Here is a 115,343-nt window from a genome sequence, read left to right as displayed (position 1 = left end):
ACGGCGTTCAAGAGCATCATTGGCCAAGTCCAAGTCGATCATGACACGCTGCAAAAGCAGGTTGAGCAAGCCGAAGCCGACTGGGCGATTCGGCGGTCCGAATTCGAAAATGTTCGCGAAACGAAACTTGCCGAGGTGGTCTCGCAGATTGCCGAGCGAACCGAGGCAATCAAGCCCGAACGAACGCGGCTCGAAGAAGAACGCGCGAAACGAGTTGCTGCGGCTGAAATGGCACTGAGCGAAGCGCAAGCCCAGTTGGTCGCGACCACTGAAAAACGATTTGCCGACGCGTCCAACGTGGAATGGCATCCATTGTCGGCGACTGAGTTGTCGGCATCGAACAAGGCGGTGTTGACGCCGCAAGGGGACCGTTCGATCCGAGCCTCAGGCAACGCCGACAAAGGCATCTACACGGTCAAGATGCCCACGACATTGAAACAGATCACGGGGTTTCGGCTCGAAGCGTTACCGGCCGCGGACCTGCCCGCTGGTGGTCCCGGGTTGCCCGACAACGGCAATTTCGTGGTCACTGAATTGGTGATCCAAGTGCAAGGTAACGGTAAAGATCAAAAGCTGGAAAAGGTCGAAATCGCCAAAGCACAAGCCGACTTCACTCAGGGCGGCTTTGACATCAGCACCACGTTTGATGGAAAGACGAATGATCAAGGCGGCTGGGCTGTATCGCCTTCGCTAGGTGTGGTGCATTGGGCCACGTTCCAACTGAAAACGCCGATCGCGAATCCCAGCGGTTGCACGTTGACGTTCGATTTGCATCAGTTCCACAATGCCGACAAACATCGGTTGGGCTTATTCCGGATTTCCGCCACCACGGCCGAAGGCGACATACCGCTCAGCCAAAGCGAGTCGATCGCCGCCGCGCTATCGACTCCGGCGGAGCAACGCAGCGAAGCGGTCACCAAGTTGATCGTCGACTACGGTACAGCCACGGACAAAGGCATCGCCGATTTACGTACGGCATTGGCTGAAGCTCGAAAACCTGTGCCGCCGGACCCGATGTTGGTGCAGTTGGAACAACGCAAAATGACTTTTTCGATCGCGACGGAGGACGATCCGGCACTTGTCCAACTTCGCCGGGACCTTGCCGAAAGTACGAAGCAACTCGGCAACGTCCGTTTAACCGCAGCCGAAGATTTGGCGTGGGCGTTAATCAATAGCCCTGCGTTTCTGTTCAATCACTGAATTAACCAAGAGAGAGAACGAACGATGTTGTCATTCAAAGGTTTCAAAGCAAAGGATCTGTGCGATCCGCATCTCTCGGCAACGCGTCGCACGTTTTTGCGAGTGGGCGGATGTGGCATGCTCGGTTTGTCGTTGCCGTCGCTGTTGAACATGCAAAGTGCCGCGGCCTCCGAAAAACAGGTCGGTGGGCCGGGATGGGGCAAGGCCAAAAGTATCATCCTGCTGTATTTGCAGGGCGGGCCGAGTCAGTTGGATTTGTGGGATCCTAAAGAGAATCTGCCCGACAATGTGAAAAGCGTCTTCAAGCCGATCAGCACAAAAATCCCCGGGGTGAAGTTCACCGAAAACTTACCGCAGCTCAGTCAAGTGAACGACCGCTTCACGATGATTCGGTCGATGTCGTACACGCCCAATGGTTTGTTCAACCACACTGCGGCGATCTACCAAATGATGACTGGCTATACGACCGATAAGGTCAGTCCGTCGGGGCAACTCGAACCGCCATCGCCCAAGGATTTTCCGAATTTTGGCAGCAACATTGTCAAGATGCGTCCGTTGGAAGAACCGATGCTTCCGTTTGTCATGCTGCCGCGTCCGCTGCAAGAATCCAACGTCGTGGGTAAGGGAGGTACCGCGGGGTTTCTCGGCAAAGCGTTTGATCCGTATACGCTTTATCCTGATGGTGACGATATGGATATGGAAAAGATGAGTCGCATCAAGATCGATGATCTGCAACTGCGACCCGAGGTCTTCAGTGTCCGTCTGCAGCGGCGAGCGAAGTTGCGTGATCTGCTGAATGCCCAAATGCCTCAAATCAATGAAGCGGTCGAATCGTTTGAATTGGACCAGTACTATGACCAAGCGTTGTCGTTGATCGTTTCGGGGCGTGCACGCGATGCGTTTAACTTGTCGGCCGAAGCCAACGAGATCCGCGATGCCTATGGACGCAACACGTTTGGTCAAAGCTGTTTGCTGGCCCGACGGTTGGTGGAAGCCGGCACACGCGTGGTCGAAGTGATTTGGCCCAAGGTTGCCAACAGTGACAATCATTCGTGGGATCACCACAGCGGGCTGAGCAAGCGGATGAAAGACCAATCCGCCCCGATGCTCGACTCGGCGCTATCGACATTGATCACGGACATGGACACGCGCGGATTGCTCGAAGATACGCTGATCGTTGCGGTAGGCGAATTCGGTCGCAGTCCTCAACGGGGTGTCAGTACCAGTGGCAATAACAACAGCGATGATGGCCGCGACCATTGGCCGTATTGCTACACCGCGGTATTGGCTGGTGCGGGAATCAAACGCGGGTATGTCCATGGCAAGAGCGACAAAACCGCCTCGGCGCCGCTAGAAAACCCGGTGCATCCTGCGGAACTATTAGCGACGATTTACCACAGCTTCGGGATCGCACCGGAAACGATCGTCTACAACCACCTGAATCAACCTCGCGAGTTGGTCAAGGCTGAGGCCGTTTCAGCGCTAATGTCCTAAAGCTCCAGCGCCGTATGGCGCCGAGAGGGGGCTCGCCATCGTCGGCCGCTGGAAATGGGCGACGGGGCGTCGATTCACGCTGCAACGGCGCCGATGGAATTTCGCTCCAGGCGTCTTCGAGTTCGGTGTGCGACTTTGCCCCTTCGTGCTCGACCGTGATGCCCGCACCGTGACACCCGCTTAGAGACGCCCGCTTAGAGACTTTTCCAACTTCTCGGGCGGACAAATTTGGCGCTATGGTTCCTGAGTCAGCGTTCCAGACGTATATTTTCTACTTCTCGGAAACGTTTCCCTTGTGCGCGAGCGCGAAAGCACCCTTTAAGTCGATGAAAATTCACGAATATCAAGGCAAGCAACTGTTCCGCAAAGCTGGTGTCCCGGTTTTGGAAGGGCATGTCGCTACGACCGCTGATGAAGCGGCTGCCGCCTATGACAAACTCGGTGGTTCGATTGCTGTTGTCAAAGCCCAGATTCATGCTGGCGGACGTGGTAAAGGAACCATTATCGATAACCCCGAACAGCGGGGTGTCGTGTTAGTTAAAAGCGCCGACGAAGCTCGTGCTGCTGCAAACGGATTGCTCGGAAAAACGTTGGTCACAATCCAGACTGGCGAAGAAGGCAAAGTCGTCAATCAAGTCTTTGTCGAGGCGGGGTGTGATATTGCCCGCGAATTGTACCTCGGCATCGTTGTCGACCGCGAAGCGGCTCGCCCGGTCTTGATGGTCAGCACCGAAGGCGGTGTTGAGATTGAGAAAGTGGCCGAAGAGACTCCCGAATTGATCTTCAAAGAGCACTTTGATCCCGCGGTCGGTCTGGAGGCATTCCAAGTCCGCAAGCTTTGCAAGAAGCTCGGAATTGAAGGCGCCGCGGCCAAGGCTGCGTTCAAGTTCATGCCCGCCATTTGCCGCTTCTTTGTCGATTACGATTGTGCGATGGCGGAGATCAACCCGTTGGTGATCACCGGCAGTGGTGAAATGATTGCGTTGGATGCGAAGATCACCTTCGACGACAACGCGCTGTATCGTCACAAAGACTTGCTCGAATTCCGCGACTTGTCCGAAGAGGAGCCGAGCGAAGTTCGTGCCAGCGATGCGGGACTCAGCTATGTTAAGCTCGAAGGCAACATCGGTTGCTTGGTCAACGGTGCCGGATTGGCGATGTCGACAATGGACATCATCAAATACCACGGTGGCAAGCCAGCGAACTTCCTGGATGTCGGTGGTGGAGCCAACGCTCAACAAGTGACCGAAGCGTTCCGGATTTTGTTGTCGGACCCGAACTGCAAGGGCGTGTTGGTCAACATCTTTGGCGGGATCGCACGCTGTACCACGATCGCATCGGCTTTGATCGAAGCGAGCAAGACGGTCGGCTTTACGGTTCCTTTGGTGGTCCGTCTCGAAGGCACCGAGGTCGAAGAAGGTCGCAAGATGCTTGCCGAAAGCGACGTCAACGTTATCAACGCGACCGACATTACGGACGCAGCCAAAAAGATTGTGGCGGCTGCCGCAGGTTAAGGGAAACCTTTCCCTGGGCTCGTTGCAGCACTACAAGGCAAAACCGCGTCAACTCCGTCGCCCCGGCGACGGATGACCACCCCCAAGTCGGTTCAACTTTCCATTCCCACACGTTCTCTACAATAGTCATTCGGTCATGAGCATTCTGGTTGACGGAAACACAAAAGTCATCTGCCAAGGCATCACGGGCAACGCCGGCACGTTCCATAGTCTCGGTTGCCGTGACTACGGCACCAACATGGTCGGCGGGGTCACGCCAGGCAAAGGCGGCCAAAATGTCGAAGGCATCCCTGTCTTTGACACAGTCGAAGAAGCGGTCGAAAAGACCGGTGCGAACGCAACGATGATCTTCGTGCCGCCGCCTTTCACCGCTGACGCGATCCTCGAAGCGATCGATGCGGGCATCGGAATCATCGCTGCGATCACCGAAGGCGTGCCTGTCATCGACATGGTTCGCGTCTACGAAAAAGTGCGAGCGAGCAACTCGATCCTGATCGGCCCTAACTGCCCTGGTTTGATCACGCCGGGTTCGTGCAAGATCGGCATCATGCCCGGTTATATCCATAACCCAGGCAAAGTCGGCGTGATGAGCCGCAGTGGTACGTTGACCTACGAAGCGGTTTGGCAAACCAGCAACCTCGGTCTTGGTCAAAGCACCTGCGTGGGACTCGGTGGCGACCCGATCGTCGGCACTAGCTTTATCGACCTGCTAAAGCTGTATCAAGAAGACGACCAAACCGAAGCGATCTTGATGATCGGTGAAATCGGTGGATCGGCCGAAGAAGAAGCTGCGGCATTTGCCAAAGCCAACGTCACCAAGCCTGTGGCCGCGTTCATCGCCGGTCGTACTGCCCCTCCCGGAAAGCGAATGGGACACGCCGGCGCGATCATCAGCGGCGGGAAGGGAACGGCCGAAGAAAAGGTCGCTGCCTTGGAAGACGCGGGCATTGTGGTCGCACCCACCCCAGCCGACATGGGCCAAGCCGTTGTCGAAGCGATTGCCCGCAAAGGCTAAATCGCTTCGCAGCTAATCACCACTTTCGACGCGGAGGTAAAAACCCGCGTCGAGGCTGCGTCCAGATCGATCTTGAATTGCCGATCGGCCCGTTTTATAGCGGAGCCGATCGTTTTTTTGGGCAGCTTTGATTGCCGCCGAACGCATCAAGTATTCAAGCACATCGCTCGCATCGACTTGCGGCGAATGTCCCGTGATCAACATCCGAAAATTCAGCGGATCGATCAACTCGAGACAATCATCCACCAGCGGCCACAGGTCGCGTTCCAATCGCCACGTTTTTCCTTTTGGGGAATGGCCGTAGGCGGGGGGATCCATCACGATGGTGTGATATTTTCGTTGGCGTCTTACTTCTCGGGCCACAAACTTGGCGGCATCGTCGACCATGTAGCGAATCGGGGCATCGCTCATGTCGTTCGCCGCGGCGGCCATTTTGGCAGCGCTGACGTTGGGTTTGGCAGCGTCCACGTGCACGACTTCGAAACCCGCACGTGCCAATGCCATCGTGCTGGCGCCGGTGTAGGCGAACAGGTTTAAAGCTTGAAGTTGGTCGCGCTGGGGGACGCAGGACAACCACTCCCAGTTTTTTGCTTGTTCAGGAAATAGCCCAATGTGCCCAAACGGTGTGGGGCGAACCGGCATCCGAAAGTTTCCGCAATCGATGCTCAGCGTTTCTGGCCAACGAGAATGGTGACTCCACCGTTTTGCGTCAGCGTGGTACACCGAGTGCGCGTCACGCCAACGTTGAGGATGCTTGCGGCGAATCCCTTCGGCAGCCGGCGACGGACGCGAAACGAGATGGCCGCTAAGCGATTCTAGCTTTAGCCCGTCTCCAAAATCGATAAGTTGATACGCGTTGCTCATGGTACGCTGGATTGTAATCCGGAATCGACTCGAGTGCCGAGGTGACGATGACGCGATTCTCGCTAGCGAAACTCGTTAGCGGACTTCGCTGTCAGAGGCGTCTGACGGTAGGTCGGCGATCGCCGTTGCCTCTTCCGGTGGGGCGTCATGCGGTCCTTCAATGAAATCGATGAAGGCCCGTTCACTGTCCAAGACTGGCCAACCGTCTTGAAAGCGAGTTTCATTGGCGTAGTTGACGTGGGGGCGAGCATAGTTTTCCGAAGGCGATTCGGAGACAACGTTCCCGCCGAATTTGAATAAACGGCTCCCCGCCAATTTGGTTCGCTCGCGAATCGACCCGCTTTGGAACGGGCCGACGCCGAGAACATAGGTATCACGAGCGGTCGCGGTCGATTCGCGGATTCCCGATTGCCAAATCGCTTTGCGAGATTCACGCTCGTAAGCAAACGCAGCGAGTTTCGCGGCCCCCTCGCGGGCGTCGCGGCGGGCAAGCGAAATTTCTGGGATCGACGGCATGGTGGGGGAGTTAGGAATCAGCGAAGCGGCTGTGGAGAGACTGTTGTTTTCAGGAATACCAAAAGTGACTCGATGGTCGTCCGCACCGAGGGTTCCGATTCTCGCTTCGATTATCACATCGGCTTCCGTGGCGGCATCTTGCAACAGGCAACCGGCGGCAACGATTTGTTGGCGGAGTGAACTGGTCACGTAATCCGCATTCACAAAGCCAAGATCCTTCGACGTTTTCAAGTAGTTGGTGTCGAGGTAAACTTTCCGCCCCGACAAGGGCCGAAAGTCAATCCCCGCGACGCTGCGATCGACCGCTTTACTGAGCACCAACTGTTGAGTTGCTAGCTGTTCCTTCGTGGTCCCACAACCGATCGCTCCGAATGAAACGACGATCAAGGCAAGGCTGAAAAAAATTCGCCCGGTCGTTGGTGAGAGAGTCAGACGCATCGAGAATCGACGGCGATTGGGGGGGAAGGGTGAGGTTAGGGCTAAGCAATGAGACAAGGAAGCAAGTTCACAACGAACACTTTCGTTTTTAGTGGTTGCATGCTCAGTTTGGCAAGCTCAATCTAACCAACGAAATGCTGTCATTGCTTTCGCCTTCACTCTTGCTTGCGGTCTTTGGCGAGCGCGTGAAAACGTTCCAGTTGAACGTGGTCATAGGTCAATCCGAGATGTCCCACGGCCCGAGCAATCTCCGCCAAGGTTGAATAGCCAAGCTTTCGCCCGATCTCGGTTTTGTGTCGTTCAATCGTGCGCGGGCTGCGATGCAGCATTTTGGCAACACCGGGAACGCTATTGCCGTGCCCGAGCAATACAAAAATTTCCAACTCGCGATTGCTCAACGCCGACAAACAGCCGAGGTCCACGTACTGGCTGGTAACGGTTTCGATGTCCTGAGAGTCAACATCGGCATCACGGCGCGAGATGATCAAAGCGTAATGCTCGACAATTGCATCGGCGGAGACTTTGTCCTCGCCGGCTTCACGAAGGTTGTCGTCGCTGTGGTCCTCATCGCCACTCGTGGGAGTGGCGGTCTGCTGTAGCAGGTCGCCCCCATCTTGGATTGGGTAGAAGGTCGAAGCCATTTGCTGGCCATTGTAGATATGCCGTGCCCTGAGCGGCTTGCCTTCCTTGATGACTTGCTGAATCCACGCGAGTCGTTCCCGCACGAATTCGGGATGAAACAGGGCGCTTAAGTTTCGCTGTCCCGGCGTTTTTGCGGGCTCGACGCCAAAGAGTGCACGTGCCGCTTCGTTGCTGTACGCGACCCTGCCGTCGGCCGCGACAATGGTGACTCCGATGCCGGATTCCATCCGGAAAACATCGACCCAATTAATCGCGTTAAATAAACTGCTCATAATGGTTGCTCACTTCGTCGTCCCCGCTCGGAATATCGCATTGGGTTGCTGCCGCCTCTCGATCTTTCGAATTGCTCTTCCCCGATCAGAAGAAGACGCCCGATCAAGAGAAGACGACGCAAAGGCGGGCGATTCGCTGCAGATGATACCTTGGTTCGGTGGATTGCACTACCGTTGACTACGCAGACTTTCGTCTACCTTGGGCAAGAAATCGTTCTCTATTGGGGGATGCGAAGGGGGGCAGGCAGTGTTTGGTGTCGAAGGAGGCAGTGATGGGGCAAGAGGCAGTGACGGGAAAGAAAGGGGCTTAATCGAGGAATCCTGCTAGGCTATTAACCTCGTCGTGCTGTTGCAATTTCCGCAGGGCCCGCCGTTCGATTTGACGAACGCGTTCGCGGCTGATCTTAAAGACTTTGGCAACCTCGGACAGCGTTTGTGGAGAGTGGTTTTCAAAACCAAAACGCATTCGCACAATCGCCTGCTCACGCTCATCAAGCTGGTCCATCAGCGCCGCTAGGCGGTGACTCAACGTGTTCGCGTCGGCCTGAGCACCGAGCGGAACCGAGTTCTCTTCTTGTAGAATATCGCGAAGATTCGTCGGCACCTCTCCTGTGCCCGAGTTATCCAGGCTATAGCTCGTGCTTAACGAACGCTCGAGCACGGCAAGACGCTCATCACTCAATCCGGAGGAATCAGCGAGTTCACGATGCGTGGGGCGGTGATTTAGCAGTTGATACAGATCGCTAATCGTTCGTTGCAGATCGTTCATCTCACCGACCACGTGTACCGGAATGCGGATGGTGCGGCTTTGCTCAGCGACCGCGCGGCCGATCGCTTGGCGAATCCACCAGGTGGCGTAGGTCGAGAGTTTGAAGCCTTTGCTCGCTTCGAATTTTTCAACCGCGCGCATCAGACCCGAGTTTCCCTCCTGGATCAAATCCAGAAACGCTAAACCACGTCCCCGATACTTCTTGGCAATCGACACAACCAGCCGAAGGTTGGCTTCCACCAAGTTCTGTTTGGTTGACGTATAACGCTCGTAGTTCCGCTGAAGTTCTTGGACTCGACGGTCCAGTCCGCAACTCGAATGCTGAGTCCGACGCAAAATGACCTCGTACTCTGCGTGCTCTTCAAGATTCAATTCGGTGCGTCTGCGGCGCAATGTCCCCAGTCGACGGTTCATCCTCAACACCGTGTCGTAATGTTGCTCAATCGCTGGGAGTCGCAATCCAAGCTCTTCAATTAACGCCACGATCGATTCACGCCGACGCAAGTAGCGACCCCGCGCTTCGCTTCGCTGCGTTAACGAGTGACGATGGTCACGAATCACTTCGTAGTCCACGTTGTTCAGCGCCAGCAACGATTCCAACGTGCGAACGTTGGGTTCCAATCGGTTCAAAACTTGGCGTTTTGCCTGTTCGTCAGTGACCGCGTAACTCAGACTGCGGTCCGCCCGCGCATCGCCGTCGAGGATCTGACGGAGAGACAAGACCGCATCCTCCGCGACAAAACGAATGCGCAGCAAATCGTGGCGGAACAGAATCCGGGCGTCATCCATCCGATTCGCCAGAGCGAGTTCCTGCTCCGCAGTTAAAAGTGCGGTGCACCCCATCTGCTTCAGATACATCCCCAACGAATCGGAAAGCTCTTCTTGGATTCGCGATGCACTCTCATCTAAACGCAACTCCGACGAATCGAATCCGCCCGAGAGCTTCGGAGGAGGGGAGTGAGAATTGAGAGAAACCATGTTGTCTTCCTTCTATATAAAATATGAGAAACTGACACGCTGGTAAGTTCGCACGCAAAACGCGTCTGTCCCTGTATTCGCCCGATCGTAAAGTACACTCGATTCCAAGCATCCCAGCGAATCCGTTAGCACGGTCGCTGAGATTGCTGTTGATCAGGGATCGATTTGCAATAATGGTTGTACGTAGTAAGAGGGTTGAGAGTTCCAAGAGGTTCTCGTCCAAAGGCAAATTGAGGATCGTTTAATGCCTTCATCACAGTCGCACTCCTCTAGCCTCCAGTCAGGTGTCACCTCTGACAATTTGACTAACCGTATCCAGTGCAGACCATTAACACGCAAACGTCATGCCGCCGATCAATCGATCGGCGGCGATGGGGTTGCCGAGAATTCACGAACACGTAATCGGTCGTGCTGGCGAGCTATTATGAAATGCTTTTTTATGAGAAACGTCCGCCTGTTCGCATCCTGACGATGCCCTCGGCGTCAGGCGGCTCCGGTGCTAAACGATTCACGAGGGGTGAGGAAGAATGCCCCGCATGGGGAAGATTGTCGCCGAGTAAACACGTCAACAAAGTAGGGCAAACGATGCGGAATGCGGTTTACCGCACGCAGGTGGCTTGCGGAACCGAACGTGGCTTGCGACGATCGATTCTTCCTCGAAACCCGCTCTTTGGCCCCTCTCTTTGGCGCTGCTCCCTATGAAGCGATTCCATGTTTACTTCTACGGCCCCGACGCGAACGCACTGCGATCCACTTTTGAGCAAGCCGCGAGCCGGCTCGAATCGTTGCCAAAGCTGTTCTTTGAGTTAGACGGTTCGTTCGTTTGGTCCCCCGATCGTTCGCAACAAATCGATGGCATGCTGTATGACGCTCAGGATCAGATTCAATACGTGGATCTTCAAGGACAATGCTCCCTCGAGAGTTGGAGGAAGCTAATCACTGCGATTGTGGGGGGCCCGTCGGAGGATTGCGTTGTGATGGTAATTCCGACTAGGGAGTTGAAAATCTTACCAGCGTTCGAGCAGTCGATCTGGGGTGTTTGAAAATATTGGATTTGAGATTGATAATAGGGAATGTCGCAATTTAGGGCGTTTTGCACCCTTTTTTCGCCCTGTTATGCCCTTTTCTGGTGAACGGTCTTTGCCCGGCAATGCTTAGGTCCTTGGATTGGCATACCAATTGCTTCTCCCTTGCTTCGCCACCGGCGGTGTCAGCCGAAATGGCGAAACAAATGAAGTTGTCGCCTTGATCCAAGGCAATGCGTTCACCTTATCTGGAGGGATTCTCTGATGTTGACCATCACCCGTAATGCGAAAGTCTCGAAAGCCTCGAAATCGATCGCATCGACTCCGAATGAGATTCGTTTGTCGGACGCTGAGATTGCTCGGCGAGTGGTTGCGATCCGATCGGGGTGGAGCATTGCGGAGCGTGTCCGTCGTCGTCGTGAAGCGGACAAGCGTTTCCTCGATTTGATCGATTCGTTGTCGGCTTGCGAAGCCGCTTAGTTATTAACAAAGGGCACCGGCGATCTGAGAATCGTGGGAGCTCAAATGTAGTGGGCCCTCAATGGCCTAGCTGCTCCATACGCTTTTACTTTTCCAAGCTAGTTCAATTTTGTCAGAAGGATTCAATCATGTTGACAGCAATTTGCGATACGGATGTGTCCACCAAGAACGCATCGAGTCCCCAAGGCCGCCGGCGAAATGCAGTCCGTCTGTCGGACGTTGAGATTTCTCGCCGGGTGCTCGCGATCCGATCGGGGTGGAGCCTTGCCGAACGAGTGCGTCGGCGCCGCGCCGCAGACGAGCGTTTCCTCGATTTGATGGTCGCGTTGACTGCGGGCGACGCGGCTTAATCACGCTGGGGAGCTGGTGAGAGCTCAACCAATCGACTCTCCTTTACTGGGGGTGTCGCCTGGGGTTTCCTCGGAGGGTTCGCCCAATGGCTCGCCAACGAGCTCCCCTCGATATCGACACGCTTCGATAAACGATTCGAGGATCACGAGTGCTGCGACAGCATCGAGGCGCTTCTTCTTGCCTTGGCGGGTGTAGCCTGCCGCCCTCATGCGGTTGTTCGCATCGGCGGTCGTAAAACGCTCGTCGAATAAGCGAACGGGTTTGCCTGTTTCTACGGAGAGCCAACGAGCAAATTCGCGGGCTTGGAGACTCTTTTCGCTTTCTCCGCCATCGAGATGGATGGGAAGTCCCACGACAAAGGCCGCGATTCGCTCCTGTTTCGTGAGTTCGCGATAGTAGTCGCCGTCCTTTGCCCACTCGGATGCCGAATGAACCTCCAGCGGGCTCGCTAAGATTCGGTCGGGGTCGCAGATGGCGATGCCAATGCGAACGCTGCCAAAATCAATCGCGGCAAGACGGCCGGTTGCAGGGAAGTCGCCCGGGGTGTCGGATGATTCTGTCATAGAGTCGATTTGCCACGAAACGGTGAAACGAGTTTGGTTTGCACGAAGACGATATCGGATTCGGTTGAGGCTGCAACGTGCATCGACTGCCTCAGTCCCGTTGAAAAGCGGTGCTATGATGGCGAGCCTTCGAAGTACTGCTGCAAAAATGCCTTCCGATCGTCTTGCTCGGCGGCCAATTGGACCATCGCATAAAGTCGCTGTTGGTCTCGCCGTTTCTTTTCGGCGAGCGACTCGCTGTTGCGAAAGTGTTCCGGGATCGGCGTCAGCACGTCAAAGCATTCTGGTGGGTGCGGCCCTCCGATCACGCCGGCGCGATCCAGCATCGCAAACGCCGTCGAAATACGGTGATCGTGCCGACTAAGTCGCTGCAATCGATCGTTGAGCCAATCGATTCCAAAGGCGCGGCACGACTCGTTGTGTTCCACAAGCATGTTAACGAGCCGTCCGTAGAAATCGGCATCGGGGTTGGACCATTCGATAAATTGCATTTGCGTCATCAGGTCGCTTTGGTCGTACAACCATACGCATCGGCTCGGTTGATTGTCACGCCCTGCGCGACCCACCTCTTGATAGTAGGACTCGATCGAACCAGGCGTTTCGGCGTGGATCAAGACGCGGATGTTTGCTTTGTCGATCCCCATTCCAAAGGCGTTGGTGGCCAGCACGATGTCCGTGTCCCCACTTAAAAAACGGTTATGTACTTGGCGGCGTTTCTGGCTCGATAAGTCGCCGTGATAACATTCGTGATCGACGCGAAGACTTAACAAATGGTCGCTGAATCGGCATAGCGTTTTGATCAAGGAAAAGTAGATGACCACGCTGCCGCCGCGATAGGCTTCGTCATCGAGACATTGTTGGATCAAGTCGAATTTTTCCTGGTCACCAAGGACATGTTCAACATCGAGTTTTAAGTTGGGGCGTTGGATGCCTTGGTAGAACAATTGAATCTCGTCGGCCGGAATTCCAATTTGTTGGTAGATATCCTGGCGACATTCCGCCGTCGCCGTTGCCGTCAAGGCGATCGTGGTGGGAGAGCCAAGCCATTGGCGGATCTCGGAGATGCGAGAATAGTCAGGTCGAAAGTCATGTCCCCATTGGCTGACGCAGTGAGCTTCGTCGATTGCCAATAACTTGACGCGGCGTTTGCCAAGCACTTCTCGAAACTCCTCTTTTCGAAATCGCTCGGGGGTAACGTACAACAGTCGGTACTTGCCCGCGGCGACTTCCTTGTAGCGAAGCTCGCGAGTTGCGCGATCCAAGGAGGAGTTAATGTAGGCGGCATCAATCCCACGCTTCCGCAAATCGGTGACCTGGTCGTGCATCAACGCCACCAACGGTGACAACACCAACACCATCTCGTCGCTGTCACTGGGGATCGTCAACGCGGGAATTTGGTAGCACAACGATTTTCCCATTCCTGTCGGCATGACCACCATCGCATGCTTCTCGCAGAGCACATGTTCGATGACCGCTCGTTGGGAAGGGCGAAACGATGAATAACCGAAATGATGACGGAGCAGTTCGTTCAACGAATTCAAGTCTGGCATAACAACATTGCAGGGATAAGAGCAGCAACGGGGGGCGAGATAGTGGGAATGAAAAGGAAGAGGCGTTTTAAAACGCCCATCGCGAGGGGACGCGTTTCAGCGAGCAGCCTAGCGAGCGGGGCTGGGACGCCGCAACGCCCCCATTCCGCCACTCTTGGGGCGTCTTCATTTGCGGGGAAAGCTCTAGACCAACGATCCGACACGGTGGGTTCGGAGATCGTCTTCAAAGAAGTATCGCGAGCCGGGAACTGCGGATGACGCTGGAGTGTCGTTGCGATGGCGGTTTGCCGTGGTGACATTCTCGTAGGGGGAAAACACAATTTGTTTGCAGGGGGGAATGACCCGCGTTAGCCGTCGCCGCAGCGTTTTAGGTTGGCCTCTTTGTGCACTCCCTTCCCTACAGCGAAAGGGAGGTCGCCTCTTTTCGGGGCATGGGGAGTACTTGTGCATAAATCACAGTTACTTCAATGCTTTACGTTCGGATTCGGCTTCGATTGCTTGCCGTTTCAACGTCAAATGCCAATTTTTGCAGCAGCGATTGAGAGATTTCGGGGCACGGTTTCGGCTTGCAAAATGGAATGTGGTCGTGGGGGCCGCTTGACGACCGTAAGGTGTTAGTTGGCACCGTTGTGTGCGGTCGGCACGGGATGTGCGTAGCGAGTGAAAAGTAGACGAGGGGCTTCAATCTTATGCCCACCTGTTTCGTCCGATTCCCACCACCGTTTCACTTCCTACCTCATGGTGAAAAACCTTATGTCGAACGTACTTCCCGCCCTGGAATCTAGCTCTTTTTCAAAAGGATGGCCGACGCTTCCTGCAAGATTTCGTTCAACATATTTGTGCGTTTGCTGCGCATTGATTGGTCTCATTTCAATCTATGACATGTTTCTTGTTTTTAACAATTCCGACATGATTTTAGAGTTGGAGAAGAATCCGGTTTGCTTGGCATTGCTGAAGATGGAGCCTACCTTTTTCAGCCTTTTTGTACTCGGGAAATCGATGGGAACTCTAACCGTGATCTTGATTTTGGTGCAGTTGTTTCGCAGCCAATTTCATGGTTGGCATTCGGTCACGTCGGGGATCACACTGTTTCAACTCGGATTGCTTGCCTATTTGACGTTTGGGTGACCTTTGTGACGCATCTTGAGGCGTCAGCCCGCTAGCCGGGGAGTGGTGTTCGTTGATGTGCCTTGGCACGTTAGGTTCGTCGCCGGTTCAACTGCGCGGCGGCCACGATCGCTGAGGGACACGATCGCTGAGGGACACAGCACTTTGATTGGGGGATGGTCCGACTGAGGCGGGCGGACGTACCCCAGAACCATGCTCTGTCCCCAAGTCCCTTCCCCAAGTCCCAATACCCCACAATAGTGCTCTGTCCCCAAGTCCCGTCCCAAGTCCCGTCGTCCCCATGTCCCCCCCGGAACCAAGCTCTGTCCCCAGGGGCTCTTGTCGCCGGTTCAACTGCGCGGCGGCCACGATCGCTGAGGGACACAGCACTTTGATTGGGGGGGATGGTGCGACTGAGGCGGGCGGAGGTACCCCAGAACCATGCTCTGTCCCCAAGTTCAATGCTCTGTCCCCAAGTTCACTGTCTCCAAGTTCACTGTCTCCAAGTCCCAGGAGGATGGTCCAACTGAGGCGGGCTGGCGTACCCCAGAACCATGCTCTGTCCCCCAAGTTCACCAAGTTCACCAAGTTCGCTGCTGAGGCGGGCGGACATACCCCAGAATAGTGCTCTGTCCCCAAGTCCCACCAAGTCCCACTGTCCCCAGTCCCAAATCGTGAGCCACTAGGGGGATTGTACCGCTCCGCTGACCGCTACAAACATTGATTTATAGGCAGGGGGGGCTGTTTGCCACTGGATTGAGCAGGCGAAATTTGCAACATTCTCTCCCCCGCTGCCGCTGAGAGGCCCTTTTCGTTTGATCGTGGATGGAGCGGGGAAACGAGGCTAATCCCATTGCGACGTCCTGCCGTCGGCAACGAGAATCGCGGAATGCCCGGGCCTTTATCGAAAGGCCGGGGGACTCGCTCAGGGCCTTGCTTTCCAGCCATTCGTGGGAAACTCACGCATTTAAGGTGGGAATAATGTCCCTAGGTGTGGTAGCTTAGAGCGGTGTTTATTCACATTTTCATTTATCGTTTGGGAGAATTCGTCATTTTGAGATCCAAAAAAGATCCGCGGCTTGCGGACATATCGTCCCGACATTCCAACGCGGCACCTGACCTGCCTGTATCGCCCGTGACCATGGAACCGCCGACGAAGCGGAAGAAGGAGTTACCGGCAATTCCGTATCGATCCCCATTTCGTTGGTCAAACCGACCTGAATGGTTCACCACGTTTCTGGCGGTATTGGGCGTTTGCCTCATTGCGCTGATGATCTATCACGCGACCAACGTGATCAGTGCCACTATGAAACGCAATCAACATCATCAAGCGATCACCGACGTGTGGCGGCAATTGTTGATGTCCAATGTCGCGGTTACGGGAACCCCGACAAAGCTTTCGGAAACGGATTTACCCGTTTTCCCATCGGTTGCGTTTCAATCCGTTCGCTCCTCGCAGGAACTGAACCGCAACTTAAGACTTGCTGCAGTGTTGCCGGGAATTCGTCGAATTGACTTGTCACCCGAATCGACACGTCAGATTGGAGGAGGGCACGCGGATGATTCCACGTTAGGGATCATTGCGAATAACTTCACCAGTTTGGATTCACTTGATCTTAGCGGAACCATGATCACGACCCTCAAACCGATCGAGGATTTGAGAATTCGCGAACTGAAGATCATCAACTCAACGGTCAGGCCGGATAACTTGTCTTCGCTAAAATACATTGAGTCGGTCACGGATCTATGGATCGGTTGGTACGGAAACAGCCAAGATGCTGACGCCATTTATTTCTCGGATGCTTATCGCGCGCGTGTCGTGGATGCATTGGCGGGGATGAAGGGATTGAAGACGGTTCACTACTTTGAGATGACGTTCACCAAGGAAGAGAAAGAGCAACTCACTCATCTCAATCTGGTTCAAGTCAAGTAACCAACTGAGCATCAAGTTGAGAATCCCGTCAGTCAAATCTGGCGGGATTTTTTTTGCTTTCATCCCAACGTTAAAGGCTTCGTTTTAAGGGGCATGCGCGGAGGGATCGGCTCCGAAGCGATCGAAAATTGTTTGAGCGAGATGCCTTGTCGAGCTTGTCGGAGATGGGAACTCTCACGCGACGGCGTCGACAATCGGTTAAGTTAGTGCGGTGTGAAACGATTCGATCACCTTGCGGAGCCATCCCCACGATGTCGTTACCATTTCGTTTAAATCTGTTTGTGGCATTGTGGTGTGCCATGAATGCGGAGGTCATGGCGGAGGTGAGGGAGCCGACGAGGCGTCCAAACTTGGTGCTCATCCTGGCCGACGATCTCGGGTACGGTGACGTTTCGTGCCATGGGGCACGTGATATACAAACGCCCCATTTGGACACGTTGGCATCCGAAGGCATGATGCTCACACGCATGCGTGCAAATTGCACGGTTTGTTCACCAACACGCGCTGCAATTCTAACGGGCATGTATGCCGATCGTGTCGGGGTGCCAGGAGTGATTCGAACCGACGCCAGCAACTCTTGGGGGTATCTGCGGCACGACATTCCCACGCTCGCCGATCGACTGCGTGAGGTGGGGTATGAAACGGGCATCGTCGGTAAATGGCACCTTGGCTTGACGTCGCCCAACACCCCGTTGGAACGTGGTTTTAACCATTTTCATGGTTTTCTCGGCGACATGATGGACGATTACTACACGCATCGCCGTCACGGTCAAAACTACATGCGGAATAACAACGCCGCGATTGAGCCCGCAGGGCACGCGAGCGAGTTGTTTACGAACTGGGCAGTCGATTATGTATCCGAACGGGCTGAGCATGCGGGGACGCCGTTCTTTCTTTATCTGGCCTACAACGCTCCCCACTTTCCGATCCAGCCGCCCGCTGAATGGCTCGATCGCGTGCAAAAACGATCGCCGAACCTCGATCCCAAACGCGCATTGAACGTCGCATTTGTTGAGCATTTGGATGATCAAATCGGACGGCTGATGCAACGTTTGGATGAACTTGGGTTGCGTGAGAATACCGTCGTTGCATTTACGTCCGATAATGGAGGCTCGTTGCCGCATGCCCAGAACAACGATCCTTGGCGAGATGGGAAACAGAGTCATTACGAGGGAGGATTGCGGGTTCCTTGTTGGGTTCGCTACCCGGGGCACATTCAACCGGGAAGCAAGAGTGATCATGCGGCGTTGACGTTCGACCTTGGCGCCACCTTCTTGCAGTACGCAGGCGCGGAGCATCCCGACGATAGTGATGCAATCCGTTTGAAAGGTGTTCTCGAGGGACGTGCGCAACAGTTGGTTGCATCCGCGTCGCCGCGTGAGCTCTATTTCGTTCGCCGCGAGGGAGGCCATCGCTATGTCGGGCATGCTTATCATGCGATCATCCGAGGGAGATGGAAACTGATGCAGAATCATCCGTTTTCCGCCTTGGAGCTTTACGATCTCAAAGCCGATCCCCAAGAGACGAAGAACGTGTTTGCTGAAAACCCGAAAGTCGTCGCCGATCTAAAAAAACGCCTCGCCATCCATCTTCAACGCGGGGGGCAAGTTCCCTGGCAACCTGGGCAAGCGAACGTGTCCGATTCGGCAGCGAACGCCGGTCGTTGATTCGATTGTGGGCGGCGGGAACACCCCGTCGCGATCGAAGGTTAACAGCGGTGTGGCATTAACTTGGGTGTGGCGATCCGCAACAGTTGTTCGATTCTGCCAATCGTTCGTCCTTGGGAACCAAGCAAAATGCACTCCCCATGTCTTGGCACGGTTTGTGCCTTGTTGAGTGAACTCAGCAGGGGAGGCCAACGCATGATTTCTCGTGCTGCGCGAGTCCGCGCTTGTCTACTCAATCAAAGGAATTCGATGCGTTATTTAAATCTGCAACGCGGTTTTACGACGTTCATGCTGACGCTTTGCACCGTTGCATTACCGGCGGCCGAGGACGTCGCGACTTTGGCTTTGTTTGACGCGATGGATTCGAAGCAGGTTGCGGTGCAATTCATTCCAGTTGATGCAAGTCACGCGAATGTCTTGATTAAAAACTTAACCCATCACGAATTGAAGATTCAATTGCCGCAATCGATCGCCGCGGTGCCGCATCGGGCCGTGCTGTCTCAATTCGGTTTCAATGGGGGACAAGCTCCCTTGGGAGTCCAGGGACAAGGAGGACAGGGACAAGGGGGACAAAACGGAGGAGGGAACCAAAGCGTTGGTGGCGGCTTTCAACCCGGCGGACCGCAAGGCAACAATCAATTCGGCAACAATCGGGGAGGTCTCAACGCACCGCAAGGTAACGTGTTTGGCATCGGGGTGATGCGAATCGCAGCGGAGAAAACACGTAAAGTCGTTGCCACGACGGTATGTCTCGAACACGGAAAAGCGGATCCTAACCCCAAGATCCCGTACCGCATGGTTCGAATCGAATCGTACACGCAAGACGAAGAGTTGATTGAACTTTGCAATCAACTCGGTCGTGCTCAAATCACTCAACAAGCAGCCCAAGCGGTTGCATGGCACCTCGCCAACGGTCTTTCGTGGAATGAGCTTACGAAGCTCAATCGCATCGAATCGCGTTATCGGGGCGAGATTCGATTGTTCAAGAACAGCGAATTGCAAGAAGCAAAAGCGTTTGTCGAAGCCTTACCGAAATCAGGGAGATCGGCGTTGCGGGATATGCGTGTGTCGATTGCAAGATAGCGATCGCGACTTGGTCTTTCCTTGACGCGATTGATTTTGGTATTGGCAATGCACGATGAAAATCATTGCATTTCCAACCGAACGCACTTCGACGACGTCTCGTTTGCAATCGCGATCACCTCGCGAATGGGACGCGAGGGAGCGATCCGTCGATCTGGCAGCCACGACGCAGAAATTTGTGGGGCTTGATGCGGTCCGCGCCGGTGCGGCACTCGGCGTCGTGTTGTTTCACGCCTGCGTGCCTTATTTGCAAAACCCGATGCCAGGGCTTTCTTGGACGGTTCGCGATTCTGCGAACGCTTCAATCGATTGGCTGTTTTGGGGCATCGAAGTGTTCATCATGCCATTGTTTTTGGTATTGGCGGGATTCTTTGCTTGGCAAACGCTGTCGCGTCGAGGCGTGCATCTTGGTGCACGCACGCTGGTGACCAATCGTGCAAAACGATTGTTGATCCCACTTGCCTTTGCGGTTTGCGTGGTCTTGCCGCTGGATTTGTACATTTGGGTACTCGCCTGGGTTGCCGAAGGAATCGTGGAACCGATCAAGCTGAAAAGCATGAAGTTTGATGGGGTGGTAGATCGTGATCTATGGGGTCTCAGCCATCTATGGTTCCTGCTTTACGTGTTCTTGTACGTCGTGGTTACGGCGATCGTGGCACGAGTGAACGTGTTGCGAAATGCGGTGCGAAAGGTCGCTGAGAAACCGGCGTTGGCGTTCACTGTGTTAGCGATTTCCGCTGCGGTCACGCTTGGGGTGGCACCGAATGTGGTGTGGGGATTCCAACACGAATTCTACCCGGTGCTGAGTAAATGGATTTATAGCGGAACCTTTTTTGCCGCAGGCTTGTTGATTGCAAAAGTCGATCCCAGCCTTAGTCGGTTTCAAAATAAAACAAGGATGTTAGGAATCGCGAGCGTCATGCTATTGCTCACCGCCGTGTCGCTGGGGCGTTGGCATCTTGCTATCGGCGAGAATGCCATGGCGCAAGCCGGGCTCGCGATTGTGACCGTGCTGGCCGCCTATGCGGTCACGCTTTTTGCGATTGCGGTCAGCCGCCCGATTCCTCGCTTGCCCGTGGGGATCCAGTACTTGGCGGCGGCTTCATTTTGGATTTATTTGGTACATCACCCGATCCTGGGGCTGGTGCACCTCGATCTCAAACTGTTGCTGCCCAATGCGAACCCGATTTTGAAGATGATCTTGGCGTTTGCGATCAGTGTGGGGGGCAGTGTTTTGACGTATGAAGCGTTGGTCCGCTGCACTCGATTGGGGCGGATCCTTGGCATGCAATGGCAGTCGCAAACGGTCTCTGCGGTTGGGGTGCCCCTTCCACGTGATCACGTCGAAACGGAGCCTGCACCGCAGCGTATCGCTGCCTAGAGCATCTTTGATTTTGAGATAGCTACCGTCGTTAGAGGGTGAACGACGTTCTTGCGAGCCAAGCTACGGAAGGAATCCCACGTCATGTTTCAAAATGCGCTAAAACGTTCGTATCGATTCAGCGCGTGGAGTGAGTGCGGATGCCAGCTCGTGTTGTGCCAGCTGGGGTGACTTTTTAGGATGTTCGTTTTTTAGGAAATGGATCGTTGCGGTGATTTAGGGTGGTCGTGCCGGCAACAATTTGACGATGGACTCGAAGGCAGCCGTGTCCTGTTAGCGGTTGATATCGCATTCCATCCTTTGCCCGATCCGCAACGACCATGCTTGATATCCCGATTGCATTTATTGTCTTTAATCGCCCCGCACAAACTCGGCAATCGTTCGCAGCGATTCGCAAAGCACGGCCGAAAGTATTGTGTATTATCAGTGACGGTCCGCGCAGTTCTCATCCCGGGGAAGCGGCCTTAGTTGAACAATCGCGTCAGATCGCCGAAAGTTGTGATTGGCCGTGCGAGATCCAGCGATTCTATTCGGACACGAATCTTGGTTGTGGCGAGCGAATCAGCAGTGGTCTGACCGCTGTCTTCGAACAACACGAGCAAGCGATCGTTCTCGAAGATGACTGCGTCCCCAACCAGAGTTTTTTTCGCTACTGTAACGAGTTGTTGCAGTACTACGAGCACGACGAGCGTGTGATGGCGATCAGTGGCGACAACTTCCACGATGATCCGGACGAGACCTCGGCCTCGTATTTCTTTTCGAAGTACCCTCATTGCTGGGGTTGGGCGACATGGCGCCGTGCTTGGAAACACTACGAGGGGACACTCGCTGCGTGGCCCGAATACCGTGATCGCGATGGTCTCGCATCGAATTGTCATTCGCTCCGTGAGCGAGATTATTGGACGCGAACCTATGATCGCGTTTGCGCAGGTGAAATTGATTCCTGGGCGATCCCCTGGATGTTGGCTTGTTGGATGAACCATGGTCTCACCGCAGTGCCGGCTCGAAATCTGGTTTCCAATATCGGCTTCGGTGACGATGCAACTCACACCACGGACTCGAGCCCGTTTGAAAACCTGCCTACTTACGAGCTCGACACGATTGTGCATCCGGACCGAATTTGTCGTTCGGTACAGAATGATGTCTACATCGATCGTGTCTTTTTTAGCCGTGGCAAGTTGCGTTTTCGCCATCTCGTTCAATTTGCACAGCACTGTGTCAATACGTCGCGGCGGGCCGCGTAGGGCGACGGCGCTGTCGACGGATTTCATTGCCTTGAATCCAACGGCGTTAGGTTCCCAATCAAGTCTCCATCCGAATGCCTCAACGGAGCGTTCGCAGACGCATTCGGGCGACGGAACCCTCTTCTTAATCGCCCAGGCGGCAGCGCAATCGCGTTTTGACGATGCCCGCTGTGGCGAGAGAGCCCAAGCTCCATCGTCCGAGGAGCGAGGTCACCGCCGGGGGGACGCAAAGCCCGACATGGTTCATGTTGGATGACGCTCAGCGCCGTAGGCTAAGACCGTGGGGATGACAAATCCCATGGGGACGCCGTCAGGCGGCGTTGCGGTCGAGTTGCTTGAATCCTTCGAGTTGCTCGAGCAGCTCAAACTCGCTGTTGTGAACCGAGAAATCGGTGACTCCCATGCGTGGGAAATCGTTGTAGTTGCCGTACATTTGCTCGCCACCGAAACGATGCAACACTCTCAATTGGCCTGGAAACAGTGCATTCAAGTACGACGTGCCACCTTGGACGGCAACTCGATGTCGAGATCTTGCTAACAAACCGAGCTGGAATTCGTTAAAGGAGAGATGCGAGAAGTGTTCGTACAATTCCTCGGCGAGGATCACGCCTTGCTCACGTAGTCGCGTTTTCTCGTTCAGGTCCCCGACCGGCATGTGATCATGAACGATGTGGGTCGTCGGTCGCAGGTAGACAATGCTGAAACGCTCGCTCATGGTTTCTACGACCCGGTCGAGCAGTTGGGGGGACAAGAAATTGACGGGCGGGTGGTCCCACTCCGTGTTGTATTTATTGAAGATCAACAACGGAGGTTTGGGGAAATGAAAGTCGACCGTATTGCGATAATGTCCCGCGAAGTCTGGTGGTTCCCAACGATTGGCAGCGGGGCTCTGGTGAGGTTTCTGGGCAATGGAGTCCAGGTATTTGACGAGCTTGCGGCGGTCATACACCTCGCGATGGTCAGGCGAGAAATAGTAGAAGCACTGGGTCCCCAGACAACTGACCGTTCGCTGCAAGCATCCCCTTTTCGCGAGATGGTAGGCATACGGAACGTGATAGAACATTTCGTAGCCAAACTCGCAGCCCTGGCTATCGACGATGGTGCTGGGGTAGTCCCCAAGCGGACAAACATTGGGTTTGCCCGTCAATCGATTCTTGAGGGTGGACAATCGGTTGGCCAGCGTGGCCACGGGGACCGCGGTCTCGGCACGTGGATCGGTTTGACGGTGGTTATGCGGCACGTTGATTCTCCGGAGGGTTGTGTTTTGCATCGCGTCTGGCTCGCCATTTTGCTTTCAAGGCACGGCGGAACGAGCGGATTTGGAATGCCAAGGACGGTGGCTCATGATCAATGATCCAAGTTGCACGCTCTACTTTGAGATAGCGAGAATGGGTTTGGCAAAAATCATAAATCGGTTTGCGAATGGGGGACTCACCCGACTCGTTTCGCCAATGCCAATTGTCACCCGTCATGATTGCGTTGGGGAACAGTTGGTGGCAAAGTTCGAACTCGTTTCCGACAGGGTCCAAGTCCAAGTAAATGAGATCCGGTGCGAGGCCGATCGCTGACAACTCGTACAGGATCGCAGGCGCACACTCTCGGACCGGGATCACGCGGTCTTGGTTGTCCCATAAATTGGCCAAAAAGGTTTGGTAGAAACCGTTCTCGCGTCCAAGCTGTTGAGCGGTCGCTTCGCTTTGTCCCTGTTCCCGAGCAAATTGTTCGAGGTCCCCACAAGCGGGCCATGGATCCACGGCTACCACATTGACGGTGGGCGATGCCGCCAACCACTTGCGTATTGATCCGCCAAGAAACGAACCGATTTCTAAGATCAGGTTAATCTCGTTTCGCTGGATTAGTTCGCTCACCATCCAACGACCACCGCCATCGAGACTCCAATCGATCGGATCCAAATTGGGGCGTGTGATTGGCCAGCGATATCGTTGACGAAGCAGACGGAGCGCTGCCTGATTCTCAGCGGAGAGAGCGGGAAGCATGGTTGCCTCGGTTAGGGAACGCGGGCTTCGCGTGAATCGCACCGCTTTGGGATCGCGAGGCGCGCGGAACACGAGCGGCGTGATATCCGCTGCCCCGTGTTTGTAAAGCCGTCGGGCGTTCTCCATCCGCTGTTTCGACATGATGCGCTCCACTACGCGGCACGGCGGGTGAGGGGAGGATGCGCCGATGTTCGCAGCACCCGCCCTTTATCCCGTGCGATTTCTTTTGTCGCCAAGTGCAACGCCGAAGCGATCACTTGGTGCATGTCGTAGTAGCGATACGTCGCTAAGCGACCACCCACTAAATAATTTTTGGGAAGCATTGCCAAATAACGCTGCTGTAACTGCTCGCCCTGCTCGTTGTTGACCGGATAATACATCTCGTCGCCAACCTGCCAATCCGCAGGATATTCGTGGGTGATCACGGTGTGATCGCTTTGTACGGGATCGAAATGCTTGTGTTCTACCGATCGTGTGTAGGGCGTTTCGGCATCGGTGTAGTTGATGGCGGCGATTCCTTGGTGATCGGCAGTTTGGATGACTTGATGTTGGAATCGCAAGCCTCGCCAATCATTCGCTCCGAGTTCGTACTCGAATAATCGATCGAGTGGTCCGGTGTAGACGACTTGTTTACAGCGTGATTCAAATCGGCAGCGGTCGGCAAGGAAATCCACGTTCGTCTCGACCGGGATTCCTGACAACAGCTTTTGGAATAATTGGGTGTAACCGCCTTCGGGTATCCCACAAAATCGATCGTTGAAATAGTCATCGTTCCATGTCAAGCGAATCGGGAGTCGCCGAATGATCGAACTCGGCAGTGTTTTGGGTTCGCGGCCCCATTGCTTTTTGGTGTAGCCGTAGACGAACGTCTCGTAGAGCTCGCGTCCGACTTGCGACAAAACCCATTCTTCGAGGTTGGCGGGGTTTTCGATAGGAATTCGTTCCGCTTGCAAACGCCGCTCCGCCTCTTGAGGCGTTTTGACGCCCCAAAGTTGATGCAGGGTTGTCAAATTGATGGGGAACGAGAGCATCCGGCCGCGAAAGTTGACTTTGGGACGGTAGCTGAAACGGCTGAAGCGTGCGAATCGATTGACAAAGTTCCAAACGCCTTCGTCATTGGTATGAAAGATATGCGGACCATACTGGTGTACGTGGATTCCATCGACATCGTCCGTGTAGCAGTTTCCTGCGATGTGGCTTCGTTTTTCGATCACCAGACACTTAGCGCCGGCGTCGGTCATCTGCCTTGCGAAGACCGAGCCAAAGAACCCGGCACCAACGATTACGTAGTCATACATTCATGTCTCACTTGGAGGATGCAGGCGAATTTGCGATAGCGAGCGGGGGCGTAATGAATACGAAACGAGTGGGGGTCCGAAGTTAGCGATTGTGCGTTTGCTAACGTTTGAGTCCATCTAGACGGTTCGTCTAAATCGAGGCGTTCGCTTGAACAAATCGCTTGACTTTAGCCGTACGTTGAATTTCTATTGGCTCTGTAGAGGGGTTTTTCTGGAGTTCGCAAAATTGGGGCGCAGTTGCGTTCTTCGCTTCGCTCGAAATCTCTCTCCGTTCAATGTTGGCCTTTTGGAGTAGAATCTCATGCAGTCCTCGCTACGTCGCCGTATTCTGTCCGCTGCCCGCAATGGGATGAAGCGTCGCGACCGCCTGTCGTGGAGCCTTGCTGCGCTTGAACCACGATTGTTGCTTGCAGGCGACGCTGCCGCAGCCGTGGCCACCTCCGTCGACGTTGTTGAAGTAGAAGCAATACACAACAGCGCAGGGGACGATCAACCCCAAAAGGGTGTGTTGCTTGCAGACCATGTGGAATCGAGCCACAGCATCGTCTTCGTCGATTCGGACGTTGCCGATAGCAGCCTTTTTTCAAATGTCGCATCGGGCGCTGAAGTCATTCTGATGTCAGCCGACCAGGATGCGATCTCGCAAATCACCGAGACGCTCTCGACACGAAAAAATGTGGCGTCGATCCACTTGGTCAGTCACGGTGGTTCGGGGCAATTAAAACTATCGGGCCAAATTCTCGATGCCTCAGCGATCAACGCGCGAGCCGACCAGCTGGCGAAATGGTCGTTTGCACTCGCGCCCGGCGCGGATATTTTGCTGTACGGTTGTGAAGTGGGGGCGGGCAGTGGCGGGGAAGCGTTGCTGCGAAGCATCGCAAATCTAACCGGCGCGGACGTGGCCGCGTCGATTGATCTGACCGGCGCGAGAGCCCAGGGGGGGAACTGGGCCCTGGAAAAGACGATCGGAGCGATCGAGTCGGGACTCGCATTCCAAGCAACCGTTCTGGGCCGTTACCAGCATACGCTGCCGATCAACACATCGTTGGTGAACCTGGATCGCTTTTCAGCAAGCGATCCAATTCGACTCAACGCCGGCGCATCCTTCACAAGCGACGGCCGGCTGCAATTGACGTCAGCGGCCGAAAATCAGGCTGGATCGGCCTTCTACACCACGCCGGTCACCGTCACCGAGAACCCTTCGTTTCAAACCAGTTTCTCCTTTGAGATGAGCGGCGGTGCGGGGGCGAGTGGGGCAGACGGTCTCGCGTTCGTGCTGCAAAATTCCCCCCAAGCTGCAGCCGCGGTCGGGGGCAATGCGTGGCAACTTGGTTATGGAGGGATTGTCAATAGCATCGCAATCGAACTCGATACTTGGAAAAACGGATCGGATCAATTCAACGATGAAATCGCGGTCACGCTCAACGGCGACTTTCGCAATCAAATCGCCGCGGCTCAGTCACCAATCAATCTGAATTCGGGATCGGTGGGCTACGCTTGGATCGACTACGACGGAGCAACACAGACGCTGAGTGTGTTTGTTTCTGATACGAACACCAAGCCCGCGTCGGCATCGTTGACGACTCAGGTCGACCTCTCGGCGATCGTTGGCGACCAGTTTTACGCTGGCTTTACGGCAGGGAATTACAACGCGCCTAACGCGCATCAAATCCATTCATGGTCGATGGAGATTCAAGACGACGATGGTACCAGCGGTGTGAGCACGTTTAACGTTGAACCCAGCCAACTCTCCGTGGGGGAGTCGGCTGGGCAAGTGCAACTGCAGATCAAGCGTTCGGGGGACATCTCCCAAGCGGCGTCGGTGGCTTACCAAAGCATTGATCAATCGGCAACCGCTGGGAGTGATTACACCGCTGTGAGCGGAATCGCAACCTTCGCAGCCAATCAAGCCGTTGTCCAAGTGGAAGTCTCGATTCTCGATGATCTTGAGACGGAGTCGGCCGAGTCGTTTATCGTTTCGCTCAGTGATCCTACCGATGGGGTGCTGGGGACTCGTTCGACGACCACCGTCACGATCTATGACAACGAACAGGCGATGCCAAGTTTCCCAAGCTTTGCCAACGGTGATCCCATCAATCTCAATGGCGGCGCCTCGATCCAAGGAGGCAAGTTGCAACTCACTTCGGACGCGACCTACCAAGCCGGCACCGCGTTTTTCAACACTCCGATTGCGGTCCACGATAGCACTTCGTTTCAAACCAGTTTTGCATTTGAGATTACTGGAGGCGCGGGCCCCAATGGTGCCGATGGATTCACCCTGGTGCTGCAAAACTCGCCGCAAGGCAGCGATGCGTTGGGCCAATATGGCAGCGGGATCGGCTACCGAGGCATCGGCAACAGCGTGGTGATTGAATTCGATACCTGGAAAAATGGCTGGGATCAATTCAAAGACGAGATTGCCGTCACGCTCAACGGTGACACTCACAATCAAATTGCCTTCGCCGCTTCCCCTCTCGATTTGAACTCGGGCGCGGTGGGGTATGCATGGGTCGACTACAACGGGGAGAACAATACGCTCTCCGTTTACGTCTCCAGCACGAACCAGAAGCCAGCGACGGCGGTATTGACGACTCAAGTCGATTTACCAAACGTGGTGGGGAATCAGTTGTACGCGGGATTCTCTGCGAGTAACTACAATCAACCTAATGCTCATCGAATTCTCTCCTGGGCGATGACAGTCGATGGCACGGCGCCCGAGCCACCGGCAGGTGCCTTTGTGTTTGAGAACAATCAAGTCACCGTCAACGAAAATGCAGGTCAAGCGATCCTGCGGATCCGTAGAACCGGCGACTTGTCGCAAGCCGCATCGATTCAATACCAAACCCAGAATCAATCCGCCACCGCTGGCGACGACTACACCGCGAAAAGCGGGATCGCAAATTTTGGCGTCGATCAATCCGTGGTAGAAATTGCCATCACGATTCTCGACGATTTGGATGCCGAGTTGCTCGAATCCTTTACGGTTTCGTTGTCGAACCCTGTCGGTGCTGAACTGAACAGCCCCCAAAAGGCGACCGTCACGATCCTTGACAACGAACAATCCTTGCCAAGTTTTGCCAGCTTTGGCAGCGGTGATCCCATCAATCTCAATGGCGGTGCCTCGATCCAAGGAGGCAAGTTGCAACTCACTTCGGAGGCGACCTACCAAGCCGGCACCGCGTTTTTCAACAGCCCGATTGCGGTCCACGATAACACTTCGTTTCAAACCAGTTTTGCATTTGAGATTACTGGGGGCGCGGGCCCCAATGGTGCCGATGGATTCACCCTGGTGCTGCAAAACTCACCGCAAGGCAGCGATGCGTTGGGCCAATATGGCAGCGGGATCGGCTACCGAGGCATCGGCAACAGCGTGGTGATTGAATTTGATACCTGGAAAAATGGCTGGGATCAATTCAAAGACGAGATTGCCGTCACGCTCAACGGCGACACTCACAATCAAATTGCCTTCGCCGCTTCCCCTCTCGATTTGAACTCGGGCGCGGTGGGGTATGCATGGGTCGACTACAACGGGGAGAACAATACGCTCTCCGTTTACGTCTCCAGCACGAACCAGAAGCCAGCAACGGCGGTATTGACGACTCAAGTCGATTTACCAAACGTGGTGGGGAATCAGTTGTACGCGGGATTCTCTGCGAGTAACTACAATCAACCCAATGCCCACCGAATCCTCTCCTGGTCGATGAACCTCGATCAGCCCACGGATCCCGCTAACAACGGCCCGGCAACGTTCAGTTTGCAAACTTCCCAGGTCACCGTTTCCGAAGCGGCCGGGGAAGCGATCGTCGGCGTGGTGCGCACCGGCAATGCCACTGCGGCAGCCTCAATCAATTATCAAACCTACGATCAAACGGCGATCGATGGAAGCGATTACCTGCGTACGACGGGAACCCTGAACTTCGTTAGCGGGCAACGTTACGCCGAAATTCGCATTCCGATCTTGAACGATACGCTCGAAGAACGCGCGGAAACGTTTAGTGTTAGTATCGACAATCCGGTGGACGCGGAGATCGGCGTACCGCGAACCGCGATTATTACGCTGATCGACGACGAACAACCCCTGCCTTCATTTGTTAACTTTGACTCGCAACAGTTTATCAACGTGAATGGGAACGCTACGGTTACCGGGGGGAATCTGCAACTCACGTCGGAGACTGCCAACCAACGCGGATCGGCTTATTTTTCAACGCCAGTCTCGGTCACCCAGGACACTTCGTTCCAAACCAGCTTTACGTTCCAAATGGATGGGGGAGCGGGTGCTGGAGGAGCCGATGGTATCGCGTTCCTGCTGCAAAATTCCGCTGCGGGTCTAGAGGCGCTCGGCCGGGGAGCGAGCGGAATCGGGTACGACGGAATCGGCAATAGTATCGCGATCGAACTCGATACTTGGAAGAACGGGTTTGATAAGTACAGCGATGAGATTGCGATCGTGGTCAACGGGAAAATTCAAAATCCGCTCGCTCAAGCTCCCGCACCGATCAACCTTAACTTGGGCGGCGTTTATCACGCTTGGGTCGACTACAACGGAATCAGCAATGTGTTAGCGGTGTATATCTCCGAGACCTCCGACAAGCCTGGGTTGGCTGTTGTCAAAGCAACCGTCGCGTTAGACCAAGTTGTCGGTGACCAAATGTACGTCGGATTTTCCGCTTCCGACTATGACCGCCCCAATCGACATGCGATCAAATCGTGGTGGTTGAATTTGGAAACGCCGATCGCCGATCCGCCGGTCCTTCCGAGCGGAGAAATTCGCACTCAAATCGTTCATAGTGGTTTGGCTCAACCGACGGCAATCGATTGGTCTGCCGATGGACGCAATCTGTATGTGTCGGAAAAGGCGGGGGTCGTCAAGGTGTTCCGCGATGGCCAATTGGTGGCGTCGCCAATCATTGATATTTCCGGGATGGTGAACCATTACTCCGATCGTGGACTGCTTGACGTCGCCGTGCATCCTGATTTGGCAAGCAGTCCGTACATGTATTTGCTCTACACCTACGACCCACCGGAGGTTTGGGATCATGTAGGCGACCGGTACGCGGGGCCCGATGGGCTCGGCAACCGCGCTGGGCGATTGATGCGAATCACCTTGGATGCGGGAACCAATTACACGACGATGGTTGCCGGTTCGGAGACGATTCTGCTTGGCGGCGCGAGCACGTGGGCCAATTTCAATGGCTTTACCAACAGCGTCGTCGATATGGCCGAGCGTCCGGCGGGGCAAAATCCTGATGGGTCGTACATCCGCGACTTTATTAACAGCGATAGCACAACGCATACGATTGCATCGCTTGAGTTCGCTCCCGATGGCAGTTTGTTTGTTTCGATCGGTGACGGAGCAAGCTACAACCAAATGGACCCGAGGGCGGTTCGCGTGCAAGATATCGATAGCTTGTCTGGGAAAATCCTACGAATCGACCCGATCACTGGGCAAGGCTTAGCCGATAATCCATTCTTCAGCGGCGATGCGGATGCAAACCGATCGAAAGTCTATCAGCTCGGCTTGCGGAATCCGTTCCGGATCGCCGTGGATGATGCCACCGGACGCCTTTTCATCGGCGATGTCGGGTGGACCCGTTGGGAAGAAATCAATACGGGCGATCCGGGCACCAACTTTGGATGGCCCTACTACGAAGGAGGCCAGGGGTACAACATCGTCACTCCGGGTGGCTACTTAGACCTGCCCTCGGGCCAAGCCTTTTTGGCCAACGGAGCGCAGGCAGATCCTGCGATCATTGCGCTGAGTCATGCCGGGGACGGCATTAACGCCATCGTGATGGGAGATGTGATTCGCGGCGGCGATCTTGGACTGCTTTATGAAGGCGACATCATCTTCAACGATCTAGGCCAAGGCATCGTGCGACGCGCTTCGGTCAACGCCGATGGCCAGGTGACGGAGATTTCGGTCTTCACCACCGGTGCTCAATATGTCGTCGATATGCGACAAGGGGTCGATGGGGAGATGTACTTCGTCGACTTGGCAGATGGCCAAATCGGTCGCTGGGAACTCGTCTAACGCATTTCCATCTTTGATGTAGCTACGTCGCGTTCGCGGTGGACCACGTTCTGGCGAACGTAGCTACTTTTTTACCTACGTCATTTCTCAAATTGCTCTAAGGACAAGTGGCCTTGGTTGCCGGAGGGATCCTTTCGCTGAGTTCGTTGTGGTACTACGCGCTAAAACCGCCGGTTGATTGCGAATTCAGCGATCGCGATCAAGGATGATTTGGCCTCGGAATCCGCTAACACCTCAAGCGCGGCGATGGCTTGATGTTGATAGGCCAACGCGGTCTGTTGCGTATATTCACGCGCGTCGCTCTGAGCGAGCCAAGGCATGATGCTCTCGGTGCTGCGATGGTCGGAGTGAGAAAGCAGATCCAAGATTTCGGTGCGTTGGGTATCATCGGCCGTCTGTAAGAGCCGAATGATGGGCAACGTCATTTTGCCTTGTTCCAGATCTGTCCCCAGCGTTTTGCCCACGCGTTGGTCGCTTCCCCAGATGTCGAGGTAGTCGTCGGCGATCTGGAACGCGATGCCAATCGCATTACCATACTCAGCGAGTGAGGCGGTAACTTCGGGCGTACCGTCGGCAAATCTCGCTCCCAATTGGCAAGCCACCCGGCAAAGTTCCGCCGTCTTGCCTTGGATCATTTCAATGTACGTCGCCTCGTCGATGTCCAACACGTCACGCTTCAACACTTGACGCATCTCGCCTTCGCAAACCAAACGAGAAGCTTCACCAATCCATCGGCACGCTTCCGTCGAGGGCAGGGTTGCGGCCAAGCGGAAGCTTTGCGCGAATAAGTAATCGCCCAGCAAGATGCTGGTGTGATTGTTCCACTTGGCATTGACCGTGGGGACGTGACGACGCGTTTCGGCTTCGTCGAGGATATCGTCATGGATCAACGTGGCCGTGTGCACCATTTCGATCACGGCACCCAACACGATGTGGTCCTCGCTCACCGATCCAACCGCCGAGGCTGCCAACAATAGCATCGCAGGTCGTAGCCGTTTTCCGCCCAATTGGGTTCCGTGCTCAAGCAGCGGGGCGAGTGACTCGTAAGGCGACTGCAGTTCTTGTTGGAAGCGTTCTTCGACAAGCCGAAGTTCCGACGCGATCGGGGCGTAGAGCTGTGCAATTTGTGCGGAGGAAACGCGGGGAGGGGAATTCCCACGGGATTCCGTCTCGCTGGCTGCGGCGTGAGTTTCCGTCGGCGTCTTCAATTGAGCAGCGCGGAGGGTCGAAGTCGAATCCATTTCGGCGAAACCGGTGAGTGAAATAGGACAGAAGAGGCCTGTGCGGCATCCCACATTCCCATGGAACCGCAATTGAGCATGCGAAGCAACCAACAATCTCTCCCTCCCCAGGGAGTCTGGGTAGGCAACCCGCTGCGAACCTAGCGTCGATGTAAATTGCGTGCATAGCTTGGCGACTAAAGCGAATTTTGGCGAGAGGGGGGCTTTGCGGTCGCAAATCGTGGCTGGGCTTCGATCACTCTTCTGGCGGGAGCGACGGGGGCAGCAGGTAGGCGAATCGAGCCGTGAGTTGGCGAATTCAAACGTCGGGGACCGATAGCCCAACAGGTGGGGCCCGCGTTGGGTTGAGTCGCCTCGCTGTGAGAGGTTTGCGATTAGCCGCGGTGGTCCGAGCGGCGAAAATCCCCAGAGTTGCCCCCCGATTTTGCTGCCAAGACGAGCGGGCCAATCACGATCGATCGATCGATTGATTTGACCATGTCGTAGACCGTCAACGCGGCAATCGACGCTGCCGTCATGGCCTCCATTTCAACGCCTGTTTTGGCGGAGGTTCGCACGTGAACACGACATTGCAGCACCGTTTGATCGGGTGACGGTGGACTAGCCGATCTCCAGTCGAAATCAACGCTGGCCGATTCAATGGGAATCGCGTGACACAACGGAATCAACTGTGACGTCAGTTTCGTGGCTTGAATTCCGGCCAGGCGTGCGACGGCGAGCACATCCCCCTTGGCGGCGCTGGAGCTCTGGATCACGGCAGCCGTGTTCGCTGCCATCTCGATCTCGACCGTAGCGATCGCTTCGCGGACCGTAATCGGTTTGGCCGAAACATCGACCATGTGGGCGTTGCCGGAGGGGTCAAAATGAGACAAGGTCGCTTCCTATGGCGAGCGTGGAGCGTTTCCAAAATACGAATCGACCCGATACGGATCGATTCGACAGGTCACGGAGGTGCGTTGAAAACAGGTTGAACCTGCAGCGGTCTGAACCTGCAACGGTCTGAACCTGCAACGAGAGAGCACGCAAACCGATCGCGGCTTCAAAATAGCACACCTCGATCGCAGCATCACGTCCCGGTGACACCGAGTCGGCGAAGATTCGTGATGCCGGTGTGCCGCCGGAGGGAGGATGCCGTATGAGGTGGGCGCATAAAAAAACGTCGCACACCGCGGGATGGTGTGCGACGTCTTGGACGAGGCATTCAGGATCGTCAATCAGCGGCGGACCGATTGGATTATCAGCCGCCTTGGGTTGCTGATTAGACCAATTCTTTCTTGCTTCCGACGAGAGTTCGCAAGCGTTCGGCGAGCAAGTGCGCGTCGAATGGCTTCTTGAACGTCTCATTGATGCTGCTTCGGTCGAAGCTCATCGGTTGCCCATCGTCGGGAAGCAATGCAATCAGGACAATATCGGTGAAGTCGATGTTCTTGCGCAGATTTTGGCAAATCTGAACCGCCTCGATCTTACCGATCGAGAAGTCGACAATGATACAGTCTGGATTGAAGCTTTCCGCTTGAATTCCCGCTTCGAAACCGCTCGCGGCGACAGCCACTTTGAATGCTTTTTCGGGTGGAAGTTCACGCTTGAGGTTCTCGATCAGCACCTGGTCTTGGGCGACGATCAGGCATTTAGCCATCGCTTCGTCTTCCAAGTCACCCAAGGGCATACCGTGTTCCTTCAAGAACTTAATCAGGTACTCACGCGGAATGCGTCGGTCCTGAGATCCTGGAATGCGATAACCTTTTAATCGTCCCGAATCGAACCATTTAGATACAGTTCGGGGTGCTACTTTACAGATCTTGGCGACCTGTCCAGTTGTGAAGACCTTCATACTAGGTACTCCATAACGCCTCGTTTAATTTTCCCTCGACCAATGGTGCGTCGGTAACCATTGATCTAGCGGCCTTATTCGTCCTTCACTTTCTGTACGTCCGGTCCTGAATCGGGCGTTTTGTGCTCGTAGTGGGTTACGAAGACAAAGCTACAGTCATGATTAACGCTGGGTCGGGCCAGCCGGCTCGCATCCTGCGACGCTTACCGAGCGGGATTCCTCGCGGTTTGTTTATTAAAATTTAGGCGAACTCATTTTCATGAGATCGTTTTTCAGGGGTTAGAAGCTGCGAGTCGTGCTGACAAAACGTCACCGATCGCTGAGTCCAAAAACGGTCGTGATGAGTGCCGAAGTAACACTCACCCTTCCGCGTCTTGGATTGCAGGAACCGCTGACGCTCAGGTCATACTCGCGACCACTCAAACAACGATGCCATTTGCATCCCGGTTTCAGCAGAAGCGTTTCCCAGATTCCCCCCTGGGTAGATCAAGGCATGTGTCTTGGTTGCTCTTCGCAGAGGAGGGTGGTGATGTTCTGGCAAGCCAAACCTTCACAACCTCAAACGCGTCAAGAAAAGACACCTCGATCCGAGAGTTAATGTCGAGTAAAACGGGGTCAACTCTTTAGTGCGTTTGATCATGAAAAAGCAGTATCAACGGTTTCGCATGTCAAGAGCGTTTTGACGACTGATACGCCCGCAGGGCCTGGGTTGCCAAAACTCACGCGTTTCTCACGCTTTCGCTACATTGGCCGCATGCGATGCGGCTCAAAACCGAGTGCAGAATCAACCAGGAATAATTTTTCAGGGTCGATCGAATTCTGTACCCTGGGTGACCCGGAGCGTCGGATTGAGTTCAAAATACGCCGGCAAAAACCATGGAAAGTTCGCCTGTTTTCCAGTTTGGCTCAAGTTGGTGGCATCACGTGATCATGAAAACTTCACCGTTCCCCTCATGCGATCGTTCGTTCTAATCGTTCATTCTACACGCCCTGAGGTTGAATCAACGCAGCGCCGCTCGCTGATTCATATCCATTGACTTGATAGCAATCATCGAAATTTGAAAGCAATATTGATGCAAGACGCCGCCCGCGAGTTCTTTCGCCAAGCCATCGAGACCCCGAGTCCCTCGGGGTATGAAGAGCCGATCCAGCGGCTGATCGGTGACTACATCCGTCCGTTCGCCGATCAAGTCCGCACCGACGTGCATGGCAACTTGATTGCGAGCGTGGGCGATCTATCGGGACCGCGGCTGATGTACGCGGGGCATTGTGACCAGATTGGAATGCTGATTTCACACATTGATGAATCGGGGTTCTTGTACGCCCAAACGATCGGGGGCTGGGATCCTCAGCAATTGATTGGCCAAGGGATGACGATTTGGACTGCGGAGGGGCCGGTCGCTGCCGTGATCAGCCGAAAGCCGATTCATCTGTTGACCGAACAAGAGAAGGGGCAAGTCGTCCAGCTCAAGGAAATGTGGCTGGACATCGGAGCGAAAGATGAGGCTCAAGCGAGACAGTTGGTTCGCATCGGCGATCCGGTCACCTTGAACTTGACCTATCGTCCGCTGCTAGGCGATCGCGTCAGTGGTCCAGGGATGGACAACAAAACGGGGATGTGGACGGTGATGGAAGCGCTGCGCCGTTCGGCGTCTGCGGCGAGTTCGCTTCGTTGTCACCTGCACAGTGTCTCGACGGTCCAGGAAGAAATTGGCTTGCGTGGCGCCAAAACCGCCGCCGGCAGCATCAACCCTGACGTTGCGATCGCGGTTGACGTGACCCATGCATCGGATTGCCCTACCATCGAACGGCAACAGCAGGGCGATATTCGCGTTGGCGGAGGCCCCGTTATCTTTCGTGGTCCTAATATCAACGCAAAGGTGGCCCAGCGTTTGGTGGAGCTCGCTGAGAAGCATTCGATCCCGTATCAAATGGCTGCGGTGGGGCGTGCGACCCCCAATGATGCCAACGTCCTGCAAACGCATGGAGGAGGGGTCGCGACGGGATTGGTTGCGATTCCGAATCGCTACATGCACTCGGCCGTCGAGGTGATCTCGTTGTCCGATATCGATCATATTGCGGAATTGTTAGCAACGTTCGCGCAAACTCTGACACTCGATGATGATTTTGTGCCATCATGAGTGAAGCATAAAACAATGCTTTAGTTGGGAGTTAATTGCAGTTTATGTCTCAGGACAGTGGATTCCTCGGTCGTGTGTTTGCCGACGCGCGTTCAACGTACCAGTCGCTCGCCGACGCGCTTCCCGTCAGTTTGCTGATCAAAGACACCGAAGGTCGCCGATTATTTGCTAACAAGAAATATCTGGAGGTGCGAGGTAAAACGCTCGACGAGATTCTTGGCAAAAATGACTTCGATCTTTTTCCTGTCCATCTGGCCGCTTGTTACGTCGCCGACGATCAAGTGGTGATGAGAAAAGGCACCGCGCTTCACGACATCGAAGAAGCGGTTTCGCCCGATGGCAGCCCCCGCTGGATCGAGCGACTGAAGTGCCCGATCTTGGATGTCCAGCACAAAGTCATGGGAATCCAGGTGATGTTTTGGGACGTTACCGAGCGGATCAGAGCAGAAAAGGAATTGCAGTACGAGCAAAGTCTGCTCAACACCCTGCTCGACAACATTCCCGATTCGATCTATTTCAAGGACACCGAAAGTCGCTTTCTAAGGATCAGCAAAGCGATGGCGAAAAAGTTCGCCATGGAGGGAGAGCACGACGTCATTGGGAAATCGGACTCCGACATTTTTACGTCCGAACACGCCTTGGTCGCGCGGCAGGATGAGCTGCAGGTGATGCGGAGTGGGGAAGCGCTCATTAACCGCATCGAACGCGAAACGTGGGCGGATCGCGATGACACGTGGTGCATGTCGACCAAGATGCCGCTGCGAGACGAAGCGGGGGAAATCATTGGGACGTTTGGGATTACTCGCGACATCACCGAGTTAACCAAATCACAGCATGAGCTGTGCGAAGCTCGCGACGTCGCCACTAAAGCGAACGCGGCGAAAAGCAATTTCTTAGCCAATATGAGTCACGAAATTCGTACCCCAATGAATGCGATCATTGGCATGTCCGAACTCCTGGCTCAATCGGATTTGACTCCTGAGCAACGTGATTACAACACGCTGGTGCGCGATTCGGCCGACTCCCTGCTGCGGCTGCTCAACGAGATCCTCGATTTTTCTAAGATCGAAGCGAACAAACTCGAACTCGAGTCGATTCCGTTTGCGCCTCGAGAGGTGATTGAAAAGACCGGGCAAACCCTTTCCGTCAAAGCGTCCGAACGGAACTTGGAATTGCTTTGTCGTATTGCGCCGGACGTGCCCGCTCGCTTGCTGGGTGATCCTGGACGGTTGCGTCAAGTGATGATGAACTTGATCGGTAACGCCATCAAATTTACCGAAGCCGGGCATGTCTTTGTGGATGTGGACGTGTCGCCAAGGGCCGAGACCAGTAAAGCCGCGGGGACGGACGCTCCGCAAGCGACTGTTCATCGACCGGAGGCCGAGTCGGTTCCCGTTTGGCTTCGATTTCAAGTGACCGACACTGGAATCGGGATCGCCAATGATCAGCTCCAATCGGTGCTTGAGCCCTTTACCCAAGGGGATTCTTCGACGACCCGTCGCTTTGGTGGTACCGGTTTGGGGCTGGCGATCTCGCGTCAACTGATCGAGCTAATGCAAGGAACCTTGCAAGTCGAAAGCGAGCTCGGCAAAGGGACGACGTTTGAGTTTACCGCGCCGTTCACGATTGCGCCTCCACCGACGCTACCGGACAATCATCTCGGCCCGCTCCAGGGGCATCTCAGCCAACTGCAAGGCACTCGCGTCTTGGTGGTCGACGATAATCCTGTGAATCGCCGAATTCTGGAGGAGATTTTTTCGGTCTGGGGGTTGGAGGCGACGCTTGCTGATGGAGGCGAGAGTGCTTTGCGATTGTTTCGTGAAGCGCGATTGCGTTGCGAACCGTTCACGCTCGTCGTGCTCGACTGCATGATGCCGAGCATGGACGGCTTCGAATTGGCGCGGCGACTTCGAGACGAGTTTCCCGATTACACCGAACGTTTAATCATGTTGTCATCGGCGAACTTTCCTGAGAGTTCGGCGCGACTGAGTGAACTCAATATCGCTCGCTATTTGAACAAACCGGTCGTTCAGTCCGAATTGCTCGACACCATCGTGGGCGTTCTTGGGATCCATCAATCACCCGCGGAACCTCTCAAGCCGACTTTACCACCGACGGCGCAGGTGCGAGTGCTTGTTGCCGAAGACGGGCTGGCCAATCAGCAAGTTGCGATAGGGATGCTACGGGCATCGGGGCATCCATTCAAGATCGCCAGCGATGGTCAAGAAGCGGTCGCATGCTGGCGGAGTGAACCTTTTGATGTGATCCTGATGGACATGCATATGCCCGTGATGGATGGGATCGAAGCGACCAAACGCATACGCGAATACGAGAAGTCACAGTTACCCGGTTCCCGCATCCCGATCATCGCATTGACGGCCGCGGCGATGCAAGAAGATGTCGATGCGTGCCTCGCCGCGGGAATGGACGCGTTCCTGTCTAAGCCGATTCACCCTCGCCGCTTACAAGAAACATTGCTTCGCTTCGCCGACGCGGTCGTCCCAGCCGAAGCGGATGCAACGCAGGACTTGACGAACCGGGTGTCCCCTGGACTGGCGTCGAGTCAGATCGGAGATCCCCTCTCTAGAGGTGGTGCGTCCTCCGCCGAGGATCCGTTGGCGGAGCTTGAGGATCTCGAGGATGCGAGCATTCTTGATCTGCATGCCGCTGAGTCACGAATCCCTGGGGGAAAACGTGGCGTTCGGCGATTGGCTGAGGTCTTTATTGGCGAGTGCGAGTCGCTGCTGAAGACTCTGGTTGAGTCCATCCCCGAGGGGGAATTGTCGGAAATTGGCCGTGCCGCTCACACATTGAAAGGTTCCGCAAACCTCTTTTTTGCCCATCAAGTCTATTCGCTGGCGCGGGAAATCGAGCAGTGTGCGAAAGAGGGGCGACGTGATGAGCTTGCCACTTTACTGAAAAAACTTCAGGTTGAGACCGCTGCAATGCTCCGCATCCTGAAGCAAATCGTAAAGCGATCTCGTTAGCTAGCACATCTTTAGCGATTGCTCGCATTAGGGAGTTTCCGCTTGCAGCGGTTCTGCGTGGCGGGCCCAATCCGCCCGGTTTTGGGCACCACAAGGCGGTGTCAGCGTGTTTCCCTTACAATGATGGCGATGCTCCCCCCAGAATATAATTGACGGCAGGCCACTTTTTCGATACAATCGGCATCGTTGCGGGATTTATAATGCTAGATTCCGCTTCTTAATAAGGTTCACTGTAAGCCTTCCCACCCCAAAATATACTAGAGCCTGAGACGTTGCACTTCTTTGATGGAAGTCGTTTTGAGGATCTGGGCCTACCTAAATCCGACATCCTTATCGGCGCTTTTGATTCGCTGGCGGTGTCATCCCCCCATGAGCAAGACGTGATGAATCAGGTGAGCATCACTTCGCACGCTTTGAGAATAGACCGTACTGGCGATTTGCACTCGAAGCCGAATCGCTCGAAGCCCTTCAATTACGTTGGACGTTTTCTCATTTCGGAGAATTGGAAACATGCGTTGTCACGGAAATCCCTTTAGTCGTCGTGGTTTTCTTGCGGCTGGAACGCTCGGCACAATCGGGCTTTCGTTGCCCGAATTGTTGATGCGTCAAGCTACCGCGGAAATGAAGCAGTATGACTTTGTCGAAGCCAAGGCGAAGAGTGTAATTCACATCTTCCTGCCCGGCGGAATGGCGCAGCAGGAGTCGTTTGATCCCAAGCCCTATAGTCCTTTGGAGTATCGGGGCGAGCTCAAGACGATCAAGACGAACACAGGCGAAGTGTTCTGTGAGTCGGTGCCTCAGCTGGCAAAGCGTGCGGACAAGTTTAGTATCATCCGTTCGATGACCCACGGTGAAGCGGCTCATGAACGTGGTACTCACAACATGTTCACCGGCTACAAGCCGAGTCCCGCGCTTCAGTACCCTTCCTTTGGATCGGTCGTCAGTCACGAGTTGGGGCCGCGTAACAACCTGCCTCCTTACATTTGTATTCCCAACGTGCCAACCGAATATGCCGGCACGGGGTATTTGCCGAGCAGTTACGGAGCGTTTGCTCTCGGTTCGGATCCAAGTCAAGGCAACTTTAAGGTTCGCGATTTGAGTCTTGCTAGTGGTGTCGATGAAGAGCGATTTGCTCGGCGTAAGTCGGCGCTCGAAGTGGTGAACAACCAATTCACCTCGGCGGTTCAGGCGGACAATATCGAGGCGATGAATACGTTCTATCAACGTGCCTACGATATGCTCAATACTCCGGCGGCGCGTGAAGCGTTTGATATCGAAAAAGAAGACGCCAAGCTGCGTGATCGTTATGGTCGCAACACGGCGGGCCAACGAATGTTGATGGCTCGTCGTTTGGTGGAAGCGGGCTCCCGCTTGGTGACCATGACTTATGGTAGCTGGGATTCGCACGTCAATATGACGAGCTCGATTCGTAGTCAAGTTCCGGCGTTTGACGTCGCCTTGTCGGCGTTGTTGGACGACTTGTCCGAGCGAGGCATGCTTGAGGAAACGCTTGTCATGGTGACCACCGAGTTTGGGCGAACCCCTAAACTCAATAAGGACGCCGGTCGCGACCATTGGCCGAAGGTATTTAGCGTGCTGTTGGCCGGTGGCGGGATCAAGGGCGGCACGATTTACGGTGCCTCGGACTCGACCGCAGCTGAGCCAGAGGAAAATCCGGTTTCGCCTGAAGATTTGGCAACCACCATGTATCGCTTGCTTGGCATTGTGGCTGACAAAGAGTTGATGGCTCCCGGTGGTCGGCCGATCGAAATCGTCGACGGTGGCAAGTTGATTGAACCTTTGATGGTTTAAACTACTCGCCCACCTCGCAGCGAATCATGCTGAAGTATCGGTGGCCAATGGGACGCCGAAAAGGGGCATCGTTTCGCTGCAAAGTTGAAGGCGGTCCTTGCGGGCCGCTTTGTGTTTAACGAACCCGCCTCCAATCGGTTGCTCAAGTGAATTCAAGATTCAAAGTCAACGTATTCGTTCCCCTTTTGCTCACCGCGGTGATCGCGTCTAGTTCGCTGGCGGCGCTTCCTCAAGTGACGCGATTGTCCCCGCTTGGCGTTCGTCGTGGCGAAGAGGTTACCGTCGTTTTTCAAGGTGCACGGCTCAAAGACGCACATCAAGTGCTGACCGATGTCCCCGGGATTACGATTCTCGAAGTCAAGCCGCTTGATAACGCCAAGGTCGAAGTCAAGCTGAAGGCGGATGAAAAACTCGCTCCCGGTTTGTACCCCGTTCGTTTGGTCACCAAGAGTGGGGTCGCGAACCTGAGACTTTTGGGGGTCGGTTCGATGCCCGTGGTTCAAGAGGTCGAGCCAAACAATGACTTTAATGCGCCCCAGGTGATCGAATTGAATTCGACCATGGAGGGCGTGGTCGAGCGAGAAGATGTCGATCATTTTCAAGTCAAGTTGAAGGCGGGCGATACGCTGAATGTTGAAATTGAAGGGCTGCGGTTAACGTATTCACTCAATAACCAGAATATCCTCGACCCTTACATTGCCATTTTGAATGAGGGTCGTTTTGAAGTCGCCAGCAGTGACGACTCGGCGTTGTTGCAACAAGACGGCGCGTGTTCGTTCACGGCCACCGAGGACGGCACCTACACGGTTCTAGTGCGAGATAGTTCGTTTGGTGGAAGTGGCCTCGCTCACTACCGATTGCATGTGGGAACTTTCCCCAGACCTGTCGCTGCGATTCCCGGCGGCGGGGTTCCCGGTTCAACGCTGAATGCCAAATTGATTGCCCAGGATGGCAGCGTTACGGAGGCGTCGGTTCAACTGCCTAGCGAAGCTCATGATCAATGGGCGGTTGTCACCGAAAACGAAAAAGGAATCTCTCCGTCGCCCAACTGGGTGCGAGTGAACGAGTTGCCGGTGGTGATGGAGCAAGAGCCCAATGACGACCGTGCCAAGGCGCCTGAGTCGACCGTTCCTGCGGCGTTTTGTGGCGTCATTGAAAAGGAAGGCGATTTCGATTGCTTTGCCTTCCCCTGTAAAAAGGGGGAGCGTTTTCGCGTCACCGTTTACGCTCGGAACGTGCTGCGTTCGCCTTTGGACGCGGTCTTGAACGTGTTCGCTCCCGACGGCAAGACATTGGTGTCGTCGGATGATGTGGGCACAAATGTTGACCCGTTTGTCGAGTTCGCTGCGGCCGTCGATGGGGTTCATAGCGTTCGGATTTATGATCATCTGCGTGGCGGTAGCCCGATTCATCATTATCGAATCGAAGTTGCCTCGGCCGTCAATGAGTTTGATTTGTCGCTTGCCGAACTACGCCGCGATTATCCTGAAACGATCTCGGTTCCCATCGGGGGCCAAGTTGCTGCGATGGTCAACGCGACCCGACGTGGCTACAACGGTGAAATCAACATGGAGTTGGAAGGAATTCCCGAAAACATCACGGTGAGCACGTTTCCAATGCCTGCCGGGCGTGGAGAGATTCCGGTGTTGTTGACGGCCAAGCCGGACGCGACTCATACCGCCACCCTGTTTGATATCCGTGGCAAAGGCGATGAAGCAAACGCTGGCGTTACCGGGGAACTCAAGCAGATGCACCAGCTTGTGCTCGGCCAAAACCGACGGCCAATGTGGGGCTATGAAACCGATCGAGCCGCGATCGCGATTACCGATGCGGCTCCCTTCCAAATTGAATTAGTACAACCGCAGACCCCGATCGTTCGCGACGGAAACAAAAGCCTGCTCGTGCGGATCAAAAAGAATGAAGGGTTCGACGAGGCGGTCTCGCTTCGCACGCTCTATAACCCTCCTGGGGTTGCGGTCAACAATAGCCGCAAAATCGATAAAGGCCAAACCGAAGTCGAGATTCCGATCACGGCAAACGGCGGCGCTGCGGTAGGAACCTGGCCCGTGATTATGGTGGCAAGTTACCCGACCGATAACGGCACCGCGGAAATTGCCACGCCTCCAATCATGTTGGTCGTTGAACCGCAGTTGTTTAAATACACCTTCCAACGTGCGGCTGCGGAAACGGGCACCGAAGCCACCGTCGCGGTCGAATTGGAAGTCCTGCGGGATCTTCCAGGTGAAGCCGAGGTGGAGCTTGTCGGCATCCCCAACGGGGTAACCAGCTCCGCTCCGATCCAGAAAATTACCAAGGAATCGACCAGCGTCATTTTCCCCATCACGATCGCTGCGGATGCAAAGGTGGGCAACCACAAAACCATGGTTTGCCAATCGCGAGTCAAAGTCGGGGATGAGGTCATATTTCAAACCAACGGCACGGGCGAAATTCGTATCGACAAACCTTTGCCACCCAAGAAGGACGAGCCGGCTAAGGTGGCCGAGAAGCCTAAGCCAGCGGAAGCCAAACCCGCCGCGCCGAAGCCGCTCAGCCGGCTTGAGCAACTTCGCCAGATGAAGAATCAGTAATCAAGGATGCCTCGCTCAGGCAAACCGTTTGGGCCCGATGTATCACGCACCATTCAATCGCTTGCATTTATTGTTCAGTGAGGAACTTCGCATGAACTTTCCATTTCAAAGACATCTAGAACGGCTCGCATTCGCTGTCATCGTTTCGACGGTCACCGCGCTGCCTGCGGTTGCGGCGGCGCCTGAGTCAGCAACTCCCCCCGCCAACGCGGCGAAAAAGCCTGAGATCGCGGTTTATCCTCCAGAGATTAAACTGGGCTCGGCACGGGACTTCCAATCCTTTGTCGCCGTGCTACGTCGCGACGATGGGATCACCGAAGACGCCAGCGAGCGAATGGAATGGGTGATTGCCGATGAATCGAAGGTGCGTCGTGACGGGTTCATGCTCTACCCGGTCGCCGATGGAAACACCGAACTGGTGGGCTCGTATGCAGGCACCGAGGTTCGTGTTCCCGTCGTGGTCACGGGGGCATCGACGAAGCCTGAGATCAGCTTTGAAAAAGACATCATGCCTGTGCTGACGCGCTCGGGCTGTAACACAGGATCCTGTCATGGTGCCGCTCGAGGCAAAGATGGGTTCCGAGTTAGCTTGTTTGGGTTCGACCCCGACGGGGATTACTATCGGATCACACGTGAGATTGGATTCCGCCGCATCAACTTGGCGGTTCCCGAAGAAAGTCTGTTTCTGAAGAAAGCGGTCGGTTCGGTTCCTCACACGGGCGGTAAATTATTTGACACCGACTCGGATTACTATGCGACCATTTTAGAGTGGTTGCAAAAGGGAGCGAAAGCCGATGCGGCCGATGCCAAACCGCCCGCAGTCGAATCGCTGGCGATCTATCCGCCGCAAGCGGTGATCGAGGGCGAGGGCACTCAGCAGCGTTTTGTTGCCGTGGCGACCTATAGCGATGGCACCACCCGAGACGTCACTCGTTTGGCCGCGTTTACTTCCAACAACGCGAGCACGGCGTCGATCGATCCGATGGGGATCGTGACCGCTGGCCAACGGGGTGAAGCCTTCGTGATGGCCCGCTTCATCACGGAAACGGTGGGCAGTCAGGTGTTGGCGCTACCGACCGAGTTGCAGTACACCGCGCCGAAGATTGAAGGCGAATACATTGATCAATTGGTTGGCAAAAAACTCCAACAGCTTCGTATCCTGCCAAGCGGTCGATGCAGCGATGAAGAATTCCTTCGCCGAGTGACGATCGACATCACCGGGTTGTTGCCGACCGAAGAAGAGTACAACCAATTTGTCGCGGACGCGGCGCCCAATAAACGCGCCGAATTGATCGATCGTTTGCTGGAACGCAAAGAGTTCAGCGAAATTTGGGCGATGAAGTTCGCACAACTGTTGATGATCAAGAGCAGCAACACCGTCAGCTACAAATCGGCCTTCTTGTACGCCAATTGGTTGACCGACAAGTTCGCACGCAACGTCCCGATCGACCAAATGGTGCGTGAATTGTTGACGAGTACCGGTGGAACGTTCACCTCGCCGGAGACCAACTTTTATGAGATCGAACGCGATACACTTAAGACGGCCGAGAATGTCGCCCAAGTGTTCATGGGCATTCGCACCCAGTGCGCCCAATGTCATAACCACCCGTTCGACCGTTGGACGATGAATGACTACTACGGCTTCGCGTCGTTTTTCTCTCAAGTGGGGCGTAAGCAGGCCGAAGATTATCGTGAACGAGTCGTCTTCAACCGCTTCGGTGGCGAAGTCAACCATCTCGTTACCGGGAAACCCGTGCCGCCAAAATTCTTGGGTGGGGAAGCTCCGGACACCAAAGGGAAGGATCGCCGGGAAGTCGTCGCCAATTGGTTGACCAGTCCCGAGAATCCCTTTTTTGCACGTTCGATTTCCAATCGCATCTGGGCTCATTTCATGGGCGTCGGTTTGGTCGATCAAGTCGATGACATTCGGATTAGTAACCCACCGAGTAACCCAGAGTTGTTTGATACGCTGGGCGATAAATTGGTCGAGTACAAGTTCGATTTGCGTTCGCTCGTTCGCGATATCTGCAACAGCGAAGCCTATCAACGAAGCAGTCTTTCCAACGAAACGAACGCTCACGACAGTCGCAACTACGCCTATGCCGTGGTGCGACGCATCGGAGCGGAAAGCTTGCTCGATTGCCTATGCCAAGTCACCGAAGCGCCCGAGAAATATCGTGGCTTGCCACTGGGAGCCTCGGCGGTCCAGATCGCTGATGGGGCAACCTCAACCTACTTCCTCGACGCCTTTGGACGGTCGCCAAGAGCAACCGCTTGCGATTGCGAAGCGACCACGTCGCCATCCCTTTCACAAGCGCTGCATTTGCTAAACGGTAGCTCGGTGACCAATAAAATTGAGCAGGGCAAGGTGATTCAAAAATGGGTCAACGACGAGAAGCTCAGCAAGGAACAAGTGATTGATCGAATCTACATTCGCTCGCTCGCTCGTAAACCGACTCCGGAGGAACAGGAAAAGTTGTTAGCGACGATTCCAGCGGAAGGCGACATGACGGCCGCGTTGGCCGATGTGTTCTGGGCCGTTCTCAATAGTCGTGAATTTGCATTCAATCACTGATTCGAATGACTTATTCATGGTTCCCTCACTGAAAATTTGCTCCTTAACTCGATTTTCAATCGCTATGACTCGATTCACCATTACCACTTTGTTCGTGTTGTTGGCCTGCGGTGTTAGCACCGCCGCGGACGAGAAGTCGACACCCGAGGTCAAGAAGGTTACGTTTGACGACGATGTCAAACCGATCTTTCGCCAGCATTGTGCAAGCTGCCACAACCAAGGTGAAAAGAAAGGGGGGTTCGCCCTCGATACCTACACCGCCTTGATCGAAGGTGGCGGTAGTGGTGAAGTCGTCTACGATGATGGCGATCCTTCGGGGAGCCGTTTGTGGCAATTGATCAATCATGACGACACCCCAGTGATGCCGCCGAATCAAGATAAATTGCCCGCCGCACAATTGGCCATCATTCAAGCTTGGATCGAAGGGGGGATTCTGGAGAACTCCGGTTCCAAGGCGAAGGCCAAAAAGAAAAACACGCTCGCCTTCGTTGCGGGCAGTGCTGGGAAACCCGAAGGTCCTGCAGCGATGCCGGAATCGATTCCGCAGCGGGTTCCGGTTGTCACCGAACGCGCCTCCGCGATCACCGCAATTGCAGCAAGCCCATGGGCCCCTTTGGTCGCCATCGCGGGGCAAAAGCAAATTGCGTTGTACCACAGCGAAACATCAGAGTTGCTGGGCATTTTGCCGTTTGCAGAAGGGATTGCTCAATCACTGCGTTTCAGCCGTGATGGCAGTTTCTTGATTGCTGGTGGTGGAGAGCACTCTTTGCAGGGGATCGCGGCAATTTACGATGTGAAGACTGGCGAACGCGTCGCGACCGTCGGCGATGAATTGGATGTGGTGTTTGATGCTGACGTCAACACAAGCATGTCGCGCGTTGCGATGGGCGGTCCGCAGAAAATGTTGCGTATTTACGACGCCACCGACGGCGAGTTGCTGTTCGATCTGAAGAAACACACCGATTGGATTTACACTGTAGCGTACAGCCCCGATGGAGTCTTGATTGCATCCGGAGACCGTTCGGCCGGGCTCAGTTTATGGGAAGCCGATACCGGACGCTTGTATATGGATTTGAACGATCACAAAGGAGCCATCAACGGGGTTGCGTGGCGCGATGACTCTAATGTCGTCGCCAGCGCTAGCGATGATGGAACCGTCAAGGTTTGGGACGTCAACCAAGGCAAAGCAATCAAATCCATCAATGCTCATGGCGGCGGAGTCACCGATGTTGCATTCGACCACCAAGGCCGCTTGGTGACGGCGGGCAAAGACAAACGAGTCAAACTGTGGGATGCAAACGGGACGCTGATTCGCGAGTTTCAACCGGTGGCCGAGTACGTAATGCAAGCTGCAATCTCTCACGATGGCAGCCGCGTTATCTACGGCGATTGGGACGGCCAAGTGTTTAGTGCTCTGAGTGAAAAACCCGAAGAGAAGCAGTCCTTGGCAGCCAACCCGCCGCCCGCCGCCGAACGCGCCAAAGTAGTGGAGCAACAATTGGTGGCGATGCAACAAACACTGCAGCCGATTAAGGCTGAATTGGATGCGGCGATGAATGCCGTCGCGGCGGCGCAAAAGCCGATCGATGAACTCAATGCCAAGATCGCTGCCGCGAAAGCGGAAGCCGAGAAGTCGAAAGTCGCAGCGGATGCCGCGACCAAGAAGACGGCGGAGTTGGATGGACAATTGCCGACGCTGGTCAATGTCTCGCGTGATAAACACGACGCCGTGATCGCAGTCCGAGTGCAAGCCAACGGCGATGTCGCCAAGTTGGAAGCAATTGCCGCTGCGGAACAAGATCTCGCCAGCCACTTGACCCAGTTGGTGAACGTGCGACGCGAGCGGATCGCGACGCATAACTCGGTTGCAACCCATCAACAGGCTGCGGCAGCTAAGACCGCCGAAGCAGCGGAGCTGGAGAAAATGTTGCCCGCACTGCAGGAAGCATTGCTCAAGGCCCAGCAAGCCGCCGAGGCAATGAAGCAAAAGCATGATGGGGTGGCAACGCAATTGGCCGCAGTGCAATCAAAGTTGGATCGACTGATGGCGGCCGTGAATTAGCCCGCCGTTACGAGTCTCCATTTTTCCATGGTTCCTGGGCGTGCATTCGCTCAGCCGGGGGGGCGTCGGACGCGAAGGTCAACGCCCGCTCAATCGGGATTGCATGCGATGTTCTTTAATACCGATCTCGGTAGCTATCTTTCGGAGCGACTCTCGGGGCCTTCCATCTCGGGTCCCTCTTCGGCGGTGAATGAAAGCGGCAAGTCCGATTCGCTCGCGGCGATGTTTCCCGGACTTGCCTATGGTCGGCATCGAGGGCCAGCGCGTCGAGGATGCCGGCAAGCAGCGGTTGCCATCTCGCTCTATCAAGACACGCAACAACGTTGGCTGATTCCATTGACGCGGCGTCCGATGACGTTGAAGCATCACGGCGGGCAAATCTGTTTACCCGGGGGGCGATTGGAAGCGGGGGAGTCCGCTAACGTTGCAGCGCTACGCGAATTCGAAGAGGAATTAGGAATTCGTCCCCAAGTCCAACGTTGTTGTGGCGGACTGCACCCACAATATGTCTATGTTAGTGATAACGCAGTCCAACCGATGGTGTATATCATCGATCGTCCACCATCCCCTTGGCTGCCCGATCCCGTTGAAGTTGAGGATGTTATCCTGTTGCCGCTCGAAGAGTTGTTGCGACCGAGTCGACGGGGAGTCTTTCGGATGAACAAGCGAGTCCATTTTACGCAAGCCAACCCCCACCCAGCGAACGAGTCGGGTTTTGATACCTTGGAATTTAACGCTCCCGCATTTGAGTATGGGGGAAATCGGATTTGGGGAGCTACCGCGATGATACTGGACGAATTGGCTCGGATATTGCTACCGCTGAGAGCGGGTTAAAAGCGAATGGCAATTAGGCCACTTTGACAGTGGGCAAATTGACAGCAGATCCTCGATACCTACAATTTGCGTTGACCAACCTATTCTTTAAAAGGAAGTTTCCATGGCATCTGATGCTGTAAAAGAATTTACTGATGAGAACTTCGATAGCGAAGTGCTGCAATCAGACTCCCCCGTGCTCGTTGACTTTTGGGCACCCTGGTGCGGTCCATGCCGTCAGATCGCTCCCATGATTGACGAATTGGCCAGTGAGAACCCAGCGGTCAAAATCGGCAAAATCAACATCGACGACAATCCTGGGATTGCGCAGAAGTTTGGAATCAGCAGCATTCCAACGTTGTTGGTCTTCAAGGGTGGAGAAGTTTCAGAAAGTTTTGTGGGCGTTCGCCCCAAGGCAGCTCTCCAAGAAGCTCTCGATGCTTCTAACGCGTAAGCAGCACGACGAATGGAACGACACCTAGGCACTGTGATGTTTTCACAGTGCCTTTTTTTTTGTTGCTCTGTCTTTTCATTGCGCCGCGTATGACACGATCTGCGGCGTCGGAGAGTAGCGAGGTGCGGCTCGATGGTGAACGCGGCGGTGTGGGGGCCCACGCAGAGTAGCCCACGCGGGGAGGGAGCTCGACCGCTCGATCATGCTGCGAAACGAAGGTTGGCTGCGGAACTAAGACGGCTCGTCAACGCCGCGAAGAAGGCCATCTTGCGAGACCTGCCACAATTGGCGGCTGTAGAGATCGATCGCCGTTAACCATCCGCCGCCATAGCAGAACGTATCGATGTCCAACAAATATCCGAGGTCGAGGATCTCGCCATCCCGCATCGCGGTATGGCCGACGACCGCCGTCTTGCCGCTGAGATGGGGCGCCGGGTAGCCGTCGTTGAGCGTGTACCAACGCAACATTTCGGTCGGTTGATGTTCCAGCGGTGTGTCGGGATCGTAAGCGGCGTGAGTAAAGAAGTAGTCTCCGTACTCGAAATAATCCCCTAGCGAGTCAAAGAACTCTTGGTGGCTTTGGGGAAGAAAGTCCAGGCTGCCGTCGAAGCCGTAGCTATCAAGCGTCTCAACTCCACCGTGCTTCAGCCAGGCATGCGGGGGATGTTCGCCACGCACGACGTCGAGCATCATTTCCTCGTGATTTCCCACCAATCCGATCAATTGCGTCTGTTGGCGTAGCTTGATCAGGGTGTCGATCACGCCGCGCGAATCGGGGCCGCGGTCAATGTAATCTCCCAAAGTGACCACGACGTCGTTTGAGGTCGGCGCAATCTCTTTAAGTAATCGCTCTAGAGCAACTTTGCATCCGTGAATATCCCCGATCGCGATTAGCCGCTCAGACAATGCTTGAAATCCCAATGCTGTAGTCAATTTGAATTGCGAATTTAATTCCCGTCGCATCTCACGATATAAAAACCAAGATTACAAGTACAGGTTCGTGTTGGCAATCTGTTGGAGGCTTCCATTAACGCGGGGGGTGTGTACCCTCGTCGCCAACGGCCATTTTTTGAGTACAACCTCAATGACAATGCGTTATCCCTAGTGCACCCACACAAAGGGGGACTGGTGAGTGTGGCTGGGGATTTCGGGAGTCAAGCTGGGGATTTCGGAAGTCAATTCGGAGACGAACTTGCATTGATCCAATCACACGGTTCATCGTGAATCGGTCTGTTTTTGACGCTGCGAGCTACTCAACTGGGAACCTGCAACGGAACGGGAGAATCGGAGATGGGGGAACCGGGGATCTTGGGAATGGGATCGAGCCAGCGATTTAAACTGCGTTGAACGAATTGAGTAAAGTGGCCCCCACTTATCTTGTCGAATTCGAGTAAAATAGACCCTGTTCCTCCCTTACATCGATGATTTTCGGGGGGGCGATGCCAGTACGTCCTGTTCTTGAGAGTTGAAGTGACAGCGATCCCCAAGTTGGCGTTTGAAAGGATTGGATCTGATTTCCCGCGATCTGATTTCCAGCGTGTCCGCTTTTCCCACGACTCAGACTCTCTCGACCTAATGATTAAGTGCAAATGACGAATCCAAACTCTTCTAGCAATTCGCGTGACGGTCTGTCCCGGCCAGCTAAACTTTCCGAAAACATGGAAGCGGTGGATGCCTGGGATGAGGAGGAATTGGAGGAGGAGTCGTTCTTCTCGGCGAGCGAGACTACGGCGTTCGCGGGCAGCATGCTGGTCCACTTGATTATCATTTTGTCCTTAGCGTTGGTTCCTTTGGTGGTGCCTGTGGATGAAGAGGCGGTGGTTTTGGTTTCGCCTCCAGCGGAGACTGAAATTGAAAAAGTCGAGATGATCGACGACGTCACTTATAGCGACCTGCCCCAAACCGAGGTCGGTGCGAACAGTTCTGCTGACGCCGCGATGGCCGAAGCATCGGCGGAGATGTTTGCTGAGATCTCCGAGATTCCCAATCCAGTGGATTTGGAGCCAACGGATTTAGGCCAGATCATGGTCAATAAAATGTTTACCACAGCGGTCGCGCCGCTGGACCGACTGAAGAATCAAAAGGGGAAAGTGGGGCAAAGCACGCAAGGGGCTGCGGGGGCCGTTGACCGCATCACATTTGAAATCTTGCAAGCGCTCGAGGATCGCCCGACGTTGGTGGTTTGGTTATTTGACCAAAGTGGTTCACTTCATCGTCAACGCCAAGAGATTCGTGACCGGTTTCAGCGCATCTACAGCGAACTTGGAATTGCCAAAGAGAGCGAAGCAATTGGTTTTCGTCGAAAAACCAACGACATCCCGTTGTTGACCTCGGTCATCGGCTTTGGCCAAACCGTCACCCTGTTTACCGAAGAACCGGTCGAAGATCTCGAAGAGATCAAGTCGATCGTGCAAAACATTCCTGTCGACACTTCTGGCGAAGAACGGGTCTTTTCTGCCATTTCCTCTGCTACGGATCGTTACAAGACATTGAGGCGGAGTCGCGGTCCCAATGGTCCTCAGCGAAACGTGTTGTTTGTGGTGGTGACCGACGAGCGAGGGGATGATGCCAACATGCTTGAACAATCGATCGCGTCGTGTCGCAAGTGGGCCATTCCGGTTTACGTGATTGGCGTCCCCGCACCGTTCGGTCGCGAGCATACGTTGGTGAAGTATGTTGACCCAGATCCCGAGTACGATCAAACACCTCAATGGGCTCAAGTCGATCAAGGTCCCGAAACGTTTTATCTGGAACAGGTGCAAGTCGGCTTTACCGCTGATTTCAAAGAAGAACCGGTGATTGATAGCGGATTTGGCCCCTATGCTTTAACTCGGCTTTGTTATGAAACAGGCGGCATTTATTTTTCCATCCATCCCAATCGTAATGTCAGCCGACAAGTGCGTTCGAAGGAGATCGATGCCTTCGCTTCGGACATGAAGTACTTTTTTGATCCCAACGCGATGGCGCGATATCGCCCTGATTATTTGTCACCGCAGGATTATGTCAGCAAGGTCAAGGCGAGTCCGCTGCGACAAGCGCTTGTGCAAGCGGCACAGATGCGACCCGCCCAAGGTCTCTCTCGCCCGCAAACCCGATTCATTAAACGCAGTGATCCCCAATTGGTGGGTGATTTGACCAAAGCACAACAGGATGCGGCAAAGTTAGAGCCGACCTTGATTCAATTGGCAACGATGCTCGAACCCGGTATGAAAGCGCGTGACAGCGAAGAGAGCCTGCGTTGGAAGGCGGGCTTCGATTTAGCGATGGGCCGTGTGCTGGCGCAAAAGGTGCGTACCGAAACCTACAACGCCATGCTCGCCAAAGGTAAACGTGGTATGCCGTTCGAAAAAGAGAAAAATAACACTTGGATACTCGAACCTAACGAAGAGATCTCGGTGGGCAGTAAATGGGAACGCGAAGCCGAGCTGGCCAAAGAGTTGCTCGCAGGGGTCTCCCGCGACCATAAAGGAACGCCTTGGGCGCTGCTCGCTGATCAAGAGTTGGCGGTTCCGATCGGCTGGAAATGGAAAGAAGACTTCACCGATCTGACTCCACGCACACCAGGGGCTGGAGGAGGGAACAACAATAACCCGCCACCTCAAGATGACCAAAAGCGAATGCTCAAGAAAGCTCCCTCGCGTCCAATTCCAAAGTTGTAACGTGCGTTTAGAGACGAAGGCGTCAAGTCTTTTGCAAATTGTCGCTCGCGTTTACGGCGACGCGGTGGAATTGGAGCTGGATTTTTTCCCGCGATCCTCAGCTGCTTGGTAGATTTTAGCCAGACGAACCAGCAACGCTTCGAGTTGTTCGAAATATGCCGTCTCGTCCATCGATTGTTTTTGCAGCCGCAACGTCGCGATTTCGTGTTCGGTCTCGTCGCGGCTACGGACCTCGTCTGGTTTTAGTCGTGCTTGTTTGGCGGCGGGAATCAGTGCCATTTTGGCGGCTCGCCGCCCATCGAGTTCGCGGTCCGTTTGTGCCACTGTCAGGGCCCCGTCGCGGCGAAATGCTTTGAAGGGCGTTCCGAGTCCGTCTCCGTTGTCGTCGATCAATGCGTGCTCAGTACGAATCCTTGCCTCGGTCTCGTACGATAATTTCAGCGTGGCGTTGGCCTTTAGGAATGCCTCTTGAACGGAGATTTCTTCGTCATGATCAAGATCCGCATCGAGGGAGCCGATGGCCTCGACGAAATAGCGACCGAAGCGAGCATAGTTTTGCTCGCTGCCGCTTTGGGTGGCAGTGACAATCACACGTCCTGGGGCGGACAACGCGTTAATAAACGGACCACTTGCCGATGCACAATTGACGATCACCAGAGGGCGGTCGAGCGGTTTGATCCACTCAGCCAACTCGGTTGCCGACACATCGGGACCACGCAAATTGAACTTGGCAACGTTCTGAGAAAACGTCCCGTGTCCGATCAAGACAATCCAAAGCGGAGAGGCCTCGGTACCGCCCGCTTCAGCGATCACGGACTTGAGTTGCTCACGATCCGATGGGCTTGGCGATTCACCGATCAAATGTAATTTCACATCGCTCGATTCGACCCTGGTTCGCCACAACCTCGCCCACTCCCAAAACTCGGTTTGATACGGTTCAGCGCCTCCGGCTCCCACCACAACTACAAGTTGGGTTGGAACGACATCGTCTGCCCCAGCGTTAAGAGGGCAAAGCATCAGTCCAATCGCAACGGCAATCCATCGACTCATGACAAACCTTTCCATCGACGTAGTCCCCATTCACCACACAAGCACATGATCGCGGCGACCAGCACCCAAACGTTGTGCCAGAGAGGATAGACCCAAGTCTCGGTGACGGGGATTTTTAAATTTGGCAATTCGGCGGCAAAGTTATCCAACGCATCATCGGCAACCACTTTGCCACCGCTTTGCTTCGCAATCGTTTCTAACAGTGTTCGGTTCAAACGAAGCTGGCGAAACTCTGCCGCATCCGGCTGAGCGACCCACCCCGTGTCCGCTTCGCCGACGAAATGACCATCCACTGATTTCGCCGACACATGCACTCGGTAGGCGTTGGAATCATTCGTCCAGAAAGCGGCCCTGTACACGCCGGAGGCATCGTCGTCCGGCATGGCTTGGATTTGGATCACACCATCTTGATTACCCTCGCGAGTTCCTTTTTCAATCGGTGTGATCGTTAACTCGATCGCGGCGTTGTCGATCGGCAAGTACGCTTCGTCGCGGACATGCACCACAATTCGTGCGGGTTCATTGGGATCGACATTCGGCTCGACTCGGGCTTCGACTTGACGCGGTACTTCACCAACGAGCCAATGCGCCATTTGCCGCCACGCTTGAGCCGCGTCATCGCCATCGTTGTTTTTCGAACGCGGATCACGCCGCATCGACCATCTCCATAAATCTCCAATCGGCATCGCCGCAGTACGCCCTTTGCCAAATCGCTGGGCAACGATCGCAGGCAACGCATCGCCCGCGAGATCTTCGACGGTGGCCAGGGTGAGGGCCCCCGGTTTGACATCGCCGACGGCGTTGACCGAAGTGAACGGCGGCATTTGAGTAAAACGATCAGATTCCGCCGATTCGTTTTCTCGCAGCCGCGCCCAGGGCTCAAGCATTCCTTCGCGAGTTAACTTCATTCGGTAAGCCCCGGCAACGCTAGCGTCGCCGGACCGCGGACCATAGACAGGGGCAAGTTCTCCGAGCGGGCTGTCGGCAAACGATTTTCCGGCAAACGATTCTTGGCCTCCTAACATCAACAATCCGCCGCCTCGGCTGCTAACGAATTGGCGCATCAGCAGCATCTGGTCCTGCGTGAAATATTCGGATTCGATGTCATCAAGAATGATCGCGTGATAGGCAAATAGCTCTTCGCGTGTCTCGGGAAACCCGTCGCTCAATTCTTCGGATTCTTTGACACCCAAACGAATCATGACAGGTTCATCATACTGCTGGACCAATTCGTCTTCCGCACTGTCGACACCATCGAACAAGCGATTCGTGTTAGCAGAATTTGAACCCGTGACTCCCTGATCGCGAAAACTAAACTTGGGTTCTTTGTTGGCGATCCGCAGCAAACCCACCAATTGAATCTCGGCGTCGGTCGCTAGTGATCGTCGCAAAAACTTGAACTCCCAATTCGGGCGTCCGGCAACATACAAAATTCGGTAAGGCCCCGATTTGCGATCGATCGCAATCATTCGCTGGTTATTAACGAGCGTCGCTTCGGCGGTTTTGATTTTGCCTGTCGCATTTAATTCGGCCTTCGATTCACTCTCGGGGTCGAACGCCTTGCGATCTCGTTCCTCAAACACACTGGTTCGATAAAAACGCAACCCCGGTTCATCTGGTCGGAAGCGAAACGTGACCTCGTTATCGGTTTTGGTTGCCGAGGTCGTGATCGTTTGTTCTTCGACGAGTTTTCCGTGATCGAGGTCACGAAGTTGGACGACGAGTTTTCGCTTCGGGGGATTCGCATCGACTTTGACACGGATCGTCACGGGAGCCGATTCAAAATCCGTTTGGCTTACGCTGACATCCGCGATTCGAACGTCGTTGATCGTTTCATCCGAGGACGACAGCACCGGATAGACGGGGAATCCCAACGTGGACCAATCGAAATTTGCGTCGGGCGGATCAGTCAAATTGCCGTCGCTGAACAGCACCACGCCCGCAACGGGACGAGCCGAGAATCGCTCGCCGAGTGACCGCAAACTGGTCGACAGCGATGATACCGTGCCTTCGTTTGACAGAGTCGGGTCTGCCAATTCGAGTGCCGCGATCCGCGAATCAAACGAATAACCTCGCACATCAAAATCTTGTTCCAAACGAATACGCCAGACATTTTCGGGTGCGATTCGCTTTGAAACGACGTCCGCCCGTGTTTCGTTGGCCCCCTCGGGTTTCACCTGCATGCTCTTGCTGTTGTCGACGAGGATCGGCAACACATTCGCTTTGGGCCGCGGTCGTGTGCCGCTGCGCATCGGCTGTAACAAACAGATGGCGATCAAGGCAATGGCGGCAATTTTCAGTCCCGCAGCCAACCATCGCACCGCTCCCATCGCTTGCTGCGATGCATAGTTCCAAATCGTCAAACCCGCCAAGACTACCGCCGCGATCGAAACGGGAATCACCCAGTCGGGTGCACCCCAAATCAAATTTTCGTGTAGCGAAAGCGTCGCATCCGCGATCGAAGTCGAGAAGATCATTTGCCACGCCCGCTTCCGAGGTTCTCGTAATACTGGCGAACCGCCTCGCTGAATTGGCTGGGAACCGGATCACGATCGACCGGGACTTGGGCATTTTTCTCCGCAGATCGTCGCATGTATTCCTCTTGGACATCTCGTTGCAATTCACGTAGTGGGTCGGCAATCATCTCTTCGATCAAATTCCATTGCGGTGCCTTGGAATGTCGCAACAGATCGGTTCTGACTTGGCGTGCGCGATCACGAATTTGGGAAGCACGCGAACGCAGTTCCGAATCCTCGACCATTTCTTCGACGTCGCGAAGTGAATCGGACCATTCACGAAATCCGTCCCCTGCGATCGGCGATCCACTCGGGCTCTGCGCCGCTGCACGACTTTGACTGGGGTTTGAACCCCGAATTCCCTCACCGCCTTCCGCCTGACCTTTCTGCTGACCGGGGCTCTCACTCTCGCTCGTATTCTCGCCAGGACGCATTGACTGCCCCGGGGATTCTCCCTGCCCTTGCCCCTCGACCTCACTCTGTCCCTCGTTCTGCCCTTTCCCCTCGCTCTGCTCACTACTCTGTTCGCTGCTCGATTCGCCGCTCTGCTCGCCCCGGCCTTCCGTCCCTTGCTGTCCCTTCTCTCCCTGCGGTTCACCCTGTCCCTGTCCGGGCTCCGCGTCTTGCCCCTGCTGCCCTTCTCCTCTCTCCCCTTCTCCCAACTCCCCCTCTCCCCCTCTTTCTTCCCCGATCTCTTGGTCCAAGTCACGAGCGAGTTGCTCCAGTGTACTGGCGGCGCGTTTCAGCCCTTCCGTTTCGTCACCAAGGATCGAACTGGCAGCTTGTTCGAGTTCCTCTCGTAACGATTTGACCCCTTCGGCAGCAGCCGTCTCGGATTGACGAGCCTCTTCCTTAAAACCGGCATTGACCAGTTCGGAAGTTTCTTCTAGACGGCGATCCACTTCACGCTGCTGCAGATTGCGAAACGATTCGTATAGCTCTTTCGCCAACAGCGGCTCAACGGACTCGGCTTGCTCGACGGTTTCTTGCATTTTGTTTTCTAGCTGCGACAGATCCCGACGTTGCTCTTCGAGTTGCTTTTCCAGCTGCTGCTGTTGTTCGTTGCGACGCAGCCCTGGCGAAGGATTTTCAGCCTCTTCGCTGAGAGCTTCCGAGAGTGTTTGTTGCTTCTGGTCGAGTGCTTGTGCGTCGGCTCGCATTTCACGCACGGCATCACTGAATTGCCCTGAGGTGCGTTGGCGAAATTCGTCTTCTAATTCTTCGAGATCACGTTCGGCGCGTTTTCCAGCCGCCAGTGCCGACGAGGCATCCTCTTGTTGGAGTGCTTCGCTGGCCCGACGCTGGTTCTCGCGAGTTTCTTCGAGCTGCTCGCGTTGCTGCTGCATCGATTCTTGGTTCTCGGGGCTCTGCATCCGCTCGGCCAATTCATCGGTTTCACGCAACAAGTTTTGCTGCTGCTCTCGCAGTCGTTTGATCTGTCGGCGGATCTCTTCCTTTTCCTTTTCGGACTCGGCCAATTCGAGCGCGGATTGCAATTGTGCCAGCTGCTTGTTGATGTCTTCTTGACGTTGGGCAAGTTCCCGTAGCCGACTGAGTACTTGTCGCTCTTCGCGTTGCTGTGCCGCCTCCGGCGAATTGGCTTCTGCCTGCTGCTCGGTCTCGTAGCGATTTTCATCTTGATCGAGTTCGAGTTCGTTTAATTGCTGTTGACGCTTCGACGCCGAGCTACTGGAACTACTCTGGCTTCGTTGCTGAGCCCGAGTGACCTGGAACTCTCTCGCCCGCAACTTCAACAAGCCTGCATAGCTCGCTTGTTCGGATGCCAACGCTTCGTCAAGCGTTTCAGTTGTCTTGGATTGTTGTGATTTCTCGAGTTCACTTGCGGCGGACTGCATATGGACGCGAACGCCCTCGACGATCAATTTTGATTGAGGGTCGTTAAGCTTCGCCGCGAGTCCATCGAGCATTTCGATTGCGTTTTGTTGCCCCTGGAGCATTTCTTTGACATTTTCGGCAAATTCGGACGACACTTCCGCGCCCGCTTCATCACGCATAACACGCCAAGTGGCATTGATGATTTGTTTTTGCAGCTCGGCAAGCTCTTCGGCCGCTTGTTCATTCTCGCTCGGCGGAGCCTGGCCGCTTGGTGGCGGTTCCCCTTCGCGGAAGATTTCTTCAAAGGGACGCACCTCGGCAAAGTACATATCGCTTTGCGTTCGCCGCACCTGTCCAGCGGGCCCAATGTCCTCAGCCCAGAAATAGTAGGCAAACAATTGGTCCGGTTCCGCGTCGAGTGCTTCAAACTCAACCATGTGCGAAAACCCCTGTTTCCGATTCGCAGCGTCCTTTTCCTCGAACGCGATCTCCGTCGCCTTGCCCTCGAAGTTGTAAGACAGTCCGACTCGATGGAGCCCAAAGTCGTCCGCGATGTCTGCGGCAAGCGACAATTCTTCGAGCGGCGAAACGCTAACGTCACCCCCTTGAGTCAGCTTGATGCTGGGCGTCTGATTGGGTAGCACTTTCGCGACCAACTCGGCTGGATACTTGTTCTGACGCCCCTGTTCGTCGATCAATTCCAACGTGTAGCGTTTTGTCTCTTCCATCCGCAGTTCGACCATCATCCCGTCACCTGTCGTACGGTCCATTGGCTGCAGCGGCGTTCGTGTTCCATCTTTTTCCACGAGCGTCGCCGACGCGACCGGCTTGTTCAAATGACAGTGCCAAGTGAGCATCGTCCCCTGGACGGCCGATACACGCACGGTGTCTTCGATCCGTTTGTCATCCATGCCGGTGTACTCGGGGAAGTCCAGCAACGCATCGCTTCGCACCAACTTCGGAAACTCAAAGACGCCGATCGAGTACGTTTGGCTCGACCAATCTCGCGTCAGAATCTGGTACTCAAAGGCTTCGTCGACGGAGGACAAAAACGCGGCCACGATCGGGTCCTGCAAATTTTGCTTCATCGTCAAACGCTGTTCACTGCCATCGCGATTGATCACGCGCAGTTCCGCTTCGCTCGGGGCGACCGACTCAAAACGAGCCGTGATCACCAAGCTCGTGCCGCGTTCGATTTCCGCGTTCCCTGGATCGACAATCGCATTGCTCTGGTTCGCTCGCGGTATGCTGGCGCCGACTTGCGAAGGGGCCGCCGACGTCACAAACAACATGCCCAACGCTGACGCCATCACCAACGTGGCGCTCAATCCCGACACTCGGCTGAGCCACAATTGGCTTTGCGGCACCGTTTCGATCCAGCGATTGCGTTGCGAATGATCGCACGCTTCGCGAATCACGCGTTGCTGTAAATAACTGTCTGATTTTTCCTCGCGAGTGGTTAGTGAAACCGCGGTAAGCAGACGCTGCTGCAGACTCGGGAACTTGGATTCAATCTTGCTGGCGATCGAGTGAGGATCCGAAAAGCTTCGCCGCGTCACCGCCCAGGCGATCAGCATCGCCAGCGATGCGACACCCAGCAGTACGATCGCGGTTTCCGAGCCCATGATCTGGCCTGCTCGTGCCGCAGGCAACAAGCTCCACGCCAGTCCCGCAAACACGATCGCGATCAACGCCAGCAGCCACCCCAAGCGTCGTTCTTGAAATCGAGACGTCACTTGATGAAGTCGTTTTCGTAGTGTCTTTTCCATCATCGTGAACCACTTTTATTGGCGTATTCGGACCAGCAAAGTTTCAGTGACCAACAACCCCATCGCGGCAGCCATCAACCACTGCCACAGTTTTTGGTTGCTTTCGAGCTCAACATCCTTCGATTGTCGCTCAGACTCTTTTCGAGCGACGTTCGACTGTGACTTCCCCAATAGGACTCCGAACTTTTCGAGCGACGTCGCGTCCATTGGCTCCACGCGGCTTTCCGAATCCACTAGGTTGACTGCAATCGTTTGTGTCTTGCCATCTTGATCCATCCGAAAGACACCCGGACGATTCAAACGATTGTCGGAATCCAACGTTGTCAATTCAGACTCATCGCCTTCGGGTGCTGCTATTGGAGTTGGATTCCCGAATGCTTCGTCCAATCGATCGCCTACTCGGTAGCGATTGCCGTCCGCCCGAGCACGTCGACCACGATCGAAGATGCTAAACATCAAAGGGATGAATTTAGTTGACAGCGATAACTGACTAGCCTGGGGTTGCCATCCCGCAGCCAGCACAATCAGATGCCCATCCCCGACGGAATGTTCGATCAACGCAGGATCACCGTTATCAAACTTTGCCAACACCTTGGTTGCCTCGGGTAACCCGCTGATTTGGCGATGAGACCAAAACCGAGCTTTGGTGAAATCGTTGAATTGTGGATCCGCCATCGGCAAAAACACAGGATGTTCGAAATCGATGTGAGAAAGCATCGCGTAGTCGTCCAGTTTTGCTTCGGAAACTTCGATTCCCGGTGCTTCTTCGTCACTTTTTTCAAACAGAGCGGTCAGTGTCGATGACCAGTTTGCATCGGGTTCGGAGAGCACGAGCAACACCGTCCCTCCCGCATCCGCAAATCGCCCGATCCGTCCCGCCATCGCATCATCGACCGGTTGCGTCACCACCACCATCGGCGTGGATTCTGCATTGCCAGGCTGAACTGGACCGTCGGGAATCAAATTCGTATCGGTGGTGATTGTCACCATCCGCTGCGGTGTATCAAAGGGGACTTGTTTTAAGTAGTACAGCAAACGGTCTCGCGGATCTTGTTTATTTTCCTCATCACCAACGAAGACGATATTGGCAGTTTCGGGTTGGGGCAGAACGAGATATGCAGCATTGTCATAGGGTTCTTCGTCGCCGCTGAGAACTAACGAGGTCACGTCGGCGTTGGGAAGGGGCAGTGAGACGGTTCGTGATTCACCCGGCGGAACGTGTACTGGCATCGCGTCGATGGTTTTGTTTTCAGCGGTCATCCAGGCCAGACGAAAGTCGCTTGCGTTTGTCCCCACCGCATTGGAGACGCGGACGCGGCGTTTTTCAGTTCGAGATCCGCTTCGTTTGGATGTCGCACCGCTCGGATCGCCCTCGGCATCAGCATCCTCGCCGGACGACTGCAATATCCGAGCCCAGGCGTTGCCCGCGTTCTTGCCACGCACCGCACGCACGTCCAACTTGACGTTCTCGGGCCAAGTGAAACGCTGCAGACTTTCAATCTCACTTCCGGATTGCATGTCACTAATCAAGATCAAATTTGCATCGCGTTGATCGCCATCCTGATACGCCTCGCTGGCTGCGGCAATGTCGGCAGCGTAAACGAGTGCTCGCCCCAAATCCGAATCTTGCCACGACGGGGCGAGATCCTGAAGCGATAACCGAGCAGCCGAAAAACGCTGGTCGGCGGCCAATTCGTCGGACTGTTCGAATGGGAACAGCGTCCTGGGTTCATGATCAAAAGCGACGATTGCAAGCTGATCGTTTTTCCCTAGCTCGCCGATCACGCGATCGACTTGCCCGATCGCATGCTCCCAAACGCCAACTCGTTTCATGCTGGCACTGGTATCAAGCAACAGCACAAAACGCTGCCCGCTCGCGTCGGAATCGGTAACCGCTTCGCTGCGAAAAAAGGGACGCGCAAACGCTGCGGCAAGCAACAAAATCGCCAGCGAGCGAATCAGCAACAGCAGCCAATTGTCCAACCGACTGCGACGCGTCAATCGCGGTGGCGTCGGTTTCAAGAACATTAACGAGCTGAATGCAATGTTCCCTTTGGGTTGACGGCGGATCAAATGGAACAGGATCGGCAGCCCGATCGCCAACGCTCCGGCGAAATACAGAGGGGCCAACAAACTCATGAAGTGCCTCCGCTGCGAGCGGACCGAGCCAGCATCCCGGCGCGAGCGGCACCACGGGACCGCCGCTGTTGTGAATTCAGTAAATGAAACAACGAATCATGAAGCGGTTCGCTGGTCACGATCTCATGCAGACTGACTCCCAACGAACTGCACACGATTTGCAGCTGTTTTCGGTGTTCGGCAAACTGTTCTTGGTAATGGGCTGCGGCGACCTCGGGATCCAAATAGATTTCGCGTCCGGTTTCCATGTCCAGCACCATACTGGGCGATTCGAGCTGGAAATCGATTTCTGCCGGATCCAAGGTCCGCAATATCACGACCTCATGCCCCCGCGATCTTAGGTAGGCCAGATTGGTCCGCAGCGATTCGGTGGGGGTTAACAAGTCCGAGATCATGATTACCAAGCCGCGTCGCCCGACAAGATTGGCAATCTGTTTCAGCGGTGAATCAATGTCGGTTCCTTTGCCGCTTAGCGGGCGTGAAAGCGCTACCAACATTTGATGCAGGTGACCGACTCGGCGTCGAGCGGGAATGAACTCGCCAATCGCCTCGTCAAAGGTCAGCACCCCGACACAATCCCGTTGCAGCGATAGAAAATAGGCGAACGTCGCTGCCAAGGTTCTCGCGTATTCAATCTTGCTGTAATCGATCGATCCGTAGCCCATCGACCGGCTCTGATCGACCACTAGATAACAATTGCGATTCGTTTCGTCTTCGAACTTTTTGATATACAAGCGATCGCTGCGAGCAAATCGTTTCCAATCCAATCCACGCAGATCGTCACCGACGGTGTAAGGCCGATACTCACTGAATTCCACCGACGATCCATGCATAGGGCTTCGGTGCAGCCCATCGAAAAATCCTTCGACGACCGTCTTTGCCCGCAGCTGCAAATTCTTGATTCGCATGATCGCCGACGGATCAATCGAGGCAATATCGCCGCGAGAAGGCTGGACCATCACGACATCTCCGTGGGCACAGCTTGCAACAATTGGTCGATCACATTTTCGATCGTGACGCCTTCGGCTTCCGCTTTGTAGCTGAGCAAGACACGATGACGTAGTGTGGGGTGGGCAAGGGCACGGATGTCATCCATTCGCACGTGGGCATTGCCCGACAGCAGCGCTCGCGCTTTGGCACCGAGCACCAGCGTTTGTGCCGCTCGCAGCCCCGCGCCCCAGCTGACCCATTGGTTGATGAAATCGGGAGTTTGGTCGCGATCGGGCCGCGTCGATGCGGCCAAGCGAACGGCATACGCCCCCACTTCCTCGGCAATTGGCACGCGGCGAACGGTTTCATGAAACCGCAAAATATCTTCGCCCGTAAACAAAGGTTGGATCGGTTCGGCACGTCGCGAGGTCGTTTGCATGACCACCGCCAACTCATCCTTGGGTGGCAGATAGTCAATCAGCACGTTGAACATGAAGCGGTCCAACTGAGCTTCGGGTAGCGGATAAGTTCCTTCCATTTCGATCGGGTTTTGTGTCGCCAGCACAAAAAACGGCTCATCGAGCGGATAGCGACGTCCCGCAGCCGTGACTTGATGTTCCTGCATCGCTTCGAGTAATGCAGCCTGCGTTTTGGGCGGCGTCCGGTTGATTTCGTCCGCCAAGACGACGTTGGCAAAGATCGGGCCTTTGACAAACGTCATCTTACGATGCCCGCCTCCGGAATCTTCCAAAATTTCGGTGCCGGTGATGTCCGCAGGCATCAGATCCGGAGTGAACTGAATGCGTTGAAATTTCAAGTGAAAGATTTGAGCAACGCTGCGGACTAGCAGCGTTTTGGCCAACCCAGGTGCCCCGGTGATCAAACAGTGTCCGCCCGCAAATAGGCTGACTAGCAATTGTTCGATCACATCGTGTTGACCGATGATGGTCTTGGAAAGCTCGGCATAGATTCGCTCGCGGCCTTCGCGAATTTGCTCGACCGTGCGTGCTTCTTCTTCCACTGATAATGCTTCAGTGCTCATGCTGCTTTCCTCGGATTAATTTAGAACGGTGCAATTCCTGCCGAACGGTTTCTTAGTCGGTCATCTACTTAGTGAGTCATCGCGTAGGTCACGATGTTGATGCCCATGGGGTAGGCTTTCTTGACGGAAAACTCTTCAAAGTACCATTGATTCTCGCCTTCGCGTTCCCAGCCGTCGCCGAGATCGGTGTTGTGGCAAATGAAGACCATGATCCGCCCTTCGTCGTCGTTGATCGCACGGTAATGCGGCGTACTGGTATCGCTTCCGTCGGACGCCCTTTCCCACGAGCCGATCTCGCCCGCCATGTTTCGCCGAGCCGCGTTGATCGCGGGCACTTGCGGCTTCTCTTTCAGATCGTAGACGTTGTGAAAGATCTCGTGCGCAAGCGGAACTTCCACCGGATCACGATCGGGAAAGACTCGTTTTAATTCACGTCGCATGTTTTCGTATTGTGAATCGCCCCAGAAATCATCGACCATCAAAAAGCCGCCGTTCAAACAGTACTGGCGGAGTGCAGCGACTTCGGCTTGACTGAAAACCAAACTGCCGGGTTCGATGATGTAGATGAACGGATAATCAAACAATCGATCATCGGTCAATTCCAGGACAATCGGTTCGGGATTGACCTTCAGCGAGGTCAGTTGTTGCAAGCGGAGTGAGAAGTTCAAGTCGCTGTCGCGGTAATCGGTCGCCCAACCCCCGCCGCCACCGCGACCGCCATATGAGTTGTATTTGATCCGTACAAACGTAAACAAATCGCCTGGGAAATTCGGGTCGACTTCCCAGTCCGGGACTCCGTTACGTTTGGTGGTTTCGGTCGGTCGACTCCACCACACGCCACGTTGAGCTAATGCGATGCCAGCAACGAGGGTGAACAGCAGGCTGAACAGTATTGAACGTCGCATGGTCACCGCTTTCCTTTCGCTTACTCTCGTTTTCGGTGGATGTCGCGGGAACGATCCGCGGCAATCATGGGTGCCGAGGTTTCGCGAAACGACGGCACCGATGCTCTAGCAAACGTGACTCAAATCGGATTACTCATTCGATACGATCTCCAATAACAAACGGTGGGCGTCGCGGTAGCGGGGGGCGTCTTGGAGTGCCAGCAACACGTACCGTTTTGCCGCTGCAGAGTCGCCTGCTTGAGAACTCGCGCGGGCGAGCCGATAATAGATCCCTGCGGGGTCGATCGGATTCATTTGCAACAGCGCCTTGCATGCTCGGATTTCCTGTCCGGGTTTCTTGAGCTCCTTCGCAGCTGTGGCTAAGCGTTCATAGCCAAACGGTTGAAGCGGCTGGATTGCAAGGACGCGTTCGCTGTAGTCCAACACCTGTTGCCAGTCCTCGTGTTGCGTTGCGATCTCGATTAAACGCCGCAGCGACGGCAAGGCATCGCTCGAAAGTTCCAGAATCTGTTCCCGTATCTCGCGTTCGCGTTTTTCGTGCCCCAATCGCTGATAAACGTCAGCCAATCGTTCAAGCGGACCTCCTCGCTCCTGCGTCACCGCGCCGAGTTCGACGATTTTTTCGAGTAGCGGTAATGCCTTTTTGTCCTCATTGTCCGCAACCCAGACGTCGGCAAGTCTTCGCAGCGCCCAGTAGTTCGTCGGATGAGCCTCCACCCAATCGGCCAGTTCAACGGACGTTGCAGCTTTGGGAATCTCCGTGCGGGACCAGTCAGCATTGGGTGCAAATGCGTTTGCTTTTTCACGTGCGAAGGCGGCGAATTCGACATCAAGTCGATCGAGCGATCCGACCGATTGCCCCAACGCATCGCCGATCGACAGCCCGTCGCCTAGTGAAACGAGGACCGTTTTTAGCGATTCGATACCATGCTTTTCGATCAAGAATTCAACGACCAACGAGGACTCAAAATAAGCAAACTGCAGATGCAGCGGAGATGGTGGACTCAAGAACGATGAACTCAGCTTACTGACGGGAGTCAACGCATCACTCAAAATCATCTCGCGATATTGAGGCGTCATCGATTCGCCCCAAGCGGGATTTCGCATCCGTTCTTCGTAGACCGAGATTCCTTCGCTGAGCCAGCGTGGCATTCGGTTCTTGGTTTTCTCAAGCGTCACGACATGACAAAACTCGTGCCACAGGACGCTTTTCCAATTCGAGGGGCGTTCGCCCTGACTGGCTGGACTATTAGCGGTGATCACACGTCCAAAGCAAACGCCCAAAAACCCCGCGCCGCCCGGCAAACCAAAGGTGCGAATGGCAAAGTCCCGTTGCTCGGGGAAAATTTCGACCATGATCGGACCTTCGGGCTCAATGTCGTATTTTTTACACAACGTCACCCGTGCTTCGCGTAACAATTCAAGGACCGCATCGCCATACAAACTTGCTTCGTAGGGATCCATCCGCACATGAATGTCGTCTGCCTCTAAAACACTGAAATCCTTGATGCGGTCATAAAGAGTGAGCAGGTTATGCGCGACGACATTGTATTGGTCCTTCTCGACGACCTCTTTGGCCAAGGTCCATCCACGATCATCGTTTCCCAGGCGAAGCAAATCTTGAGCCAGTTGGAAACTCGCGGCGTGATGGTTGGGATCCATCTCGAGAGCCAGACGTTGATACGCGGCGCCTTCGGCAAAGCGATACTTCTGAGATAATTTACTGCCGATCAAATGGTCGACGCGTGGGTTCTTGCTCCAAGTGCTGAGCGCCTTGGAACGCATTTCCTGTTCACGATCACGGTCGCCATCGAGGTGTGCCATCACCGCTCGCAGAGCCCAGGCGTCGGGTTCCGAAGGGTTGATTTTTAGCACCGCAGTAAGCTTGCTTTCCGCAGCCTCGTACAGCTCGCGATCAATCGCGGATTCGGCTTGCATCAACAACGTCGGGATGTGATTGGGGTTCCGCTTCAATGCACGCAGCATCGCTTCATTGGCAATTTGTGCGTTGGAAGTCTCAAACGCTCGAGCCATCAGGTAGGCGGTTTGCGGGTCGGAATCATCGATTCGATCGGCCGCCTCAAGCGTTTCCGCAGCAACCTTGTAATCGCCTTTTTCTAACGCGAGTTCAGCGGTGGCAAGGTAAGCTTCCAGGAAATCAGGATTGGCGTCACGAACGCGGTCGTAAAACATCTCCAAAATTTGCCGCGCATCCTCGCCTTCGGAGACAAAATACCGGCCCGTGGCAATCAGGTTATCGCGACTGGCGTAGCGAAGCGGCGAGCTTTGCAACAGTTGGAAAAATCGCTTGCTCTCCTGTTCGGCGCGTTCGCTTTGATCGTTGAAACGCATCGCTTTCATCCCCAACATTCTTAACGTCATGTTGGTGGGGTACCGCTTGATGGCGGCCTCGTAGTCTTGCAAAGCGTCGGCGTATTTGCCTTGTTCAAGTCGAGCTTGGATCAGCAATCGCGGCCAACGCTCATTCCAAATTCCACTTTCGACTTGAGCCGCCGCAAGGGTTTCGACTGCGGAATAATTACCCTCGCGAAATTGATTTTCGGCCGTTTGCAAATCATTGGCAACCGTCGGCGAAGCCAACGAAACCGCACAAAGAATAACGGTCAATAAGTAACGGCAGGTAGACAACAGCGAGGCTCCTAGGCAGGGGGGCGCAAAGCTGCACTGAATTCTAACGAGTTAGCAGGCCCGCGTCTGTTTTTATCCGGATTCCGGCGAAGCGGTGGTAGGAAGTTTCCGTTGAGGAGAGGCAAGCGGATGAAGCTTGACCCGTGAGTTTGGGGGGGAGGAGGGCGGTTTTCGCTGGAGAAATCGTAGCGGACGCAATGGATGTCGGAGTTCGTGCTGAATGTTGGATTGTTAAAGTCTCCGGCTTCCCTCATTTCCCTTGTTTACCTCTTCGATACGTCCGGTAACTGTGCGTCCGTTTTGCATTGGTTTGCTTCGCAGAGGGGCGTTGTCACTTTTTCCGTTGCGGTGGGGGATGCGGGCGCGACGTCGTGAGATGGGAAGTGCGACGCCAGTCAAGTCGAAGCGACCGTTGTTTGTGTTGTCCCCTCGAATCGTCAATCGCTGCCCTGTTCGATTGCGGTAAGTCGGGCGAGTGCAAGTCCATGCTCGAGAACATGGATAACAAGAGTGGCGGAAATGAAACGACTTTTAAGGGAATCGTGTTGCAACAGAATCGTTGCTCGCAGCTCATTGTCACGGTGCGAAACGACAGCGGCCTAATGTCGGGGCACGGTCGTGTGATCGTTGATGGGCAAGGAGATGCATCGCGACGCTCGCTCTCCGATTGTTGATCCCCTCCCCACGGACCGATTGTTGATCGTGGGGAGCTGGGATTGCCCGCTATCGGTTCCATTGCATCACGCTCGAACCGATCCATGGTGAGGAACGTGTTTGGGCGAGCGATAGATCAATCGCTTGCGAGGCCGGGATTCGTCTTGACTTCGAGGCTGAAAATGACGGACTGTCGGCCAGAATTCCATCTTGCTTGAGAAAATCGGGCAAGATTTCCGACAAAAGGAGTTGTGCTCGGTGTTTCCTCGGTTGTTGATTATTACGTTCGTCTCGCTCTTCATTGCCATGACGAGTCAGGCGTGGGCGCAGGGCGTTTATTCGGCTGGACCTAATGTGATCGTCAACAATTCCGCTGGGTTTGATCCCTACGCATCCCAGGGTGTCCAAGGGGGCGTTGACCTGTTTGGCAGTGGTTACGCGCCAATGGGGCAAGGAATCAGTGACCGTTTGTGGATTCGCGGCGAGTACCTGTATTGGACCACCGATGGCATGGATACGCCCCCGTTGGTCACGACCAGCCCCAGTGGGACTGCACAGACGCAAGCCGGGGTGCTGGGGGAACCGGGAACCGGAGTGCTATTTGGCGGTGGGGAACTCAATGATGGTGGTCAGAGCGGATTTCGCGCTCAAGCGGGGTTTTGGGTGACATCTCAAGGGACGTTCGCGATCGAGGGCGAGTACTTCGCATTGTTGGGCAACGACGACCAATTCTCAGCCGCGGGGAACGGTTCGCCACTACTCAGTCGGCCCTTTTTTGACACCACGAATGATCGAGAGTCGGCGCAATTGATCTCCTATCCTGGGATCGTCCACGGCGGATTGAATATCACCTCGGACACCGATTTGCAGTCCGCCATGGTCAATGTACGTGCAGCGCTGATCCCTACCTTCGGCGATTGCCAGCATTACGGCGAACCCGATCGAGTCGATTGGATTGTGGGCTATCGAAATCTAAGACTCAAGGATCGTTTGTCGTTTTCCGAAACGCTCGAATCTCAACGATCGGGATCACCAGGCACGATTGCCGCGAGCGAGCAATTTCGCACTGAAAATCGATTCGATGGATTGCAACTCGGCATCATCCATAAAGTGGCGATGAATCGCGCATCGCTCGAATCAACGCTACGAGTCGCGGTGGGCAATAATTCACAACGTGTGAACATCTCGGGCGACACCGCGATCACCAAACTCGGCGTAATCCAAACGTTTCCCGGCGGCTTGTTGACGCAAACCAGTAACCTCGGTTCGTACCGCGAAGAAGACTTCACGATGATTCCGGAGCTTGGGGTTACATTGGGCGTTCGCGTCACAAGTTGGTTCCACGCGACGCTGGGATATTCGCTGCTCTACTTTCCCAATGTCGTTCGCGCCGCGGATCAAATTGACAGCAATGTGAACCCAAATCTAATTCCTGAGCCCAGCAATCCCGTGACCGGTTCGCTTCAACCTCGCTTTCGTTTGGTGGAAACCGACTATTGGGCTCACGGGCTCAGCTTTGGCGGCCAACTGCAGTTCTGAGCCCGACGGGTTTAAGTGGGCAGGTTAAATCCGTTTGCGGTTTTCCCTTTTTCCCTATGCCACGTGAGTGTTGTCGCGGGCCCGCCGGATCGCTTCGAGGTGGCACCGGCGAGCGGGACGAGAGGCTTTTTACGGGGAGCTTCCGACGGTCAGGACTACGCCGCTTTCTTTAGCGGGCTGTCTTCCGCAGGGCTTTCGTCTAACACGGTTAAGGGATGCATTGGCACTGACACAGGGTGCTCGATCGCGGCCCCAGGCATTGGCGCGGTCGCTGGCCCGGACGCCGCAGGTTTGTAGCTTCGATGGATGGCAACGAGTTCACCAAGCGCCTTGAAAAAGTCGCCTGATTTTAGTTTCGAACCAGGTACCTCTCGCCATGACTCCAATGGCATTTCGTAAATCTGCTGCTGGACCGCTTCGGTTCCTTCGGCGACCATCATCCGCGCGAAGATTTCCACATCGAAGATCCAACGTGATTGAAAAGGTTGGGCGAATAGCTTTGCCATCCGAGGAGTGTTGCGAAACAGCTTCAACCCGCACTGTGTGTCTTGAATCGGTAACCGAAGTACCCATGACGCGACCCGGCTGAAGTGAGCCCCTAGCCAGCATCGCAGTGGACTGCGTAATACTTGATGCCCCAGCAGTTTACGACGAATGCCGATCGCGACGCCGATGTGTGGATGCCGATGCAGTACGTCGAGCGCGCGTGGCAATTCTTCGAGTGGCGAGGCCAAATCGGCATCCAAGAATCCGAAGACATCGGTCGAAGATTGTGCGGCCGCCAACATGCCATGTCGAACGGCTTCCGCCTTGCCCACGTTCTCCTTCATCAACAGCAACTCAAATTGTTCCGAGTTCGACTCGCACAGTCGAGAAAGGATCCTCTGGGTTGCATCGCGACTTCCGTCATCGACCATCATAAAGCGAAACATCGGATTTTGGTTTGCGAACGCAGCGAACGCGTTGACATCCAAACGATCCGCCTCGTTGTAGCAAGGGACGATGATCGTCGCCTGAATGGGGTGATACATGTTCATCTTCATCGCAGGGGTGCATTGATGTTGGGGAGTGCATTGGCGATCGATGCAGGGCGTGCCGCAGGGGGAATGATGGCAATTCCCACATGGATGGGGTCGGCGTTAGGGACACGATCCCAGGCCAATTCAATCACCGGTTGCATTTCGGCCTCGGGAAAGGCTTCCGCCCAAGCCGGTCGGATGGAATACGTCAGCGGCGCGGCGTCTCCGGCATCCCAGAGCACGACCCCTCCGGTTTGTCGCATTTGATGGTGGCTCGTCCACGGTGACCACTCCGTTTGAAGTTCGGGGTAAACACTGATGGGGGTCCCTGCATAGAACGCCACATTGCCCGCCAACCACCAATCGCCTCCCACGATCGTCAAGGGATCGCCGGTGACCCGTTGCCAACGCTGTTGGACTTCCTGAGCCAAATCTCGCCCCGGAAAGTGGATGCGTGACGGACGATTCGTGTAAGTTGCAATCAAGGTCAACTTGCTCGTGTAGATGATCGCCAGCACGATTCCCACCGACACCGCGCGTTGGAACAACTTTCGAAACTCGCTGACACTGGCATTGGATTGAAACAGCAACAAGAGCAATACACCACAATAGGTCCACATCGCCGAACCCCACATGCTTCGCAATTTGGCGCCAGTGAGCAACGAGAACAGCATCGCCAAAACCGCGGGCCCTAAAACCACGGCGAGCAAGTAGTCTCGCGTCAGGCGGTCGTCTCGATCCAAAACGCGTCGTTGCCAATGCCAGCCCAGCACCCCGGTAGCCAACAGCAATACGGGGGCGAGAGAGAGCAACTGAGAAACCGCAAACTGCAGCGGATGAAAAAGGTGTCCGCTGAGGCCAGAGGAGCTCGCCGAACGGTTGCGAAAATAATTCACCGTCAGAAAATCATTTTCGACTAGCCAGACAAGATGGGGGGCGACGCAGATTCCCGCTGTGAGCGCCAACAGGTACGGTCCGGGCGTTCTCCAGCATTGACGCCCGCGAGGGTGGATGACACTAAAGCCGAGCATGGAAAGGAGAAGTAACCCGACGTCGTACTTTGCCAGTGCCGCCATCGCCAATGCGAACCCGGTCGCGACCCAGTAACGTTTTTGTGTGGTTTGAATCGCAAAATAGAGTGCCAGAATTGCGAGTGCCCAACATGCTTTTGCAACCATGTTGTTGTTCATTTCGATGCTGGCAAAACTGAAGTAGTAACAAGCTTCGAGGATCACCGTCGCACCCAGAGCGGGCCACGCCGACAAACACTGACGAGCCATTTTCCAGGCAGCCCAAAAACAGGTCACCACGCATAGCTGCGAGGCGAGGTAAAGTGGCCAATCGACGTTGCCGAAAATTACCCGCCCCATTTCACAGCACCATGCGGGCAAGGGCGGATGCTTGTAGTAGCCCCACTGCCACTCGTGGCCCCAGTACAACATTTCAATGCAGTCTAGGGGCGCGTTGGAGTTGACCAGCGTCGGCAACAGCGTCCAAAAGACCAAATGACCAATCACGAAACCCCAGAACCACCGTGTGGTCGTCGTTTCTTGAACGTCGCGGCGAAGCTTGTTACCAAGAATGGTGTTTTCGCCCATCGACCATTCCTTCCATAGAACGGGGCTCGAAAAAATGTTGGATTTTGCGGACGTTAGTTGTTTTTAGGCTGCGGGGGCAAGACGGAATTTTCTATTTGGATCGGGGGCAAAATCGGATCTTAAGCAGTGTTAAACGCGGGCGGCGTGTCGATCCGAGTCGGCATCGAGAGGTTTGGTGCTTTGTCACGTTTTCCGATCGCCTGTCTTCAAACCGCCGACGTTCCCAGCGACGCTTGTGTACCGACCGACCGGTCGGTATGATCCGCTGATGGCACCTACAACCGGACCCGAAACGACCACCCGTATCCTCGATGCAGTGATGCAATTGATCCTCGCCGGAGGACTCCCGGCGGTGACGCTCTCTGCGGTTTGTCGCAAAGCGGGACTGAGCAAAGGGGGGCTGATGCACCACTTTCCTTCCAAGGAATCGTTGGTGGACGCCTTTCTAGAGCAAGCCGTTGGGGATTACTTGAACCAAGTCCAACAGGCAGCCGCCCCGCATGCCGTCGGGACCGGCCAACGAGCCAAGGCCATCTTAGAACTCTTTCTCGGGGAGCCGACGGCCGCGGAGCCCGACTGTGACTGCGCTGCGGTGATGGTGGCCTTGGTTCAAGGAGGCGGAGGCAATTCGCTGGTCAACGAAGTTCATCAAACGCTGTTGCAATTGATGCGTGAGGATGGCCTTTCGAGAGACTTGTCGGAGCTGATCCTCGCGACGATCGATGGCGTTTGGTTACAGTCGATCATCGCGGCGAACGATATAATTGAGTCTCGAAAAAAACGCATTCATAAAAAGTTGAAGCAGTTAATCGAAAGCGAAATGTCGATGAAGTTTAAGCCGATTGCGAGTGAGCAATAACGAACATGAATTCAGTTCCATTGAAACGGTCCCAACGCCATTGGCTGCGAAAGGCGGTCGGATCGCTTGTCGTGATCGGCGGCGTGCTTGGTTTGTTGGTTGCAATCGCGTATGCCAAGGGACGTCAGGTGAATGCGGCAATGTCTGCGTCACCGCCTCCGGAAATGCCTGTCGCGGTTACCCTCGCGACGGCCCAGCCGACGACCTTTCGCCAGACATCCGTTGTCATTGGCAACATGTTAGCACCCGAATCGATTACGTTGCGCACCGAATTGGCGGGTGCCGTCACGAAAGTGCTGATGACCCCCGGCGGTGAAGTCGAGCAGGACGCGGTGCTGATCCAGTTGGATACTCGTAGCGAACAAGCACAATTGAAAAGTGCCGAAGCGACTCGCAAGTTGGCTGATTCGGCGTTACAGCGATCCCTTCGCTTGAATCGCGCGAATGCCAACAGCGAGTCGGAGTTGGACATTGCTGAAGCCGAATTGACTCGAGCCGAAGCGTTGATTGAGGAACTGCGGGTGAGGATCGACAAGAAAAACCTGCGTGCTCCCTTTCGCGCGCATGTCGGCTTGTTTGATCTACACGTGGGACAGTACTTGAACGAAGGTACCGAGATCACGGTGCTAGAGGGGATCGCGGACTATTTGAACGTCGATTTTGCGATGCCATCGCACGTTGCCGACGCGATGACGATCGGTGATGACGTGGCGCTGCGTATCGGTGCAGCGGGGATTCAGTCGACTGCGACGATCGTCGCGGTGGACGCGTCGGCCAATGCCCTCTCGCGATCGGTTACTGCGCGAGCACGACTTGACAACCCGCCTGCGATTCTGCAGCCGAATGATTCTGTACGGGTGACGGTTCCCTACGGACCCGCGATACCGGCGCGATTGATTCCCGCGACGGCTGTCCGTCGCGGCCCCAGTGGAACCATCGTGTTTGTGGTCACCGAGCGTGACGGTCAACGCCGCGCCGAGTCGCGCGACGTGGTCGTCGCGGGCAGCGAAGATCCAAATGTCCGTGTGATTTCGGGAGTCGACGCAGGCGAGATTGTCGTCGCCGACGGATCGTTCAAAATTTTCGACGGTGCCTTGGTCGCGGACGTAACGGCGGCGACGGATTTGTCCCAGATCACGGATGAGGAGATCTCCAAGTGAAAGCGATCACGGACCTCTTCATTCGACATCCGGTACTCGCGATCGTCGTCAATCTGATCTTGGTTCTAGTCGGCGTCCGCTGTGCGGTTTCGTTACCGATCCAGCAGTTTCCCAAATTGGAGAGCACGTCGATTACGGTGACGACCGTATACTTTGGCGCCAGTGCCGAGACGGTTCGCGGATTTTTAACGACGCCAATCGAGCGCGCGGTCTCTTCGGTGGCGGGGATCGATTACGTCGAATCGAGCAGTATCGCCGGCATCAGCAGCGTCACGGTGCGGCTCAATTTGAATCATGATTCGACTAAGGCATTAGCCGAGGTCAGCGCTCGATTGCAACAAGTACGAAGCGAGTTACCCGCCGAAGCGGAGCCTCCGACGATCGAATTGGTACGCGCCGATCGGCCGTACGCGTCCTTCTATCTGAGCTTCACCTCGGACCGCTTCAACCTACCCGCACTGACCGACTATCTGACCCGTAACGTCCAACCTCGTTTGTCGATCGTACCCGGGGTACAGAAGGTAGGGATCGAAGCGGGACAAACGCCGGCCATGCGGATTTGGATCTCACCGGAGCGATTGAGTGAACTGAATCTGACGCCCGGCGATGTCTATTCGGCGTTACAACGAAACAACTTCTTGGCGGCGATCGGGCAAGTCAAGAGCGACACCGTCCAGATCGACTTGCTAACCAACACGGATTTACGGAGCGTTGAAGAATTTGGTGACTTGATTGTGTGGCAGTCTCCCGCATCGGCCGATGGGCCCGGTGCGATCATCCGGTTATCCGACGTTGCCCGCGTCGAACTTGGCAGCGAAGAGCCGACTGCGACGGCGATGTACCGCGGTCGCGAAGCGATTTATGTCAGTGTGTGGCCATTGCCCGGCAGCAACGAAATCGAGGTGGCCACCCGGCTCCACCAAGCGATGTCTGAATTGGAGCCGGAGCTTCCTGGGCACGTCGATATGCAATTGGCTTACGACGGGACCAAGTTCATGCGTCGCTCGTTATCCGAAATTTCCAAGACGCTTAGTGAAACGATTGTGATCGTTGGTTTCGTCGTGTTCCTATTCATGGGATCGGTACGCTCGGCGCTAGTGCCGTTGGTGGCAATGCCGGTGTCGTTGATCGGGGCCGCGATTGTCATGTACTTGCTTGGTTTTTCGCTCAACCTACTGACGTTGTTAGCGATCGTGCTGGCGGTCGGTTTGGTGGTCGATGATGCCATCGTGGTGGTGGAAAATGTACAACGTCATCTCCAAGAGGGGCATGGGAAAATCCAAGCGGCGTTGATCGGATCGCGTGAATTGGTGGGGCCGATTTTGGCGATGACGATCACGTTGGCAACGGTGTATGCACCGATTGGGTTCCAAGGCGGATTGACGGGGATGTTGTTCCGCGAGTTTGCCTTTACCTTGGCTGCCGCCGTGGTGGTCTCGGGCGTCGTTGCGGTCACGTTGTCACCGATCATGAGCGCCTATTTGCTGCCTGCGGGCGGCCGCGAAGGAGTGATGACGCGATGGGTCAATCGCATCTTTGCCGCGGTGCGTCGGCGGTACGCGAGCATGTTGTCGCTGGTGTTGGAACTGCGGTGGTCGATCGCGCTGGCGACGTTGTTGGCGGGGGCGGCGGCGTTTCCGTTGTATCGGTTCTCTTCAAAAGAACTCGCACCCGTGGAAGACGAAGGCGCCATCGCGGTGATGTTGGCGGCTGCACCTGACTCGACGCTGGGTTCGACGACACGCTGGGCGGGGCAATTGGCGACCGGTTTTCAGGCGATCGAGGAATCCGAGTACATGTGGGCTGTCGTGACGGCCAGCGGCGGCTTTGGTGGCTTGATCACGAAGGATTGGGACGAGCGGAGTCGCAACACCCAGCAAATTTTGCCACAGGTGTTCGGCATCGCGTCGCAAAACCCCGGCTTAGAGGCGTTTCCGGTACTGGTCCCGCCGCTCCCAGGGGCGGGGAACTATGACGTGGAATTGGTACTCAAAAGTGACCTTCCGGTAGAGCGTCAGCGTGAACTTGCCGAAGAGATTGTTCGCCGCGGTCGCGAGGCGAATCTGTTTATGTTCGTCGACACTGATTTAAAAATTGATCTGCCTCAGGCGCGAGTGGTGGTCGACCGGGAACGATTAGCCGATCTGGGGCTCGACCAGGCCGCCGTGGGGCGTGAATTGGGAGTGTTGTTGGGGGGCGGTTACGTCAACCGGTTCAACTATTTCAACCGCTCGTACCGCGTGATACCGCAACTCGAAGCCGCCGACCGGCAATCCACCGGCTCGCTGATGGATTTGAAAATCCGCGGCCCTTCGGGAGAATTGATTCCCGTCTCGACGTTCGCATCGATCGAGCCCGAGACGGCACCGCGAACGTTGAGCCGGTTTCAACAACAAAGTTCGGTCAAAATCTTCGCTGCGGTGTTTCCGGGGGTGACCAAAGAACAGGGGCTTACTCGGTTAGAGGCGATTGCCAATGATGTCGTCGGCACGGCTGCGACGCTGGACTATTCGGGCGAGTCACGTCAAATCCGCAGGGAAGGCGCCTCGTTGGCCGTGACGCTTGGGTTCGCGTTGGTGTTGATCTATTTAGTGCTGGCCGCTCAATTCAAATCGTTTCGCGATCCCTTGATCGTGCTCTTGGGGTCGGTGCCTTTGGCGATGTCCGGCGTCCTGGCGTTGACCTGTTTGGATCTGACGACGATCAACATTTATTCGCAGGTCGGCCTGATCACGCTGGTGGGGCTGGTGGCCAAAAACGGGATCTTGATTGTCGAGTTTGCCAATTCGCTTCAGGAATCGGGGGTGGCAAAACGCCCCGCGATCATCGAAGCGGCCCAAACACGTTTGCGCCCGGTGTTGATGACCTCGGCGGCGACGATGCTGGGCCATTTGCCGTTGGTGTTTGTCACCGGAGCGGGGGCGGAGGCCCGTAACAGTATCGGGATCGTGTTGGTTGCCGGGATGGCGATCGGCACCGTGTTCACTTTGTTTGTCGTTCCAGCACTGTACTTGTTGTTGGCCGCCCCACATCGCCATGACCAGGATGATCGCCTGATGCCGTCTGAACCGGTGAACTTGCGGGACGCATCGACCGAGAGTCTGACGGGCGAAATGATCCCGACGGCACCGAACTTAGCTTGACCTGAACAGCTTGGCGTGAACAGCTTGGCGTGAACAGCTTGGCGTGGGCGAGGCGTGGACCGAGTCAGACGTGAGCTGAACTGCGGAGGTTGTCTGTTTTTTGCAACCGGACGCTTCCGTTTTGAAGTTGTGATTTCGTATTTAAGCGGCCAAGTTTGGGAAGTTTACCTAGCCCAGCCCAACGGGCTGGGGGCCAAGAAAGCCTATGACTTGTAGGGTCAACGTTCCGGCCGTGTGTTCGCATCCCTTGATGTGACGAGGGGGCATAAAATGAAAATCGGTCGGCAAAGCGATATTTCACCGGGGTGGGGAAGATTAGAATTAGCGACAGTGGGGCGATGATACTGCCGAGCTAGGTTTCGCCGAGTCACGACAAGAATCTTTCTTCGATTTGTGTTTTTGGGGCTCGGCAGCGGGAGAGATTTCGCTAATATGTCGCGACAAATTTGAGCTGGTCTCAGGATTCCTTTGCCTTCCTATACCTATGCCTGAATCCGCTGCGTTACCTTCGGGGATCTATTCCCTGTTTGCGAGTGCCTTGGTCGTCTACTTGATCGCGATGTACGTGATCGGGTTCGTGGCGCAACGTCGCGTCAAGAACGTCGAGGACTTTGTCTTGGCGGGACGTCGGTTACCGACGTCGCTGGCCACGATCACCATCATTGCGACCTGGTTTGGCGCGGAGTCTTTGATGACGACCGCCGACGAGGTGGGCAACGAAGGGCTGCGCAAGGCGATGCTCGATCCTGTGGGGATTGCCGGTTGTTTGCTATTGGCGGGGTTGTTTGTTGCCGCTCCGATGTGGCGCATGGGGATTTTGACCGTTCCCGATTTCTTCTATCGTCGCTTCGGTAAGACCGCAGAGATCCTCTCTTCGCTGATTATCGTGCCTAGTTATTTTGGCTGGGTTGCCGCACAATTTGTGGCGCTTGCTCAATTGCTTGATGTTTTTTTTGGAGTGCCGAAGGAATGGGGCATCGTCGCCGTGGCGACCATCGGAACCGGCTACACATTGCTCGGGGGGATGTGGACGATCACGTGGACCGATGCGGTTCAGATGTTGTTTATCTTGCTCGGTTTGCTGTTGCTCGGACATGCCATCCTGGTTCACTTGGGCGACGGGTCGGTCACGGCGGGAGTCTCCGCGATGCAGACGGACATTGCCGCAGAGCGTTGGCGGATCGCGGATCCACCCACCTTTTGGCGTGACACGATGGTGGCGATCAGCGCGCTAGCGATCGGGGCGCTGGGCAATTTGCCGATGCAAGATTTGATGCAGCGAATCTTCTCAGCCAAGAGTGACCAAGTTGCGGCGCGTGCGTGTTTGTGGGCCAGCGGAGGCTATTTGTTGATGGGCGTTCTGCCCATCGGCGCAGGCATGGCGGCCCATCTGTTGTTGCCGCGTGCCGAAGGGGAACTTGATGGCGTGGTGCTTCTAGTCGCTAGCAAGTTGCTCAACCCGATGTTGTTACTCCTTTTCTTTCTGGCGATCGTTTCGGCCGTGTTGTCAACGATCGTCAGCGCCGTGATGGCTCCGTCGGCGGTGATGGCCCATAATTTGGTCGAGCCATTGTGGCGAAAGACACGTTCGCGGCCGCCAACGCAAATCGGCCTTTTGCGACTCCAACGCGGAGCGATCTTACTTGTCACAGCGGCCTCGGCATGGTTGGCCTATCGTGGCGAAGGGGCATATGAATTGGTTCAAGGATCGTACTCCATGGCGCTGGTCAGTTTGGTCGTTCCGTTCCTGATCGGAATGAAGTTTGAGAACATCCCGCCGCTGGCCGCGAATCTTGCCATGGGGTTCGGGATTACCGTTTGGTCGTTTCACATGTTGTTGGGCTGGGAGATCTTTTTCGAGCCATGGCTCGAAGCCTACGGTTTGCCAATTCCGCACGAATTGGCCGGAACCCTGTGTAGCGCGTTTGGATTTGTCGTCGGCTGGATCTTGGGGACAACAAAAACGGTCGAGCTCGCGGAGTGATCGCGTCGTTCAAATCAACGACGCAGACGCGTTGTAAACATGTGAGGCAAGCTGTCGTTTTGATGGGGCGGCAAAAAAGCCAGCTTAGCGTGGTGGGGGAATTTTTGAGTCATGGTTCTTGCACCACAAGTCATGGCTCTCATGGCGCTGCTAGAGGCCCCGTCGCCGATCATGAGAGCACTCGGACACGGGGATGGGCCATTCGAGACGGTTCGCACGCCGCAGATCGCCTACAGGAAGGCGTTCGCCGGGGTCAGGCCTTGTGTGCGGTGTTGTGAAAAGGTGGGATTGGCTGTTTGTGGGGGTCCACTTGTTGTTAGGGGGCGATTCGATGCCGCGACCACCACGCATCCAGTTTCCAGGTGCCAATTACCACATCCTCACACGAGTGTCACGAGGCGATGGACGACGCAAACGGTTCCATGACCCAAGGCACTACGAGCGGTTTACACAGGGACTCCAAGACGAAGTCCAGCGCAGTGGTTGGATCGTCCTGACCTACTGCCTGATGCCAAATCAGATCCATGCGTTGATCCAGACACCCGAGCCGAATCTCGCCAGCGGAATGCAGCATTGGCTATCGGGCTACGCCCATTGGTATGCCAAACGCAACCAGCGCACCGGACATCTCTACCAGGGTCGATACAAAGCGATTCTTGCGCGAAGACGCCGGTTACTATTGGACTCTGAGACGTTACATTCATCTGAATCCCTGTAACGGCGGTCGCCCCTTGGCAGCGGATCCGGAAAGCTGGCCGTACAGCAGCTTTGCCGGCGATGCGCGTAAGAGGGGAAGCGAGTCGACTGGATTCAGTATGATCTGCTGCATGCCTACTGGAACGCGTCGGTCGGTGGAAAAATCCGGATACCGCCTATCGAAAATACGTCAAGGAAGGACGGAACGTGCCGGACGAGCCATTCAAGTCGGAGCTGCGCGAGTGGGTTTTTGGCAGCGAAGACTTTCTCCGCCGGATGGTTCAACTGGCTGAAGGGGGTAACGCCCATCGCCACCGCAGTACGATCTGCCGAATAAAAGGTGTTAGCGTCGAAGAAATCATTGCTGCAACCGCGAAGGCTCACCGAGTTGTGTCGACTGAGTACGCCAAGTTCCGCAGCGCAGCGGCGGGACGTGACATGGCCGCCTGGCTATGCCGGCGTTGGTCGGGGGCAACGCTGCGGGAGTTGGGGCCATGGTTTGGGCTGGCCGGCACCGACAGCGTTTCTAATTTGGTCAGCGTGAGGAAAAGGTGTCCGCGTGAGGAAAAGGTGTCCGGTACCGAAAGCGAGTTGCGCACACGATGCACTTGAGCGAAGCGACATGAAAACAGAAGCCATTTGGCTACCGTTATTCGTTGGTTAGCCACCGGGGACAGAGTATCTTGTGGGGGCAATCCCGATGGTAGGGGAAGGCTTCGCCGGGACCAGACGCGGGATCTTGGATTCAGTGAGGGGGCAGCGGGATGCATCAGAGTGAAGCGGCCTTTATTTTTGGTGGGCAGGATGCCATCGCAATCTTCAGCGAGTTGCCGCCAGACAGGGGGAGAATGCACTCGCCGAAGACTTGCTACTTGTTCCTGCGCCTGCTGCGGCGTGACGGTGCGTGGAGGAGTAGCTAAAGAAAGTGATTTTTGGGCATCGTGTTTGCATTCGTCGCCGCGTCATCAGATACAATCGAGGTCGTGAAAACCGCATCGACGATCCGTCGTCCGAACCTCCAAAACTGCACTCGCGCACCCGCGAGCGTGGAACGCTGCCGATCACGCCAAGCTTCGTGCGAAATCCTCGCAAAACGCACTAGCAAACCGGCTTGCATTTACGACAGTCACCGACGATTGGAGTCTTGCTCCAAAGTCCTATCGGGTCCTGGGACGCATCGAGTCCAGCCGGCGTGCTCGCGCTACGGTGCACTCCACTTGCGTTATTGGCGAAGCATGCGGATCAAGTCGTCGTTCGAGAGTTTGGCGGCCGCTTCGGTGCCCTGCATCACGCCGGCGACAAGGTCTCGTTTGGATTCGTGCAGTGCCAAGATTTCTTCTTCGATCGTTCCCTTGGCAACAATGCGATAAACCATCACCGGCTTGTCCTGGCCATAGCGATGGGCACGGTCGGTAGCTTGATCTTCGACGGCCGGATTCCACCACGGATCCATGTGGATGACGTAATCCGCAGCGGTCAGATTCAATCCCGTTCCGCCCGCTTTTAGCGAAATCAAAAATGCATCCGCCGTGCCCTCTTGAAAACGATCCACCGCTTGTTGACGCGTTTTCGCCGGCGTTGATCCATCCAGGTACTCGTACGAGATTCCGCGGGCATCGAGTGCCGCTCGAATCAGTGCCAAGTGGGCCGTGAATTGGCTGAACACGAGTGCCCGATGCCCTTCTTCGCGTAAACTTTCGAGGGTTTCGCAAAGTTGGTCGAGTTTCGCCGACGACTTGCTCCATTTCTCGTTCACCAAGCCGACGTGGCAAGAAATTTGACGAAGCCGGGTGAGCATCGCGAGGATTTTGAAGCGTGGGTCGTTGTTATCCGGCAGCGATTCGAGTTGATCAATTTCGCCCAACGCCTCGAGTCGCACTTTCTCGTACTCGGCTCGCTCGGCAGGGCTCAAGTCGACGTACAAATTCATCTCCGTTCTCGGCGGTAATTCGGTCAACACTTCCGCTTTGGTGCGGCGAAGCACAAATGGTTTCAAGCGATTCGCCAATGCCATTCGGCTCTCTTCGTCGCCATGCTTTTCAATCGGCAGGGCAAAGCGTGTACGAAAATGATCCCAACCGCCAAACACGCCTGGCGAAACGACATGGAACAGACTCCAAAGTTCGCCGAGATGATTTTCGACCGGGGTCCCGGTCAACGCGACAATCCAATCTGATTTCAAAGCGGCAATCGCTTTGGACGTTTTGCTACGGCTATTTTTGATGGCCTGGGCTTCGTCGAGCACGAGGGTGCCCCATTGCACCTGTGCCAACGCGTCGGCATCGCGAAGCGTCAATCCATAGCTGCACACGACGAGGCTGCCTGGTCCCACCGATGGCAGAAATTCTTGGCGCTCGGTTTCGCGGTAAAGATGGACGTTCAAATCGGGCGCAAATCGCTCGGCTTCGCGAGCCCAATTGAATCCGACCGAGGTGGGCGCGATCACCAACGCGGGCCCAGCAGCCGAGCGATCCAACAATACCGCCAGCGTTTGCAAGGTTTTTCCCAATCCCATGTCATCGGCCAAAATCCCTCCCACACCCCACTCGGCGAGACGACTCATCCATTTGTAACCGTCGATTTGGTAATCTCGAAGGGTGGCGTCGAGATTCTTGGGGACCGTGGGATTCAACGTTTCGGCGCGGTCAAGCCGAGTGAGGCATTGCTGCCACGCCTTGGTTGCGTTGACCTGGATATCTGCTTCGAGCAGTTCGCGAATGGCCGGCGCCGCGGTTGCATCGAGTTTCAGCGTTTGGCGATCGGTATGAGTGGCCTCCTGCAGGCTCCGTAGACGTTGACGCAGCGAAGCGGAGATGCGCGCCCAGCCGCCATCACCGATGCGGACAAAATCGCCTTGGATTGCGTCATCCGAAGAGCGGCTCAGATCGTCAAGCAATTCTTTAAGTGGCATTTTTGTATTGCCAAAATCGCATTCGCCGGTAATGCCAAACCAATTCCGCTTGCTGGTGATGTCGACGCGGACATTTGCGTTGTTCAGGCTTCCCAGGACCGTGATCGGTTTCTCGCTCGTTTTGTCCCACAGAATCTCGATATCCAATTCGCACGCTTGGAGTTGTTCGATCACGTGCAACCCGGTGTGGAACTCGGAGATCGTTCCGAGCCACGTGTGATTGTCGATCGGCAAGGCAAGCGAATCGACGAGATCGTGAGCTCGGCGGAACTCGTCCGTTGAATGACGTTGAATTTGAATCGTCTTGCCATCACGCTCGACTGAAACGACCATCGGTTCGGCGCCGGGGCGCCGTAGATGCCCCGCAGCGTCACGGAAACGAATTCCATAATCCAACGCGCCGTCTCTTCGCGATCGCAGCAACAGGGCTAAGCGAGCCTCTTCGCTGACGACCGGGCCGGCGTACGCTTCGGGCAATCGAAGCGAAATTCGGTTCTGCAGCGGACGCACCTTTTCGGTGATGCTTTCAATCTGATTCGATTCCATTTCTCCGAGCGCTCGCAGCTCCTTGATCAGCGAGACGTTCTCCGTGCTCATTTCGCTTAAATAAAGAACGTGATTGGCTTGGTCAATGCGCAAGAATGCAGTGGAGGTGTTGATCAACGTGCCGTCCTCGGGCTGGCCTTGTTCATCGGTTGAAACGAAGCTCCATTGATCAAGCTCGCCGCTGCGCAGCAGCGTCAATTGCAGGGGGCTTCGAACGATCTTGCAAGCCGTACCCTCAAATTGAACATGCGGATGATTGACGAGGTTCGACAACGCGTCCAGCGGAGAAAGGAACGGAGTGAAGATGCCGTAGTGGGGGTTGTGCGCATGTTTGATACAGCCAGCAACACGACGGTCGGCATCGGAGAGCGGCAATTCGACTTGGTGGGCGAGTCGGTCGAGCGATACTCTCCTGCCCTTGGTGTAGCCGTCATGCCGTTTTTTTTGCTGCTGCAGCAGCGGATGAACTTCAAGCTCGCCGTCGCTGAACTTGAAGTCCCAGACGAGACGCTGGGTATGTTCCACAGCGAGGGGAGGCAAAGCGGCGTCGCTAAACGCTTCCTTCTCGTGGCTCCACTCGGATTCACGATTTAGCAATTTGTCTAACTGGCGAAGCGTTTGTTGTTTTCGATCGACTTGAAATCGCTCGTAGTTTGCCCGTCCAGGATCAAACGCTCCCTTGGTCACGGTATGGGTGAGCCACGTATTGGGTTGCTCTAACTCGTCTAGCAAGTAGTTCGTGAAATCGAACAGGTGGACGCAGGGAAACCGGCCTGACGAAACATCACAGGTGCAGCCGGCTTTCGGGTGGGTGCCATCGACCCGCACAAACGTAGCAAAGGTTTGGTCTTTTTCGTAAACGAAGCCGAGAAACTCGCCGGCCGAAAAAATCTGGTCGACCACAAATTGCAAAGCCGCTTTGGGGGAAGTCGCGGTGATGGCATCCGGAAAGCTTTCGTTGACCTCGATCAACCGGTCGAACCATTCCCGGTGCCGCCGCCGTCCCTGGTAGGGATCCTGTTTGGGGGGCTCTAAAAATGCCGGCTTGTTGGAATCCTGGGGAAGTAGCTCGGGAAGTAGTTCGGGCTGAAACGGTTTAGAACGAGAGGCTTGGAGGGACTGTTTGTTGGAGATTCCGTTCTTCATCAAATCCAGGCTCAACGTGAGATGAAGGGCCCCGTGGCCCGCTTTGGTTTTTCCGCAGGGGGTTTCCGCGGTGCGCTCGTTTTAACAGAAATGCAAATCAGTGCCGAGGCGAAATGGAAAGTTGGAGCGCACCTGCGGGCAGGCAAATCAATGGGGGGTTAGGTGTTCGCTTGGCCTTTAATTGTGCGTTGAGCGACTTCCCAGGCGTCGATTAAGTGAGCTTGATAGCCTTCGGGGCTTAGCAGCGCCGCGACCTCGCGGCTTTCCATTTCGAACAACCAACCCTCGCCATAGGTGTCGGCATTGACGACCGAAGGGTCCGCCAACGCTGCGTCATTGATCGCCACCAAGACACCGGCAATCGGCGCATACAGATCGCTTTCCGCTTTCTTGCTTTCGATTGCCCCTAGCAATTGACGTGATTTCATTGCCGACGGCGGTTCGACCGTCCACTCTAAAAAGTAGACGTCTTGCAGCAGTCGTACGGCATATCCGGTCAAGCCGAAACGCCAGAGATCGCCCTTGGTTTGCAGTGCCCACATGTGATTGCTGACGTACATGCGGTCGCCAGGAAATTCGGCGGTGAATTCGCCCATCGCGAACGAGAACGAATGGTGGCTCACGTGTAGCGGACCCCTTGGTGCTCAGGCTCAAAAAATGCCGGCAACAATGCGTCCGCACGCAACAACCCATCGCGTGTCAGGCGAATGGTGTCGCCATCGATGGTCACCAAGCCGTCGTCAATATAGGTGTTCCATTGCGGTTGCCAGTGTTCGACAATCTCGACCCCAAACTTGTCACGGAAATATCCCGCTTCCAAATGCCCACGTTTTAGCAACAGGATCATTTCACGAACCAAACGTTGGTGATCCGTGGGCACAAAGCCACGCCCCAGAGGCAGTTCGCCTGATTCCACCGTGCTGAGGTATTGTTCGAGTTCGGGAAGGTTTTGGTAGTGCACTCCACTGGCGTGACCAAAGCTGGCGATTCCGGTCGCCAGCAAGTCGGCACCCTGCCAAAGATTGTCGCGGTACGAGAAGTTCACTTTGCTGGGGTCTTTGACAACGGTATAAGCGCTACTGACGCTGTAGCCCGCCGAAATGAATTCGCTAAAGGCGTAATCCACCCAGCCGCGTTTGGTCTCCCAATCCGCAACCGGGCTTTCGACTTTGTTCCCCAGAATGTCTTTGCTGTAGACCGTATTGAACGGCAATTCCATCTGGTAGATGGTGACACTCTCAGGAGACAGTTCGAGGGTCCGACGCACGTTCTCTTTCCAATTGTCCCAGGTCTCACCCACCATCCCCGAGATCAAGTCAATGTTGACGTTGGGGAATTGGGCCGCAGAGATCCATTCCCAAGCATTAAACACTTGTTTGCTGAGGTGGGCGCGTCCGTTGTCTTCAAGGATTTTGTCCGAGAAGTTTTCGATCCCCAGACTAAGACGGGTCACGCCAAGTTCTTCGCGAAGCGTTTTGACTTTTGTTTCGCTCAGCGTCCCCGGTTCACACTCGAATGTGACCTCTTCAGCGCCGTCCCACGTGATGTGTTGACGAAGTCGGTCGGCGAGCTTGGTGAGTTGTTTGGGCGACAGAAAACTGGGGGTGCCACCGCCGAAGTAAACAAACCGAAAGGGCCGATCGCCCATCACTGGCAGTTTGCTGACCATCGAAATTTCGTTGCACAGCGCATCCACGTAGCGTTGGACCTCGGCAGCTTTCACGTCGGTGAAGACCTTGAAGTAACAAAACTTGCATCGCTTGCGACAAAACGGAATGTGTAAGTAGAGCCCCAGCGGCGTGTCTTCTTTGGGGGCGTGATGCAGCGCATCCTGCACGGCCGGTAATTGTTCCCGCTTCCACTGGCTATACGGTGGATAGTTCGAGATGAAGTAGCTACCGACTTCGGTTTTCTTCTTATCGCTTGCGGCCGATGACATAAAGAATGGCTTTGGGCTAGGAGGGGAAGGGAGTCAGAGGGGGGGCGTCACGGTTGAATATCGCGGTTGAACATCACCGTTGAACGAGACGGTTGAACGAGACGGTTGAACGAGGGGATGCGCCGTTATGGAATGCGTCGTTATGAATCGAGGTGGAGGAGGTTGGCTATTTACCGAAGCACCGCACGATCCCATTATCGTCAGCGACGAAGACTTCGCCACCGGCAATCGCGGGAGGGGCAATAAACGATCCCCGAATTTCATAGCTCCATCGTTCGCTGCCATCGGCGAGCGACAAACGGATCAAACGTCCGTCGGTGGCGGCGATCCAAACATCCTCCGCCGAAATCACGGGAGAGGCATCGGCCCGTCGACGGAGAGTATAACGCCACAATCGTTTGCCTGTTTTAACTGAAATCGAATCAACCTGCTTGTTCTGGCTGCTGACGATGACTTGGTCGCCCGCCACTGCGGCACTGTTGCGATACTCCTGCGGGCGATCCTCGTCGATGTAACGCCAAAGTTCTTGGTGGTTTTTCCAATCCAAGGCCAGCACGGCGCCGTCCATGATCGGCAAAAAGGCACGCTCACCGAGGACCGCAGGCGTGCTGCCCGTCGGGCCACCGAGCGGCAAGGTATCGCCGATCGCTTTGCCGGTGTTGAGATCGACGATATGTAATTGTCCGTCACATCCGCCTAAAAAGGTTCGCTCTCCGGCCACAGTCGGGCTGCAACGAATTTGATCGTCCGTCTGGTAGGTCCACCGCAGCGAACCGTCGTTGCCGGCAAAGCAGTAGAGTTTTCCATCCTGGCTGGTGATGAGCACGTTGTCTTTGAAAAACGCGGCCGATCCGCTGATCTGGCCTTCGGTTTGCGCCTGCCAAAGCGGTTTGCCGGTCGCTGCGTCCAGGGCGTAGAGGTTGCCTTCGACGTCGCCGATGAGCAAACGTCCGTTATCGATCGCTGGCGGGGCGGTGAAGCCGGTGTCGTAAAAGTGCGTCCAAACTTCCTTGCCGTCGCTACGCGAGATCGCGTAGAGTTTGCCCATCACATCGGCAGCGAAAACGAGTTTGTCGGCCACGACCAAGGCCGATTCGATGGCCTCGTCGGCCTTGAATTCCCATTTCACGACTAAGTTTTCGGGCACCACTTGGTCGGTCGCCCCCGTCGACTGGGGATTTCCACGCGAAAGGGACCAATTAGCGGATTTCGCTTTTTTCTCTTGGTTTGTCGAGACCGATTCACCTGCGGCCACCGTTTTACCTGGAGCGGTGGTCGGCAAAGACGACACCATCGCAGCGGCAATCGCGACGCAAATCCATTTTGAAAACGTTTTCATAGGTAACATTGCGGGTTCTTTTCGAGTCTCTGAGATAGCCGGTAGTCAAAATCGGCAATTCCAGCGATTATACGTGCTTCGTTCACCCTGCGAATGCAGGACCGTTCTTCCTCGATGTTTTTTCTAATTCATGATTTGTGTTAGCCTCGGTCGGGCCCGCCATAAGCGGATGATTGCTGAACATCAGTTTCTTGTCGAGCAAGGGGCCGAATTGGTCGAACTGCGACTCGATTTCCTCGGTCGAGCTGTCAATTTGAAACGATTGATCGATGAACGCCCTGGTCCCGTCGTCATTACTTGTCGTCGTCGCGAAGACGGTGGCCGTTGGATGCGCAGCGAGCAGGAACGGTTGATGGTGTTGCGAAGCGCGATCGCCGCCGGGGTCGAATATGTCGATATCGAGGCCGATATTGCCTCTCAGATCCCCCGTTATGGCAATACAAAGCGGATCATCAGTTACCACGATTTCGCGGAAACCCCCGATGATCTCGAAGGACTCGCCGCCGCGATGGCCGAAGAGGATGCCGATATTGTCAAAATCGCAACGTTGGCGACGACGTTCTCGGATAACCTCCGCATGTTGAATATGGTCAAAAATGCGAAGCGTCCGACGATCGGGATCTGTATGGGCGAAATTGGCATGGTGACCCGCATTCTTGGCGAACGAGTCGGTTCGCCGTTTACCTACGCGACGTACAGCGCCGACAAAAAGCTCGCACCAGGCCAGCTCAATTGGAAGGAAATGAACACGCTGTACCGCTACAAAGAGATCAACGAAGCGACCGAGTTGTTCGGCGTCATTGCCGATCCCGTGGCTCATAGCTACAGCCCGTTGATCCACAATACCGCCTTTTACGAGCAAGGCCTCAATGCCCGCTATTTGCCGTTTCGCGTTCCGCCAGACGATTTGCACAAGTTTATGCAAAACGCTCGCGATCTTGGCGTCAGTGGCGTGAGCGTCACGATCCCTCACAAAGAGCGGACGCTTGAGCATTGCACCCAAGCGGAATCGAGTGCCAACGGCATCGGCGCCGTCAATACCGTGATTTTTCATGGCAAGGATAATCTCGGCTACAACACCGATTATCGGGCTGCCATGGACTGTATCGAAGCGGTGCTGACATTGAAAAAGGATGTCGACAAACCGATGCAGGGAATGTCGGTCTTGATCCTCGGCGCCGGGGGCGTTTCCAGAGCGATCGCTTGGGGGTTGCGCCAACGGGGGGCCGAAATTACGATCGCCTCGCGAACCTTTGAACGCTCTAATCTGTTGGCGTCGGAAATTGGCTGTCGAGCGATCGAATGGGAAGAACGCCATGCGTTTAAGGTCAATCTCTTGGTCAATGGGACCCCCATCGGAATGCACCCAGATGTCGACAGCAGCCCGTACCTCGCTTCGGCCATGAATCAATTCATGGTCGTCTTCGATACCGTCTACAATCCCGAGAGCACGATGTTGATCAAGCAGGCAAGAAAGCACGGCTGCCGCATCATCACCGGTATCGATATGTTTGTTCGCCAAGCGGCCTACCAGTACAAATTGTTTACGGGGCGTGACGCCCCGATCGCGTTGATGCGAGATACCATCAAACAGGCGACCAACCCGGTTCAATTGAATTAAGCGCCCCCCCCCCTCTCGAGAAAAAAGCATTTGCGCCATAAGGAGTGATCGTGACGCAGGATTCATCGGAAAAACCAGCGCTCTCAGCGGCAAAGCCGGGTGCAGCCGCTACTGGTAAATTGGATGCCGCAGGTAAGCCCATCCCCTCGCTGCTCGAAGGCGTCACGATTCGTAAGGCCTTGCCGACCGATGCTGACGCGATTCATGCGTTGCTGCGTCCCTACGTGGCTCAGCGGCTGTTGCTGGCACGCACCGAGGCGGAGGTGATCGAGCTGACTCGCCACGGTTTTATGGCGGTTCGCAGCGAGAACGGGGTGGAAAAATGCCTCGGTTTCGCCGCCGTAGAAATCTACAGCGCCAAGCTCGCCGAGTTGCTCAGCTTGGCGGTTCACCACGAATGCCGAAACATCGGAGTGGGCCGAATGCTGGTCGATCATTGTGTGCAGCGAGCTCGTGAGCTCGGCGTGATGGAAGTGATGGCGATCAGTTCGTCGGAAGAGTTCTTTCAAAATTGTGGCTTTGATTATTCATTGCCTGACCAGAAGAAGGCCTTTTTCTGTCAATTGCGGCCTCGCCATCCCCATAGCGACTGATACTTATCGTCGCTGCGTTCGCAAGCACGCGGTCCACCGCCGAGCGACATTTGCTACCTCAAAATTGAGAAAGCTCTAGATCCCGGTCGACGTTCCCGCCTCTTTCTCTTCTGCGGGCTCAAGCGGCGCCGCCGGTGTGGGGCGTCGCGAAGGCGAATCGATCGCGTCAAAATCGGGCTCGGGAACGGGGATCAACAGGGGTTCCGTTGACAACGATGATGCTCGCGAAGACTCCGTTGTGTCGGCGCTCGGCGATCGTTCGCGGATTCCGCTCAACGCAGCTTGGGTTTCTAAATATACGCGTGTTTCGGCAAAGCCAGGCATCGATGCGAGCCAGGCAAGTTCGGGGTTCGACGCGACGCCCCGGTAATTGCGAAGTCGCTCGGCTAGCTTTTCAGGGGTTGCTTGTCCTGAATCAATCAAGCGAACGATTTCCGAAGGGGCTAGGTAGTCGCTCCAGATCTCCCCGTCGTCATTGCGTGTGGCAAGGCTTTGCTGAAGTTGAATTGCGGCGCTACGCAGTGCATTGCCGGAGCCGCGTGCGGAGGAGTCCAGAGCCGCCGAAGGGGAGAGAGGGCTGCGTGGCTCGCTTTGCAAGGGAGAGTCGGGATTTCCGTTGATCATCGGCGCGGGGGTCGCCGAAGCAATGATGGAGTTTCCATAGGTGCGGCTCTGCTCATCACGAGTTGCTTCGCTCGAGCCGGAGTCGGAACGATCGGGAGTGACCGGAGCGAGAGTCCTGTAGCCCGCCCGATCATGGGCACCGCTCGAGCCAAGGTACTCGGGGGCGTAGTGATACTCGGGGGCGTAGTGACCATATACGCCGTTCCTCGGGGCTGGGGAGTAGAACGAATCGCTCGGGATGCCTCGATCGTAAGCCCCGACAGGTGGATAGGCGTAATTTGGATAAGCGGGGCTGCGGTAAGCGGGGCTGCGGTATCGATACGGCGAGTACGCTCTCGCGTAGCCTCCGGTATCGACCGAAGTGAACGGGGCGCGAACGCGAGTGGAGCCTCCGGGGGCAACATCAACCGAAACAAATGGCACGCGCACGCGGACGCTGCCACCATACCCACGGCCGATCTGGATCAGCTGGGCCGACGCTTCCTCCGTTCCTGCGGCGCTGCACGAAACGATGATGCCTAATGAGAGCAACGCAATCTTTCGAAAAACGCCCGTTCCCGTGGCAAAGCGTTGAGATGTAAAATCGTTCATCGTGGTCTCTCTCGGATCAAAGGGATGAGGGGGGCCGCAGTGGGGGGGGCGGGCGTATGCAAGTGACGCTATGGTCTCCTGCTGCTCGTATTGCTCGGGGCCTGGAGGTTTCGCACGGGGCGTGGAGGTCGCTCGGGGCGTGGAGGTTTAGGAAGTTTAATTAGGCCGGGGGATTGTGCTGGAGGACATTTGTTCATGTTTTGGTCGTCCCAGACGTCCCGTTTGCGGGTGTCGTCGTCCGCAAAGACGGCGGAGGGGCAATTCTAGGGGCATTTCTCATTCCAACCCAAATTTCCTGGGCATCTCTTGCCGAGATGCTATTGACAGCGTCCTCGCAAAACGGATACTTGCTGCTTCGTAATGATTCAAGGCCCGACGAAACGATCCATAAACACTTTCTATGCCAACCATCAATCAACTCGTCCGCAAGCGACGTAAGCTAAAGAAAAGCCAAAGCAAGTCGCCTGTGCTCGAAAAGTGCCCACAGAAACAGGGCGTTTGCTTGCAGGTTCGTACGATGACTCCTAAGAAGCCTAACTCGGCTCTTCGGAAGATCACCCGTGTACGCTTAAGCAACGGCAAAGAAGTGACCGTTTACATCCCAGGTGAAGGTCACAACCTTCAAGAGCACTCGATCGTCTTGGTACGTGGTGGACGTGTTCGTGACTTGCCGGGTGTTCGCTACCAAGTGGTCCGCGGATCGCGTGACGCATTGGGCGTTGATGGCCGCAAGCAATCTCGAAGCCGCTACGGTGCGAAGAAATAGTTTGTGCTGTTAAGCTCACAAACTCACTCGCTTCGAGATTTTACCGTTTAGATCCATTTCACGGATTTGCCAGCCGATACTGCCTCTCGGCCGCGATTCCCCAACGACTTACCGAAACCAAACATGGGACGTATTACAGCTAGCCGTACCTCGCTCAAGCCCGATCCAAAGCATGGGTCGATCCTGGCGGGCAAGTTCATCAATTGTCTGATGCTCGATGGCAAGAAAACCACCGCTCAGCGAGTTTTCTACGACGCCCTAGAAGAAGTTGGCAAACGCAACACTGATGCGGAGCCAATCGAAATCTTCGAAGCGGCACTCGAAAACATCAAGCCTTATATTGAGGTTCGCAGCAAGCGAGTCGGGGGTGCGAGTTACCAAGTGCCGATGCAAGTGAATCGTAGTCGTCAACAAAGCTTGGCGATTCGTTGGTTGCTTGCCGCGGTTCGCGACAAGAAGGGCCGTCCGATGCACGTCAAGCTCGCCGATGAGCTTTTGGCGGCATACAAGAAGGAAGGGGTGGCCTACACCAAGCGTGAAAACACGCACCGTATGGCAGATGCGAACAAGGCGTTTGCTCACTTCGCTTGGTAGTTCCAAGTCACGCCAGCGTCGAACGAAATACATGTACCGCGATACGGTGTGCATTACACCGTGTCGCGGTTTTTCATGCGCTAGTGTAGGATTTTAACGCAAGTGAACCTTGTCGTTGGCCTGCATGTAAAGCTGAAGCCGTTTTCCTCTATCCTAGAAACACCCCACGAGACTGATGGCTCTCGACATATCGAAAATTCGTAACATTGGCATCATCGCTCATATCGATGCCGGTAAGACGACCGTGACCGAACGCATGCTTTATCTGAGCGGTGCAAAACATCGGATGGGGCGAGTCGATCATGGCACGACGGACACCGATGATGACCCCGAGGAACAAGAGCGTGGGATCACGATTTTCAGTGCCTGTGTAAAGTACAACTGGAATCAATTCTCTATCAATTTGCTCGATACGCCGGGGCACGTTGACTTTACCGCCGAAGTCGAACGTTGTTTGCGCGTGCTCGATGGTGCGGTCACGGTCTTTTCGGCTCGCGAAGGGGTCGAGGCGCAAAGCGAAACGGTTTGGCGTCAAGCAGATAAGTACGGTGTTCCCCGCATTGTCTTTATCAACAAATTGGATCGCGAGGGAGCCAACTTTGAGGCGGTCTTTAATGACATTGCTCCCCGACTCGGAGGTCGTCCGGTCGCTGTGGAATTGCCCGTCGGCCAAGGGCCCGCGCACACCAGCAATCCGTTCCGCGGTGTGATCGATCTGGTGGATATGAAGCTGCTCGAATTTGATCCCGAGACCGAAGGGAAAGAGGTGACGGAGACCGAGATTCCCGCCGACCTGCTTGACGAAGCCTTGCTATGGCGCGAGCAGATGCTGGAGGTCGTTTACGAACTCAATGACGAAGCGATGATGTTGGGGATGGACGAGAAGCCGGTGCCTCGCGAGATGATCATCGCGGCGCTTCGCAAAGGCTGTATCGAGATGAAGGTCCAACCTGTGTTCTGCGGCTCAGCACTGCACGGTATCGGTGTCCAGCCGCTGATGACCGGGGTGGGCAACTACTTGCCAAGTCCACTCGATCGTCCCCCGGTCGAAGGAGTTGATCCAAAACGTCCCGATAAAGTGCTGCTGCGAAAACCGGATTCGAAAGAGCCGTTTTGTGGCTTGGTGTTCAAGATTCTGCCCGCGAAAACCGGCGACAACTATTGGATCCGCGTTTACAGCGGCGAGCTAAAGCAGAACTCGCGCGTCCATTGTCCCAATCGAGACAAGAAAGAAAATATTGCGCAATTGTGGCAAATCCATGCCACCAAAAAGGAACGCGACGGCCAAATTGAATCGGTCGGTGCAGGCGATATCTGCTGCGTGATCGGGCCTCGTTTTGCGATCACGGGTGACACCGTCTGTGATACCAAAGAGCTGATCGAATTGCCGAGCATTAAGTTCGCCGAGAGTGTGTTGTCGATGGCCATTGAGCCTGAGAATACCGCTGATCGGAAGAAGCTTGAAGAGACGTTGGAAATGCTTCGCCGGCAAGATCCGACGTTCCATGCCGTTGAGAATGAAGAGCTTGGCCAGACATTGATTAGCGGGATGGGCGAACTTCATTTGGAAGTGATTCAGCATCGGCTCACACGCGATTTTGGATTGAACGTCAAGTTCTATAAGCCACGAGTGAATTACCGCGAGACGATCAGCGGCAATGCGGAGGTCGTCGGTCAATGCAATCGCCAAATTGGGGCGACCCATTTGTTTGGGCGTTTGAAGGTTCGCGTCTCCGCGCTTGAAGATAGTGCGGCTCCAGTGCTTGTGTTTGATCGATTGCCCGCGGAGTGTCCCTTGCAGGGAAATGCGCGTGCCGCGGCGATTGAAGAATTGCGTCAGCGTGCCGAAGGTGGCGGATTGATCGCAGGTTTCCCATTGTCGGGCGTGAAAATCGAAGTTTACGATGCCGAAGTTCACGAGGATGGCAGTGATGAAGTGGCCTTTCGCATCGCGGCGGGAGATGCATTCGACAAAGGCTTGCAAGCCGCGGGACCGATTTTGCTTGAACCTGTGATGCGAATCGAAGTCACCACGCCCGAAGATTACATGGGCGAGATCGTCGGTGATTTGCTGCAGCGACGTGCCCTAATCGCGTCGACCGAAACGCGTGGAGCGATGACGGTGATCACGGCTCACGCGCCGCTGAAAGAACTGTTTGGCTACTCCAGTGCGGTGCGTAGTTTGAGCCAAGGCCGAGCCGGTGGAAGCATGGAACCTCATAGCTACCAACCCGCGCCCAAAGTCGATGCCGAAAGCTTCCAATTCTAACTTGCAACGTCGGATCGACCGATGATGACTGAGACACTTGCGTTTACCGATGGATGCCTCGAGCTGATTGATCAAACTCGGCTCCCCGCCGAGTTGGTGATACGGAGATGCCAGAGCGTCGATGAGACGTTTGACGCGATCAAGCGACTCGTCGTGCGCGGGGCTCCGGCGATCGGAATTGCAGCGGCGTACGGAGTCCTCTTGGCCCGTGATCCCGATGGATCGGTCTCGCGGCAAAGCTATTACGATGCGATTGACCATCTCGCCAAAAGTCGCCCTACCGCGGTCAATCTGTTCTGGGCGCTCGACCGTATGAAAGCGGTAATCGATTCGGTGCCGCGAGACGAACCGTTGGCGGCGCGATTGCTCCGCGAAGCGACGGCAATCCACGACGAAGATCGTCAGATGTGTCGTGACATCGGACGTCACGGCGCGACGTTGTTGGCGAATTGCCACCGGGTGCTCACCCACTGTAACGCGGGCGGATTGGCAACCTCGATGTGGGGAACCGCACTCGCGCCGATCTATCATTTGCACGCCGCGGGACACGCGATCGAGGTCTTTGCCGATGAGACGCGTCCGCTTTTGCAAGGTGCACGCTTGACCGCGTGGGAACTGGCCGAGGCGGGAGTTCCCGTGACGGTATTGACCGATTCGATGGCGGGCAGTCTGCTCAAGAGCGGCCAGATCGATGCGGTCATCGTGGGCGCCGATCGCATCGCCGCCAATGGAGATGCCGCCAATAAAATCGGTACCTATCCGCTGGCGGTGCTAGCACGCTATCACCAGATTCCCTTTTACGTCGCCGCTCCCTCCAGCACGTTTGATCGCCACCTCGCTGATGGTGCATTGATTCCGATTGAACATCGCGATCGTGACGAAGTAGCCCGCCCCTATGGCGTGCAACTGGTTCCTGACGCTGCCAAGGTGATCAACCCTGCTTTTGACGTCACCCCCGCCGATCTGATCACCGCGATTGTGACTGAGAAGGGGATCATTGCAGAACCCAATCAAGAAAAGCTTGCTTCGCAATTGGGGTGGTGAGCTCGCGGTTTTCCGCGGCGTGCGAACAGCGGATGTAGCCAGTTTGAGAATTCTTGAATTTCTCAAACGCGCGTGACCAAACGTGTCACAGCGCCCGCAGATACTCTTAATGTCGAGCCGAGGAAGAGTCCTCGCTCAGTCTCAAATCGAGACGGTCATATCATTTTCGGTAACAACCCGACCGTTACGTGATCATGTTGGTAAGTAATCGATCGCAACGCTAAAGCAAAAGATGGAATCAATCATCAGTGGATTTCCGCTTTTTATTGAGTTTCGCTCAAGTTAGCTGACGCGATCGAGCTTATCTGAAGAATGTGAGCGTGATTGGCACAGAAAATGTACCACAGACAAGACATTCACGAAGTTCAACCTAAAGTCAGGGAATGAAGACAATGCTAGTTCTAAGCCGAAAAGAAGGTGAGCAACTGTTGATTGGTGATAACATCGTTTTGACCATCAATCGAATCTCTTCGAATCGAGTTGCGATCGGAATTGAAGCACCACGCGAAGTACGGATTGTTCGTGGTGAGTTGGACCGTAAAGAAGTTTCTCCACGAGGTACCGCTCCCATGACGATCATCATGGAAGAGCAAAACGTTTCAGTTGCTAGCAAACCGGATTGTTAGAGCGATACCCGTGCCCATGATCCGCGACCAGTGAAACGCCACCGAAGGTTTGTGCATACTCCAGGTCATGCTTGCTGTTAGACGTGCCTGTTGTTAGTCATCGGTAATGTTAGACAGGGGTAATGTTAGGCATCGGTAACGCCCGCTGCATGTAACGCTTGATCGGGAAGTTCAACGACAGCGATCAACCGAAAAGCGTTTGCACGCAGACCGCCGGTGTTGGCATTGGCAACGATGTGTCCATGGCTCCACTTCGCTTGACGACGCGGTAGCAGCGTACCGTTGGTCGATTTGCAGCGATTTGCCGGGGGCTTGAGTGTTCGGTTTACCAACGCATGATTGGAAAACGTGTCGCCGGAATGGCTGGAACGTACGTGGCCCATCGACACGTGGCCCATCGATACATGGCCCATCGAGAACGTTAGCCAAAGTGCGCCGTTGTGCGGTTGCCCTTGCGATTCGCCGTACGCCTTGAAAGTGAGGCGATTCGAGATTGTGCAAACCCGTTAACCGTGCCTGCAAAAGGTGCCCGTTAACAGTGCCCGTTAACAGTGACTGTGGAATGCTCCCCAAATCCTGATCCACATGTTATGAAAGTCTAGAGCCAATTCCGGCCGAGGATTTTCCATGAGCAAGAAACGACGACGACATTCACCCGAACAGATCATCAAGAAGTTGCGTGATGCCGACGCCATGCTGGCCGCCGGCAAGAGCGTTGGCGAAGTGCTGCAGGCACTCGAAGTCAGCGAAGCCACTCTGAGTCGCTGGCGCAGCCAGTACGGTGGCATGAAGAGCGAAGAGGCCAAGCGGCTCAAGGCACTTGAAGAGGAAAACAACCGACTCAAGAAGATCGTGGCCGACCAAGCTTTGGACATTTCGATGCTGAAGGAAATCACCAAGGGAAACTGACGAGCCCTCAATCGCGACGCGCGGCTGTGCAGGAGCTTCAGCAGAAGTTTGACGTGTCTGAGCGACGTGCTTGCCGCGTGCTCGATCAACCGCGATCGAGTCAGCGATTTGAGGGGAAACCCAAAGACGAAGACGAACGTTTGACCAAGCGGATTCTTCAGTTTGTTCGCGAGCGTCCTCGCTGGGGCTATCGACGTATCTGCCAGCTTCTTCGCCTCGACGGTGAGACCATCAATATGAAAAAGATGTACCGACTTTGGAAAGCCGCTGGACTGAAGGTGCCGCAAAAACGCCGTAAAAAGCGTGCTACGGGTGTCCGGGGCAACGCGTGCGACGTTAAAGCTGCAGCGTTTGTCCACGACGTCTGGACATGGGACTTCGTACAGTCTTCGACGCTTGATGGGCGAACGATTCGATTCTTGAACATCGTTGACGAGTACACGCGACAATGCCTGATGATCAAGGTCGGACGCAGCATCACCAGCGAAGATGCGATCGACACGCTGGCGGAGCTCTTCGCGATGCACGGCGTTCCCAAACGCCTTCGATGCGACAATGGCCCCGAGTTCATTTCGACCGCCATCAAGCAGTGGCTTGCGACGATCGGCGTCGAGATCCTTTACATCGAACCAGGTTCACCTTGGCAGAACGGCGTCTGCGAGAGCTTCAACAGTCGCCTTCGTGAGGAGTACCTGCATCAAACGGACTTGATCAATGAAGCCGACGCACGGCTGAAGGTACGGGCTTGGCGTGAGGATTTCAACACACGTCGCCCACACAGTTCGCTTGGCTACTTGACGCCCACCGAGTTCGCGTCTCGCAGTGCTGCTTCCGTTCGGCCTACGGCCTCACTCCAGCAGCACTGCGAATTCCCCCTCTCTGTTTCCTAACCCAATCTTTCATAACGCCTGGTACAGAAAATGGGGGCATCTCAACAGTTAACACTGACAGTTAACAGTGACAGTCGATTAACGCAGTTGCTGGACGCCCCCCCCCGTGCGTCCACGATTCGGTGTCATCGGCTCGGCATTGACCCAGACGATAATGGGCTAGAAGTTCATGGCCCAGATGCTCATGGCCCAGATGATTCGACTGCTGGCGGGCGCATGCTGCAATCGGCTCAAGACCAGAAAAAGCTGGGGCTGAAGTTCGCCCCACGCAAAAAGCTGTCGTGCCTTCGGCATTTTGAAATTGCCCAATTTCAAAGCGGATGCGTCGGTCTAGGAATCGTCACGTAACCCGCCCTGCGGAGGACAAAGGTTGTCCTGCAGCAGTGAAATAAGGGGTATTGCAATTGCCCCACCAGGCTCGAGTGAGCCTGCGAATCGATGCGCGAGACTATGCGGCGCGACGCGCGGGGCTGAAGGAGCGACTTGGCATCGAGAGGATCGCTTCGCCCTCTTCCATCGGCGTGATTTCGTCGATGTGAATGCGTCGTTTCATCTCGGTAGCCGCAAAACTACCCGCCATCTGGCCAATCGACTCACCGATCCGGGACGGGCGAGCAAGGTTGCCAAGCAACGCACGAAATCCGTCTTTAAAACTGCTGCGATCTTTGCAGGCGGTTTGCCGGATTGCCCACAGGCGTTGGCCGCGTCGAAACGAGGCGTCGTTCCATTGGGGGTGTTGGCGATCCGAAGTCAATTCGGATTGTTCTGCGGTCACGCATCGCCAACCGGCTTGTTTTACGGCAAGTCCGCTGGCGTACGAGAATTCGAGCAAGTCACTTCCTCGGTAGCAATGACAAGCGTTTCGCAGTACGTCGCGTCGCCAAAACGATGCTTCGATGAAGACGCCATCCGTTTTGGCGACCCCTCGGCGATCGAGTTTGGTTTGCGATGCACCCACCGGCTGGCAAAGTCGGGTGGCACTATCAAACCAACCGGCTCCTGCGATTGCGCCCTCGCTCTCATCACGAACGACCGCAGCGATTGCAGCGACATCGTGATGTTCGAATTTTTCGAGAGCGGCGTCGACCCAGCCTTCGGTTGCCTTAAAGCCACCACTTAACACATGAACAAATCGACCGCGGGCTACCGAGGCGCTTGCAGCGATCAGTTCTAGAGTCTCTGCCGAGTCAGCGGAAACGAAATGAACCTCATCGCCTAAATCGAACGGGTCTTCATAAGTCCCGTCGTGTGCGACAATCACTTCACAGCCGCTCGGCTGATGTTCTAAAACACTGATCAAACTGGTTTCGAAAGATTGTAGATCTTCCGTCACGGGGACCACGATCGTAAGCCGCGGGATCGGAGAAATATTTGGCACCGAACCACCTCAAGAAAGAATGCCGGCTTGAACGCCAGCTTTCAAGACATTACGACGACCGACTCGCCGTCTGACTTACTTTTCGGTAGAACCATCGCCTGAAGATGAGATCTTCGCTGCAACAGAGCGAGAAAGATTCAAAGCCAGCATTCCGTTGGTATGCAATCATTCACCAACCCGCAAATCTTACCTATTAATCCAAAACGAAGCTCAGTGATGCATACACGTTCGCTATCCCCCGAGGGTCCCAAGGTCTCTGAGATTGGTTTTGGTGCGTGGGCGATCGGTGGACAATGGGGGAAGCAAAGCGACGAGGAATCGATCAAGTCGCTGCATGCCGCAATCGATCGGGGGGTGAACTTTATTGATACCGCCGCCGGTTATGGAGATGGGCATAGCGAATCCTTAATCGCCAGCACACTCAAGGATCGCAGCGAGCAAGTGTTTGTCGCCACCAAGACCCCTCCGAGTCCTGGGGTCTGGCCGCCGAGTCCCTATTGTCGTTGGCAGGATCGCTATTCCGCAGCCTACCTGAGGGAGAATGTCAATGATCGCTTGAAGAATCTCGGTGTCGACCGAATCGATCTACTTCAATTGCACACCTGGACCCGCGCTTGGAATGACGACCCGCAACCCCTGCTCGTACTGCGACAAATGCGAGACGAAGGAAAGATCAATCTGATCGGGGTGAGCACTCCCGAGCACGACCAGGATTGTGTCGTTCAACTGATGCGCAATGGGCTTGTCGATGTGGTTCAGGTGATCTTCAACTTATTTGACCAGCAAGCGGCAGCGCAAATTTTGCCCGTGGCGGCGGAAACCGGCACGGGGGTGATTGTTCGAGTGGCACTGGATGAGGGATCGTTGACGGGCAAGTACGGCCCCGAGCACGTCTTTCCCGAAGATGATTTCCGTCATCAATATTTCGCAGGCGATCGGATGCAACGCACCGCCGCGCGAGTGGCTGAGATCCAATCCGACATCGAGATGCTGGGACTCACCGAGATTTACACTCCCGCCGACGTTGCCTTGAAATTTGTGCTCGCAAGGCCCGAAGTCAGTTCGGTGATTGCCGGCATGCGAACGGTAAAGCAAGTCGAGCAAAATACTCGCACTAGCCAGTTGCGAGACTTGCCCAGCGAAGCGTTGACACGGTTGCGACGACACCATTGGCATCGCGGTATCTGGTACTCCGGCAAGTAGTCGTATTTAAACGGTCCTAGCAAACGGCGTTTTGATCCCGTGGTCTTGCTGTAATTGGAACAGACATTCATCGGCCAGACGCAATCGTCGACTGACCTCGCGGCCCAAATTCATCATGATGATGGCGTACTGTTCGACATCGCTTCGATAAAGTGCTCGCAGGGCACTGCGTGGAATTTCGATCGCGGAAGTGTTGCACTCCGCTTTCGCGGACGCCGAGCGAGATTGGAAGTCAATCAGCGCCATTTCGCCAAAGCAATCGCTGCTGGCCAAACGCCCAAGTACGATCGCTTCGTTTCTCCAGCGACGTTGGATCAAAACGGTCCCGGTTTCGATCACAAACAGCGATTCTCCCGCATCCCCTTCGTGGAAAAAGTAATCCTCGGCTGCCAATGTGAGCGTAAGTGATTCTGCGAGAATCAGCGCCAACGACTCATTCTTCAAGCCTCCGAAGACGGCCATTTGGCGAAGTAGTTTAGCTTGCGCTTCCGTCATTGAATTCAATCCTCCCCAATCGACTCGGCAGCAGCGATACTGCCACGATTGTAGCACGCTGTATTTCAACTGCACCTTTTATTTGTCGCGTCACCACTCCGCAACCTGCCGGAGGACTACAATGGGGCATCCTTTTCCCCTTTCATTGAGTCCTCTTTCCTATGGACGATCGATGGTTATTGTGCTCCGAGCCCTGTTGTTGTTGACGTTCTGGATGGGAACTTACGTTCACAGTGATGAACCGTGGCCAACGTTTCGTGGCCCGACGGGAGACGGAATCGTCCCTCCTGATGTTTCGTTGCCGCTGAGTTGGTCGGTGCAGGAAAACATTGAATGGCGGACCGAGTTGCCTGGCAAAGGGTGGTCCAGTCCGGTCTACAGCAACGGACGCATTTACGTCACGACCGCGATTGCAGAGCCATCCGAGCAGGACGGGGACAAGGAGGCCAACACATTCTCTTTAACGCTATTGATCATCGATGCAAAAACGGGAACGCGTTTGAAGTCGATTCCGGTGATGCAGCAAACCGAGCAACGCCCCGCCAAAATGCATGCCAAGAACAGTCATGCGAGTCCGACGCCGATCATCGATGGCGATCGCATCTTTGTCCATTTCGGTTACCAAGGCACCGCTTGCTTGAGCACCGATGGCGAGATCGTTTGGACCAATCGCGACTTCTACTTCAATCCTCAACATGGCAATGGCGGAACCCCAATCCTGGTCGGGAATCATTTGATCTTTACCTGTGATGGTGGCAAGGAACCCAAGGTCGTCGCACTTCACGCCGATACCGGGGAACTGGCTTGGCAATCGCTGCGACCCGTCCTTTCGAAACGCACGTTTTCATTCGGCACTCCTACGCTGATCGAGGTGGATGGCGTCAAGCAAGTCATCGCTCCAGGCAGTGATAGCGTCAGCGCATTGGATCCCGAAACTGGCCAGACGATTTGGGAAGTTCGTTATGACGGATATTCCGTGATCCCCAAACCGGTTTATCACCAAGGGATTGTTTTTGTGGCAACGTGTTATGAAACCAGCAAGTTGTTGGCGATCCGGCCGACCGGACAAGGTCTTGTCACCGACACGCATGTTCAGTGGCAGACGAACAAGAGCGTTTCCCATACTCCGTCCATCGTCGCTCACGAGGGATTGATTTACTGGGTCAGCGATGACGGGATCGGGATGTGCGCCGAAGCGGAAACCGGAAAAATCGTCTATCGAAAACGGATCGGGGGTAACTTTTCTGCGTCGCTGTTGCTGTCCCGAGACCGTATCTATTTCACCAATGAAGAGGGAGTCACCACGGTCGTCCGCGCCGGTCGCGAATTCGAGGTTCTGGCCACCAATCCGATCGAAGAACGGACCCTCGCATCGCTGGGCGTATGTGAAGATTCCCTTTTGCTTCGCACGGCAAACGCACTGTACCGCATCTCGCAGTAGAAATACTTAGAATCAACACTTCTTCTTTTCGTTCGAAACCCCAGACGCCGCGAAGAGTGCTTCATGATTGACTCGCTACGAAGTCGTGCCCACCACGTTCTGACGGTTTTAGCTCTGTTCGCACTGGGAATGGCACCGTCGCCTGCGGCTGGCCAAGCCCTTCGCTACCAACCGAAACCCGATTCCAAATTCGCCTATCGTTTTGAGATCAGCGTCGATAACGGAAGCGAAGCGACACATTACAAAGGGATCACCTATTATCAGATTCGAAGCGTAAACGGAGACCAGATCCAATTGACGTATCGCGGGGGATTGTCGGAATCAAAAACGGTCAAGGCGGATCATCGCGGGATGCGACGTCCGCCCGGTTTCCGATCATTCCCTCCATCGATCCCCAGTCCGTTTTCGCGACCCGCCTTTGCTGGCACCACTCAAACCACCAATGAAATCACTTTGTCATCGCGCGGCGAAGTCATTGAATTGGTGCGTGATTCCCAATTGCCATTTCTGCTTGGCAATGTCTCGCTGATTCCCTTTGAACCGCTGCCCGAAACCGATCCAAAGCAATGGCAGGTCGACTCGGGGGTCGCAGTCACGCAAAAGGATCGCCAAGATCGGTTTGGTCCCGGAGGTTTTGGCCCCCACGGATTCAATCCGTTTGGTCGCAATGAAGATGAAACCTTACGCGCCGCGGTTGAAACGACAAGCTTCGAGTTATTGCGGCATCAAGACAACTTGGTTTTGTTTCAAAAAGAATACCAGTTGAAGATGCCTGAAACGGGGGAGGGGGTCGCCTTTGAAATGTCCGGTTCGGGGACTTGGACGTTCGACAAGTCCGAGAATATGCCAGCGGGAATTGACTTTGTTTACAAGCTGATTGCGAAACGCGAAAACTCGACCACGACGCTGCCGATCACGATGAAGTACGAGCGTTTGTCGCAGGCCGAGCTCGATGCGATCGAAGCCGAGGCGAAAAGACGTGCCGAGGAGCGTGCGATGGCTGCTGACAAAGCCAAGGCCGAAGCAGAGACTCCACTGACGGAAACACAGAAAGCGGATGCGCTGCAGTCGCTCACGTCGGGGGAAGTGACACGCCAAGTCAAGACGTTGACCGAGTTGGCTCGGAAAAATCTCAAGGATCCCGATCTCGACATTGTCGCAGCGATCAAACCGCTGCTCGCCAGCGACAATGCGGTACTTCGCAAAGTTGCCGAGAATGCAATGTCTCATTGGGATGCCGATTACAAACGAATCGCAAGCCTGAAATCGGCATACGACCGCGGCGGTGTGGTCGACAGTACCAAACGCGAAGTCAATTTGCTGACGACGTTGTACGTCGGGCAAATCGTTCAAGTCAATGAGCATGGGCCATTCTGGAAACCGGCAATGGTCCAAGAGATTCAGACTGATGGGCAAGTCCGCGTCGAGCTTCGCGGCGGTGGCAATCGCAAGATTATCGTTGCCCGCCGAAAAATCCAACTTGCCCCCGAAGAATTGCCGCAGCCGAACAAGCCTGCGACCACCCACCAACCGAGCTCGCCAGCACGCACCTGGTCCGATGCGAGCGGTCAATTCAAGGTTGATGCGGCGTTGCTTCGCATCGAGGGGGCTAGCGTCGTGTTGAAACGGGCGGACAATCGCGAAGTCACCGTGCCGATTGTGAATCTAAGTGAGACGGACAAGGATTTTCTGCGTGAACTTCAGCAACAACGCGCCAAAATCAAAAATCCGTTCGAGCCGTAATGCTTCATCGAAATGGATCAGGGGAGCCAGCGTCGTTGTAAGCCGACTTTCGGTTTTCGATTTTGGTGCCACCCATCAAAATTGGTCCAACCGCCAGCGCCGCCGGCGCTCATCGCCGTAGCCGGTTCACCTCCATGGCACTGATGTGGTGCGACTCGATCTTCACCACAGCAAAATTGCGAGCCGCTCAAGATCTACGAACCACTGTGTTCTCGCTTCCCTCAGCGGCAAGTCGAGGCGGGCGATCCAGCTCACGTGGCACAACGTAACGACTTGGATGGGGCAACAAAAAAAGGCTGGACGTCTCCTGGGAGGGAAACGCCAGCCTGATCGTTATCACGATGGTGAGCTTAAACTATCGACCGCGATAGTATTGGCTTGCTTGAACGGTGGTACCATTGGGGTAAACAATCCGTCCGTTCTGAGCTGCAGGAGCGGTGGCGCGTGGAGCGGTTGCTTTGGCAGGCGTTTTGGCTGCAGCGGGCTCTTTAGGCTCGTTGGCCAAGTTCCAGCGTTTGCCGTTCAGACCGGATTGGGGATTCCAGTCGACACCGGGAACGAACAAGATCGAACCAATGCTGCTGCCGTTGATCGTTGCGATTCCCCATTCGGTTTCAACGGTAACCAGTTTGACATCGGTTGCACCGGTAATCGAGTCACCGTTGAGCATCACGACCGTGGTCGAAGCGTCGGAGGCCGAAGCAAAACGGATCCCGGCGACTTCCGAAAGTGGAATGTTGGCAACGCCAAACGAGGTCTGCATGTCGAGTTGGGTGGTGTCGGTCAACGTGCCCTGGATGACCGTCTTGCTCATCAGGTCGACGCTGACGCTCAACGGGCGGACCGTGTTTGTTTCGACCGGTTTGGCAACCGCTGCGGGTTTGGCAGCCGGAGCGGGCTTGGCTACTACTTCTGCTTTGGCAACCGCCTCTTTGCTGACTTCTTCATCAGCTACCGAAGGGAGGCTGAGTGCGGAAGCCGAAATCGCGGTAACGGTCAGGCAGGCAACAAGGTTTTTGAGCGAAAAAGGAAATGTCATTTTTGAGATACTCCAAAAGGAACTGTGGGGATGGTATTCGTTTCCTGAACACGAGTGGCTGGAGGGTGTCTGTGCCCCCCGCGTGCTTCACTTGAACTTAGTCCAGCGGGAATCGTTGTCTAACTTGATCTGATAATCTTTCTCCAACCCAATCATTCGTACCGTGCACAATCCAACCAACCGGCACATGACGAAGAAAAGAGGTGTCAAGCTTCCTAGAAACTCGCGGACCTGGCACGGAGAGCCGGCTATTACGTTCGCCCGCGGGTGAACGCCGCGCCGGTTCACGTTCACCGGTGCACCGCCTGGGATCGCGGTCGCTACAAGCCGATGGAGCGTTGTGATGGTGTTTTGGCCGCGCAATATAAAACCGCCGGTGGCAAATCGTTTGCCAGCGGCGGTTTCGAAAGGTAACTGCGGTTGAAGGAATCAAACCGCGTTCATTGATTCAGCAGACTAGCTTCCACAAGCACAGGAGGCGGCAGCTTTGTTGCATGATTTGCAACCGGCAGCTTTGCCGATTAGTTTGCAACCAGCACGCTTGCCACAACCTTTGTCACATGAGCTGCAGCCTGAGGTGGCACCACAATCGCCACATCCGGCCGAACCGTTGCCACATCCGTTACAGGACGATACACCCGCAGGAGTGTCGCAGCACAGGTTGATGACTTCTTCGACCAAGCTTGGAACCATCTTGCAAACTTGAACCTTTTGCTCTTTGGTCACCACAACAGGAACGCATACGGTGTACTCTTCGACTTGCTCTTCGGCAATGCGATCGTAACGAGTCACCGTATAAGGCTCAACAACGTGTTCAGGAACGTTGTAGGTGTAGCTAACGTCCTTGGTGCGTTGTTCGGTGCGGTAAGAGACGTGAGGAATCGTTTCGGTCTTGGTTACCGTTGTGTAGTTAAGTTCTTTTCGCATGCGAGTGCGAATTTCGTCGTTGTACTTGACTACTTTACGCATACGAGTGCGGGTTTCGTCGACGTAGACAACCGACTTTTTCGTCCCCGTGCGAGTTTCGGGACGATACACGACTTTGGTGCATTCGTAAGGAACTTGCTCGCTCTGTTGCTCGTAAACGGTATAGCTAACTTCTTGTGAACGCGTCGTCATGCTCGAAACGGGCACTTGTTCCGTGATCACATTGGGAACCCAAACGCGTTTTGTGGTGGTCCCCGCAGCAGCCGCCGAACCGCATCCGGCGCCGGCGATGGAAGCACCATGGCCGCACGCCGAGCTACCACATGCCGAGCTACCGCAAGCTGAGCTACCACAAGCCGAGCCGCAGCTCGACGAGCAGTGTCCGCGTCCTAGCTTGCATCGTCCACGATGGCTTCCGCAACCATGTCCGCGGCCGACGGACGCGGAACCGCATCCGCCCATCATGCCGTTGCCGTAACCATTGCCGTAGCCGTTGCCGCTCGCCGCGGGGCCCGATGCAACCGCAACGACTTGCTCTTCCCAGTGACCATAGTCCTTGGTGACCATTTGCATGGTTGTCTTTGGCACGCACACTTCGATCGTGCGTGTTTTCGAAACCGGAACCGCGTTGACCACGGTATGCATGCGTTGCTCGGTTACCGCGTGAGGAACACTCACGGTGTACGTGAACGGGGTGTCTTGAAGCTGAGGAACCTTGACGGTGTAGTTCTCGGGGACTTCGACGAGAACCGGCACGCGCACGGAGTACTCTTCGGGGACTTCGACCCAAACGGGAACTGATTCGGTGACTTCGACGGTCTTTTCGGATTTTTCCGGGACCAGCACGCTGTACTCAATGGTCTTGGTCTCGGTGACGGGATTGTTCACCACCTTGGTGCGATAGCGTTCTTCGGTCACCGGAACGGTTTTGTAAACCGTTTTGGTACGCTGACGAACTTCGTTGCGATTCTCGGTAACACAAATCACGCGTGATTCGGTTACATATTTAGGTACCAGGACAACACGGTAGTTTGTCACTGGAGTGCAGATCGCTTCGCCACCGAGGGAGTTCGCCGCGGCATGGGAACCAAGCACGGTTCCACAGCCGACACCGGAACACGCTGCGAGGCCGTTAGCTCCGGCACTGCCCGCAGACGTATGGCACACGCCACCAGCACAAGGATCACTGCATCCACCAAAGGGAAGGCAGTTGCCCGCCTGGGAAACGTTGGCTGTTACCAACGTCGCAGACGCAATCAGGAAATTTGCAAGCCACTTCACAGTTGTCACTCTCCAAAACTCTGGGAAAAAGGGTAGGTAATGTTGCGCACGATATGCTCAGGTTATTTGTTGGCCCCCCGAGCGGTGCGTTCAAGACTAGATAGAGGAATCGAAGTTACAATCCTTCTCACCGAAAAAAATGGTAATTTTAGACCCCTTGGTTTGGGCTTCCGCACGGGGAAGCGGCCTTCTTTTCCTTGCCTTCGCAAAAAACGCGAAACGGGATGCTCCAGAAAAGTTTTCGAAAAAACATGCTGGAAAGCGGTTTTAACGCATTCGAAACAGCGGATTGTGAACTAGCTTCGATCAGACCCCCAGGCCGTGCTGTCGCCGGAAACCTTGCTCGCTAGTTCCATTTCCCCTGCTTTTTTAGGAATTTAATTCGTGAAGACGTTAAAACCGATTTTGAAAGTGATTCGTTTCGGTCGTCTGGGACCACTCGCCGCTTGCGGTTGCTTGACACTCGCCGGAATGGCGGTTCGCTCGGACGCTTTGTCAGCGGCGCCTCCTGAAGAACCTGTCGTTGCGCGGGTGGAGATGAAATTGACCGCCGACGACAAAGTCACCAACGTGATTGAAAAAGGGGATTTATTGACCGTTGTCGAAGAGCGTGACGAGGATTATGTGATCGTCACTCATGACGGATCGCGAGGTGCCGTCGATAAAGTGAACGCCGTTCGCTTGGCCGAATCGACGGACATTTACACGGAGCTGATCGAGCAACATCCCGAGGAAGGACGTTTCTTCACCTTGCGTGCCTCGGCATGGTGGGCCCTTGGGAAAACCGAGAAAGCGCTCGAGGATTTTGATCAAGCGATCAAGGTCGGCTACGAAGAGCCCCACGCTTACTCGAGTCGCGGCTTGTTCAACGCGTCGATCGGCAACTTTGACAAAGCGATCGCAGATTACGGGAAAGCATTGGAGCTTGATCCCGAAGGGATTGCACCGCTGGTCAATCGGGCGGCCGTTCATATGGCCCGAGGGCATGTGGAAAATGCGATCGACGACTACACGCTTGCGTTACAGAAAAAGCCGGGGAACGCATCCCTGTTGCGGCAAAGAGCGATGGCATGGAAAGCAATCCACAAGCTTGATCGTGCCATCGAAGACTTCAACACCATCTTGGCGAGCAACGAGCATGATATCGATGCGATCACGGGGCGCGGCTACGTCTATTTTCAGCTTGGCAAACACCAAGCCGCCGTGGAGGACTTTTCACGATCGATCGAACTGCACCCCGAATCCGCGGTGGCTTATAACAATCGTGGCTACAACCAGTTTCAGTTAGGCAACGTCGCCGAAGCCATTGCCGACTACGAAAAAGCGATTGAGCTCGCTCCGCAATACGGTTTAGCTCTGCAGAACCGAGCTTGGCTGCTAGCCACCACCGACGACCCAAAATGGAGAGATCCCGCCAAGGCGATTGAATCGGCAAAGGCCGCCTGTGAAGTGAGCGACTATAACAATCTTGGCGACTTGTCGGCGCTTGCCGCAGCATTTGCTGCGGACGGCAAGTTTGAAGAAGCGATAGGTTGGCAGGAAAAAGTTGTCGAAAAAGCACCGGCAGCGAGCAAGGATTTTGCTCAAAAATTGCTCGCCCGTTATCAGGACAAAAAGCTTTTTTCGGCGAATCCAGAGCAAGCCGATGAAGGCACCGAAACGGCCGCTGCGAAAGAAGACGACGCCGCCGCGGACGTGAAAGAGAAGTAAAAGTGCTGCCCCCCTTTTTTGGCGGGGTGGCGAAGTGGGGTTTGTTGGGTGACTTCGAAACATTGCACCCAACGTTTTTGGCAATTCAGCACCCCAATTCCTAAGTTTCGCATCGGGGAATTCATCGGAAATTCACGCGGCACTCAAACTTTCCGTTGGATAGACGTGACGCTGCAAGTCGTTTTTCAAGCTGTCCTTAGGCGCTTGCTGAGGTGTTGACAATGTGAAGTCCGGTAGTAGACTCGCCCCATACCTCCCTCTCGTCGGTGAATTGAGCCCGCCGTTCATCAGATCGGCCGTTCGTCAGACCGACCGCCATCCTACCTCTTACTGACCCACTAGCGTCATGGCTGGCTTTCGAGCTTGGCATGGTTTGTCGTGTCGGTATCACATGTTTCTGGAATACCAAGTATGAGAATGCGTCGCATGCCACGAGGTTTTACCCTCGTAGAACTGTTGGTTGTTATCGCCATCATTGGAGTTTTGGTCGGCCTGTTATTGCCTGCAGTTCAAGCGGCACGCGAAGCGGCGCGACGGATGCAATGTTCCAACAACTTGAAGCAATTGGGGTTGGCGGCGCACAACTACCACGACACGTTTCAGGCGTTCCCGCCCTATCGGCAAAAGGCGGGCAATCCTTCCGCTCTGGACTTTCAAGGTTACGGGCCGCTGATCTCGCTGCTCCCCTTCATCGAACAGCAGGCGCTGTATGACCAAATCAAGACGGTTTCTCGAGATTTCTATCTACCGATCAGCCCGACGGTGGACAACGTGGTTGCCAACACGCCGCTAGCTGCGTTCTCCTGTCCGTCGAACCTTCCGTTTCCAAGTGCAAGTGTCCGCGGTAGTTCGAGCTATTCGGTCTCTGCGGGTTCCAATATCGGCTGGACCATTGACGAGTCACGGCGCAATGGCGTGTTTGGAATGGATATCCCTACCAAATTTGCAATGATTACCGATGGTACCTCCAACACGATCATGCTCGGCGAGCATCTCACCGGTGATGGGGACGATGGCACCTATCGCCAAAAGACAGACCTCGTTCGCGCCCAGCCATGGACGGCCAACGAGTCGACTCAACAAGGTCCGATTACCGATGCCCAACTGGAAGCGTATGGGCAAGCCTGTGCTGCGGGAAGCAACAATCACACCAGCTACTATGGCTATCGTTGGGGACGTCCCGTCTTTATCTATACCGTCTTCAACACCGTTGCACCGCCCAACTGGAAGCATCCCAGTTGCATGCCTTGCACAACCTGTGGGGCGGGGGACAGCAAGGGAGTGTTCCCGGCTCGAAGTCGACATCCCGGCGGCGTGCATCACGTTTTGGCGGATGCTTCGGTACGCTTCGTGACTGAAACCATCAACCTTCAACTGTATCACGGTTTAGGGTCTCGCAACGGTAGCGAAGTTGTGACGCTACCGTAGTTTCTGTGTCGTAGCGTTTTATCCCTGTATTATGTATGCCTTGGTTTTCTGGAGCGGAGTTGATGTTGGCTCGATTGATTTGTTGTGTTTTGTTAATGAGCGCATTGGTTGGATGTGATGGACGCGAGCAAGGGGTGGCGGTTGAGCCGCCCAGTTCCATTCAGCTGGCTAAGGCTGTGCTCGAAGAAATCGCTTCCTCTGGCGAGCTCAATAGCTCGGTTGAGGGCCTCCAGGATCGGCTGGAGTCGGTGCGTGAATCGGATCCCGCCAAGGCCGATGAATTGTTGGCCGGCTATACCAAGCTGATGGCGATCCCTCGTGGAAACGTCTCGAAAATTAAGGCCACTGCAAAAGAAATGGCCGAAAAATTCTAGCCTAATCAGCTCCGTCGCCTGGGGCTTTACCAGCCTGTAGACGAGCGGGCTCTGTCATAGGCGGGCCCTGTCATAGGCAGGCCTACAATAAGGCAGGCCCTACAATAGGCGGGCTCGCGACAGGGCGTCCCCCTGCCACTGATTCACAACCGATGCGTGTTAGCCTCTGAGGCCGCGAGTCGCCCTGTGGCAGATCTGTTGTTTCTTGTTTTGATTCAGACCAGGATCTTCCTACTTCTCCACCCCACTCACCCCTTGAGAAAAAGCACCATGAGGTTATCGCAGACGACCGTCCGCCTAGCACTTCTGATATCCGCCGTCATCGTGAGTTCACCGCTCGCACTCGCAGCTGAACCCGATCCGTGGAAAGTGTATCCGGATGGATTGCCCGACGGTGCCAATGCGTTGCGATACAATATCGATGCCAATGTGGAGATTAGCCGGCAACACATCGATCCAGCGGGGAAACAGGATTGGGAAAACGCCAAAGAGTCGCTTGCGGTCGACCTGCGCGAAGCGATTGGTTTGTTGCCGTGGCCCGAGAAGACGCCGCTCAATGTCCAGGTAACCGGGCGCTCAGAACGGGACGGCTATACGATCGAGAACATTGCCTTCCAGAGCTTTCCTGGCTTTTATGTGACCGCGAATCTTTATGTGCCCAAAGGCATTGAGGGCCCGATGCCCGCAATCGTGGTGACCGCAGGGCATTCCATGGAAGATGGGAAAAACTACGATCTCTACCGCACCGCGCAGCTCGGATTGGTTCGCGAAGGTTACGTGGTGCTCGCCTACGACCCGGTGGGGCAAGGCGAACGGAAATTGCCCGGTAACGCGCACACGGTCAGCTACCCTGCGATGCTCGTTGGGCACACCAATCTGCGTTACATGCTTTGGGACAGCATCCGATCGCTGGACTATTTGGAGACCCGTTCGGATGTCGATCCAAAGCGGATTGGAATCGCCGGCAATTCAGGCGGCGGGCTGAATACGATGTATGCGATGCCGGTCGAGAGTCGATTTGCTGCCGGAGCCTCGTTCTGCTGCCTGTGTTCTTACGAGGCATGGATCAAGGATGGCGGCGATCATTGCATCTGCAACCATCTGCCCGGTATTGCTCGGAACATGGAACAGTTTCAGTTCGTAGGGCTCGCCGCGCCGCGTCCATTCATGGCAGGCAACGGCCAAAAGGATCCAATTTTTCCGATTGCTGGAACGCGTGACACGATTCGCCGGGCTCAACAGATTTATGGGCTCTATGATTCAGCTGACCGCGTGGCCTTGCATGATGTTCCTGCAGGCCATGGCTGGTCGAAGCCGCTGCGTGAGGCAGGGTACGGCTGGTTCAATCGTTTTCTGCAGGGCCGTGGCGATGGATCTCCCGTTGCCGAACCCGAGATTGCACTGGAGCCTAAGGAATCAAAAGATCTTCTCGTTTTCAAAGACGGTAAACTCCCCGCCGACGCGAAGAGCTACATCGAGCTGGTTCGTGAGGAAGCGAACCGTCTGGTGCAAGGATATCAGAGCGTGCCGAGCGACTCTGCGGGATACGCTGCCTGGTCAAAAAATCTCCGCAAACAGCTTTGGGAAACCTTGGGCGGTAAGCCGGTCGCGGTGAATTCGACTCCTGAGGAGCATGGAGTGTTCGCCTGGGAAGGTCACAGCGTCAAGCGTCTCTCGATCCAAACCGAACGCAATCTGGAAGTGCCCGCTCTGTTGGTCCAACCCGAGAGTGCCACAGGACCGTTGCCACTGGTGATCGTTCTCGACGCCGGCGGAAAGAAGGCGGCGATGGAGTCGGCTACGGTTCGCCGATTACTCGAGCAGCCTATCGCTGTTTTGGCGCTCGACGTGCGAGCCTTGGGGGAAGGGAAGGTCAAGGCCAACCAGTGTGCCAGCGACGCGATTGTGCTTGGTCGTCCATTGTTGGCCCAGCAGGCTTGGGATGTGATCGTGGCTGCCCGCACGCTTTCCGGTCAGGATGATTTTGGGAAGGTTGCTGTTTATGGCCGTGGAAGTGCCGGGTTGATTGCAATGCTCGCCACAGCTCTCTCGGATGAGATCGACGCCGTGGTGACCGAGTGGACGATTGCTAGTTTTGTCGAGGCGATCGCCGATCCGCTGCCGCAACCGATGTGGGCTTATGCACCGAACATTCTGAAGGTGGCCGATGTTTCCCAGTTGTCCGCGTTGTGTGCGCCGCGTCCTCTGTTGTGGGCCAGCCCGGTCGATGGCAAGGGGAAGGGGATGCCAGAGGCTAGCAGCAAGCAGTTGTTTGAGCCGGTCTTGGCTGGTTACCAAGCGACGGCTGCCAAAGCAGCTCCCCAGCTCATTGTGGGAAAAGATGGCGAACAAGTGGCTGGTGATTTTCTGATCAAGACACTCGCGCAGTAGCGTGATTGATGGCAAGGCGTCCCAGCGTTACGGCCGCTTTTGACGCTTTTGGTGCCACCCACAAATTTTGGTGCCACCCACCAAAATTTGACAGATGACGCGTTCGCTGGGTCTAATGGCAGTAGTCGATTCGTCCCTCGAAGTCTCGGAGGTGTCCGATGACGCGACCGCCTCGTGCCGAACAATTCACGCCCGATGAAGTGTGTATCGTCCATGCTGTACAGCGTTGTGTACGACGCGCCTACCTAGCGGGAGTCGACGCGGCCACCGGGAAAGATTATTCCTGTCGCCGCGAGTGGATTCGCAGGCGAATGGAAGCATTGGCCTCGGTCCTTGCCATCGACGTGCTTAGCTACGCCGTGATGAGTAGCCATCTGCACCTGATCATCCGCAACCGGCCCGATGTCGTGGCCGATTGGACCGACAGCGAAGTCGCCCTCCGCTGGCTCAAAGTCTTTCCAG

General features: G+C 55.2%; 79 protein-coding genes and 1 pseudogene (1 of these 80 cut by a window edge). 47 read left to right on the top strand and 33 right to left on the bottom strand.

Annotated features, from left to right (window positions below):
* The 4 genes from Pla52o_RS11955 to sucD all read left to right on the top strand — a co-directional run.
* Nucleotides 1-1,200, top strand: partial view of a DUF1549 domain-containing protein gene (locus tag Pla52o_RS11955; RefSeq protein WP_146594855.1) — the final stretch only. It extends 3,903 nt beyond the left edge of the window; the window shows 1,200 of its 5,103 coding nt (coding positions 3,904-5,103); its start codon lies beyond the left edge, outside the window; the stop codon is at nt 1,198-1,200.
* A gap of 24 nt (nt 1,201-1,224) precedes the next feature.
* Complete coding sequence (locus Pla52o_RS11950; protein WP_146594854.1) at nt 1,225-2,694, top strand: DUF1501 domain-containing protein; 1,470 nt, start codon at nt 1,225-1,227, stop codon at nt 2,692-2,694.
* Between the two features lie 326 nt (nt 2,695-3,020).
* Nucleotides 3,021-4,208, top strand: a complete 1,188-nt coding sequence (sucC, locus tag Pla52o_RS11945) for an ADP-forming succinate--CoA ligase subunit beta (protein WP_146594853.1) — start codon at nt 3,021-3,023, stop codon at nt 4,206-4,208.
* Between the two features lie 136 nt (nt 4,209-4,344).
* Nucleotides 4,345-5,223, top strand: a complete 879-nt coding sequence (gene sucD / locus Pla52o_RS11940) for a succinate--CoA ligase subunit alpha (RefSeq protein ID WP_146594852.1) — start codon at nt 4,345-4,347, stop codon at nt 5,221-5,223.
* 12 nt (nt 5,224-5,235) lie between these two features.
* On the opposite strand, the gene Pla52o_RS11935 is transcribed toward sucD, so the two are convergent.
* The 4 genes from Pla52o_RS11935 to Pla52o_RS11920 form a co-directional block, all read right to left on the bottom strand.
* Nucleotides 5,236-6,087, bottom strand: a complete 852-nt coding sequence (locus Pla52o_RS11935) for a class I SAM-dependent methyltransferase (RefSeq protein ID WP_146594851.1) — start codon at nt 6,085-6,087, stop codon at nt 5,236-5,238.
* A gap of 75 nt (nt 6,088-6,162) precedes the next feature.
* Nucleotides 6,163-7,041 carry a DUF6655 family protein gene (locus Pla52o_RS11930; RefSeq protein WP_146594850.1) on the bottom strand — a complete coding sequence of 293 codons (879 nt, stop codon included), beginning with the start codon at nt 7,039-7,041 and terminating at the stop codon, nt 6,163-6,165.
* Between the two features lie 155 nt (nt 7,042-7,196).
* Complete coding sequence (locus Pla52o_RS11925; protein ID WP_146594849.1) at nt 7,197-7,955, bottom strand: LuxR family transcriptional regulator; 759 nt, start codon at nt 7,953-7,955, stop codon at nt 7,197-7,199.
* 307 nt (nt 7,956-8,262) lie between these two features.
* Nucleotides 8,263-9,702, bottom strand: coding sequence for an RNA polymerase sigma factor RpoD/SigA (locus Pla52o_RS11920; protein ID WP_146594848.1), 1,440 nt, complete (start codon nt 9,700-9,702; stop codon nt 8,263-8,265).
* A 698-nt stretch (nt 9,703-10,400) separates the two neighbouring features.
* On the opposite strand from Pla52o_RS11920, the gene Pla52o_RS11915 reads away from it, so the two are divergent.
* From Pla52o_RS11915 to Pla52o_RS11905, 3 genes are all read left to right on the top strand, one after another.
* Nucleotides 10,401-10,745 (top strand): hypothetical protein, encoded by a 345-nt coding sequence (locus Pla52o_RS11915; RefSeq protein WP_146594847.1) that lies wholly within the window; start codon nt 10,401-10,403, stop codon nt 10,743-10,745.
* A gap of 246 nt (nt 10,746-10,991) precedes the next feature.
* A complete protein-coding gene (locus Pla52o_RS11910) occupies nt 10,992-11,207 on the top strand; it encodes a hypothetical protein (protein ID WP_146594846.1) in 216 nt (71 codons plus the stop codon).
* Nucleotides 11,208-11,335: 128 nt separating this feature from the next.
* Nucleotides 11,336-11,557, top strand: coding sequence for a hypothetical protein (locus tag Pla52o_RS11905; protein ID WP_231612276.1), 222 nt, complete (start codon nt 11,336-11,338; stop codon nt 11,555-11,557).
* 24 nt (nt 11,558-11,581) lie between these two features.
* On the opposite strand, the gene ruvX is transcribed toward Pla52o_RS11905, so the two are convergent.
* Nucleotides 11,582-12,121: a Holliday junction resolvase RuvX gene (ruvX, locus tag Pla52o_RS11900; protein WP_146594845.1), complete on the bottom strand. Its 540-nt coding sequence runs from the start codon at nt 12,119-12,121 to the stop codon at nt 11,582-11,584.
* 113 nt (nt 12,122-12,234) lie between these two features.
* Nucleotides 12,235-13,671, bottom strand: a complete 1,437-nt coding sequence (locus Pla52o_RS11895; protein WP_146594844.1) for a RecQ family ATP-dependent DNA helicase — start codon at nt 13,669-13,671, stop codon at nt 12,235-12,237.
* Nucleotides 13,672-14,553: 882 nt separating this feature from the next.
* Here Pla52o_RS11895 and Pla52o_RS11890 point away from each other — a divergent pair.
* From Pla52o_RS11890 to Pla52o_RS11865, 6 genes are all read left to right on the top strand, one after another.
* A complete protein-coding gene (locus Pla52o_RS11890; protein ID WP_146594843.1) occupies nt 14,554-14,799 on the top strand; it encodes a hypothetical protein in 246 nt (81 codons plus the stop codon).
* 1,285 nt (nt 14,800-16,084) lie between these two features.
* Entirely contained in the window at nt 16,085-16,711 is a 627-nt protein-coding gene (locus Pla52o_RS11885; protein ID WP_146594842.1) for a hypothetical protein, read from the top strand.
* A gap of 251 nt (nt 16,712-16,962) precedes the next feature.
* On the top strand, nt 16,963-18,378 hold the full coding sequence (locus Pla52o_RS11880) for a sulfatase family protein (RefSeq protein ID WP_146594841.1): 1,416 nt from the start codon (nt 16,963-16,965) through the stop codon (nt 18,376-18,378).
* A 249-nt stretch (nt 18,379-18,627) separates the two neighbouring features.
* On the top strand, nt 18,628-19,461 hold the full coding sequence (locus tag Pla52o_RS11875) for a hypothetical protein (protein ID WP_146594840.1): 834 nt from the start codon (nt 18,628-18,630) through the stop codon (nt 19,459-19,461).
* A gap of 55 nt (nt 19,462-19,516) precedes the next feature.
* Complete coding sequence (locus tag Pla52o_RS11870) at nt 19,517-20,842, top strand: acyltransferase family protein (RefSeq protein WP_146594839.1); 1,326 nt, start codon at nt 19,517-19,519, stop codon at nt 20,840-20,842.
* A gap of 320 nt (nt 20,843-21,162) precedes the next feature.
* The gene (locus Pla52o_RS11865; RefSeq protein ID WP_146594838.1) at nt 21,163-22,086 is read left to right on the top strand and encodes a glycosyltransferase family 2 protein; all 924 of its coding nucleotides are present in this window, start codon (nt 21,163-21,165) and stop codon (nt 22,084-22,086) included.
* 310 nt (nt 22,087-22,396) lie between these two features.
* On the opposite strand, the gene Pla52o_RS11860 is transcribed toward Pla52o_RS11865, so the two are convergent.
* From Pla52o_RS11860 to glf, 3 genes are read right to left on the bottom strand one after another with little or no spacing between them, the layout of a single operon-like run.
* A complete protein-coding gene (locus tag Pla52o_RS11860) occupies nt 22,397-23,326 on the bottom strand; it encodes a hypothetical protein (protein ID WP_146594837.1) in 930 nt (309 codons plus the stop codon).
* Nucleotides 23,316-24,224 carry a class I SAM-dependent methyltransferase gene (locus Pla52o_RS11855; RefSeq protein ID WP_146594836.1) on the bottom strand — a complete coding sequence of 303 codons (909 nt, stop codon included), beginning with the start codon at nt 24,222-24,224 and terminating at the stop codon, nt 23,316-23,318. The genes Pla52o_RS11860 and Pla52o_RS11855 overlap by 11 nt, the downstream gene beginning before the upstream one ends.
* Nucleotides 24,225-24,235: 11 nt before the next feature.
* Complete coding sequence (gene glf, locus Pla52o_RS11850; RefSeq protein WP_146594835.1) at nt 24,236-25,381, bottom strand: UDP-galactopyranose mutase; 1,146 nt, start codon at nt 25,379-25,381, stop codon at nt 24,236-24,238.
* A 301-nt stretch (nt 25,382-25,682) separates the two neighbouring features.
* Between glf and Pla52o_RS11845 the strand changes: the two genes are divergently transcribed.
* Entirely contained in the window at nt 25,683-31,412 is a 5,730-nt protein-coding gene (locus tag Pla52o_RS11845; RefSeq protein ID WP_146594834.1) for a Calx-beta domain-containing protein, read from the top strand.
* Nucleotides 31,413-31,573: 161 nt separating this feature from the next.
* Here the strand turns inward: Pla52o_RS11845 and Pla52o_RS11840 are convergent, their stop codons facing one another.
* From Pla52o_RS11840 to Pla52o_RS11830, 3 genes are all read right to left on the bottom strand, one after another.
* The gene (locus Pla52o_RS11840) at nt 31,574-32,653 is read right to left on the bottom strand and encodes a polyprenyl synthetase family protein (RefSeq protein ID WP_146594833.1); all 1,080 of its coding nucleotides are present in this window, start codon (nt 32,651-32,653) and stop codon (nt 31,574-31,576) included.
* A 374-nt stretch (nt 32,654-33,027) separates the two neighbouring features.
* Entirely contained in the window at nt 33,028-33,525 is a 498-nt protein-coding gene (gene moaC / locus Pla52o_RS11835) for a cyclic pyranopterin monophosphate synthase MoaC (protein ID WP_146594832.1), read from the bottom strand.
* Nucleotides 33,526-33,911: 386 nt separating this feature from the next.
* Nucleotides 33,912-34,484, bottom strand: a complete 573-nt coding sequence (locus tag Pla52o_RS11830) for a helix-turn-helix domain-containing protein (RefSeq protein WP_040770725.1) — start codon at nt 34,482-34,484, stop codon at nt 33,912-33,914.
* 1,073 nt (nt 34,485-35,557) lie between these two features.
* Between Pla52o_RS11830 and Pla52o_RS11825 the strand changes: the two genes are divergently transcribed.
* From Pla52o_RS11825 to trxA, 8 genes are all read left to right on the top strand, one after another.
* Complete coding sequence (locus Pla52o_RS11825) at nt 35,558-36,625, top strand: M42 family metallopeptidase (protein WP_146594831.1); 1,068 nt, start codon at nt 35,558-35,560, stop codon at nt 36,623-36,625.
* 44 nt (nt 36,626-36,669) lie between these two features.
* Nucleotides 36,670-39,612 (top strand): response regulator, encoded by a 2,943-nt coding sequence (locus Pla52o_RS11820; protein ID WP_146594830.1) that lies wholly within the window; start codon nt 36,670-36,672, stop codon nt 39,610-39,612.
* Nucleotides 39,613-40,122: 510 nt separating this feature from the next.
* Complete coding sequence (locus Pla52o_RS11815; RefSeq protein ID WP_146594829.1) at nt 40,123-41,424, top strand: DUF1501 domain-containing protein; 1,302 nt, start codon at nt 40,123-40,125, stop codon at nt 41,422-41,424.
* 146 nt (nt 41,425-41,570) lie between these two features.
* Nucleotides 41,571-44,012, top strand: a complete 2,442-nt coding sequence (locus Pla52o_RS11810; protein WP_231612275.1) for a PPC domain-containing protein — start codon at nt 41,571-41,573, stop codon at nt 44,010-44,012.
* 91 nt (nt 44,013-44,103) lie between these two features.
* Nucleotides 44,104-46,587, top strand: coding sequence for a DUF1549 and DUF1553 domain-containing protein (locus Pla52o_RS11805; protein ID WP_146594828.1), 2,484 nt, complete (start codon nt 44,104-44,106; stop codon nt 46,585-46,587).
* A gap of 64 nt (nt 46,588-46,651) precedes the next feature.
* Nucleotides 46,652-48,649, top strand: a complete 1,998-nt coding sequence (locus Pla52o_RS11800; RefSeq protein ID WP_231612274.1) for a c-type cytochrome domain-containing protein — start codon at nt 46,652-46,654, stop codon at nt 48,647-48,649.
* Between the two features lie 108 nt (nt 48,650-48,757).
* Nucleotides 48,758-49,483: an NUDIX hydrolase gene (locus tag Pla52o_RS11795; protein WP_146594826.1), complete on the top strand. Its 726-nt coding sequence runs from the start codon at nt 48,758-48,760 to the stop codon at nt 49,481-49,483.
* A gap of 103 nt (nt 49,484-49,586) precedes the next feature.
* Nucleotides 49,587-49,916: a thioredoxin gene (trxA, locus tag Pla52o_RS11790; RefSeq protein ID WP_146594825.1), complete on the top strand. Its 330-nt coding sequence runs from the start codon at nt 49,587-49,589 to the stop codon at nt 49,914-49,916.
* 231 nt (nt 49,917-50,147) lie between these two features.
* On the opposite strand, the gene Pla52o_RS11785 is transcribed toward trxA, so the two are convergent.
* Nucleotides 50,148-50,822 carry a metallophosphoesterase family protein gene (locus Pla52o_RS11785; RefSeq protein ID WP_231612273.1) on the bottom strand — a complete coding sequence of 225 codons (675 nt, stop codon included), beginning with the start codon at nt 50,820-50,822 and terminating at the stop codon, nt 50,148-50,150.
* 683 nt (nt 50,823-51,505) lie between these two features.
* Between Pla52o_RS11785 and Pla52o_RS11780 the strand changes: the two genes are divergently transcribed.
* Nucleotides 51,506-53,575: a vWA domain-containing protein gene (locus Pla52o_RS11780; protein ID WP_146594823.1), complete on the top strand. Its 2,070-nt coding sequence runs from the start codon at nt 51,506-51,508 to the stop codon at nt 53,573-53,575.
* A 51-nt stretch (nt 53,576-53,626) separates the two neighbouring features.
* On the opposite strand, the gene Pla52o_RS11775 is transcribed toward Pla52o_RS11780, so the two are convergent.
* The 8 genes from Pla52o_RS11775 to Pla52o_RS11740 all read right to left on the bottom strand — a co-directional run bounded on the left by Pla52o_RS11775 (nt 53,627) and on the right by Pla52o_RS11740 (nt 68,411).
* The gene (locus tag Pla52o_RS11775; RefSeq protein WP_146594822.1) at nt 53,627-54,625 is read right to left on the bottom strand and encodes a hypothetical protein; all 999 of its coding nucleotides are present in this window, start codon (nt 54,623-54,625) and stop codon (nt 53,627-53,629) included.
* Nucleotides 54,622-57,102 carry a glutamine amidotransferase gene (locus tag Pla52o_RS11770; protein WP_146594821.1) on the bottom strand — a complete coding sequence of 827 codons (2,481 nt, stop codon included), beginning with the start codon at nt 57,100-57,102 and terminating at the stop codon, nt 54,622-54,624. Before Pla52o_RS11770 ends, Pla52o_RS11775 begins: the two co-directional genes overlap by 4 nt.
* Nucleotides 57,099-60,749: a DUF4175 family protein gene (locus Pla52o_RS11765; RefSeq protein WP_146594820.1), complete on the bottom strand. Its 3,651-nt coding sequence runs from the start codon at nt 60,747-60,749 to the stop codon at nt 57,099-57,101. Before Pla52o_RS11765 ends, Pla52o_RS11770 begins: the two co-directional genes overlap by 4 nt.
* Nucleotides 60,750-60,761: 12 nt before the next feature.
* Nucleotides 60,762-62,885 (bottom strand): BatA domain-containing protein, encoded by a 2,124-nt coding sequence (locus Pla52o_RS11760; RefSeq protein WP_146594819.1) that lies wholly within the window; start codon nt 62,883-62,885, stop codon nt 60,762-60,764.
* Complete coding sequence (locus tag Pla52o_RS11755) at nt 62,882-63,844, bottom strand: DUF58 domain-containing protein (RefSeq protein ID WP_146594818.1); 963 nt, start codon at nt 63,842-63,844, stop codon at nt 62,882-62,884. The genes Pla52o_RS11760 and Pla52o_RS11755 overlap by 4 nt, the downstream gene beginning before the upstream one ends.
* A complete protein-coding gene (locus tag Pla52o_RS11750; protein WP_146594817.1) occupies nt 63,844-64,857 on the bottom strand; it encodes an AAA family ATPase in 1,014 nt (337 codons plus the stop codon). The genes Pla52o_RS11755 and Pla52o_RS11750 overlap by 1 nt, the downstream gene beginning before the upstream one ends.
* A gap of 68 nt (nt 64,858-64,925) precedes the next feature.
* Nucleotides 64,926-65,762 (bottom strand): DUF4159 domain-containing protein, encoded by an 837-nt coding sequence (locus Pla52o_RS11745; protein WP_197169191.1) that lies wholly within the window; start codon nt 65,760-65,762, stop codon nt 64,926-64,928.
* Nucleotides 65,763-65,891: 129 nt separating this feature from the next.
* Complete coding sequence (locus tag Pla52o_RS11740) at nt 65,892-68,411, bottom strand: tetratricopeptide repeat protein (protein ID WP_146594815.1); 2,520 nt, start codon at nt 68,409-68,411, stop codon at nt 65,892-65,894.
* Between the two features lie 912 nt (nt 68,412-69,323).
* Between Pla52o_RS11740 and Pla52o_RS11735 the strand changes: the two genes are divergently transcribed.
* On the top strand, nt 69,324-70,604 hold the full coding sequence (locus Pla52o_RS11735; RefSeq protein ID WP_146594814.1) for a BBP7 family outer membrane beta-barrel protein: 1,281 nt from the start codon (nt 69,324-69,326) through the stop codon (nt 70,602-70,604).
* A gap of 155 nt (nt 70,605-70,759) precedes the next feature.
* On the opposite strand, the gene Pla52o_RS11730 is transcribed toward Pla52o_RS11735, so the two are convergent.
* Both Pla52o_RS11730 and Pla52o_RS11725 read right to left on the bottom strand, forming a co-directional pair.
* Nucleotides 70,760-71,647 carry a glycosyltransferase gene (locus Pla52o_RS11730; RefSeq protein ID WP_146594813.1) on the bottom strand — a complete coding sequence of 296 codons (888 nt, stop codon included), beginning with the start codon at nt 71,645-71,647 and terminating at the stop codon, nt 70,760-70,762.
* Complete coding sequence (locus Pla52o_RS11725) at nt 71,644-73,221, bottom strand: glycosyltransferase family 39 protein (RefSeq protein WP_146594812.1); 1,578 nt, start codon at nt 73,219-73,221, stop codon at nt 71,644-71,646. Before Pla52o_RS11725 ends, Pla52o_RS11730 begins: the two co-directional genes overlap by 4 nt.
* A gap of 268 nt (nt 73,222-73,489) precedes the next feature.
* On the opposite strand from Pla52o_RS11725, the gene Pla52o_RS11720 reads away from it, so the two are divergent.
* The 6 genes from Pla52o_RS11720 to Pla52o_RS11695 all read left to right on the top strand — a co-directional run bounded on the left by Pla52o_RS11720 (nt 73,490) and on the right by Pla52o_RS11695 (nt 81,675).
* A complete protein-coding gene (locus Pla52o_RS11720) occupies nt 73,490-74,080 on the top strand; it encodes a TetR/AcrR family transcriptional regulator (protein WP_146594811.1) in 591 nt (196 codons plus the stop codon).
* 5 nt (nt 74,081-74,085) lie between these two features.
* Nucleotides 74,086-75,240 carry an efflux RND transporter periplasmic adaptor subunit gene (locus tag Pla52o_RS11715; protein WP_146594810.1) on the top strand — a complete coding sequence of 385 codons (1,155 nt, stop codon included), beginning with the start codon at nt 74,086-74,088 and terminating at the stop codon, nt 75,238-75,240.
* Nucleotides 75,237-78,383 carry an efflux RND transporter permease subunit gene (locus Pla52o_RS11710; RefSeq protein ID WP_146594809.1) on the top strand — a complete coding sequence of 1,049 codons (3,147 nt, stop codon included), beginning with the start codon at nt 75,237-75,239 and terminating at the stop codon, nt 78,381-78,383. Before Pla52o_RS11715 ends, Pla52o_RS11710 begins: the two co-directional genes overlap by 4 nt.
* Nucleotides 78,384-78,867: 484 nt before the next feature.
* Nucleotides 78,868-80,367 (top strand): sodium:solute symporter family protein, encoded by a 1,500-nt coding sequence (locus Pla52o_RS11705; protein WP_146594808.1) that lies wholly within the window; start codon nt 78,868-78,870, stop codon nt 80,365-80,367.
* 331 nt (nt 80,368-80,698) lie between these two features.
* The gene (locus Pla52o_RS11700) at nt 80,699-81,085 is read left to right on the top strand and encodes a transposase (RefSeq protein WP_197169190.1); all 387 of its coding nucleotides are present in this window, start codon (nt 80,699-80,701) and stop codon (nt 81,083-81,085) included.
* A gap of 185 nt (nt 81,086-81,270) precedes the next feature.
* On the top strand, nt 81,271-81,675 hold the full coding sequence (locus Pla52o_RS11695; protein WP_146594806.1) for a hypothetical protein: 405 nt from the start codon (nt 81,271-81,273) through the stop codon (nt 81,673-81,675).
* A 610-nt stretch (nt 81,676-82,285) separates the two neighbouring features.
* Here Pla52o_RS11695 and Pla52o_RS11690 read toward each other — a convergent pair.
* The 4 genes from Pla52o_RS11690 to Pla52o_RS11675 form a co-directional block, all read right to left on the bottom strand.
* Entirely contained in the window at nt 82,286-85,666 is a 3,381-nt protein-coding gene (locus Pla52o_RS11690) for a DEAD/DEAH box helicase (RefSeq protein WP_146594805.1), read from the bottom strand.
* Nucleotides 85,667-85,824: 158 nt separating this feature from the next.
* Nucleotides 85,825-86,289, bottom strand: a complete 465-nt coding sequence (locus tag Pla52o_RS11685) for a glycine cleavage system protein H (RefSeq protein ID WP_390620855.1) — start codon at nt 86,287-86,289, stop codon at nt 85,825-85,827.
* Nucleotides 86,286-87,605 (bottom strand): coproporphyrinogen-III oxidase family protein, encoded by a 1,320-nt coding sequence (locus Pla52o_RS11680; protein ID WP_146594804.1) that lies wholly within the window; start codon nt 87,603-87,605, stop codon nt 86,286-86,288. Before Pla52o_RS11680 ends, Pla52o_RS11685 begins: the two co-directional genes overlap by 4 nt.
* 166 nt (nt 87,606-87,771) lie before the next feature.
* A complete protein-coding gene (locus tag Pla52o_RS11675; RefSeq protein WP_146594803.1) occupies nt 87,772-88,953 on the bottom strand; it encodes an outer membrane protein assembly factor BamB family protein in 1,182 nt (393 codons plus the stop codon).
* 121 nt (nt 88,954-89,074) lie between these two features.
* Between Pla52o_RS11675 and aroE the strand changes: the two genes are divergently transcribed.
* Together aroE and Pla52o_RS11665 are read left to right on the top strand one after the other, a co-directional pair.
* Complete coding sequence (aroE, locus tag Pla52o_RS11670; RefSeq protein WP_146594802.1) at nt 89,075-90,565, top strand: shikimate dehydrogenase; 1,491 nt, start codon at nt 89,075-89,077, stop codon at nt 90,563-90,565.
* A 44-nt stretch (nt 90,566-90,609) separates the two neighbouring features.
* Nucleotides 90,610-91,158 carry a GNAT family N-acetyltransferase gene (locus Pla52o_RS11665; protein ID WP_390620854.1) on the top strand — a complete coding sequence of 183 codons (549 nt, stop codon included), beginning with the start codon at nt 90,610-90,612 and terminating at the stop codon, nt 91,156-91,158.
* A 75-nt stretch (nt 91,159-91,233) separates the two neighbouring features.
* On the opposite strand, the gene Pla52o_RS11660 is transcribed toward Pla52o_RS11665, so the two are convergent.
* Nucleotides 91,234-92,373, bottom strand: a complete 1,140-nt coding sequence (locus tag Pla52o_RS11660) for a hypothetical protein (RefSeq protein ID WP_146594801.1) — start codon at nt 92,371-92,373, stop codon at nt 91,234-91,236.
* Between the two features lie 400 nt (nt 92,374-92,773).
* Here Pla52o_RS11660 and rpsL point away from each other — a divergent pair, with 400 nt between their 5' ends.
* From rpsL to Pla52o_RS11635, 5 genes are all read left to right on the top strand, one after another.
* Nucleotides 92,774-93,139, top strand: a complete 366-nt coding sequence (gene rpsL / locus Pla52o_RS11655; RefSeq protein WP_008708955.1) for a 30S ribosomal protein S12 — start codon at nt 92,774-92,776, stop codon at nt 93,137-93,139.
* 123 nt (nt 93,140-93,262) lie between these two features.
* Complete coding sequence (gene rpsG, locus Pla52o_RS11650; protein ID WP_146594800.1) at nt 93,263-93,733, top strand: 30S ribosomal protein S7; 471 nt, start codon at nt 93,263-93,265, stop codon at nt 93,731-93,733.
* A 175-nt stretch (nt 93,734-93,908) separates the two neighbouring features.
* Nucleotides 93,909-96,002 (top strand): elongation factor G, encoded by a 2,094-nt coding sequence (gene fusA, locus Pla52o_RS11645; RefSeq protein ID WP_146594799.1) that lies wholly within the window; start codon nt 93,909-93,911, stop codon nt 96,000-96,002.
* A gap of 21 nt (nt 96,003-96,023) precedes the next feature.
* The gene (gene mtnA, locus Pla52o_RS11640; RefSeq protein ID WP_146594798.1) at nt 96,024-97,046 is read left to right on the top strand and encodes an S-methyl-5-thioribose-1-phosphate isomerase; all 1,023 of its coding nucleotides are present in this window, start codon (nt 96,024-96,026) and stop codon (nt 97,044-97,046) included.
* Nucleotides 97,047-97,438: 392 nt separating this feature from the next.
* The gene (locus tag Pla52o_RS11635; protein ID WP_146594797.1) at nt 97,439-97,672 is read left to right on the top strand and encodes a carbon storage regulator; all 234 of its coding nucleotides are present in this window, start codon (nt 97,439-97,441) and stop codon (nt 97,670-97,672) included.
* Nucleotides 97,673-97,797: 125 nt separating this feature from the next.
* Here Pla52o_RS11635 and Pla52o_RS11630 read toward each other — a convergent pair whose 3' ends face one another.
* Complete coding sequence (locus Pla52o_RS11630; RefSeq protein ID WP_146594796.1) at nt 97,798-98,055, bottom strand: hypothetical protein; 258 nt, start codon at nt 98,053-98,055, stop codon at nt 97,798-97,800.
* A gap of 244 nt (nt 98,056-98,299) precedes the next feature.
* Here Pla52o_RS11630 and Pla52o_RS27410 point away from each other — a divergent pair, with 244 nt between their 5' ends.
* The gene (locus Pla52o_RS27410) at nt 98,300-98,581 is read left to right on the top strand and encodes a transposase (RefSeq protein ID WP_231612272.1); all 282 of its coding nucleotides are present in this window, start codon (nt 98,300-98,302) and stop codon (nt 98,579-98,581) included.
* A 53-nt stretch (nt 98,582-98,634) separates the two neighbouring features.
* Nucleotides 98,635-99,471, top strand: a complete 837-nt coding sequence (locus Pla52o_RS11625) for an IS3 family transposase (protein ID WP_231612271.1) — start codon at nt 98,635-98,637, stop codon at nt 99,469-99,471.
* A gap of 448 nt (nt 99,472-99,919) precedes the next feature.
* On the opposite strand, the gene Pla52o_RS11620 is transcribed toward Pla52o_RS11625, so the two are convergent.
* Nucleotides 99,920-100,849 (bottom strand): glycosyltransferase family 2 protein, encoded by a 930-nt coding sequence (locus Pla52o_RS11620; protein WP_146594795.1) that lies wholly within the window; start codon nt 100,847-100,849, stop codon nt 99,920-99,922.
* 216 nt (nt 100,850-101,065) lie between these two features.
* Here Pla52o_RS11620 and Pla52o_RS11615 point away from each other — a divergent pair, with 216 nt between their 5' ends.
* Nucleotides 101,066-102,052, top strand: a complete 987-nt coding sequence (locus Pla52o_RS11615) for an aldo/keto reductase (RefSeq protein WP_146594794.1) — start codon at nt 101,066-101,068, stop codon at nt 102,050-102,052.
* Between the two features lie 6 nt (nt 102,053-102,058).
* Here the strand turns inward: Pla52o_RS11615 and Pla52o_RS11610 are convergent, their stop codons facing one another.
* Complete coding sequence (locus Pla52o_RS11610; protein ID WP_146594793.1) at nt 102,059-102,547, bottom strand: Crp/Fnr family transcriptional regulator; 489 nt, start codon at nt 102,545-102,547, stop codon at nt 102,059-102,061.
* A 172-nt stretch (nt 102,548-102,719) separates the two neighbouring features.
* On the opposite strand from Pla52o_RS11610, the gene Pla52o_RS11605 reads away from it, so the two are divergent.
* On the top strand, nt 102,720-103,988 hold the full coding sequence (locus Pla52o_RS11605; RefSeq protein ID WP_146594792.1) for an outer membrane protein assembly factor BamB family protein: 1,269 nt from the start codon (nt 102,720-102,722) through the stop codon (nt 103,986-103,988).
* Nucleotides 103,989-104,051: 63 nt separating this feature from the next.
* On the top strand, nt 104,052-105,731 hold the full coding sequence (locus tag Pla52o_RS11600) for an SHD1 domain-containing protein (RefSeq protein WP_146594791.1): 1,680 nt from the start codon (nt 104,052-104,054) through the stop codon (nt 105,729-105,731).
* A gap of 355 nt (nt 105,732-106,086) precedes the next feature.
* On the opposite strand, the gene Pla52o_RS11595 is transcribed toward Pla52o_RS11600, so the two are convergent.
* Together Pla52o_RS11595 and Pla52o_RS11590 are read right to left on the bottom strand one after the other, a co-directional pair.
* Nucleotides 106,087-106,770 (bottom strand): hypothetical protein, encoded by a 684-nt coding sequence (locus tag Pla52o_RS11595; RefSeq protein ID WP_146594790.1) that lies wholly within the window; start codon nt 106,768-106,770, stop codon nt 106,087-106,089.
* A gap of 456 nt (nt 106,771-107,226) precedes the next feature.
* Nucleotides 107,227-108,978 (bottom strand): ferredoxin, encoded by a 1,752-nt coding sequence (locus Pla52o_RS11590; protein ID WP_146594789.1) that lies wholly within the window; start codon nt 108,976-108,978, stop codon nt 107,227-107,229.
* Nucleotides 108,979-109,362: 384 nt separating this feature from the next.
* Here Pla52o_RS11590 and Pla52o_RS11585 point away from each other — a divergent pair, with 384 nt between their 5' ends.
* The 5 genes and pseudogenes from Pla52o_RS11585 to Pla52o_RS11565 all read left to right on the top strand — a co-directional run.
* Nucleotides 109,363-110,688: a tetratricopeptide repeat protein gene (locus Pla52o_RS11585; RefSeq protein ID WP_231612270.1), complete on the top strand. Its 1,326-nt coding sequence runs from the start codon at nt 109,363-109,365 to the stop codon at nt 110,686-110,688.
* Between the two features lie 417 nt (nt 110,689-111,105).
* Nucleotides 111,106-112,116 (top strand): DUF1559 family PulG-like putative transporter, encoded by a 1,011-nt coding sequence (locus Pla52o_RS11580; RefSeq protein ID WP_449289961.1) that lies wholly within the window; start codon nt 111,106-111,108, stop codon nt 112,114-112,116.
* A gap of 35 nt (nt 112,117-112,151) precedes the next feature.
* Complete coding sequence (locus Pla52o_RS11575; protein ID WP_146594787.1) at nt 112,152-112,490, top strand: hypothetical protein; 339 nt, start codon at nt 112,152-112,154, stop codon at nt 112,488-112,490.
* Nucleotides 112,491-112,814: 324 nt separating this feature from the next.
* Complete coding sequence (locus Pla52o_RS11570) at nt 112,815-114,881, top strand: alpha/beta hydrolase family protein (protein ID WP_197169189.1); 2,067 nt, start codon at nt 112,815-112,817, stop codon at nt 114,879-114,881.
* A 158-nt stretch (nt 114,882-115,039) separates the two neighbouring features.
* Nucleotides 115,040-115,343 (top strand): annotated as a pseudogene (locus Pla52o_RS11565) (hypothetical protein); the annotation flags it as partial.

Origin of the sequence: Novipirellula galeiformis (assembly GCF_007860095.1) — a bacterium.
Classification (GTDB): domain Bacteria; phylum Planctomycetota; class Planctomycetia; order Pirellulales; family Pirellulaceae; genus Novipirellula; species Novipirellula galeiformis.
Note: the sequence above shows the minus strand (reverse complement) of the source record. Positions and strands in the feature narration are given on the sequence as shown.

What these genes read in the sequence shown, in the direction of transcription:
- aroE (WP_146594802.1), top strand. Translation starts at nt 89,075, where the DNA reads ATGATTTGTGTTAGCCTCGGTCGGGCCCGCCATAAGCGGATGATTGCT.
- Pla52o_RS11725 (WP_146594812.1), bottom strand. Translation starts at nt 73,221, where the DNA reads ATGGGCGAAAACACCATTCTTGGTAACAAGCTTCGCCGCGACGTTCAA.
- ruvX (WP_146594845.1), bottom strand. Translation starts at nt 12,121, where the DNA reads ATGACAGAATCATCCGACACCCCGGGCGACTTCCCTGCAACCGGCCGT.
- Pla52o_RS11915 (WP_146594847.1), top strand. Translation starts at nt 10,401, where the DNA reads ATGAAGCGATTCCATGTTTACTTCTACGGCCCCGACGCGAACGCACTG.
- Pla52o_RS11905 (WP_231612276.1), top strand. Translation starts at nt 11,336, where the DNA reads ATGTTGACAGCAATTTGCGATACGGATGTGTCCACCAAGAACGCATCG.
- Pla52o_RS11600 (WP_146594791.1), top strand. Translation starts at nt 104,052, where the DNA reads ATGATTGACTCGCTACGAAGTCGTGCCCACCACGTTCTGACGGTTTTA.
- Pla52o_RS11705 (WP_146594808.1), top strand. Translation starts at nt 78,868, where the DNA reads ATGCCTGAATCCGCTGCGTTACCTTCGGGGATCTATTCCCTGTTTGCG.
- Pla52o_RS11630 (WP_146594796.1), bottom strand. Translation starts at nt 98,055, where the DNA reads ATGGGCCACGTACGTTCCAGCCATTCCGGCGACACGTTTTCCAATCAT.
- Pla52o_RS11865 (WP_146594838.1), top strand. Translation starts at nt 21,163, where the DNA reads ATGCTTGATATCCCGATTGCATTTATTGTCTTTAATCGCCCCGCACAA.
- Pla52o_RS11895 (WP_146594844.1), bottom strand. Translation starts at nt 13,671, where the DNA reads ATGCCAGACTTGAATTCGTTGAACGAACTGCTCCGTCATCATTTCGGT.
- Pla52o_RS11815 (WP_146594829.1), top strand. Translation starts at nt 40,123, where the DNA reads ATGCGTTGTCACGGAAATCCCTTTAGTCGTCGTGGTTTTCTTGCGGCT.
- Pla52o_RS11595 (WP_146594790.1), bottom strand. Translation starts at nt 106,770, where the DNA reads ATGACATTTCCTTTTTCGCTCAAAAACCTTGTTGCCTGCCTGACCGTT.
- Pla52o_RS11925 (WP_146594849.1), bottom strand. Translation starts at nt 7,955, where the DNA reads ATGAGCAGTTTATTTAACGCGATTAATTGGGTCGATGTTTTCCGGATG.
- Pla52o_RS11575 (WP_146594787.1), top strand. Translation starts at nt 112,152, where the DNA reads ATGCCTTGGTTTTCTGGAGCGGAGTTGATGTTGGCTCGATTGATTTGT.
- Pla52o_RS11610 (WP_146594793.1), bottom strand. Translation starts at nt 102,547, where the DNA reads ATGACGGAAGCGCAAGCTAAACTACTTCGCCAAATGGCCGTCTTCGGA.
- Pla52o_RS11720 (WP_146594811.1), top strand. Translation starts at nt 73,490, where the DNA reads ATGGCACCTACAACCGGACCCGAAACGACCACCCGTATCCTCGATGCA.
- trxA (WP_146594825.1), top strand. Translation starts at nt 49,587, where the DNA reads ATGGCATCTGATGCTGTAAAAGAATTTACTGATGAGAACTTCGATAGC.
- Pla52o_RS27410 (WP_231612272.1), top strand. Translation starts at nt 98,300, where the DNA reads ATGAGCAAGAAACGACGACGACATTCACCCGAACAGATCATCAAGAAG.
- Pla52o_RS11635 (WP_146594797.1), top strand. Translation starts at nt 97,439, where the DNA reads ATGCTAGTTCTAAGCCGAAAAGAAGGTGAGCAACTGTTGATTGGTGAT.
- Pla52o_RS11765 (WP_146594820.1), bottom strand. Translation starts at nt 60,749, where the DNA reads ATGATGGAAAAGACACTACGAAAACGACTTCATCAAGTGACGTCTCGA.
- Pla52o_RS11700 (WP_197169190.1), top strand. Translation starts at nt 80,699, where the DNA reads ATGCCGCGACCACCACGCATCCAGTTTCCAGGTGCCAATTACCACATC.
- sucC (WP_146594853.1), top strand. Translation starts at nt 3,021, where the DNA reads ATGAAAATTCACGAATATCAAGGCAAGCAACTGTTCCGCAAAGCTGGT.
- Pla52o_RS11950 (WP_146594854.1), top strand. Translation starts at nt 1,225, where the DNA reads ATGTTGTCATTCAAAGGTTTCAAAGCAAAGGATCTGTGCGATCCGCAT.
- Pla52o_RS11795 (WP_146594826.1), top strand. Translation starts at nt 48,758, where the DNA reads ATGTTCTTTAATACCGATCTCGGTAGCTATCTTTCGGAGCGACTCTCG.
- Pla52o_RS11930 (WP_146594850.1), bottom strand. Translation starts at nt 7,041, where the DNA reads ATGCGTCTGACTCTCTCACCAACGACCGGGCGAATTTTTTTCAGCCTT.
- Pla52o_RS11605 (WP_146594792.1), top strand. Translation starts at nt 102,720, where the DNA reads ATGGTTATTGTGCTCCGAGCCCTGTTGTTGTTGACGTTCTGGATGGGA.
- Pla52o_RS11825 (WP_146594831.1), top strand. Translation starts at nt 35,558, where the DNA reads ATGCAAGACGCCGCCCGCGAGTTCTTTCGCCAAGCCATCGAGACCCCG.
- rpsL (WP_008708955.1), top strand. Translation starts at nt 92,774, where the DNA reads ATGCCAACCATCAATCAACTCGTCCGCAAGCGACGTAAGCTAAAGAAA.
- Pla52o_RS11690 (WP_146594805.1), bottom strand. Translation starts at nt 85,666, where the DNA reads ATGAAGAACGGAATCTCCAACAAACAGTCCCTCCAAGCCTCTCGTTCT.
- Pla52o_RS11920 (WP_146594848.1), bottom strand. Translation starts at nt 9,702, where the DNA reads ATGGTTTCTCTCAATTCTCACTCCCCTCCTCCGAAGCTCTCGGGCGGA.
- Pla52o_RS11870 (WP_146594839.1), top strand. Translation starts at nt 19,517, where the DNA reads ATGAAAATCATTGCATTTCCAACCGAACGCACTTCGACGACGTCTCGT.
- mtnA (WP_146594798.1), top strand. Translation starts at nt 96,024, where the DNA reads ATGATGACTGAGACACTTGCGTTTACCGATGGATGCCTCGAGCTGATT.
- Pla52o_RS11855 (WP_146594836.1), bottom strand. Translation starts at nt 24,224, where the DNA reads ATGTCGAAACAGCGGATGGAGAACGCCCGACGGCTTTACAAACACGGG.
- Pla52o_RS11805 (WP_146594828.1), top strand. Translation starts at nt 44,104, where the DNA reads ATGAACTTTCCATTTCAAAGACATCTAGAACGGCTCGCATTCGCTGTC.
- Pla52o_RS11680 (WP_146594804.1), bottom strand. Translation starts at nt 87,605, where the DNA reads ATGTCATCGGCCGCAAGCGATAAGAAGAAAACCGAAGTCGGTAGCTAC.
- Pla52o_RS11885 (WP_146594842.1), top strand. Translation starts at nt 16,085, where the DNA reads ATGAAACGCAATCAACATCATCAAGCGATCACCGACGTGTGGCGGCAA.
- Pla52o_RS11760 (WP_146594819.1), bottom strand. Translation starts at nt 62,885, where the DNA reads ATGAGTTTGTTGGCCCCTCTGTATTTCGCCGGAGCGTTGGCGATCGGG.
- Pla52o_RS11580 (WP_449289961.1), top strand. Translation starts at nt 111,106, where the DNA reads ATGCGTCGCATGCCACGAGGTTTTACCCTCGTAGAACTGTTGGTTGTT.
- Pla52o_RS11770 (WP_146594821.1), bottom strand. Translation starts at nt 57,102, where the DNA reads ATGATCTTCTCGACTTCGATCGCGGATGCGACGCTTTCGCTACACGAA.
- Pla52o_RS11820 (WP_146594830.1), top strand. Translation starts at nt 36,670, where the DNA reads ATGTCTCAGGACAGTGGATTCCTCGGTCGTGTGTTTGCCGACGCGCGT.
- Pla52o_RS11890 (WP_146594843.1), top strand. Translation starts at nt 14,554, where the DNA reads ATGTTTCTTGTTTTTAACAATTCCGACATGATTTTAGAGTTGGAGAAG.
- glf (WP_146594835.1), bottom strand. Translation starts at nt 25,381, where the DNA reads ATGTATGACTACGTAATCGTTGGTGCCGGGTTCTTTGGCTCGGTCTTC.
- Pla52o_RS11780 (WP_146594823.1), top strand. Translation starts at nt 51,506, where the DNA reads ATGACGAATCCAAACTCTTCTAGCAATTCGCGTGACGGTCTGTCCCGG.
- sucD (WP_146594852.1), top strand. Translation starts at nt 4,345, where the DNA reads ATGAGCATTCTGGTTGACGGAAACACAAAAGTCATCTGCCAAGGCATC.
- Pla52o_RS11935 (WP_146594851.1), bottom strand. Translation starts at nt 6,087, where the DNA reads ATGAGCAACGCGTATCAACTTATCGATTTTGGAGACGGGCTAAAGCTA.
- Pla52o_RS11910 (WP_146594846.1), top strand. Translation starts at nt 10,992, where the DNA reads ATGTTGACCATCACCCGTAATGCGAAAGTCTCGAAAGCCTCGAAATCG.
- Pla52o_RS11755 (WP_146594818.1), bottom strand. Translation starts at nt 63,844, where the DNA reads ATGGTCCAGCCTTCTCGCGGCGATATTGCCTCGATTGATCCGTCGGCG.
- Pla52o_RS11660 (WP_146594801.1), bottom strand. Translation starts at nt 92,373, where the DNA reads ATGAACGATTTTACATCTCAACGCTTTGCCACGGGAACGGGCGTTTTT.
- Pla52o_RS11800 (WP_231612274.1), top strand. Translation starts at nt 46,652, where the DNA reads ATGACTCGATTCACCATTACCACTTTGTTCGTGTTGTTGGCCTGCGGT.
- Pla52o_RS11840 (WP_146594833.1), bottom strand. Translation starts at nt 32,653, where the DNA reads ATGGATTCGACTTCGACCCTCCGCGCTGCTCAATTGAAGACGCCGACG.
- Pla52o_RS11830 (WP_040770725.1), bottom strand. Translation starts at nt 34,484, where the DNA reads ATGAAGGTCTTCACAACTGGACAGGTCGCCAAGATCTGTAAAGTAGCA.
- Pla52o_RS11880 (WP_146594841.1), top strand. Translation starts at nt 16,963, where the DNA reads ATGTCGTTACCATTTCGTTTAAATCTGTTTGTGGCATTGTGGTGTGCC.
- Pla52o_RS11750 (WP_146594817.1), bottom strand. Translation starts at nt 64,857, where the DNA reads ATGAGCACTGAAGCATTATCAGTGGAAGAAGAAGCACGCACGGTCGAG.
- Pla52o_RS11715 (WP_146594810.1), top strand. Translation starts at nt 74,086, where the DNA reads ATGAATTCAGTTCCATTGAAACGGTCCCAACGCCATTGGCTGCGAAAG.
- rpsG (WP_146594800.1), top strand. Translation starts at nt 93,263, where the DNA reads ATGGGACGTATTACAGCTAGCCGTACCTCGCTCAAGCCCGATCCAAAG.
- Pla52o_RS11675 (WP_146594803.1), bottom strand. Translation starts at nt 88,953, where the DNA reads ATGTTACCTATGAAAACGTTTTCAAAATGGATTTGCGTCGCGATTGCC.
- fusA (WP_146594799.1), top strand. Translation starts at nt 93,909, where the DNA reads ATGGCTCTCGACATATCGAAAATTCGTAACATTGGCATCATCGCTCAT.
- Pla52o_RS11730 (WP_146594813.1), bottom strand. Translation starts at nt 71,647, where the DNA reads ATGAAGATGAACATGTATCACCCCATTCAGGCGACGATCATCGTCCCT.
- Pla52o_RS11875 (WP_146594840.1), top strand. Translation starts at nt 18,628, where the DNA reads ATGCGTTATTTAAATCTGCAACGCGGTTTTACGACGTTCATGCTGACG.
- Pla52o_RS11775 (WP_146594822.1), bottom strand. Translation starts at nt 54,625, where the DNA reads ATGAGTCGATGGATTGCCGTTGCGATTGGACTGATGCTTTGCCCTCTT.
- Pla52o_RS11845 (WP_146594834.1), top strand. Translation starts at nt 25,683, where the DNA reads ATGCAGTCCTCGCTACGTCGCCGTATTCTGTCCGCTGCCCGCAATGGG.
- Pla52o_RS11615 (WP_146594794.1), top strand. Translation starts at nt 101,066, where the DNA reads ATGCATACACGTTCGCTATCCCCCGAGGGTCCCAAGGTCTCTGAGATT.
- Pla52o_RS11745 (WP_197169191.1), bottom strand. Translation starts at nt 65,762, where the DNA reads ATGCGACGTTCAATACTGTTCAGCCTGCTGTTCACCCTCGTTGCTGGC.